Source organism: Natranaeroarchaeum sulfidigenes (assembly GCF_017094485.1).
Taxonomy (GTDB): domain Archaea; phylum Halobacteriota; class Halobacteria; order Halobacteriales; family Natronoarchaeaceae; genus Natranaeroarchaeum; species Natranaeroarchaeum sulfidigenes.
This window is the reverse complement of the sequence record NZ_CP064786.1, coordinates 2,246,485-2,352,985: the sequence shown is the minus strand read 5'-3', so window position 1 is coordinate 2,352,985 and position 106,501 is coordinate 2,246,485. Positions and strand designations below refer to the sequence as shown.

The window sequence follows — 106,501 nt, the reverse complement described above, 5'->3', positions numbered from 1 at the left end:
CAACCGTTACGTCGTCCGTGACGCGCTCGATCGACTGGACCTGTCGCTCGGTGAGTTCGTCGAAGCCCTCGTCGGCGTTGGGCGTGATGACGACCTCGTTGCCGATATCGCCCAGCGCGTCGGCCGCACCCAGCGAGAGCACGTTCCCAAAGATCCCCAGCGCGGCGATGGCGACGACTGCAATGAGGATCCCGAGCCCCGCGAGAACCGATCGGAACCGGTTGCGAGAGAGGTTCCGCCGGGCGACGAAGAGTGCCGGGGACTTCACCACGAGTTCCCACCCCGCCAACACGCCCCAGTCATCGGATTCGTCCGTCGAACAACTCGACGGTTCGATCGGTGTACTCGGTCACCAGTTCGTCGTGAGTGACGGCGATCACGCTGACGCCGTCGGCTGTGATTCCCGACAGTTCGTCAAGCACCTGCTCGCTCGTGTCCCGGTCGAGGTTGCCGGTCGGCTCGTCGGCCAGCAGAATCCGCGGTTCGTTGATCAGCGCTCGTGCGATTGCAACGCGCTGTTGCTGGCCGCCGCTGAGCTCCGTCGGGGTGTGATCGAGCCGCCCGCCCAGACCAACCCGTTCGAGCAGGTCGACCGCCCGCCCGCGCCGCGGGGTACCGTCCCCAAAAATGGTTGGTAACGTGACGTTCTCGACCGCGGTCAGCGTTGGCAACAGGTAAAAGTCCTGGAAGACGAACCCGAGCAGCTCCTTTCGCATCGTCGTCCGACGGTCATCCGAGAGATCGCCGGTGAGTCTACCGTCGATTCGGACCGTCCCGGACGTCGGCTCGTCGAGTAGCCCGAGCACGTTGAGCATGGTCGATTTCCCGCTCCCGCTCGGTCCCATGATGGTGACGAACTCGCCGCGCTCGACGCGGAGATCGACGTCGTCGAGCGCCACGACGGTTTCCGCGCCGCTGTCGTAGACCTTTCGGACGGTATCGAGTTCGAGCGCCGGGTGGGACGCCGGCGGATCGTCCGTCGCGGTCGCCGTCTCAGTCGCGTCCATTGCGCTTCCTCCAGACCAGTCCGCCGCCACCCAGCGCCAGCAGGCTGATGGCTCCGACAAGCGCAAAGGGCCAGACCGTCCTGCCGTCATTCCCATCCGACTGCTCGCGTGGCGTGTATTCGAGTTCGGCTGTGTGTTCCTGCTCGGCCCCATCGTCCAGATACGTCACTGTGATCGGCACTTCGGTCACGTCCTCGTCGACGGTCGCGGTCAGGTCGAATCCGACGAAGTCGCTTTCCGGCACTGCGCCGACGAAGTAGTTTCGCTGTGGGTAGGTCGGCTGGACGCCGTCCGCAGGCTCGACGGCGACGACAGCACCGTTTGCGTCGGCCGTACCGACGTTTGCGACGTTCCCCGAAATCTCTACGTCCTCGCCATCGGAAACGATATCGAGGTCGGTGAAATCAAGCGTCGCTGCCGGGGTGCGCTCAGGCGTGTACTCGTAGGCAGTTTCGCTCGTGAGCCGATCAGTTCCCAGCGAGTACCGCGCAGTCACGTCGATCGTTCCGGCCTGCTCGACCCGGTCGAGATCGAGGAAGACAGTGTCCTGCTCACCGGGAGCGAGATCCGACGCCGGGATCCGCGGCAGTACCGTCGCCTCAGTCTCGGGCTCGACGACGACGGACCGGGCCGTCGCCGTACCGAAGTTCGTCACCTCGATCCGGAGTAGCCGATCGCTGCTCCTGTTGGTGGCAGGCTCGTCCTCATCGTCGATCGCCTCGCCGTCCTCGACCCCTGCATCGCCGAACGCACCACCGAGATCACCGAGATCCAGATCGCCACCTGCTGGCGCATCCTCGCCCTCTTCGGCTTCGATATCGCTCGCATCGACCGCCTGCGCGTCGACCTGCACGTCGTCTTCGATGCCGCCCGCGTCGACGCCACCGACCACGACGGTGACCGGGTACGTGATCGTTACCGACTCCTCGATCTCGTCGCCGTCCTCGTCGGTCGTCGTGTAGGTCCCGTTTACGGTCGCCGTCAGTTCGTGGACGCCAGCCTCGTCGAACGCGGTATCGAGGGGGATCGTGACAGAATCACCGGACGACAGCGCGCTGACGTTCTCGGCGGTTGCATACGTTCGTTCGTCGTCGTGCAGGCGTGCCTCGTCGATGGTGACGGGTTCACCGCTCCCGGCGGAGTTCGAGACGGTCAGGTCGACCGTGGCTGTCTCGTTCGGTGCTGGCGTCTCGGGTGTCACCTCGACGTCGTCGACGATCAGGCGTGCATCGGGGACTGCGGCCGCAAGGCCAAGACTCCCGACGATCAGCACGAGAAGGGCAAAAACTGCAAGCACCGTTCGGGGACGCGTCATAATTTCGCTCAGGAGCCGACAAGTAAAGGGGTGTCGCCGTCGGCAGGGGTAAGCGGGGCAAACGCCGGGCTTATCACTCCCCACGGGAGTAGTCGTGTGTACCAATGGAGTTTTGCGACGAGTGCGGCTCGATGATGAAAGCCGACGAGGAGCTGTGGGTCTGTGGGAGCTGCGGGAACAAGCAGCCGAAAAATCCCGACGCGAACTACGTGCTCACCGACGATCAGGAGGTCAGCGAAGTGATCGAAACCGGTGCGGGCGACAGTGGTCTGCCGACCACGTCGGCGCAGTGTCCCAACTGTGACAACGATCGCGCACACTGGTATATGCAACAGATCCGGGCGGCCGACGAGTCCGAGACGCGCTTTTTCGTCTGTACCGAGTGCGAACACAAGTGGCGCGAAGACGACCACTAGCTGGAGTCGGTTCTCTCACGCGGTTCGGAAGCCGTAGTTGATCGTCCCCCGCTAGCTTCACAGCTATTCCCGAAAGCCCCTCCCGCTCGACGGCGCTGCCTCGCTGCGATCCTCGGACTCAGTCCTGCGGTTCTTGCGTCGGCGGAGCCGCCGAGCAGTCGGCCCCTTTCGATGCCCCGCCCGGAGCGGTTGTGTGGTCGAGTGACGTTGCGTTGGATGGCAAGCGGAGCGTCGCTGCATCCGGTGTGTCAACGAGCGAGACGGGATGAACGCTGGTCCAGTTCTCGCCAATCCTGAAGTGGTCGGCGAGCGAACTACGGCCGATGGCAGATCCACCGCCGCCCGCCGTCCCGGAGGAGCGTCTCGACGCCGACGGCTGGAAGTGCATCGAGGATAACATCGAGGAGCGGTTTCGGCTGCCGACGCTGACGGTGACGGGGCGGACGCTGGTATACGAGGACGCCGACCTGCGCGAGCGCCTGCGCCCGGCGGTCGGCGACACGACCCTCCGGTTTTTCTTCGCGACGCGGCTCTCCTTTTCGCCGCCCCTGGCTCCGGGGATGGGGCCGATGATCCGGTCGACTGTCGTCAGAGAAGCCAAGCGGGCATTCGCGGCCGATCTCGAAGCGCGTGGAATCAGCAATGTCGAGCAGACGACCCGTCAGCGTATGCGCGTCGAGAGCGGCGACCGGGCGACACTGCTTGGTTATCGCGGGCGCTACGACGCCGAGGGAGAGTCGATGAGGGTCGAGGGGTGGCTCGCCGTCTGGCTCTGCGACGGGTTTCGGATCGCGGGCGGTGCATACCCCAGATCGGTCGAGGGTGTCGATACGGACCCCGGGGAGTGGCGCGGCGAGTTGCTCGATCTGATTCGGGATGTAGGATGATCGTGGCGTCGGTCCAGAACAAACCCAGTGTCCCAGCGAAAGTACTTAGATTCTGTATGCATCATGTATACATATGAGCACCTCGATCCGCGTATCTGACGAGACAAAAGAGAAACTCACCCGCCTGAAACGTGAAAACGAGAGCTTCGACGAACTACTGGCCAGACTGGCAGGTGAGGAAGAACCGGTCGATGTAGGCTCATGGGATGCTGAAACTGCCAATCGTGCACGGCGTGCAATCGATCGCTCCCGGGAGAGTTTCGGTCGATGACGGTTCTTGATTCGTCAGTTATCATCGACATGCTTGAAGGGCGCGAGGAAACAGTCGGGTTCGTCGAAGAGCAGCCGGGGCCGTATCTCACGTCGACACTCTGTGTCTACGAAGTCCTTGATGGACCGCTGGGAAGCGGACGAATCGATGTTGACGCGGAGCGACAGCGATTCGACGGTGTTCGGTCGGTCGATTTGAGTGAGACAGTCGCCATCGAAGCGGCGAAACTACAGGACGAGTTGCTCGATGACGGGCAGCGAATGGGGGTTCGAGACCTACTTATTGCCGCTACTGCACGATCCACCAGCGACCATCTGATCGTTGCAGACGCCGATTTTCAGGTGGAAGCTCTGGAATCCAAACTGGATGTGACGAATCTGCGAAAACGAGACTAGACGTTCCGCGCGAACGTCAGATAGCCGGTGTGGCCGACGCCCCCAGTTGATGGGCGTGAACCGCGGTCGTCGAAGTCCATCTCACGCTGGATCGTCTCCTGAGTGACGACGTCGGAGAGACCGACCTCCCGTGCAGCGCGACAGGCCTCACGGCTGTTCTCGACGAACGGCGAGTAGACGGCGAGGTAGCCACCCTGAGCGAGCAGGTCGGGAGCCTCCTCGACGACTGTGGCGGCATCCTCCGTATCGAGCGTGATGACGTCGAAGCGCTCCTCGCAGTCCGCGACGTAGTCGGTTACGTCGCCAGCCCGGACGTCGACGCTATCGGTCACGTCGGCCAGCTCCATGTTCTCGCGGGCAACCTCGGCGAACTCCGGGTCGCGCTCGAACGTCAGGACGTCCGCGCCCGCACGAGCGAGATACGAGGCGAGCACGCCGGTGCCGGTCCCGGCATCGAGGACACGGTCGCCCTGTCCGACTCCAACATGACCGATGATCAGCCCGATATCCCGGGGCATCATCGGCGCGCCGGTGCGCTCCATATGGTTGAAGAGGTCGGGACCGCGCAATCGCCGGACCTGAAACTCCTCGTCGAGATGCGTCGTCAGGGTATCGCCCGGTTCGACGTCCTCTGGCACCTCCAGCACACCGAGGTCAGTGCCCTGCTCCTCGCCCGGTTCGACGAGGAACTGTCTGCTGCCGCGAACGACGAGGACGGTCACTCTAGCTGGTCGACTGCGGCGGCGAGATCGCCGTCGTTCGCTTCGAGGGCCTCACGTGCGTCGTCCTCGCTCGCACCGGTTCGCATCGCGACGATTTCGACGTCCTCGTCGGGGACGCCACCTGCATCGCCGCTCTCGACCGCCGGGGCCGAGCCGCCAGCACTGCCGGGCTCCTGCTCGTCGGGCGAACCGACGATCTGATAGGTTTCCTGCCCGCGCGCGTCGATCTTGTTCACGTCGGCGTCCGTGAAGACGAGATCGGCGTCGGGGGTCTGGATAATCACTTTTTCGGCGTCGATATCTTCCATGTTGACGCCCATCTGTTCCATCATCTGCTTCATCTTGCGGGGGTCCATGCCACCGCCACCTCCTCCGAACATACTCCGAGGGTGGCCCTACGCGGGGAAATAACTGACGGGATCGACTGTGAAGGGGGTGTGAAACGGCTGGCTGAAGACCGGACGGTCAGGCTGCTTTCGCGCGGTACTCGCCGAACTTGACGCCGATCGCGAGCGTGAGTGCGCCGAAGACGAGCATCGAGGGCAGTACCATCGTCAGGATCGTGCTCTCGGTCATTCCCATCGGCGCGCCCATCAGCGCGCCGACGCCGATTGCGTTTACTGCGAGGAACGCCACAACGGTTTTCGTCAGGTCGAACTCCATGTATCTACCTCAGGACTGAGGGTTCCTAAGCGTACCGAGATCGTTCAGGTCGGTCGAACCAGCCCGGCAAGCGTAACGAGCGAGCCGATGAGCCAGCCCAGCGGGACGGCGATGCCGAACCACATCCCGAGATACGCCGCTCCGGCGAGCGTGTACTGGTCGGAGAGCCACTCGCTGAGTCCTCCAACGACCAGAACAGTGTCTAGCAGCCAGATCGCCAGCGAGTCGCTACCGGAGAGCACAACCTCACCCAGCGTCGGCGAGACGAGTGCGGCGACCACCGGTGGAAGGAACAGTGCGGTCATCGCGGACGGATATGCGAAGACGACCGAGACGAGGCGGCCGCCGACCTGCGAGAAGGCGACTGCCAGCCCGGCAGCTATCGTCGCGACGACGGCGGCCGCAAGCACCGCGAGAAAGCCGTCGAAACTGAACACCTGATGGGCGGCAACCGTCAGGACGCCCCAGACCAGCGCCGCGAGGACGACGACTCCGGCGACACCCAGGCCCGCCGCAACGCGGTCGATCCGCGACGCGTAAAACCGAAACATGAGGCCAGAGAGCGCGAGCGGGTACAGTACGGCGACGACCGGGACGCCGACTGCCGCCCAGAGTCGGTAGGCGATCCAGCCGCCCGTGGTGTTCGGCGTCCACTTTCCCATGACGGAGTGACCGCTTCCCCGCTGGCGGGGGAAGACGAGTTCCATCCAGCTTTCGTGGAGTCGCCGCAGGTCGATCCTGATTCCGTCGACGACCCCGCCGCTCCTGGACGACCGCGTACTCATACGAAATATAGAACGAGCGATCCGTTTTCAAGCTTCCGGCAGATCGACGGCTCAGTTCCAGGGGCCAAAATCGGGATCGATCTTCCGGTCGACCGCTTCGATAGCATCGATCCGGTCGATCTCCTCGTCGCTCAACTCCAGCGCGAGCGCGCGCCAGTTGTCCTCGATGTGCTCTCGGCTCGTCGCTTTCGGAATCGGCGTGACGCCCTTGTCGAGCAGCCACGCCAGGCTGACCTGTGCCGCGCTGGCGTCGTGAGCGTCAGCGATGTCGGTCAGCGCCTCGGACTCGAAGACGGCACCACGAGCCAGCGGCGAGTACGCAACGACTTCGATATCGAGGTCGGCCGCGGTCGCCCGGACGTCTTCCTGGGGCAGGAACGGGTGACACTCGACCTGATTGGCAAGAATCGGTACGTCACAGTGTTCGATAGCTGTCTCCATCCCCTCGGGTTCGAAGTTGCTGATTCCGACGTTCTCGATCAGTCCCCGGTCGTGGAGTTCCTCGAAGGCTCGGAACGTCTCCTCGGGGTCGTAACTCTTTGCAGGCCAGTGAATGTACAGCAGGTCGAGATAGTCGACGCCGAGTGTGTCCAGACGCTCTTCGGCCGAGGCGATAGCATCCTCGTATCCGAGATCGTCGGTCCAGAGTTTCGTGGCGAGAAAGACGTCCTCACGGTCGACATCGGCCTGCCGGACCCCATCGCCGACAGCCGCCTCGTTGCCGTAGAGGTCGGCGGTATCGATGTGTCGATACCCTGTCTCCAGCGCGGTCCGGACGCTTTCGGCACACTGGTCCGGATCCTCGTTTTTCCAGGTCCCCAGCCCGAGCATCGGCATCCCGTTCGCGCGCGGACAGTCGTCGCTGGTTGGTTGCATCATAGCTGGGCTTTGGCAGGCAGTTGTCAAAGGCGTTGGGAAGTGTCGTCCTGTCGTCGGGGTGTTTTCCGGCGGCCCGATGCCGAAGTGCTATGCCGGGGGCGCACAATACGACGACAATGGCAGATACCACGGACACCGGGACGGAGCTCGTCCGCCGGTCGCTCTCGGACGAGACCGAGGTGATCTTTGACGAGCGCGTCGAGGAGCAGGCCGAGACTGTCGCGGAGCTACTGGCTGACGCTGAACTGGACAACCCGAGCTTTGCACTCGGTATCGAGATCGAAACCTACGCGGTCGACGATACCAGTCTCACACGCCTCCCAGATTCGGTGTTCGAAGCGCCCTGCGATCGGGAGCTTGGCCTCCACAACGCCGAACTTCACACGGAACCGACACGCTTCGACGAGGACGGTATCGCCGGGCAGGTCGCGCAACTCCGGGAGAATCTCGACGCCTCTCGTGCCGCGGCAGACGATGCAGACACCGAAATCGTCCTCGACGCGATGTGGGCGGTCCCACCGGCGGAGGGGTCCCAGTCGTACCTCGGCGATGTCGAGGACGACGAGGGGGTGACGGTCGCCCGGAATATGACCGCGTCGCCGCGCTACTGGGCGCTGGATAACGAGATACTGGCACAGGGCAACGGGAGCGTCTCCCTGTCGGTCCCCGGTGCGGAGGTCTCTTTCCCGTCGATCCTCTGTGAGTCCTTGACCAGTTCGATCCAGCCACATCTCCAGATTCCCGATGCGGACGCGCTCCCTGCCTACTACAACGCGGCGATTCGGACGCTCGGCCCCGTACTGGCGCTTTCGACGAACTCGCCGCTGTTGCCGGTTGACCTGTACGACGTCGATGATCCCGAACAGCTGCTCGAAGAAACGCATCACGAACTCAGGATCGCCGCGTTCGAGCAGTCGATCAACGCCGCCTGGAACAAAGTGCGCGTCCCCGAAGACATCGAAACGACCCACGATACAATTTCGTACCTGCTCGATGATCCGACCTGTGCACCGTTCCTCCGCGAGTGGGTCGCAGACAGTGAGCGGGAGACGATCGACGGGCGCCTCTGGGAGTTCGACCACAAACGCGGAACGTACTGGCGCTGGGTTCGCTCTGTTGTCGGCGGGCAGCCTGTCGGTGAGGGCGATAGCCGGTCAGTTCGGATCGAGTACCGTCCACTGCCCACCCAGCCGACGATCCGGGGTAACGTCGGCCTGCAGGTGCTGGTCGCCGGACTGCTCCGGGGGATCGTCGCAACCGATCACCCGCTAACAGAACTCGATCACGTCGACGCCGAGCGGAGCTTCTATGCGGCGGCCGAGAACGGACTCGACGCTGATCTGGCCTGGGTGCTGGCCGACGGCGAGTACACCGAGGCGAACGACGAAATCTACGGGGAACTGTTCGACCTTGTCCGGACGGGGCTGGACGAACAGGGCGTCTCCGGTGAGACGACGGCACACTATATCGACCCACTCGAAGCCAGATGGAAAGCGGGAACCACACCGAGCAGCTGGAAACTCGACCGTATCCGAACGGAGCTGGCGGCAGGTCATTCATTCGAGAACGCTGTCGAACGGATGCAGCAGGCCTACCGCGAGCACAGTCGCTCCGGAACGCCGTTCTCGGACTGGCAGTAAGCATATCCTTCCGGATACCCGCAGTTACTTGCCGGAAAGGATTTATTTACTGGCCGGCTTGTGTCTCCCATGGAAACAGGACGTCGCGCAGTACTGGCGGGAGCCGCGGTTGGGATGGCGTCGCTTGCGGGTTGTATGGATCTGATCACCGGGGATACGGTCGAGTTTACGGCCTCAGAGGCGTCGGTCAGCGAGGACGGACTCGACGAAACCGAGTATACACACGTCGACACGGAGGAGTTGACGATCGACGAGGAGGTCGAGGCGGGCGGGATCGAACGACGGCTGATCGTCACCAACTGGATCAACACCTACGAGAAGGATCTGACCGTTCAGGGCGAAACGGAACAGGCCGCGACGTTCGCGGTCGTGTCGACGCCGAACGCCGAAATACTGGGCCAGTCGCTCAATCCGATTGCACAGCTCTCTCACGAGGAGCTCCTCGACGAGTTCCAGAATGAGCTGGGCGATGAGTACGACGGACTGGACGACGTGGAGATGGTCGACGAGCGCGAGGAGGTCGTGCTCGAAGAGGAAGTAACCGTCAGCACGTTCGAGACGACCGCCGAGTTCGAGGGCGAGGAGGTCGAGATCTACATCCACGTGGCGACCATCACCAGCGGCGACGATCTGATCATCGCGGTCGGCGCACACCCTGCCGCGCTGGGGCAGGAGCGGACGAACAGCTACACCCTGATGCGGGAGATCGAACACGAAGGGTAGGAAGGTTCAACAGTGTTCGATCCCGAACGGCGGTATGGAGAAGACGCCCACTGGAACGTCGGTCGGCGTCGACGACCCCTACGAACACGTCGACGTCTGTGATCACGTCACCGACGACGGGCGCTGTCGGTACGCGTTTGAGCATCCCGAACAGGACCCCGAGTTCGCCCGGGAGCGCCGTGCCGACGAGTTCGCCTGTCCGGTCGCCGCGGGCGACGACTGGGACTGGACTGACTGTCCGAAGTTTCGCTCTCGAAATCACGACCGCGAGTGTCAACGCTGTGGGCTCGAAGAGCGCCGGATCGCCCACGACGATGAGCGGCCGCTCCTGGAAGAACATCATCTCTCCTATGCGGGTGGCGGCGAGGAGCTACGCCACGAGATCACTGTCTATCTCTGCCGGTGGTGTCACGCGAAAGTCCACGGTTTGTGGGCACGGATTACCGATGACGTGTCACCCGATGCGGAGGCACTCGCCGCGGCGGAAGGTCGGCGGAGCCGCGAGCAAAAGGAATTTTCCTTCGAGTCTGCTGCGGACCGCTACGACGACTTCTGAGTCTCCAGTGCTTCGGGCGGCCGAACGCTGATGTGTCCGTGCCGGTAGACGTGGATCTCGTAGCCCTCGAACGTGAACGTCACTTCGCCGACCGCGAGCGTCCCGTCAGATCGCGGGCTAAACAGCGTATCCAGCAGTTCCGGATCCAGCGAATCGTACAGCGGCGTCAACTCCATCGGGTCGGTCCCCTCCAGATCCGCGACGACCATAACGATGATCATGCTCATCGGCATCGCTGTGCGCCAGTCGTACTCGATGTGGTACGTGCCGGTCTCGGCGTCAAAACGCGTCCCAGACTCCTCGTCGTCGACCAGTGAGACCAGCGTGTCAGACTCGATCCAGGCGTCCTCGGCGTCCGGATCGAACAGCGTTCCGGCGTCCGATTCGTGGTCGCTTACCGCGACGTATTCTACGTCCCTGTCCATCCCCAGTTCGTTCCTGCCCCCGGAATCCCCGTTCATAGCTGTCTGTACGTCTTCTACCCGAACTCCCATGTGCTCAAATAAAGAGGCAGTGGTTTCAGTCGGAGTTTATTCCCACTCGTCTCGACAGGTCTCGTCACAGAACGGATACAGCTGAAGCTCGCCGTCCGCGCCGTCGTCGGCGACGACTGGATGCCATTCCGAGGTGTCGATACTGACCCCACACTGGGCACACAGCTCGGTCGACTCGGAGTCATCCCCCGTCGTCGCGATATGTTCGTTTTCGGTCACTGTCTCCTCGTCATCGTCCGTTCCCCGTGGGTCCCTCCAGCGATCGGACCGTTACGCTCCCGTCCCCACTGGCGACGACTCGACAGCCCTGCACGACAAACGAGAGCCGTACTGACGAGTCAGCCGCTCCCGATCCGTCTCCGAGAAGATCGTCAACGGCATCAAGATCGATCGTGTCGAGCAGTGGATCTACGTCCAGTACGTCTACGCCTTTCTCCTCTGCAAGGGCTGTGACGATCCGGTCGCTCGGTCTGTGGCCGTCCGAAAGGCTACCCCCTCCTGGATCAATTGTCGAATCTGGGGTACTCATTGCTCGTTTGTACGTACGCCGAGACCGGGATAACGATACCACCTAACCTACGTACGTTATCGTTCCACGATGCCCTACACAAATAGGATATCCGGTGACGGTCGGAGACTCTTTTCGGGACAAAAGCACCGAATCGCTGGACCGTGCTATTCTCTGGCCACGATGTCGCCGATCCGGCGGGGCTCGCCCTGCAGGTTCGGGTTGGAAGCGACCATCTGGAGCACCTCGTGGTCGGTCACGTCGTAGTAGCCTTTCTGTGTCGCTTCTTCGATCAGTTCCTTCTCCAGGCGGAACTCGGTCCCTTCGTAGACGACGTCGACGCCGTGTTCGTCGAACGAGAGTGTAGTCATACGAACCGCTCGGAGCCGCCGAGTAAAAGGTTCCACGCATGGCCGCTGTCGAGGGATGGGTCAATACCCCGGCCTGTCACAATCGTTATCATGAACTGGAAAGAAGATCGGATGATGCCCTCCATCGACAGACGATCGCTGCTCGCGGCGGCGTCCGGGTCCGCTGCCGGACTGCTCGCGGGCTGTACCGACGAACCGGAACCGCCTGAGCCACAGATCGAGTACCTCGAACTGGTGAACCATCGACACGAGGTCCACGAGTTTTCGGTACGGATCGAGGACGCGGACGGGACCACATTCGAGACGACCGAACGGCTCCGTGGGGACGAACCCGGTGAGGGTGCGATAGTTTTCGAGCAGCCGGTGTCCGGTCCCGGTGCGTACGAAGTGGTCATCGAAGTCGACGAGTACCAGTCGTCCGCGACCGCATCAGACCTGATCACCGAGGACGAGGACTGTCTGTATCTGGAGTTCTACCTCGGATCGTCGACGCTACACTTCGAGTATCTCACCTGGCCGTGTGAGGATGATTCGGCCGAGGAGGACGCTCCAGCGATGATCGTCTGACGCCTGTCGGACGCCCGCGCGGGGTTTATTATCCGGCGGCGGAAAGGAAGGCGTGTGTCGCTGCGATCGAACCCGCTTGACGAGCTGTCGATTCCCGACGGGACGACAGTCGAAGAACACGACCTGGTGACCGACGGGGATGTGGTGATCGGCGGGCGGAGCACGATCGAGTTCGGCGTCCGCGGCCGGAACGTCCTCGCCGGTGAAGGTGTCGAGTTCGGCGGCGATATCGAGGCCGAGGCGGACTGTCGACTCGACATGTGGTGTGATGTCGCCGGAAACGTTCTGGTCGGTCGGGACGCCTATCTCGGCGAGCGCGTCCACGTCGGCGGCCAGTTGATGGTCAGCGGTGACCTCGACATCGGCGACGACGTGGACATCGAGGAGGGGTTCGAGGCGAACGGCTGGATCGTCATTCGGAACCCGATGCCGACGATCGTCTTCCTGTTTATCTATCTCTCACAGCTCCTGCGGATCGGCGAGGAAGAGGCAGCCGAAGAGCTGTTCGGACAGTTCGCCGAGAGCGAGGATCCCGAATCGGAGCCGCTACTGATCCCGAGAAACGCAACCGTCAGCGACGACGCCTGGCGCGTCTCGACGCCCGCACGGATCGGCGACGGCTGTCGGCTCCACGGGAACGTCCGCGCGGAGTCGATCGTCGTCGGTGAGGACAACAACATCTTCGGCAGTCTTAGAGCGCGCGAGGACATCCTGATCGGCTCGGGAACCCGGATCCACGGCGACGTGACGACCCGCAACGGAACCGTTGCGATTGCCGACGACGCGCGAGTGCTCGGCGACGTCTCCTGTGGCGACCTCGAACTCGAATCCGGCGCGACGGTCGACGGGTCGATGCGAGCGAGCGGGCAAGTCGAGTTGAAGCAGGACGTCTCCCGCGAACAGGAATAGTTACTGCCAGTCCTCGTCGAGATTTTCGAGGGGATCAGCCACGACGCCGTCCTGCCGGGCCAGTACCCGCGCGTGAGCGGTACAGACGATTCTGTTTTCGCCCCACGGGATGTGAAGCACCACCGCTCCAGGACGCTCACAGTCGTCTTCGGTACACTCGTCGGGAGAGGTCATTGGCCTCACTGACGGTCACCACATCCACAAACGTTCGGGTGGATACCCTCTCTGGACCACCTGTCATACCCTCCCGGAGCTACCTGTCGTGCCCTCCCGGAACCACCTGTCTATTCTCCGAGAGACATACACCCGAAATATGGTGGTTTTCTATCCAAGATTTAAGTAACCGCCACATCTGCATACTAGTTAGCAATGGCCATCGATGCCAACTTCGAACAGAACCGGGAGGTCCACGAGGAAGAGAACGAGCACGGCGTCACCGTCTGGGGGCCGGTCGACCCGCCCGAGCAACTCGGCATCCACGGCACACACGTCGCCGTCGATTTCGACATCTGTCTGGCCGACGGTGCGTGTCTGGAAGACTGTCCAGTGGACGTCTTCGAGTGGGTCGATACGCCGGGGCATCCCGAGAGCGAGATCAAGGCCGAACCGGCACACGAAGAGCAGTGTATCGACTGCATGCTCTGTGTAGACGTCTGTCCCGTCGACGCGATAGACGTCGACTCCGGGCGTGCAGGGCGCACGTAATACGGACAGAGCGGGCGGCCTGACGTCGGTCAGAACACGTTACAGGCCGCGGCTACTCACAATACACGTTACAGGATATCAATGTTCACACTAACACTTACCAAAGGAGTACCGGATTTCAGTGAAGGCGCGGTGTCGTTCGACGAAGACGGTCATCTCGAACGCGGAGATACGCCGACCGTGATGAACCCGAACGACGAATTCGCACTGAAGGCGGCGTTACAGACCAAGATCAGGAACGGCGGAACCTCGGCACTGATGAGTATGGGGCCGCCGGGCTACAAGGACATCCTCAGAGAGGGAATGGAGTCGGTGTACGCCGACGAACTGTATCTGCTTTCCGACCGGGAGATGGCGGCGGCCGACACCTGGGCGACGGCGATCACAGTGTCCGTGGGGATCGAGCATCTCGACGAGACGCCCGATCTGGTCTTTGCCGGGTTCAAGACCGCTGACGGGGAGACGGGCCATACCGGCCCACAGACGTGCTGGGGGCTCGAATGGCCGATGATTACACACGTCATCTCTCTCGAAGCGTATCCCGAGGAGGGTGTCGTCCGGGCGAAACGACTCGTCGAAGGCGACATCGAGGAGATCGAAACGGTCGAAGCCCCAATGCCCGCGGTAATCGTCACCGATCCCGAGTTCGAGCCCGTATACCGGCGGGCCGAACACCGGCTGAAACACCGGGATCTGCGCGAGGAAACGAAAGCCCGGGCCGAGAGTTTCGAGGACCATCTGACCGTCTGGGACCACGAGGAGCTCAACCTCGATCCGGACTACATCGGGCTCGATGGCTCACCGACAGTCGTTCAGGGCGTCGATCCGATCCCGAAAGCGCCATCCGAACGCGAGGCGACGGAGATCGATCCCGCAGACGAGGAGTCGATGGGCGAGCTGCTCGACGAACTGGGGCCACACGCTGCGGGCCGTGCGGAGGCGGGGGGTGACTGACCATGGTCGAGATAGATCCAACCGAGTACGACATCTCCGAACTCGGACCGAAAATCAAGGACGTCGAAGATCTCGAGGAGCTGGAGGCGATGCTCGACCTTGAAGCCGACGGCGAGGATCGGGTCCCTGTCAAGACGCTCATCGAGAGCAGAATCGAGGCGCTGAGCGAGGACGATGGCGACGGCGACGAGGACGCTGATATCACGGAGTTGAGTACGGCCGACGCCGCAAACCTGATCCGCGATATCGACGATCCAGAGCGCCTTGAAGAACTGCAGGAGATCGAGGAGGCAGGCGAAAACCGGGACACGGTCCTTCGGCTAATCGGCCAGCAACTCGATTCGGTACTGGGTAGCGAGGAGACCGATATCGAGATCGAACCGCCCGAGGAGGCACATCCACACCTCGACCACCCGACCGCGGACAAAGCCCACGTCCGCTCGCTCGACGGCGGCGAGTACCGGGACATGTGGGTCTACTGCGAGACACAGGCGGGCGAACTCGTCGACGTCTCGAAGGAACTGCTCGGAAAGGCCCGCGAGCTGATGGACGAGTACAACGAGGAGTACGAGGAGGAGGAAAACGTCGTTGCGGTCGTGATCGGGTCGGACGTCGAGGGGCTGGCCGAGGAAACGATCGCGTACGGTGCAGACGTGGCACTGTATCAGGACGATCCCGAACTCGAACGGTTCCGGCACAAGCCCTACACCGAGATCTACTGTGATATGGCACGCAGTGCGGGCCACCCCTACGTCCGTGAGGACCGCCACGAGGAGGAGTGGCGCGACTACGACGAGCCACGCTACGTCGTCTTCCCGGCGACCCACAACGGCCGGGATCTCTCGGCGCTGGTCCAGGCCGAACTCGACTCCGGGCTGGCCAGTGACTGTTCGGACCTCTACATCGACGATGTGGTCATCAGCAACCCGGCGAAAACCGGCGGCGAGGGCGGCAAGAAGCGCTTCGAGCGCGTGTTGCACATGCCCCGGCCGGACTTCTCGGGCTTCGAGTACTCGACGATCCTCTGTCTGGACTCGCCCCGCCGGGAGTTCCACCCACAGGGGGCGTCGGTGATCCCTGGCAAGTTCGAGATGCCCGAGCCGGACTACGAGCGGGAGGGCCAGCTGATCGAACACGACCTCGAACTCGACGACGATTGGTTACTGGTCGACGTCGAGGAGTACGACCTGCTCGAAAGTGGCGTCGACCTCACCGATCATCAGGTCGTCGTCTGTGTTGGTCGCGGGATTGACCGTGATCCAACGGCTGGGATCGAGCTCGGGCTCGAACTGACCGACGCGTTCGAGGACGCCGCCTTCGGTCTGACGCGCGGGATCATCACCTCCTCGTTCCAGTTCGACGGCCACGTCGAGGAGTACACCGGTGAGGACCGACAGATCGGCGAGAGCGGCCAGGAGGTCCAGCCGAGCCTCTACATCGCCGCGGGCGTCTCCGGTGCGATCCAGCACAAGGTCGGCTGTGACGAATCGGATACGATCGTCGCGATCAACACCGATCCGGACGCCGACATTCGCGACTGGTCGGACTACTATATTCAGGGCGACCTCTTCGAGGTGCTTCCGAACCTGATCGAGGCTCTGGAGAGCGGCGATCCGAGCGATGCGATCGTCGAGGCAGCGGTCGCGACCGATGGAGGTGAGCGCGATGACTGACGAGTACGAACATTACGAGGCAATTGTTGTCGGCGCAGGACCGGGCGGTGCCGCAGCGGCCGCCGCACTGGCCAGACAGGATGTCGAGACGCTCGTGCTGGAACGCGGCGTCGAGGCTGGCTCGAAGAACGTCTCGGGCGGACTGATCTACGCCGAGGAGTCCGCACCGTACACGATGGACGGCCTGTTTCCCGACTTTCGGGAGGCAGCCTCGGAACGGCCGGTCGACGAGAACTACATCCACAACATTGCCGGGAACAAGGTCAAGACGTTCGATCTGGGCGACGTCCACGAACACGACACCGCATGGTGTGATGCGGTCCTCAGACGGAAGATGGACTCGTGGCTCGCCGAGCGCGTCCACGAACTGACCCGAGAGACAGGCGGCGGCCTCCTGACGGACGTTCGGGCGAACGGTCTGCTCCGGGAAAACGGCCGGATCGTCGGCGTCACCTTCGACGAACTCGATCCGATCACGGCGGACGTGATCATCGCGGCCGACGGCGTCAACTCCGAACTCGCCCGCGACGCGGGCCTGATGGACTGGGACGAGCCCGACGAGTGGTTCCAGGGCGTCAAGGCGGTTGTCGACATGGAGCCCGAAGTCATCAACGAGCGCTTCGATATCGACGAGGACGAGGGAGCGGCCCACCTGTTCTCGGGAGACCTGTTCGATGGGGTCCGTGGCGGTGGGTTCCTCTACACGAACGAGGACTCGCTGTCGATCGGGACGGTCTTCCACCTCGATTCGCTCGCGGCCAAAGAGGCCGAGCCCCACGAACTCCTGAACAGCCTGCTTACGCATCCCGTGCTTGACCAGTACCTGCAGGGCGACTACGAGGAACGGGAGTACTCGGCCAAACTCGTCCCCGACTCGAAGAAGGTCGCTCATCCCTCGCCACATCGCGGGAGGCTCCTGCTCGTTGGCGACGCCGCCGGACAGATGCAGGCACAGGGTCCGATCATCAAGGGGATGAATCACGCCGTCTCCGCGGGCGGGCTCGCCGCCGAGGCTTTTGCCGAAGCGAGGACCCGCGGCGACACCTCGCAGGCGGGCGAGCTCTACGAGGGGAAACTCGAAAGCGAGGGCGTGATGGACAAGCTCCGGCCGACCCGCTACGAACTGACCAGTGGACTCTCGGAGAGCGACATCGTCACCTCGGTCAGCAACAAACTACTGAACTCGCCGATCGGCCGTGCGGGACTTCGCACGTTCGACGGTACTGTCGAACGACTGTTCAACTCGCCGTTCGTCCTCGGGATGATCCCCGACACCCGCACGTCCTACGTGACGGTGCCGACGATCCTCGGCGAGGAACTGGGAACCCCGGTCGACGCCGAGCACGAGGTCGAGCCGCCCGAACTGGACGACCGGATCGGCGATCTGACCTACAACGTCGGCGATCCTCACATCGAGCTGATCGACAGCACATTCGAGGCCAGCGGGACCGCCGTGACGGCCTGTCCAGTGAGCGCGAAGGACTTCGGCGGCGGCTGCTACCGCGAGGAGGAGATCAAGACCAACGGCGACACCGAGCGCGTGGTCAGCCTCGACACCCAGCCCTGCGTCGAGTGTGGCACCTGTGCCATCGTCGCCGACACGAAGTGGGAACACCCCAGCGGCGGCAAGGGCGTCGAGTACAAGGAGGGCTGATGGCCTCGGAGCATCGCGAGCGCATCGAGCGGCTGGCCGAGCGCGCCCGGCGGGAGCGGCAGGGCTTCGATCCTCCCGAGACGACGCCTGCGCCGGAGCGCGCCCAGCAGTTCCTGCAGGAGGGCGTCGGCGAACTCGTCTCGCTGTACATCGACGGCCGGAGCGGCGGAGAGTTTGCCCGGTTTTCCGAGGAGGAGTGGGACCTGCTCCACCGCGCGCTCGATGACTGGCTCCAGCTGTACGCCCGGTGTTACGGGCGGCGTCTCGAACGCGGCTTTCAGATCCGGACGCTGGCCGAACTGGTCATCGACACGCACAATCTACACGACGCCGTCATGATGGCGACGAAAGTTCCAGCGCGGGAGTACGGTGAGACGAACGAGGATCTCGATACGGGCGTCACGCAGCCATCGAACACAGGCGACTGAACGCGACACACGTCTTCGATATCAATCCATTAGGCACTCCAAGATCGAAGTAGTGTTTCTAGACAGTGCCATCGGCTGGGAAGATCTGCTCACCGATAGTTAGTAGTACTCAGAAAAGATAGTAAAGCATAGCATGCCGAGTAGTACTCGAGACCCAGAGGTCGTACGCGTCTCGCAGAAGGGACAGGCGACGATCCCGAAGACGCTCCGGGAGAAGTTCGGGATCGACACCCCTGGTGAGGTGTTCATTTACGAGGAAGACGATCGGATCATCGTCGAACCAGTCCCATCACTCGAAGAGTTGGGCGGGATTCACGCTGGCACCGACCGCGAGCGTGGCGACGTGATCGACCGGGTTCGCGAACTGAAACGCGAGGAACACCGGCGCGAAGAGGACCGTGCTAACCGACTCCGACCGGCTGACTCGGAGGATGAATGAGTAACCGGTACGTCTTTGATACCGAAGCGATCATCGCATACCTCTACGACGAGCCAGGTCGGAGCGTCGTCGAAGAGTATCTTCGAGACGTTCGTGACGAGACTATCGAAGGGCTGCTGGCAGAGACCAACGCTGGCGAAGTACTCCATCTAATTGCTCGCTTCGAGGGAATTGACGACAACCCCACGAGGGACTCACTTCGCACTGCCGATCGCGATCTCCGTTCGCTCGAACGGTGGGGGGTTCAAATCGAACGAGCTGACTGGCGACTTGCTGCCGAGGTGAAAGCGGATGGTCACATTTCGTTTGCGGACGCTCATGGCGTTGCACTCGCCCACGAGCGGGATGCGACACTCATCGCCGGTGATGATGATGACTTCGAGACCCTTCCGATCGATGTCGATGTCGTTCGATCTCGCGAGGACGGTGCCTAACCTTCGTCCGTCGAGGAGCATATAATTGAGAACTCGCACCCCGGTTTCTCGTCCGATGACGCCCAGCAGTATTATAATATAGAATGTTCAAACATTGTGTCGCTGCCCTGCAAAATCAAGTATTCTATTCAATAGAATTTCCACACATTGTAGAAAGTGCACCGCTCCAGTCGACGCCCACATTGATATGATCGGCCCGCCGAGTGGATAGCGATGACCAGGTCCCCGGTCACAGGCCGACGGGCGATGCTCGCGGCGGTGGGCACCTCGGCGTCCGCACTCGCCGTCGGCACCGCGAGCGCACCCGCTACCGCCACACTACGCGTTCGCGTTGTCCCGGCGGCGACTGGCGACCGCTGGAACGGCTGGGACCGACCGGCGCTGGAGGCGTACGCGGCGATCGGCGTCGCGCTGGAGCGTCTCACAGCACACATCGAGCGTGAGTCCAAGACGATCGACGACGCCGACTGGAGTCTCGATGCCGAACCGGGGGTCGATCCGCCGACCGGCCTCGACGGCTCCGACCTGCTGACGGCGTTCGGCGACCTGCTCGACGACCGCGAGGCCCGGAGCGCCAACACGGCACATCTACTGCTCGCGCGCGAGCCGTTCAATCCGGACCTGGGCTACGGCACGGCCAGGGCGGATGTCACACGGGGCGGCGACGGGACGGTGACCATCGCCAATCTCGGCGCGACCGAACGCTGGGACGGGCGGGACGTGACGCGAAATATCGCGATCCACGAGGTGTTGCACACGCTGGTCGACGACGAGGCAGTCGGCGCAGTCGTCGAAGGCAGTTGCGATCACGACCTCGGGAGCGTGACGCGAGTCGACGAGGATGTCAGCGAAGTCACGCCCTTTGCAACCGCGTACGCCGGGGCCGCCGAACCGGGCAGCGAGACCTCCTGGCACGGTACTGGCTGTGGCGATCACGACCGGTTTTACCGCCACGATGGAATCACCGAGGAGTGGCGACACACGACCGAACTTAGCGCGGGGACGCTCGGTGCCGTGCGGGACTTCGCGGAACGCCGACTCTGAGCCGGCCCATCGAACAGCACGCTTCCGGATCGTCCCGTTTTTTAGCCTGCCCGGTCCAGTTCCACCCGTGCGAGAGTTTTCCGAGTCGTACCTGCGGGACACCCGCGCAGGGATGTGGGACGACTCACGGCAGGCGCTTGCGGCCCTTGACCTGCAGGACTGTGACTCGATCCTCGACGTCGGCTGTGGAACCGGCGAGCTCTCCCGCGTGCTCGCCGAGGAAAGCGGCGTCGAGGTGCTGGGCGTGGACGCCGACACGGCCCTGCTCGATGCCGCCCGCGAGCACGCCAGCCCGGTCGCCGGGGACGCGACTCGCCTGCCCTTCCCCGATAATGCGGTCGATCTGGTCGTCTGTCAGGCGCTGTTGATCAACCTCTCCGACCCCGCCGCCGCGATCGAGGAGTTCGCGCGCGTAGCGAGCAAGCGCGTCGCGGCGGTCGAACCGGACAACGCCGCGGTGACGGTCGAGTCGAGCGTCGAGGCCGAGGCGAAACTCGCTGCCCACGCGAGAGAGGCCTACCTCGACGGCGTCGGGACCGACATCACGCTCGGGGGGAGCCCGACTGCCGCGCTGTTCGAGCAAGCCGGACTGGGCAACGTCACGACAGCCCGTTACGATCACGAACGGATCGTCTCCGCGCCGTACTCCCAGCGTGACCTCGACGCGGCAAAGCGGAAGGCGACCGGTGACGGACTGGCCGCAGACCGCGCCGAGATGCAGGCGGGCGGGCTGACCGATGGGGGCTACGACCGGCTCCGGAGCGCGTGGCGCGAGATGGGTCGAGCGGTAATCGAGCAGATGCAGACCGGAGAGTACAGACGCCGCGAGGTCGTTCCTTTTTTCGTCACGACTGGCGTCGTCGAGTAGCGGCTGGAATTCACGGTGCGACCGGTAGGTCGCACGTTCATCTACGATGGAGCGACGCGCTTTGTGTGGGGCTCCCGAGTGGGGCAACATTCACGGTGGATGCTTCCGATAGTCGTGGCAATGACAGGAACAGTGTTCGCGTTTCTGGGGGGACGCGACCGGATCGGAACGACGACCACCGCAGTATCAGTGGGGGTATCGATGGCCGAAACGGCGACACGCGTCGCAGTCGTCGATGCGGCGTTCGATAGCGACGGCATTGAAGAGATCATCGATGTGCAGGGCGACGACGGCGTCCGGTCGGTGCTCAGAGGGGATGCCACGATCGACGAGTCGATGGTGACGGGATCGCACGGCGTCGAGTACCTTCCCTCGGGAAACGAGGCTCCCGCACCGACTGACGTCCGTACCCACCGGCTCGTCCGAGCGGCGACGACGCTACGCGAGCGCTACGATGTCGTTTTGCTCGATCTCGGCCACGGTGGCGGCGTCGACGTCGCGATGGGGCTCGAACTGGCCGACGAGGTGATCCTCGTCTCGGGATCGGCCGAGGACGATCTGGCGGCGACCGCGGAGGCGGCGACTGTAGTGCGGTATCACGGCTGTCGGATCCGCGGGACCGTCCTCTCGCGAGTTCCCTCGGTACAGGCGATCGACATCGTCAGCGTAACCGAACAGCTCGACACCGACGTACTCGCCGTGGTTCCCGAGGACGATGCGGTACGGGCAGCCGCGGGGGCTGGCCAGTCGCTACTCCGCTATGATCCCGACAGCGATGCCGCAATGGTCTACTGGCAGCTGGCGTCGAGTCTCACTGGTGCTGGTGGACTGACTGGGCCGGTCCTGCCAGCGAGCGCGGACGAACCGGGCTCCGATTCGAGTCGAGCGGCGACCGAGACAGCAGTGGGGGGAGACGGCGAGTCCGGAGATGAGGAAATGGCCCACGCGTCAAAATCGGCGACCGAAACCACCGCCGGAGGTTCGACCGCCGATGTATCCGGAGAGTCGGATGTCGAGGAGGCACATGCCGATCAGTCATCCGTGTCTGACCCCGCCGATCCGGAGCGATCCGGTGTTTCAGCGGATTCGGCCGAGAGCGATCCACCGGACGGGGAACCGACGGATCACGCGACAGCTGCGCCCACGGGTGATGGGGACGCTGCTGAGTCCGCGGAACAAAGTGAGCCATCGGGACAGGAAGGCGAGCGCGTCGAGGAGGGCGAACGCGTCGAAGATGACGAGACGGTAAAGCTCGAATCGTCTCCCGAGACTGCGGAGAGCGAGGGGACCCTCTCGGACGGGGCATCGGCAGATACGGTAGCGGAGGAGCCGACTGCGGAACGCGACCACGACAAGACTGGCGATGATAGCGAGACGACAACCGAACCAGCGGCGAACTCGATATCTACCGCCGATGGCGATGGAGAGCCAGAGGGCGACGAGCAGACGCGTGATACGGAGCCATCGGCTGCCGAGTTCGAATTCGAGGACACGGGCGAGGTTACCGAGAGCAAACAGGCCGACGACCAGAGAGCAGGAAACCGCCAGGCCGGAAACGACGAGGGCGACACTGGATCAGCGGCCGATCAGGGGTCGGAGATCGGAGCAGCCGACGAGGAGGTGGCCGATACCGATGACGACGACAGCGGCTTCGAGCTACCCGGTTTCGGCGGGGAGGAGACCGAGGCGGCCGACGAAACGAACGGGAGTGGGACTGACACCGGCGACGGAGCCAGCGAGGAGCCAACAGCAGCTGATTCCGGCACGGCTGACGATAGTGGCAACGTGGCTGAGGGATCGCCTGACTCTGACGACCAGAGAGGTAACTCACCGGTGGACGAAGCGGTGCGTGAGCTCCAGGACGACCTCAACGACGACGAACTGTCCGACAGCTCGGCTCCTGACTCCGGCCAGCAGAGAGAGGACGGCTCAGATGAGCAGTCGACGGGTCCGGTCGAGCAAGCAGAGTCAACACCGAACGACCATTCGGCGGAGGATGCACTGGACGATGATCGCGACGATGACGTGAGTGACGACGAGGAGATGTTCGAGGGCGTCTCTTCCGATCCCGAGAGTCTCCTCGACGAGGAAGAGGACGAGGACGACGAGATCAACGCACTGTTTAAGGAGACGATGGACAAGGTGACCAACACGGACGACGAGGAGTAGCTATACGATGTCGCCGCGAACCGTCGTGCCTTCCTGTTCGGTTCGCCAGGCTTGAACGGCTTCAGCGGCTTCGTCCGCCTCGTTCTCGTCCAGTCCGATCATCGTCAGCGCCTCGGGAAGCGTGGGGAATGGGAGTTCGCCGTCCCTGAGTTTCGCCAGGGCGTCCTTGCTTCGCCGCCCCTCCCCTGCCCCGTCGCCGACCCACAGACAGGCACCTCGGGGATCGAGTAGCTGTTCCCACGCGCCACGGGCCTTCGCGCCCTGCAGGCGCTGGGTGACGTTGTCCTCGAAACTCGCGTTACAGACCTCGAGATGGATCGGCTCGTCGTCGTCGTCAAGGAGGTGGGCGGCGAGACACTGTTCGGGTGCGGCGTGGCCGTTCGTGTTCGCCCGCAGGTGCTCGGGGTACTCCGCGGCCCAGTCGGCCCGGACCGTTCGGCCGACGCCCTCGATGCCGTGGGAGTCGACGAACTTGACTTCCCGTTCCGGCTCGTCCTCCAGCAGGATGTCCTTGGTGACGTAGATGTCGAGCCGGTCGATCGGATCGAGTCCGAGCGCGACGTCACCGTACACCCAGACCTCACGAACGGGGACGGGCATCTGCTCTTCCTCGACGGTGTCGACGATTTCCTCGGCTCGATCGAGGGCAACGCTGCGCTCCATTGGGTGGGTGTACTGGCCGGGGGCGCAAAACGGATTCGGTGCGGGTCACGGCGATCAGGTCGACTCGCCGCCCCTACTGGACGTACCTGTCCGGGATCCCCTGGGCGTACTCGGTGATCGCGGGTGCGGCTTCGTCGAGCGCCGCCTCGGCGTCGTCGATACCGACCTCTTCGTCGAGATAGTTCAGCCGGGCAGTGCCAGCACGTGGCCCGTGGCCCTCCCACTGGCGGGCGGAAAGCATGTCACACCCGGTTTGCAGGGTCGCTGGTAGTTGACAAGTGCTCTTTTCGCAGATAATTAACTCAATTTCGTAACCCAGTATATTCATGTACGATGATGACATACGGGCACATGATGCCCGAAATAGAGGTGTCCGACTCGCTGTACCGCAAACTCGAAGAAGTGGCCGACGACAGTGAACTGGAGCACGCTATGTGGGAGATGGCGTACCTGCTCCAGCGCGGTAACGACCCAACATAATCACGGCGGCTGGATTTTTCGTCACAGACGGGCGATCCCGGAGAGTGGCAACGATCAGATTCATTAGGGTCCACACCCCACCCTTCGAGCATGATTCTTCGGGGTGCTCGCGTCGTCGACGGTGACGGTGGCGTCTTCGATGGACCGGTCCAGTTCGACGAGGGGCGTATCACCGCCACCAGCGACGTTTCGACTACACGGGCGGACGAAGAGGTGGTCGACCTCGACGGGTACACGCTCGTCCCCGGTATCGTCGATGCTCACGTCCACTTCTCGCTGTCGGGCGAAGCGAGCATCGAGGACGTCACCGACAAAAGCGATGCCGAACTGCTGTTCACGGAGATTGCGAACGCCCGGCGAACGCTCGAAAGTGGTGTTACCGGGGTGCGCTCGATGGGTGCGCACGGTCTGGACATCGACCTCGCCCGTGCCATCGAGCGCGGCGACGTGCCGGGTCCACGAACCGTGGCGAACTGCGCCTCGATCACGATCACCGGGGGCCACGGCCACCATCTCGGGCAAGAGGTCGACGGGCCCGAGGCGTGTCGCCGCGCCGTCCGCGAGCAGCGCAAGCAGGGCGCACAGTTCATCAAGTTCATGGCGACTGGCGGCGTCACGACGCCCGGCACCGATCCCGGAACGCTCGCCTTTACCCACGAAGAGATCCACGCCCTGGTCGACGAGGCCCATCGCCACGGCGTTCACGTCGCCACCCACGCCCACGGCGCGGAGGGCATCCGGGCCGCCGCCGAGGCTGGCGTCGATACCGTCGAACACGGGACCTTCCTCGATGACGCCGCAATCGAGGCGATGCTCGACGAGGATGTCACGCTCGTCCCGACGCTCACCGCCCCCCACCGCATCCTGCACAACGGCGACCGCGCGACCGCCGAGACGCTCGCCCAGTCGAACGAGGTGTACGAGATCCATCGAGAGTCGTTCCGTCGCGCTGTCGATGCGGGAGTGCGGATCGCCGGTGGGACCGACGCCGGGACACCGTTTAACCACCACGGCTCGAACCGCGTCGAGATCCAGTTCATGGCTCGGAACGGCATGGCTCCCGTGGAGGCGATCACGGCGATGACCGGTACTGCCGCGGAAACGATCGGTCTGGATGACACCGGGAAAGTTGCACCCGGCTATCACGCCGACCTGCTCGTAATCGATGGCGACCCGACCACGGATGTCGCTGACCTCGACGAGATCGAGACAGTCATCAAGGGCGGCAAGGTCGTCTCCGGGACGCCGCTATCCGAACTCGGCGCGTAGGGCGAGAGATCCGGCCGGAAGTACTGTTATACTCGCTCACGTACTCCCGACCATGTACGACGAGATCCTCCTTGCGACCGACGGCAGCGACGACGCCGCGGCGGCGGCCGACCACGCCCTCGACCACGCCGAGCGTTACGATGCGACCCTCCATCTGGTCTCCGTCGTCGAGACCAGAACGGCCTACGATAACGCTATCGTCGACCCCGAAACCGTAGCTGGGAACCTTCGCAAAGAGGCTCGCAAGACGCTCGACCTGCTGGCCGAGCGCGCCGAGGCGGCGGGCGTCGAGACGACGACGGAGATACTCGAAGGGGTTCCCCACGAAGCCATCGAGAACTACGCCGCAGAGAGGGACGTCGACCTGATTCTGCTCGGGACGCAGGGCCGTTCGGCGTTCAAGCGCGCGCTACTCGGGAGTACGACTGATAGCATCGTCCGGTCGCGTGTCGCGCCCGTACTTGTGGTCGGGGAGGACCGGGACTAACACTCCGCAACGAATAAACGCCGGTCGCCCCACACTCCGGTAATGAGCGATTGGACCGAAAAATACCGCCCGTCGACGCTGGCGGAGGTCCGGGGGAACGACAAGGCCCGCGACGCGCTAAAAGAGTGGGCCGATTCGTGGGAGCAACACCGCGAGGCGGTCATCGTCTACGGCAGTCCGGGGATCGGGAAGACGTCGGCGGCCCACGCGCTGGCTGCGGATAAGGGCTGGCCAGTCATCGAGTTGAACGCGAGTGACCAGCGACAGGCCGACGTGATCGACAGGATCGCGGGTGAGGCTGCTCAGTCAGGGACGCTCACGCAGGGCAGTTCGGGCAGACGCCTGGTCGTGATGGACGAGGCCGATAACTTCCACGGCAACGCCGATTACGGTGGTTCCGCGGCGGTCACTGGCGTCGTCAGGGATGCCGACCAGCCGATGATCCTGATCGCAAACGAGTTTTACGACATGTCCCAGGGGTTGCGCAACGCCTGCCAGGAGATCGAGTTCCGGGATGTCTCGAAACGCTCGATCGTGCCCGTCCTCCGGGACATCTGTCGGAAGGAAGGCGTCGAGTACGAGGAGGAAGCCCTCGAAGCGATCGCCAGACAGACCAGTGGCGACCTTCGATCGGCGGTCAACGACCTGCAGGCGGTCGCCGAGCAGGCCGACCGGCTGACCGTCGAGGACGTGGTGACCGGCCAGCGGGATACGACGACTGACATCTTCGATTTTCTCGACGACGTGATCAAAAAGCTCGACCCGCAGGCCGCGCTCGAAGCGTCCTATGACGTCGACGAGACGCCCGACGACATGATAAACTGGATCGAGGACAACATGCCCAAAGATTACGCGGGCCGCGAACTCGCCGATGCGTACGGCTACCTTGCCAACGCCGACCGGTGGCTTGGGCGCGTGCGCGCAACTCAGGACTACTCCTACTGGCGCTACGCGGGCGACAATATGACTGCGGGCGTCGCAGCAGCCCGAAGTGAGCAGAAGGGCGGCTGGACGCGCTATGGCCCACCGAGCTACTGGTCGAAGCTCGGCCGCTCCCGCGGGTCGAGAGAGACGAGGGACAGCATCGCCGTCAAGATCGCAGAAGAGAGTGGCACCAGCATCGGCACGGCGCGTCGCCACGTTCTTCCGTTCCTCTCCGAGCTCACTCACCACTGCAAGAACCGGGAGCTTACCGTTCGGATGGCCGCGATTTACGATCTCGACGAGAAGCAGGTCTCTTTCGTGACGGGCAGCGGGAAGACCACCAACAAGGTACAGTCGATCGTCGAGGACGCCCAGGAGCTGCGCGAGCAACAGGCTGTCGAGCACTCAGGAGGGGCGTTCGAGGGGGCGACGCGGGACGTCGAGGCCGAGGCTGAGACCGACCCCGAGCCAGAACCGGATGCCGAGCCCCACGATTCGACTGACGGCGGGACTGACGAGGGGGCCGACGACGGCCAGGCAGGTCTGACTGATTTCATGTAGCCGATCGGGTGACGCTCTGCGACACAGCGGAGCGCTAGAATGGGGGGCGCTCCAGCCTTACAGCAACCCGATCTCCCTGCCTGCATCGCGGAACGCATCGAGACAGGTAGCCAGATCGGACGCGGAATGCGTCGCCATCGGTGCGACCCGGATTCTGGTCGTCCCTTCGGGAACGCTTGGCGGCCTGATTACCGGGGCGACAACACCACGCTCGTAGAGTTCCTCGCTCAGTTCCAGCGCGGCGGTCCGGTCGTCGACGCGAACCGGAATGATCTGGGTCTCACCCGGCACGTGATAGCCCATCCCGTCCAGTTCCTCACGGAGGTACTCCACGTTTCTCCAGAGCCGATTCCGGCAGTCGTCAGTCCGAGCGATGTGCAGCGATTCGGCGGCCGCGGCGGCTGCCGGCGGGCAAAGTCCGGTCGAGAATGCAAACGAACGAGCATGATTGATCAGATACTCGATCAGCTCCTCGGCCCCTGCGACGTAGCCGCCCTGGCTCGCAAGCGCCTTCGAGAGCGTCCCCATCTGGATGTCAACTCGATCCGAGAGCCCTTCTCGCTGGACGATACCGCCAGCGTCCTCGTACAGACCGATCGCGTGGGCCTCGTCGACCATCACCCAGGCTCCGTACTGCTCCGCGAGGATACAGAGCTCCTCGAGCGGTGCGACATCGCCGTCCACGCTGAACACGGAGTCGGTGACGACGAGCCAGGATTCGTCATCCGCCTGCTCGCGGTCGCTCATCCGGCTGGCGAGATCGGCGGTATCACAGTGGTCATAGACGATCGTCTCCGCGCCGGAAAGGCGGCAGGCGTCGATCGTGCTCGCGTGGTTGTTCGAATCCGAGAAGACAACATCGGGCTCAAGCGCAGTAATCGTCCCGACGTTCGCGGCGTACCCGGAAGCAAAGGTGAGTGCCCGATCGGTGCCGGTCGCCTCGGCGAGCCGGGTCTCCAGATCGTGATGAACCAGCGTATCCCCGGTGACAAGTCTGCTCGCACCTGCACCGGTTCCGACGACCTCGGTGGCGGCGACGGCAGCGTCCTGTACACGCTCGTCCTGTGTGAGCCCGAGATAGTTGTTGGCCCCAAGGACCAGTCGTTCCTCCCCGTCGACGACCGGGAGAGCGCTTCCCGGTGCAGGGGCGAACTGTGCACGTTCTGCGACCCGGTTTGCGGGCGACAGTCGGCGAAGCAGGTTGCGTCGCTCACGGGCAGCCAGCTCGGCCGACAGGTCGAAGCCGTGGCCTATCGACGAGCCGTCATCTCGTTGCGATCCGGTGCTGTCATCTCCTGCGCTGAAATCGTCACTCATATCTCGTCGCCATCTCCGTCCGCTGTCTGCGGCGATATCGACTGCCTGCGGTTCGTCCGTTGTGCACGTCCGAAACGCTGCAACTGATTTGGTCCTACTGCTCAGTGGGTATAGCTTTTCTCACTTCGACCGGGGACTAGCACACCCCTCTTAGCAATCGTTCGTCGCGGCACTCCTTGCAGTGCCAGTGGATGTGTCACCGTCGCCACCTTCGCTGTCCCGCGATTTGACCGCCGCAGGATCGAATTCGTTACTGTCCATGTTCGGGCGCATTCCCGCCCGCTCCATTACCTCGATATCCTCGCCCGGTGACTGGCCGCCGGTCGTCAGGTAGTCCCCCGTCAGGATACCGTCGGCCCCCGCCTCGAAGGGCAGATGCTGTTCGTCCTCGTCGAGGTTGGCCTCTCGCCCACCGGTGAGTCGAACGCGAGCTTCGGGATGCAAGAGCCGGTAGACGGCGACGGTCTTCACGATCTCCTCCGTCGAGATATCCGCCGAATCGCCGAGTCGCTCGGCCATCGGCGTCCCCGCGACCGGGTTCAACACGTTCACCGGGAGCGAGGAGATGCCGATCTCCTGGAGCGCGATGGCGGCGTCGACCCGATCGGTTGGCGTCTCGCCCATCCCGAGGATGACGCCAGCACAGAGATCCATTCCCGCTTCTTTCGCCACTTCGAGCGTTTCGACCCGGTCCTCGAAGCTGTGGGTGTCGACGATCTCCGGGAAGTAGTTCGGCGACGTCTCGATGTTGTGGTTGTAGTGGTTCAGCCCCTCGTCGGCGAGAATCTCGGCCTCTTCGTCGGTGAGGATCCCGAGGCTCGCGTCGACTTCGACATCAGTCTCGTCGCGCACGAGACGGATCGCTTCGAGTACCTCCTCCCACTCTTCCGGGCGGTGCTCTTTGCTGACACCTTTTTCGGCGACGACGATCCCGAAGCGCTGCGCACCGTCCCGCTCGGCGCGTTTCGCCGATTCGAGAACCTTCTCGGGGCCGAGAAACCCGTAGGTCTCGATCCCAGTATCGAAGTGAACGGACTGCGAACAGAACCCACAATCCTCGGAACAGTCGCCCGCTTTCGCATTGACGATACTACATGCGTCGACGGTATCGTCACCCAGCTGGGACCTGATGTAGTCCGCAGCAGGGGCGAGATCCGCGACCGGCTGGGCGATCAGCGCCAGCCCATCCTTTCGGTCGAGGCGCTCCCCATCGAGGACGCGCCGAACCGCGTCGTCGACCGTCTGATTGCCCGTCTCGTAAACCATACCTTCGAACTCAGTTTACACTGTGTTAAATAGTTCGGTGCGCGACAGGTCTGGAGAACGGATCTACGGGGACTTCTGTTAGACGGAGTCCGGTTCGAAGAGTGTCTCGAACAGTTTTCGCTCTCCAGCACGAAGGTGCTGGTTGAACGTCGGCGGGGCGACGCCCAGCGCCTCGGCGATCTGCTCGCCGTTTTTCTCCCGGGGCCACTCGAAGTAGCCGCTGAAGTAGGCCGCTTCGAGCACCTCCCGCTGACGGTCAGTCAGGTGGTCGTCGAGGCGCTCGCGGAACGAGCGTCTGCTGCCGGTATCGCTGGTCCGCTCTCTGCGGGCGACGAACTCGACGGACGGATACTCGCCGGTCAGTCGTTCGGCGAAGGATCGCACGTCCGCGGTCTGTGGCAGGTCGACGACGACTCGGCCGCCGTTCGGATCGGCGGAAACCGACCGCGGGACGCCGCCGTGATCCGCGACCGTCGTCGCGATGTTCGTGTCAGTTGTCCGGCACTCGAGCAGCGCCGTGTCGTTGCGCTCACTGATGAGTTTCGCCTCGGAGACAGACAGGGACTCCTCGGCGGACGCGAGGACGTCCTCGACTTCGGCATCGGTGATCGAGAAGAAGATCAGATACGAGCCGTCGGACTGGGGCAGGATCGTTCGCAGGTCGACGTTGCTGCCGGTCCGTTTCGAGAGGGTGTACAGGAAATCCTCTGAGTTCGGAATCCGGAACTCGACCTGAACCACGCTGTCAGTCAGCAGCGCCTCCTTGCGGTCGATCGCGTTGATCGCGTAGCCAATTGTCTCTCCAAGCTCCGCGAGAACGCTACGGGTATCCCCGTCGAAGGTATCCAGCTGGCTGGCGTAGATCTGCAGGAGTCCGTAGACGGCCCCCTCGTAGGTCAGCGGCACCGTCGCCACCGATCGGAAGCCGCTTTTTAACGCCTGCTTGCGCCAGCTGCCCATACTCTCGTCTTCGAAGATGTTCTGGACGATACCGACCTCGCCCTCGTGGAGCGCGTCCTGGATCGGGTTGGACTCGCTGTCGAGATCGATGCTCGCCAGATAGTTCCCCTCGGTACCGCCTTTCGCCCGCGGGCTGATCGTCTCGTTGATATTGTTGTAGCCGCCGATCCACGCGAACTCGTAGAGGTCGACGTTTACGAGCCGGTCACAGACCTCCTGTTCGATCTCCTCGCGCGTCGAGGCCTGCACCAGCGCCTGATCGATGTTCCGGATCACCGTGTTGATCCGGTTGAGTCGCTTGAGCTGGCTGTTCTGTTCTTCGAGTTTCCGGTCGCGCTCGCGTAACACGGCCTCGCGTTCGGCGCGGTCCAGCGCCGCCTCCGCGTTCGCTCCGAGCGTCTCGACGAACTCGCCGGTCACCGCCTCCAGCGGGTCGTCGCCGGTCGTCCCCGCAAGTAACACGCCGTGATCCCCCAGCGGAACGATCAGCTCGCTGGTCAACACGGACTCGGCGTCGTGGCCCTCCATCTCGCTGACGTCCTCGTGGTGTCTGGTCTCGCCGTCGACGAAGGCGTCCCACGCCAGACTCTCGCCGCCGGAAAACGTCGGCGGCTCCTCGGTCACGTCGTCGAGATCCGAAATAAAGGCCTCCGGGCGCAACACCCCTGCGGACTCGTCGAGCAGGTAGACCGCGATCCAGGGCAACTCCAGCACGTCGACCGCGATTTCGACGGTCTCCCCGGCGATATCCTCCCGCGTCTCGGCCAGCATCAGCGATCGCATCCCGTCGTGGAGCGCGGTCAACATACTTTCTCGCTCTTCGAGGCTCTCCTGCGCTCGCGCGCGATCCACCGCGTTCCGGATCCGATTGGCCAGCAGGTCGTACTGATCCGCAGAGTGTTCCTTCTGCAAGTAGTCGGTCACGCCCTGTGTGATCGCCTCGCTGGCGACCGCCTCGCTCCCCTTCCCGGTGTACAGAATGAAGGGCAACCGCTCGTCGACCGCGCGGACCTCCCGCAGGAAGTCGACACCGTCGGTCGGTCCCATCCGGTAGTCGCTGAGCACGCAGTCGACGCCCGCGCCGTTTTGCAACACCGACAGCGCCTCGCTCGCCTCGGTTTCGGTCGTCACGTCGATATCGTCGTTGTCCTCTTCCAGAAAGGTAGAGACGACATCGAGAAACTGCTCGTTGTCGTCGAGATGGAGTACGTGGATCCTGTCACTCATAGATGCCAGTTCAGTGTCCATACTTGCCAGACACCACGTAAAAAAGTATTTGACGCTGATCCAACAGCTTTCGGCGTTGTCACTGTGTCAGTAAAAGAAGCCGCCCGGACAGGACGGCTATAATCACGCTCCGTGTATGTTCCCCTGGTCGCAAAAACTGAAACCGAAATCGATCAGTCGCAGTTTACAGTTCGACTGCGTCGCCAGTGTCGTAACTGCTGAGCGACTGCGGGACGTTCACGATGGTGACTGCCTCGCTACCGGACTGGGTAGTGATGCGAACCGTGGCATCTTCACCCTCTTCGAGGTAGCGGAGGTCTTCTCCATCCTCTTCGAGTCCGATCTCGATGGTGAAGCGGTCCTGTCGCTGGGTCAGAACGGGTGCAGTTTCGTCTTCGTCCTGCGTACCGATGACATCGAAGCCGTCCTCGTAGGTCAGAGTATCCTGACCGTCAGGGCCGATGTACTCGATGGATGCACCGCTGAGGTCGATCTCGTCAGCACCCGGCGACTGCATGACCGTCATGCTGATCTCGCTGATCTGGTTTTCACCGTCTTCGACAGTCACTTCCTCAGTTTCCGTATCGTCGAACGAATCGTCAACTGTACCGAAGTCCCACACAGTGCTGTCATCAGTCCATTCGACCTCTATGTCGTCGTCATCACTGTAATCAACTTCGTCGTGGAGAGCAATACTTTCACCTTCAGTGACGGGATCAGTGTCGTCAGTCCAGACGAATTCTTCGTCCTCATCTACATTTCTGACGATCAAGTCGCCGTCATCCGACTCAAAGTCGAAGTCACCACTTAGGTATTCCAAGTCGGCCTCGTCAGCATCAGCGCTGTCAGCATCAATCTCAAATTCAACGTTTTCAACCTCACCGTCAACCTCTGCAACCTCACCAATCGAACTGATAATCAGCACCTGATTGGACACCTGATCTTCGGAGTCCTGACTCGTCTCGCTCGCCTGGTTCTGCAGGAATCCTGCCGTGTTAATTAGTACGCTCGCTGCGATCGCTGCCACTAGAATCATTGCGATGAAGACGATCAGGGTCTCGATACCGACCTGACCTCGATCGTTGTCGCGTGTGAATTCGGGTACGCTGATTTCCATTGTTGTGTATCCTCGCGTTGGGTTCGCTTTCGCGGGTCGCCTGTTGAACGACCTCTGAACTATCCATAGTAGGGGTATAAAAAAGAACCACAGGCTACACCAGTAGGACCGGAGCGAACCCGCACCCATGCTGATTAGGTGGTTGTGAGAGAATTGCTATAGAGGGCGTGAACCGTTCGATTATGCGCCAACTGACTCGGTTCCGACGAGCGACGTGCTCAGTCGGGTCTGCGTCACGCGTGTGCTCGTGCACGAAAAAACTCCGATACAGCCTCAGAGTTGCACCGCGTCGCCCTCGTCGTAGCTACTGAGCGACTGCGGCACATTCAGAATCTCCACCGCCTCGCTGCCCGCGGGGGTGACGATCCGCAGCGTCGCGCTCTCGCCCGGTTCGAGATAGCGGAGATCGCTGGTGTCGTCGTCGGTCAGCTCGACGCTGATGACGTAGCGGTCCTGGCGCTCGGTGAGGACGGGAACGGTATCGCCGTTGCGGACGTCCTCGACGCCGAACTCACCCACATCGGGGCTCTCGTCGTAGATCAGCGTCTCCTGACCGTCGGGGCCGACATACTCGACCGAGGAGCCGCCAAGGTCGATCTCGCCCGCGCCGGGTGATTGCATCACGCTCACGCGGACCTCGCCGATGGCGTTGTCCCCGCCGTCCTCTGAGATCTCGCCGACCGAGCTGATGATCAGTACCTGATTGGAGACCTGATCCTGGGCGTCCTGGGCGGTCGTCGACGCCTGGTTCTGGAGAAATCCGGCTGTGTTGAGAAGCAGCGTCGCCGCGATCGCCGCGACGAGCACCATCGCGATGAACACGATCAGCGTCTCGACGCCGATCTGGGCACGCCGCTCCGGTCTGTCTGGTATGGTGATCTCCATGGCTGGTGTCTGGCCGTAGTCTGTATGTTATTTCGTGTCAAATTGAAATAAAAGTTCCTAATATGATAGTATGGTGCTGTAGATGTATACCTACACAAGAAGGTAGTTTGTTTATACAATTTATATCGCGCTTCGAGTATGCGTCCAGCACGCGGCGGAGTTCCGACAGGCGGTACCGAAGACGAGTCCGCCGCCATGCGACCGGCCTTCCAAATATATTAGGTGCACTACCCTCCCCTGCTCATCACACGGGAGACTAGTATTCTGGCAAATACAGCGGGCAGCACGCGTGCAGCGGCAGAATAGAACAGAAGTAGTGATTTGGGGAAAGGGATAAAGTAGCTCCACGAGTAGGCGGGGTAAGTGAGCATGAGCCAACGACACAGCGTGACCGGGCGCAGTTCCACACCCCATCTGGACTCGCTCGACGGGACGGCAGCAGAGCAGGTGACTGCGATGGCCTGGGCACGGTATCTCGGCAACGAGTTCGGTTCGACCGGCGCGATCCGCTCCCTGCGATTCTACAGAGATGCTGGCTGGATCAGCGGCGAGGTCTATCGGAAGATGGTTGATTACGTGCGCGGGCTCTCGGTCGACGAGCTCTCGAACGACGACGACGGCGACGAGACGAGTATCGACGCGCTCGCGGAGACGCCGTACGAGGGCCACGCTCGATCACTCGAATACGTCGCCGCCATCGCTGGCGACAGCATCGAACGCGACCTGACGACGCTCCGCCTCGGACAGAACGGCGTCAACTCGAACGCCGGAATCGGCGGTGATGACGGCGGCGTGCCCGAGGACAGCCAGTGTGCGGCAACCGATGAGGATGGCGAGCCGTGTACCCGGCCCGCGCTCGGTGACAGCGACTACTGTCACGACCACCACGAGGACCCGGTGGATGACGAGATGAGCGAGGAGTAGCGTCGGACGTGGGTGTCACACCTGGTGGAACTCCGACAGCACGTCCTCGGGGACAGGATTGGTGTACTCGAACTGCTCATCTTCACACAGGACCTCGAAGTCCCTGTCCGTCGTAACAATCACGTCAGCATCTGCTTGACGTGCAAGCGCGATATAAAAGCAATCGTACACGTCGTGGTTTTTTTCTGCACTGATTTCGTAGGCATCGAGAACAATGTCTGGCGTCGAGTCGACACACTCCACCGGATACTGCAATAACGAACTCACTGCGTTTCGAGCATCGACTGTCGACAGACCGAGATCCTCAAGCACCCATTGCACTCGGAGTGGAAGATAGCCGAACAACAACAGCGTCTCTTCGCCGTGCAGTGCCGGAACGAGCTGTTCCGCCACGTACGGGTGGCCCGGATGGTCGTCGATAAGTTGGATCGAGAGCGCGTTGACATCAGGGAGTATCCGCATTTATCGCCCCCCGAACGTCGCTTCACCCGCATCTCGAAACGCGTCCTCCCCCCATTCGTCGCGTGATTTGCCCGACGAAACGGTCTCCAGTTCGGGGAGTTGTCGGACGAGCCTGATTTCGGTACCGTCCCGAAGGACTGTAAAGCGCGTCCCCCCATCGAGTCGAAGATCGTCTCGCAGTGCTTTCGGTATCGTCAGACGGCCGCGATCGTTGATTTCAGCCTCACCGTACTCCTGTTGTTTCGGCCTCCCACCGGTATCGCTCATTGGATCACCACAATATAGTTTAACGATTCCAATCACCATAATAGTTGGCGATCTAAATGATCTGTCCAATCACACCGTGATCAGCGAGTTCATCAGGTATCGCGTCAGGACGGCGATAATGACGCTCATCCAGACGAGAACGACGAAGTGATTCAGTGCGCTCAGGGAGTGGCCCCGGTCGATGACGCGGATCATCATTGAGGAGAGCATAGCGTTGAGCAGAATGGCGATAAAGAGGAAAAATCGAACCTGGTCAATATCGTACACCTGTGGGTGGAGCAAGCCGCTGAGGCCAGCCTGATCGAGTTCGAGATCGCCGGAGATATCCTGTAACAGGCGGACGATTTCGAGCCCGACGAAGAAGGCGAAGGTGCTCGTCGCGGTGATCCCGTAGATCACGCCGATGATCGTCCCCGTTTCCTGGGTCCGCATCTGTCGCAGGTTCAACACCTGCGTGAAGTTCTTCTCGATGAGTTCGCCAAGTTGAATCGGCTCGCCGCCCATCCGCCGACCGACGACGTACATGTCGCTAAAGCGCTGGATCAGGTAGGAACCGGTCTCGGTAGCGAAGTACTTCCAGGCGAGCGTCGAGTTGATCTGCATGGCCAGCCGCAGATAGAGGTTGTTGATCGTCTCCGTAAGCGAGCCGAAGTCCTTCCGGCGCAGCGAAGAGAGGACCGACGACGTCGAGCTCTGTTTGACACTTTCGACCGCGCCAAGCGCGCGGATGAACGAGGGAAACTCGTCGTCACGGTTTTTGACCCGCTGTTCCTCCCGGCGCATGACGAGCCCGCTGATCAACAGCGGCGTGAACGGAATCGCCATGTAGATCGGCTCGGGGAGATCAGTGCCGACCGGCAACACGCCATCGAGCGCGAGATACGTCAGAGCCATCAACAGGAGGCTAAGTCCGATGCTAACGATGATCGAGATCCGAAGCCGAATGTTGCGTTCCAGCGCGATATCGTCGGAGTGGCTCCAGACCGGATCCTGCGGGGCGACGTTGTTCATCACGTAAATGAACGTCACCTGCACGAACAGATACAGCGTCAGCACGGCAGAGAGCGCGATCATCGGGTCGATACCGATGAGGAAGGGAAGCAAGATCGCGAAGACGAGGCCGAACGTGGTCGAGTTGATCACCGACAGGTAGACGTCTTTGATGACGTTGAGCCGTTCTAGCTCGTTCTCATACCGGACCTTGTAGTGCTGGAGGATGTTGTCCTGCTCGTTGATCAGAAAGTCACTCATGGGCTGGCCCGCTCCCACGGTGTAGGCAAGCCGTTCGAGGAAATCCTGCATCAGTGGACTGGAGACGCGTCGTGCGCGAAACCGACAGGCGTCGTCGAGACTCAGGTTCCAGGTGTCGATCAATGCGACGATATGGCCCATCTCGGTCGCGATAGCGTTGTAATCCTCCTCTTTCGAGAGTGTCCGGAACACTTCGACACGATCGATGTTGGTCGTAGAGAGGATCGTGATATGCGTAATAAAGAGGTGGAACTGGTCCCGCACTTCCTTCTGTTGTCGGTCGTTCTGCAGTTTCGGATAGACGAGGGCGATGAACGGAAGAAAGAGCCCAAGAATCAGGAATGGGCCGGTAGCGATCCCCGGCACGGGAAGCAAAAACGGGAGGATGGCAACCGTAATACCGAAGACTACCGAGGGAAACAGAATGACGAGGAGATATCGCTGGATGGACATCTCCATCCCCTCGTACGCCATCAACAGCGATCGCACCGCCTCCTTGAGTTCGACGGAGGAATCATCCTCCGCGTTACGGCTGGTCGCTGTTGCGCTTTCAGAGCTCATTGATATCCGTCACGGTCGTCCTGTCGACCCATTGTATCCCAGGTATGAAACGTTATTCCTCGACTGCCGGGGCGACACCGTCCCTGAGAGACCTGCCAGCACAATCGTGTCAACCACTAGATTGCTTGTGGCGATGCGGTGAGTCCGGTCAGGTCGATCGGCAGCGCCTCGACCCCGTCTCGCTGGAACGTCGCGATCGCATCGTTGACTTCCTCGTATTCGAGGACATCCGCTTCGATCAGGCGCTCGACGATCTGTGCACGTCGGTCCAGTTCGTCGTAGATCTCGCGGGTGTTCTCGTAGCCGAGCAGTTCCGCGATCTGGTTTTCGAGGACGTGAGAGTTGTTCATCCCGGTAAAGACGATCTCGTCGTCGCGGGGATCCCACCGGAAGGCCTGCTGGGTCACGACACCGCCGTCATGTTTCGAGTATCCCTCGATCTCCTGAACGCTGGTAACCCGCCGATAGACATCGTCCCCCTGTTTGACCCTGTTCTGGAACAGCGCGACATCGCAGTTGTCCATGAACGTCTCGGGGACGTTGATCGGCTCACCGGTAAAGCGCTGGATCATCGACACGATGTCGCTGGCGTGGAAGGTAAGCATGACGGGGTGTCCGGTCTGTGCGGCCTGAAACGCCATCTGTCCTTCCGCACCTCGAACCTCGCCCACGATGATGTAGTCAGGGCGAGATCGGAGCGCCGAAGCGACCAGGTCGAACAGGTCGATATCCGAACTGGAGTCTTCCCCCTGACCCTCGCGAGTGAGCAACTGTTGCCAGGTATCGTGTGGTGGAACGACTTCGGCGGTGTCTTCCGCAGTATAGATCTTCGAGTCTCGCGGAATAAACGAGGTAATCGCGTTCAGTGTCGTCGTCTTTCCCGAGGCGGTCTCGCCAACCACGAAGACCGTCTGTTCGTTTTCGAGACAGAGCCAGAGGTAGGCGGCGAGTTTCGGCGAGAGCGTCCCCCACTTTGTGATCTGGAGGACGGACAGCGGAACCTCGTCCCCCTGTCGGATCGTCAGCGAGGGGCCTTGCACCGACACGTCATCGGAGTAGATGATGTTGATACGCGACCCATCGGGCAGCGTCGAGTCGATGATCGGGTTCGAGTCGCTGACCGGCGTGTCCATCCGTTCGCCCATGTTCCGCAACCAGTTCTCGAACTCAGCGGGCGTCCCGAAGTCGACCGTGGTAGGCAACATCCCATAGGTGCCGTGGTCGACGTAACACTGGTCGGTTCCGATGACGTGAATATCCTCGTTCTGTGGGTCCTGCATGACTGGGTTCAGCGGCCCGAGTCCGACGATATCGCGCTGTAGCTGGTAGCGGATCTTCTGGTAGGTGTCGGGCGCGACGGTGATGCGTGTCCCGAGCAGTTGCTGGAGCGCGCCGGTCGCGACCCCGCCGACGTGTGTGACGCTCTCGAGTAGTTCGTCGATGTGCTCGATGAACTGCTCGTCGTCCGTCGGGGCGGGCTTGTTGACGCTCTTTTCGAGGATCCGTTGTCGCACGTCGTCGAAAACGGCCTGTTCGTCGGCATTGAGTGTCGGTTCGACAACGTAGTACGTCAACGGCTGGCCGACATCGCCGTGAACGTGACAGAAGACTGCATGCTCACTCTGGGTGGGGTAGATGACGTTCGGTCTGGCGACCTCGTGTTCGTCCTCCAGCGTCTCGGTATACATCGGGTACTCCCCATGGATATCCCGATAGTATTCGAGATGCTCGTCGAGATGGGGATGCTCGTGTGCGAGCGCGCCAAGTTGTCCTGACAGGTTCGCAGTTCCGAGTTCCGTCATCTCAGGCCACCGTCCGTGTCACGATCGTGATCCCGCGGCCGGACTGGACTGCGTAGCCGATGTTGTCATCGACCTGATTGCCCATCTCCGCGAACTTCTTGACGACGATGTTGCGTCGGACTTCGCTCCCGACACTTTCCATCTCCAGTGACAGGTAGACATCGGCGGCGTTCCGGAGAGGTCTGAGAGCCGTCCGGGACAGCGAATCCGGATTGACGGTCAGGATCAGCGTTTTGTCCTGGTTGACGATCTGTCGGAAGTAGGTGATCATGTTCTGCATGATATCGTCGGCGTCGCCGTGTTCACTGATCGCCTCGTAGTGGGGATCGTGAAGCAGGATGGCGTCGAATCCGTCGAAGATGACGACATCACTTTCCCACATCGTCTCGGCCTGCATGAGCTTCGTGATGAGTTCGCGTCCACCCGCTTCCTCGGGACCCGGTCGCTGGTTGATCGTATCTCTGGTGTCGACATCCGCGTGCAAGAACAGCAACTGCTCACGGAGCAGATGATCGACAATATCGTAGTCCATCGACCCCATCTGTTTTATCAGGCTACCCGCGGTCAGTTCGGCGGAGACGTAGGTGACGTACGTATCGCTCTCACAGAGTCCATAACAGAACCGCTGAGCGAACACGCTCTTGCCAGCGCCGTGGCTCCCTTCCAGCAGGACGATACTTCCTTTCGGGAACCCGCCACCGAAGGCCGGGTTTACCCGATCGCGCTCCTCGAGTCCGAGTTCGTATAGGCTTACCATGAGTTATTCATCCAGATAGAACCGTAGCGTATCTTCGTTAGATCTGACCCGCACCGTTGCCCGGTGATCTCCGGCATCGAGGGGTTCGTTCACGGTCATCCGCACAACGTCGCCTTCGCCCCACACCGTGGATCCTTCGCTACCGATCACGTCGACGTCGACACCGTTCTGATACTGCCCGTTGATCAGCACGTCGAGATCGCTGCTGTCAGTGTGTGTCGGACGATTCCCGGTGTTTTTCACGAGGAGGGTAACTTCGCCGTTGCCGTCCTCATCGGTCGAGTAGATCGAGTCGGGACTTCCCGCGTCACTGATAATACTGATGTCGGTTTCGATGTCCTGAGCAACGCTGTCACCTCGTTCGTCTAACGAGACGCTCATACTTTCGACGTTGACGGTCAGCGTCGTCGCAACGCCGACGGCCACAGTGAGCGCGGCGATGAAGATGATCAGATGGGACACAGAAACGCTCGCCACGTCAGGTTTCCTCCTCGATATCTTCGGTCGAATCCTGTACGCCGGTCTGAGTAGCGATGACGACTCTGTCCGGGGCCGTCTCGACGTTCGGCACCTCTATTTCGAGGCCCTCACCGCCGACCCACAGGTCGCGGTTCTGGTCGCCCTCGACCCACGTCGTCCGCTCGGCCGGAAGCTCGCCGTCGATCAGGAGATGAGTCTTCGATACGTCGAGTGTCACTGTACCGGAGTTGTCCACGTGGACCGTCAAACTGTCGGCCGAATCGTTATAGGTCGCCGAGTGTATATCGACACCGCTGTTCCTCGCGTCGATGATACGATCCTGTCGGTCATCACTAGCTTCCGATATCTGCAGAGTGGAGCCTTCAACGGCGGGATACAACAACCCGAGGCTGATGAGCGCACCGATTGCGACGACTGCGACCGCGGCACTGGTGCTGAATCCCATGTACCGTCACCTCACCTGCTCCGACTGCTCCAGTTGTGCCTGCTGTGAGAGTCTGGCGATGTATTTGAAACTCCGATCGTGAACGTCAGTGTTGAGATCGTTTTGTGGTGGCGTATCGGGGTCACAGTGTGCGCCGCTGAGCATGACCTCCAGATCCCGCTTGACCGGTTCGCTAATCCAGTCGATACGGTCGTAATGATCCAGCGCTTTCAGTGCGCCTTCCTGACCCGAGCGATCGACGAGCATCGTCAACCACTCCATGAGCAATACTTCGGTCGCGTAGGTGGCCGCAAACCGCGTCAGGTACGGCCCGTCATCGGTGTTCGGCGGTCGTGTTGATGTGGATGTCGGCTCCGTGGCTGTCGTTCGAACCGGTTGTTCCGATGCTGGCTCGAACGTCGGTTCCGGCTCCGGGGAACGTTCACTGGACTGGCCAGGATCGGTCTCTTCCGTCTCGGTGTCCCATGCATCCTCGTTTTCAGTCTCGTCTTCGGGGCCGGGGATAACGCCGAACTTCGATTCGGACTCGTCAGGCTGCTCGATATCGCCTTCCCAGTCGCCCGTAAACGGATTGACGCTCTCTGTGAGGTGATCGTAGACGCCGAGCAGGGTCGCGTTGTGCTCTTCGATTCTATCTAGTCGTTCGCCGACGTTCACCTGTTCGCTTTCAAGTCCATCGATGCTGGCACTGTTCTGTTCGACCTGATTACGGACCCCGCTGAGTTCGTGTTCGAGATCGGCGATATCGTCGGTGAGTTCGCTCGAACCGTCGTCACCGCCGCCGAAAAGCCCGCCGGATGACGAGGACTCCCTGGTCTCTTTTTCTTCGGAGACATCTTCCTCTTCGTCCTCGTCGTCAAGCGGCTCCTGTGGGCCGGCATCGGGGTCGTCTGGACCGCCGGGTGAGAGCGCGTCCAACCCCAATTCGTCCAGAATGGTTCCTATATTCATAAGTGGGCTATTGAAAGTTATAACTCCCTAGTAGATACGCAAGAATAAGTTGCGTACCTAATCAAAGAGGCTCAAACCAACGGGTGCTATAGTTGACTACCGAACCAGCAGACAGCGAGTTAACACGACTCACGAATTGAGGTCAGCTTCGGCAAGTAGCGCCGATATCGTCGCTGCAGGCGCGTTATCGTCGTCGATCGTACTGGCGTACCAGGTGAGAAGCTCCTCGAAGACAGTAATCCGGTCGTCAGCGGCGATCCGTCGTTCGGCGATCCCATCGTCGGTCTTCAGCAACACGTCGATGGCATGTGAGCGGTCCATATGTTCCAGCGCAACTCCACGTGCGGAAGGTGAAAAGGCTGTTTCACCGTTCAGTTCATCGTGTCGCTCGTCCGACGCGGAGCCGTCCCGCCGTGAGGGCGAGTCGGACGATGTCTCGTCCGGCTCACGAGCAGCGGTGGCGGCTGCCTTCTCGGGCTCTCCCGCCCCCTGCTGACTCTCCGACGCAGCATACTCCCGAGGACCAGTATCGGGTGCCGACGGCCCGGACTCGTCCACAGAAGAAGTTGGCTCGCCCGACGGATTGACCACGAACCGGTTCTCTTCGATCTGCTCGACGCCAGCTTCCGCTTCCAGCTCGAGCTCCTCGGGTGTAAGCACGGTCGGGTCCCGCTCGTCGTCCGGCTCCTCTGTCATAGCCTGTCTACCTTCAGGCTCTACCATACTATACTTTGCCGCCAGCAAGGACAATCATGCATCCGGACGCCCATGGCACACACAGCGTCCGAACGCATTTAACCTGTGCCTACGTATCCGGTCCAGTACGTGAACCCGCCGAACGAGGGTCCTCCCCAGGGATCATATATAACCCGCCGGCGTACACTCGGAGGCGACAGCGACGGATACGATCCCCGGCGTGATCTCACTCTTATCGCCATCGCAGTGCTCGTGTTCGGAACACTCACGGTCGGCGTTCTCGGGTTCGGAGCAACGCCGGTCCTCGACGACGGTGACGATGACGGGACGGTGTTCCCGGTTCAGGACTGGCGTGACGACGGGCCCGAAGAGGTCCAGCTCGTCGTCGAGGCAAATCGGAGCGAGATCACTCCCGGTGATACTGCCGAGTTCACAGTTACCTACGAGAACGAGACGGCCGCGACGGACGCCACAGTGCAGGCAGACGGCACGGAATACGATCTTGACGGGGCGGGCCAAACTACTATCACCTTCGACCGTGGCGGGGAGTTCACCGTCCGGGCCGAGCGAGAAGGGACTGACCAGACCCAGTATATTTCCGATGCCATGATCATCTCGGTCGAGCGATTCGAGATCGACCTCTTGCTCGACGCCGACGAGGAGGAGATCACTGCGGGCGACGAAGTGACGTTCTCGCTCCAGCGATCGGACACCGGTGAGGCGGTTTCCGGTAGCGTCACCGTCGACGGCGAGGATCACGAGACGAACGAGGTCGGACGTGTTACCATTCCGTTCGATCAGAGCGGCACCTTCGAGGCGACAGGGTCCGCCCCGGATACCGACACAGAGACGTTCCGCGACGGACCGACAACGATCTCCGTCGAGCCACGAACGGTCGGATTATCGCTATCCCAGAATATTGAAGAGCCGAGAGTCGGCGACGATGTGACGATTGAGATCCGTCGAACGGATACTGACGAACCGGTCAACGCGACCGTCGATGTCGACGGCGAGCAGCGGATCGCCGACGAGGGGGTGCTATCGCTTACCGCGGATCGTGCGACACAGCTCGATATCTCGGCCACTGCACCCGATACCGACAGCGAGACGTTCGAGACGGTGACGGAGACGGTCCGATTCGCCCGACACGAAGCACCGCTGGCCCTTCAGCCCAACCAGACGACGGTCGAGCGCGGAGAGGCGGTCGAGTTTACGGGCATCCGAACGGATACCGACGAGCCGGTTCCCGGAACACTCTCCGTGGACGATCGCACCGCGTGGCTCGACTGGCAGGGAACCACCTCTCTGACGTTCGATGAGGCCGGGACTGTTCCGGTCACGCTCGCACGCGCGAACACGACAACGCACACGTTCCCGAGCGACGAGGTGACGATCACCGTACTGGACACCCAGTACGAAATCGACGGTATCGATGCGCCCGAACGGGTCGATCGCGGGGACGAGGCGGTCGTCGAGGCGACGATCCACAACACGGGCAGCGACGACGGGACGCCAACGGTCGGCTACGTGTTCGACGGGGACGAGCAGACGACCCAGTCACTCGAAATCGGCAGTGACGAACGTGAAACTGTTACGTTCGAGGTTCCGACCAATCTCGATCCCGGCGAGCACGAACACGCCGTAACGACACGGGACGAGGACGCATCAATGACGATCGTAATCGAAGACGGTGACACCTGACCGATCAGTCGTTTGACCTGACGCTCTGACGTATATAATTCTATTAGAGTATAATCCCGGATTACTGGCTCAAAACTGTTTTTAAAAATTCTAAGCCCTCTCAAGGGATTTATAAAACATCATAGGGTCCCTTTGATGGTGTAAAACGGGACGAAATAGCGGAAACGCTCAACCCCCTATAAGATACAGTACCTCGTTGGAGCAAACCGAGCTGGGAAACTCATGTCAAGCCCCTCCATTCAACACGAGACGGGATCGGTCGCAGGCGAGTCCACTGACAGTAGCTTCCGGGAATGGTTCGCAGATCAACTGGCTGATCGGGTGTACGCGGCTGGCTTCTGGACCGCCGTGGTGCTCCCGTTTCTCCACGTCCCGATGCTGGCAACGGGCCTCGATACCGGCGGTGAGGTGCTGACGTTCCTCGGACTGCTCGCCCTGAACGCCCTTGCACTGCTCGTCGGCTATCCTCACAAGCAGTAGCTCCCAGCCGCCTTTCCCCCGGCTTCACGTGCCATCCGACCGTGAACTTAAGTTGCCCTGTACTCTGAGGGCTAGTATGGCCGCGCATGGCCGGCCCGCACTGCGAGACCTGTTCGACGAGTCACCGACGCCGCATATCGCGCACCCGCCGCGGACTCATCATCGAGACTTCTACGTGGCGACAGACGGCTCCTATCGCAAGGAGAGCGGCGGCCTCGGCGTCGTAATCGAAACACGTGAAGGAAAGCGGGTGGCGAGACTGTCGCTCCCACAGCCCGTCCCGGATAACAACGTCGCCGAGTATCGGGCGCTCCATCTCGGGCTCGACGTGCTGGCCACTCGCTCCCCACCGAACGCGCGCGTCGGCGTCCTCGTCGACCACGACGAGCTCGCCGGAAACGTCAACAACGCCATCCTCGCGACGCAGCATCCCGACGGCAAGCCACCGCATCCGCTCTCGCCGCCACAGAACACGACGAACCACTGGCGGGGAATCCGCGCCCGACTCTCGGGCTTCGGGGAAGTACGGGCCGCCCGCATCAACAGCGAGGACAATCCGGCACACCCGCTCGCGAACGCGCCCGACCAGTACGCTCACGTTAACCACGAACCAGACCGCTGCGTACTGCCCGGCTCTGCCGAGTCGCCGACGAGCGAGTTCCCCCCACCGTCGCGGGCGGATCGACACGCGAGCGACTAGCCATCCGTGAGCAACTGACCAACGACCGGTTTTTTATCACGAGATCGCTACCCGTACCGACCGGGCTGCAGATTTCAGTTAAAAAGGACACTTCGTGGTCGATAGCGGCTCTGCCGGGCAACCGCGCGGCAACGCTCTCCCGACCCGCTTTCTCTACTCGTTCTGTGCGTCGACGACCGCAACCCCGGCCAGATTCACGATATCCTTGACCTCGTCGTCGCGCTGCAGGACGTGGACCGGCTTGTCCATCCCGACGAGCATCGGGCCGATGGCTTCCGCACCGCCGAGACGCTGGAGCAGTTTGTAGCTGATATTACCCGCTTCTAGGTTCGGAAAGACGAGCACGTTGGCCGGTTCGTCGAGCTCGGAGAACTCGTAGGTACCGTGAAGCATCTCCTCGACGACGGCGGTATCGGCCTGCATCTCGCCATCGACCGGGAAGTCGATCGCAGGGTCCTCCTGGAGCCGTCGTGCGGCTTCGCGGGATCTGTTCGGTCCCTCGTTGTCGACGCTCCCGAAGTTCGAGTACGAGAGCAGTGCCGCGCGCGGTTCGATGTTGAAGCTCCGGGCGAGTTCGGCAGTGTGTTCGGTCACCTCGGCCAGCACGTCCTCGTCGGGGTTCTGATTAACCGTCGCGTCGGCGATGAAGATGACCCGGTTCTTGAACGTCAGCATGTAGACGCCCGCGGCGTACTCCGCGTCCTCTGCGGTGCCGACGATCTGGAGCGGCGGGCGGAGCGCGGAGGGGTAGTGGTGGGTCAGCCCAGACAGCATTGCGTCCGCGTCGCCGGACTCGACCATCACCGACGCGAAGTAGTTGCTGTCCCGGATCATATCTTCGGCTTCGCTTCTGGTGACGCCTTTGCGCTGGCGGAGTTCGTAGAGCCGGTCGACGTACTCCTCGTAGTCGTCTGTTTCGGGATCGACGATCTCGGGGTCGAACTCCAGACCGAGCTCGAGCGCCGTCCGCTCGATCTGATCGCGGTTGCCGATCAACACCGGTTCGGCGATCTGCTGTTCCTGTAGCTGGTAGGACGCACGGATTATCTTCTCGTCGCCCCCCTCGGCCAGCGCGACGCGCTGTGGGTTGCTCTTTGCCTTGTTGAGGACGACCCGCATCATCTCACGGGACTTGCCGAGGCGGGCTTCCAGTTGCTCGACGTACTGTGGAATGTCGATGTCGGTACGCGCCGCACCGCTGTCCATCGCCGCCTGTGCGACGGCGGGGGCGACCTCGAACAGCACCCGCGGGTCAAGCGGCTTCGGGATGATGTAGTCCGGCCCGAACTGGATCGGCTCATCGCCATAGGCCTTGACGACCGCGTCCGGGACATCCTGACGCGCGAGCTCGGCCAGCGCTTCGGAGGCCGCGACTTTCATTTCCTCGTTGATCTCGCTTGCACGGACGTCGAGGGCACCACGGAACAGGAACGGGAAACCGAGCACGTTGTTGACCTGATTGGGGTAATCGGAGCGACCGGTCGCCATGATGACCGAGTCATCGCGGGCCGCTTTGGCGTCCTCGTAACTGATTTCCGGATCGGGGTTCGCCATCGCGAAGACGATCGGGTCGGCGGCCATCGAGCGCAACATCTCCTGGCTGACGATCCCGCCAACCGACAGGCCGACGAACACGTCGGCTTCCACCAGAGCGTCGGCGAGATCCCCATCGGGGACATCGCGGGCGAACTCCTGTTTGTACTCGTTGATCTCGCCGTCATCCACACGGTCCTCGGTGATGATCCCCGAGGAGTCACACATCAGAATGTTCTCGCGTTTGACGCCTAGTGAAACGTAAAACCGGGCGGTGGAGATCGCGCTCGCACCGGCTCCTGAAAAGACCACTTTCAGCTCTCCGACATCCTTGTCGGCGACTCTGCAGGCGTTCAACAGGGCAGCACCACTGATGATCGCCGTCCCGTGCTGGTCGTCGTGAAACACGGGAACGTCCATCCGCTCGCTCAACTGCCGTTCGATCTCGAAACAGTCCGGCGCAGCGATATCTTCGAGGTTGATACCGCCGAAGGTCGGCTCCATCGCGACGACCGTCTCGACAAAACTCTCGGGATCCGAATGGTCGAGCTCGACGTCGAACACGTCGATATCGGCGAACCGCTTGAACAGCACACCTTTGCCCTCCATGACGGGTTTCGACGCCGCCGGACCGATGTCGCCCAGTCCGAGCACGGCAGAACCGTTCGAGATCACGCCGACCAGATTTCCTTTGGCCGTATATTTGTATGCGTCCTCTGCACTGTCGCGGATCTTCCGGCAGGGTGCCGCCACGCCGGGGGAGTACGCCAGACTCAGATCGCGCTGAGTGTTCGTCGGCTTCGTCGTCGATATCTCGATCTTCCCCGGTGGGTCCTCCTCGTGATACTCCAGTGAGTCTTCGTCCATTCCCATGAGATGTGTACCCTCACACCGAAGCGTAAAAAATTGATCGAACGGTTCAATCGACAGCTGTCGAAAAACGCAATAAGAGACGTCGTATGACCATATTTTGTTATGTGATTATTCTTCGTTGCTATTGAGGATCGCCGGACGTTCGAGGGTCACGCCATAGCCGTGTGCATCGACCTCGATCGTCGGCCACCGGCCGGTATCAGTCAGCACCTCGAAACCATCGCCGGTGACGAGTACGGTATCCTCGCTCTTTGCGCCCTGCACGGTCGGGTTCCAGGCATACGCCATCGGCGTGTGTACCGGCGCATCGTTGTTCGGCGTTGCGATCCATTCCCGACCTGCAAAGCCCGCTGCTCCACCCTGGTGGTGTTCACGCCACTCCCCCTCGTGTCCCATGGCAGCATAGGCGTCCTGTATCGCGGCGAAAACATCGCCCGCAGTTCCTTCCTCCGCGCGGTTACCGGCCGCCTGCGTCGCCGCGAGCGCAGTTGTTTCGACCGTCATCGCGGCATCGTGGCGCTCCTCGAGCCACTCCGGTGGATCGAAGGCGACCGCCCGGGTACACGAAGCGTGAAGCCCTGCTTTCTCTGCGGTCACCGACAGCAGCGCGTACTCGCCCAGTTCGACCGGCTGGGGCGTGTAGTGGCGGTACTGCTGGGCGCGCTCGCTACCGCCGACGAGCGCAACAGGGGCCTCTATCCCGCGGGCCGACAGCGCGACCCGCAGGGCCGCTGCCGCTTCCCGTTCGGTGTCGTCCGGCTGAAGTTCGCGAGCCACTGACTCGATCGCTGCTGCCGTTTCCCGACCGAGATTGCGGTACGCGTCGATATCGCTCTCGGTTAGCGGCTGTCGAAGTTCGCGCGCATCGACCGAGGAGAAGCCGGGGACCTCGAAGTCGGCCGCCGCGGAGCCGTCGGCTTCGGCCGCGACTGCTTCCGCCAGCGATCCGGTATGCCACTCGAACTCGATGACAGTGACGTCCTCGGCCAGTTCCTCCTCTCGAAGCCGTTCCGCTTCGATGTCGTCCGTTACCACGACGAGATCCTCTCCGTTGTAGCCTGCGGCGGCGACGCCGATATCGCCTGCCCTGTCGACGACGTTGTTGCCGCCGGTGAGCCACGCGAACGAGTTCGGGCGGGCGAACCAGACGGAGTCCAGATCGTTCGATTCGAGATACGCGTCGAGACGGTCCTCTCGCATACGCCGGACATCAACGGCAGGGCTATTAGGAACGTCGAAGCCGATCGGTGAGCGCCACGACCGCCCCGGATTTGGTCAGGTCTAAGTACGCGAAACCCTGAGGTCCGATCGTGATGGATTCGGATACATCAGGGCCTGATGAGGACGGGCTGTTCTCGTTCCCCCGTCTGCTCACCGTGGCGGCCGGACTTACGTTCTCGCTGATTCTGATCGGCATCTACACCGCAGTCGCTGGAGCCGGTCTGACCTGTGAGGGACGCTGGCCGCTGTGTGACGGCTGGCTGGGGCTGTTCCCGGCGAACTGGCCGAGCTTTATCGAATGGTTCCACCGGCTCATCGCGTTGCCAACCGGGTTTCTCCTGCTTGGACTGGCCGTCTCGGCGTGGCGTGGAGGGCGGTCGAAACGGGTTCGCTACGCGCTGACTGCAGCGGTCGCTATCCTCCCCTCCCAGATCGTTCTGGGCGGACTGACCGTCCTCGAGTACGAGGTACTGTATCTCACCGCTCACTTCCTGACGGCGATACTCATCTTTGCGCTAGTCATCGCGGCGACTGCGTGGTCCCTCGAATCACGGTTCGAGCGTCCCCCGCGGCTCGCAGCGCTCGCAGTAGGTGCGCTCGTTCCCCCTTTCGTCGTCGCGACGCCGTTCGTGATCAGCATCGGTTCAATGCGGCTGCACATGCTGTACTACGGCGTTGGGCTCCTCGCGTTCAGCGCCCTGATCGCGCTGGCTCTCTGGGTTCGGGACGGTGCCGAGTTGGACGGGACTGAACGCCGCATCGCCGCCGCTGCCGGCGCGGGGACGGTCGTTCTCGGCCTGACGATGCTCCAGCTTCGGCTTCCGGCAAGCCCGACAGAGATGGCGCAGGTTTCGGGAAGCGCTGCGCTCGTCGCCGTGCTTTCACTGCTTGCTGTCTGGTGGACTCTCAGGTTTGTCGAGATGACGCCGGCCGATCGCCCGTTGTAGCTGACCAGCTCCGGATCCTTCTGTACACTCTGTCCCGAGTGTCGGGGGCGATATCTGTGCGAAACGGAAGGAACTTCCCAGCCCAGAGCAAAGCGAGGGTATGAGCCAGCAGACGGACGTGACGGAGACCGAGACCGCTTCGGTCGTCGTCGTCGATTACGGTCTGGGGAACCTGCGGAGCGTCACGCGCGGTCTGGAGCGCGTGGGCGCAACGGTCGAGATAACTGACGATCCGGACGCGTTCGAGGCGGCTGACGGGATCGTCCTCCCCGGCGTCGGCGCGTTCCGCGAGGGCGTCGAGAACGCTGGACCGTACCGCGAGGCGCTGCACGAGGCGGCCGAGCGCGGCCAGCCGCTGTTCGGGATCTGTCTCGGCATGCAGATGTTGTTGACCGACAGCGAGGAGGCCGACCACGCGGGCGAAGGGGACGTCAGGGGGCTCGATCTGATCCCCGGCACGAACCTCAAGTTCGATCAGGGCCAGAAAGTCCCCCAGATGGGCTGGAACGAGTTGAACGTCGAGCGCGAGCATCCACTCGTCGAGGGAATCGACACCGTTGCGTCGGAGACGCAACGAGCAGACGGAAAAGACAGTTCCGTCGACGGGGAGTACGCCTACTTCGTCCACTCCTACTACGCCGAGCCGGATTCCGAGGAGGCGGTCGTCGCCACGACCGACTACGGCCTCGATTTCCCGAGCATCGTCGCCAACGAGGCGGGCAACGTCTTTGGGACGCAGTTCCACCCTGAAAAGAGCGGAGAGACGGGGTTACAGATCCTCCGGAACTTCGTGGAGATCTGTCTCGAGGAGTAGTACTGCGAGCGAGCCGCTTTTGCGCCCACGGGTTTCGGCGAGCGGTTCGCTCGCGGGGTGAGCGAACCCGATGGCGAAAACGGTGGCTGAACGAAGAGCGGAGAGACGGGGTTGCAGATCCTCCGGAACTTCGTGGAGATCTGTCTCGAGGAGTAGTCGATACTATTCGACGACAAGACGGCCCCCGTCGGCGATCGACCAGCCGGTCACCTCGGAGTCGTACTCGATCTCCCAGAACTGATATCCGTCCGTCGACTGTGGTCCCGCAATCACTTCCCCTATCTGTCCGCTCGAGACGGTGTGAATCACGTCGTCGTCGAGGCTCGGTCCCGCCCTGACGTTCAGATCCTGTGTCGTTTCGACCCGCGTCCCATGACAGAACGTGGGACAGGCGTCGATGAACTGTTCGACACTCCATCCCCAGACGTCAGCATCGGTCCAGTGGATTCCCCACCAGGTGTCGCCGTCTTCCTCGACAGGGCCGTTGACGATTTTCCCGACATCGCCCTCTTCGAGCGTCGCGAGCACATCGTCGTCCGTCCCGGGACTCTCTCGGGTATTGACCGTCGTATTCGCGTGGATTGCCTGTCCGTCCTCGAACGCATCACCGCCACCGCCATCGGTGCTGCCGACGAACTTCATGAGTCGGTCGCCGTCCCAGTCCGGACCGGGACAGGCCGTCTGGTTCGACGACCCACAGTGGCTGTCCGCAGGGGCATGGCGGTGCTCGATGATCCCACCGCTGGCGTCGCACGGAACTGTGTGATCGCGGTAGTAGTTCAGGGGAATATCGTACTGGTCTGCGAGGTTCTCGATAATCTCGGCGGACTGCTCGTACATAGTATCGGAGATGAACCCCTGTGACTCGGTCCATTCGTGTTCGATCCCGATCGAATTCGAGTTGAACTCGCTAGCATGCCAGGCGACGTCGCTCTCGTCGACCATCTTCGTCGTGTGGCCGTCGGAGTTCCGGATCACGTAATGGGCGCTCACGTTCGCGTCGGAGTTCTTGAACCAGTTGATTGCGCCGGAGTACTCACCGACCGTGACGTGGACGACGATCCAGTTGATATCACTTGCCCCCCGATTCGAACTGGAATAGTTCGTCGAGTGGGCGGGATCCCACGTGTCGGAGGGGTCGGCCGCGGCAGTACCAGTCGTGGCGACCGCCCCACCGGCTGCCATCGATGCGCCAGTTGCTTTCAGCAGTGTTCGTCTGGGTAGCTTCATATCCATCATTATCGATGGATAGGATCATTTTATATTTTTCTACTATGAAAAGTAATTAATTCTCTAACAAGTTATTCTCGCCAGCCGATGTGTAAAAAGTTACTATCGCCGCTCGGCGAGTTCCGCGCGCAGGTCTTCGAGATCCATGTCCTTCATCGCGAGCAACACGAGCAGGTGATAGACGATATCCGCACTCTCGTAGGCGATCTCGTCGAAGTCGTCGTCTTTCGCGGCCAGAATCAGCTCAGTGGTTTCCTCGCCGAGTTTCTCCAGGACCTCGTTTTCCCCTTTCTCGTGGGTGAACAGCGACGTCGTGTACGATCCCTCGGGCAGGTTCTCCTTCCGGTCCTCGATGACGTCGAACAGCTCGTCGAGTACGTCCTCGCTCATGTACGGGCAGTCGGCACCGAGCGTCTAAAGTGGTCCGTCTCCGCCCCGCTACGCCAGCTGGGCGACGTCCTGAAGCGGATCGAGTTCCTCGAACTCCTCGGCGGGTCGTGACCCATTGGCGAACACGTCGGGGGACACCTCGATGCTGGCGCTGGTTCGAGAGGCAAGCGCGAGCGAGTCGCTCGGTCGCGCATCGATCGTTGTCTCGCCACGCGGGGTGTCGATGTGTAGATCGGCGATATAGGTACCGTCTTCGACCGCGGACACCTCGACGTGACGGACGCGCCCACCGAGTTCCTCAACCACATCGAGCAAGAGGTCGTGGGTGAGCGGTCGGCCGATATCCTCGGCGTCGATGCCGCGGGCGATGCTCGCGGCCTCCTCGAATCCGATAAAGATGGGCAGGACGTCGCTCTCGTCTTCGACCGTTAGGACGACGACCGCGACTGGCCCCTCGCGTGTCCCAGCGACCCGGACGGCGTCGATACTCGCCTTCATACTACGTCCCAGGACCCGCAGGGAGAAAAGTCCACGTCCCGCTCGGGTGAGACGGTCACTCCCCGCCGTCGATCGCCTCGAACAGTGCGAGCCAGTGAAGACGGCTGTCGTCGGTCAACTCCGGATGGAACGAAAGACCGACGACGGGACCCTGTCGGACCGCGACCGGTCTATCGTCCCACGATGCGAGCACGTCGACGTCCTCTCCGACTTCGTCGATCACCGGAGCGCGAATGAAGACCGCGGGAAACGGCTCGTCCAGCCCATCGATATCGAGTGGGGCCTCGAAGCTGTCCTTCTGGCGGCCAAAGGCGTTGCGCTCGACTGTCACGTCGAAGAGGTCGAGCGTCTCGACGCGGTCATCGCCCGCATCCTCGGCGGCGACGATCAGTCCGGCACAGGTCGCAAACACCGGCTTGCCCGCCGAGACGTGCTCGCGGATCTCGGGAGCGATACCGTCACGATGTATCAGTCGCGAGATGGTGGTCGACTCGCCGCCGGGGAGCAAGAGGACATCACAGTCGGGGACGATACCGGCGGATCGAATCTCTCGTACCGTGACCGAGTCGTCGATGTCGCGGGCGGCGCGCTCGACCGCGTCGACGTGTTCGCTTACGTCGCCCTGCACGGCGAGGACGCCAGCAGTAAGACTCATTGGGTAGTGTTGGGATCTGAACGGCAAAAACCACGCGTCTTCGGCTGTCGGGCAGAAATTAAATACTGATGCCGTGGGCCCAGATTCCCAGCATGTGGACGAAGATGCCGAGCGCGACGGAGACGACGACGACCGTCCGTGGGTCCATCTGGATCGCGTTGCTGTCTTCCGCGTCGAAGTAGCGGACAAGCCCCGCACTGGACATCAGCCCGCCCGTGTTCTCACCGCTGCTGCCACTCATACTCGATACTGGTTGTCCGGGGTAACTAAGTCTTTCGACCCCCGATCCCCGGCTGTGCAGCGAGAGAGCGAAAGTGGGAAACCCTTATGCGCGCAGCCCTGAAACACCTGATGTACGTAGCATGACTGTAACGCTGAAAGACTTCTATGCCGACTGGTGTGGCCCCTGCAAGACGCAGGACCCGATCCTCGAAGAGATCGAAGAAGAGTGGGAAGACCGCTTCGACCTCGAAAAAGTCAACGTCGACGAACAGCAAGACATCGCCAACGAGTATCAGGTTCGCTCGCTCCCGACGCTGATCGTCGAGAACGAAGACGGGATCGTCGAGCGGTTCGTCGGTGTCACCCAGCGCGAGGACATCGAGGACGCGCTCGAATCCGCGGGCGCTTGAGCAGGCCTTTTTGACCGGTCCGTACTCAACGCTTCGACGGTCGGTGAACGTACATCACCACCAGCGCGCTTCCGTAGAACGTCACGGCGCTGAGTACGCCAAACGGGATGTCCTGCAGGTAGAGGTACGGGCCAGCCACGAGTAACGCGAGGACCCCACCGAGTACCTGCAATGCGACGCCGAACCCGGAGAGTTCAACGTCGCGGAGCTGGAAAATGTTCTCGTATCTGAAAGCCAGTTCCGGATTTACGATACTCAGCCCGCCGAGCGCACCGACGAGTAACAGAAGCGGGGCAAGCAGGAACTCGACCGGATGCACTGCGACGAACGCGGTCTGGAGGGGGACCATACTACCCCGATCATGTGCCTGCAGTGAAAGCTTTGTGCTTCGATCGACAGCGAGTTACAGGAACCGGACGCCGACGTCGTGCATCCCGTCGTTGTACTTCGCGATGTTGATGACCAGCGGTGTGACGCTCTCGACTTCCGCGGCATTTTCGATCGGCCCGGCGTCGAGCGCGCGCAGGCCCTCGATGGCCTCCGCGAGGGATCGAACCGTCTCCGCAGCGTCGCGATCATTGGCCACGACGAGCGTGTCGAGATCGAGTTCGACGTCGAGGTTGGCGAGTCGATCCGCGGCGAGGTTGTGGAACGCGCCGACGACCGGCTGTCCCTCGGGGGCCGCCTCCGCCGCGACGGCTGTCACGCTGCCTGCGCCGGGGCGGTGATAGTGCATCCCGTGCTCGTCGCCTTTCATTCCCACCGCAGGAGAGACGAGGATCGTGTCGTCGTCGAGCCGATCGGCGACGTCCTCGACTGTATCAGAGACGTGATATGGAGGGACGGCGAGCACGACGACGTCCGCCCGGTCGGCAGCCATCGCATTCTCGAAGCCCTTGATCGTCGTCTCGGCGCCGCGGCTGTCCAGTTCGGTCTCGTATTCCTCGGCTTTCGTCCGTGCTTTCTCGGGCGTTCGCGAGCCGATCAGGATCTCGTGGCTGGTGTCGTACGCCCAGCGCAGCGCCAGTCCCTGACCGATATCGCCAGTCCCGCCGAGTAGCGCGATTCGCATACTCGTGGGGTAGGCCGAGCGGATAAAAAGGGTTGCGTGACCGGCAACGGTATGCGGGTCAGTCCAGGAGGTCCGGCACGTCGTTGACCGAATCGAGCACCGCCGTCGCCCCGGCGTCCGCAAACTTCTCCCGGCCAGCCTCGCCGGAGAGCCCACCAGTCAACACGCCGATCCCGTGGTACTCCCGGTCCGGATCGGCTTCGGCGGCGTTGACTGCGGTCCGGACGTCATCGAGTGTATCCCCAACGAAGACAACGCTCTCGGCGTCGAACCGTTTCGCGAGCGTCGTCAGCGCGTGGGGATGCGGTTTCCCTTCCTCCCAGTCGTCCATCGTGAACCGGCGCTCCGGCGGGACGTCGAGTCCGGCCCGTTCCAGGGCGATCTCGGCTTCGGCTTCCGGACGACCCGTGACGACGCCCACGTCGTACTGGTCGACGAGGTGCTCGCGCGTCGCCGCGTCGAGCAGGAGCGGCTCGTCGTTGATGTAGCCGCGCGTGTCGGCGTCCGGTTCGCCGCCTTCGAGCTCGCGGTACAGCTCCGCCCCGAGGTAGAGTTGCTGGAAGACGTCCCGGAGCCGTTCGGGATTCCAGCGATCCCGGACGTATGCCCAGTCGGTATCCGACAGGGCGTCTTCTGCGACCTGCTCTGCGGCGTCGAGCCCGCCACCGTGCTCGGCGATCGCGCTGGTGAACGCCGCGATATCGAGCGTCATCCCCTCGCGCTCGGCGAGGACGTACAGTGCTGCCGCATAGGTCAGCTCCCAGTCGTTGTTGAACCCGCCCGCGTCCTTGAACGCCTGCACGTCGGTCTTTTCGATCGTGTCGCCGTACACCGTCTCGACGGATTCGAGGATCGCTCGCCGGTAGGAGTCCGCAACGTCGACCACCACGCCGTCGATGTCCAGCACGACGGCATCGGGGGCGAGATCGGTCGCCTCTGTGTCGTTCGTGGCGTCGGTCATAGAGAGGCGAACGGCCGCCGGGGGTAAGGACGTATCGGGTTCAGACGAGCGATTGGACTAGCTCGGCCCCTCGCGTGCCCAGTACAGCGTCTCCGTGGGCAGCGTCTCGCGCTCGACCGGGATCGCGGGAGGGTCGCCGCCCAGCGTCGTGAAGACGAACACAGCATCGTGCTCGCGTGCGACGCCCGCCGTGGGTCGGTGGAGCTCGGGCGGAAGATCGAGTGCGTAGATCGCATCGGCATCGGCGTAGACTTCCGGAGTAGGGTCGGTAATATCGTCGAGCACGAACTCGACGTTCTCGGGACCCTCGCGCGGCGTGATGTCCGTCGCGGTGACGGTTACGCCGCGGTCGGCGAGCGCACCGGCGACGTCCGGCCGCCGTCCCACCCCCACCTCGACCACTCGGTCGAAGCGTGCGAGACGGTCGGCGATCGCGGCGGAATCGGTGTGGGGCATGGCGGGATGTTTATGATCGGCGCGATATTAGAGGTTGGTATGCTCGTTGACGTCGTGCCGGTGGGGGACGTTCCAGCGCGTGTCAAGCGCGAGGCGTCCGCGGGGTTACGAGCGGTGTACGACTGCGATGTCACCGTTCACGAACCCCAGCCGATTCCCGACGGCGCGTTCGACGCGAACCGCAACCAGTACCGTGCAGAGGACTTCATTGAACTCGCCAGCCGCATCGGCTCCGGAGAGAAGAACATCGCGGTGACGCCCAAGGACCTGTTCTACCGGAAACGGAACTACGTCTTCGGGCTGGCCTACCTCGATGGCAACGGTAGCGTCGTCTCTACCTATCGCCTGCAGACTTCCAGCGATGGCGGCTTTTCCGAACGGAACTCCGAGGATATCTTCGACGACCGCGTCCGCAAGGAGATCGTCCACGAGATCGGCCACACCTTCGGCCTCGAACACTGTGACAACAAACGCTGTGTCATGAACTTCTCGCCGACGGTCCGGGAAGTCGATATGAAAGAACAGAACCTCTGTGGCACCTGCCAGCGGCAGATCCTCTGAGCGGTTCAGGGCTTGCGTTTCTCTACTCTACAGCGTCCGCCATCCGCCCGGAGTAGTCCCAGCCGTAGACGGTCTCCGGCTCGATACGGATCCGGACTTCCTCCCGCTCCTCCGACAACAGGTTCCGGGCGAGCGACGAGTCCGTCCCGCCGAGATACCGCTCGACGAGCGCGCGGAGCAGTGCTTTGTCTTCGTCGGCTTCGATTCGCGCGACGCCGTTGCCCCGGACGCCCCGATAGGGCGGCTCGTTCGTCGATACCTCGAACGCGACCGCGTCGTCCGCCCGGAGGAATCTCACCACGTCGGATGAGGCCGAAGTCGCACATTCCAGCGCCCCCTCGCGATACCGGAACCACAGCGAGAGCATCCAGAGGTCGCCACTCGGCCGGTGACAGGACAGTCTGATCGGGACGACGGTCGAACGAAGGAACTCCTCGATAGCCTCGGGCGAGAGCGAGCCACGGACGGCGAAGGGCGGGTCTGACACGCGTCGAGACTTGGCCGGGATCGATAAGTAGTTTTGCCCGCCGATGAGCCACGGCCACTCGTCAGCCACTACCGTCGTTAGCGGCCGCTTTCGACAGCCATAGCGTTAGGCTTCGAAAACTGTAGTAATTCACTTCCTAAATTGAAGTGAAACATATCAAATACTGCATCTATTCGCTACAGTATTCGAAGCTAAGGCACAATCACCGCTCGCCCTACGTGTCGTCCCATAGCGCGTACAGCGCTTCGCGGGCCGGGTCGGTGTGGCGCTCCCCATCCAGTACGAGTGCGGGCTCGTCGGCTGCCCGAACCGTCCCGATTTCGGCGGCCTCGATCCCGACGTCGGCGAGCGCGGCCAGCGCGTCCGCGACGTCCTCCTCGCGGACCGTCGCCAGCGCGGCCCCGGAGCCGAACGCGTGGAGTGGATCAACGTCCATCGCCGTACAGAGCCGGGCCGTCTCCTCGCGGATCGGGATGGTTGCCGACTCGACGACCAGTTCGACCTCGGAGGCCGCCGCCAGCTCGATTAGCCCGTCGAAGACGCCGCCCTCGGTCGGGTCGTGCATCGCAGTCGCGTACTCGCGCAGGACGCGCGCGTCGGGGACCACGCTGAGATCTTCAAAGAACTCCGCTGCCCGGTCGAGCGTCCCGGCGGACACACCTTCCAGGTCCTCCCGGAAGTCGGTCGCCAGAATGGCAGTCGCCTCGATCCCCGCGCCCTTCGTCAGAACGAGCCGGTCGCCCGGTTCCGCGCCACCTGTCGGGATCGCCCGATCGGTCCGGCCCATCGCCGTCATCGAGAGCAGGGGTCGATCGAGCTGGTCGACGTACTCGGTGTGGCCGCCGACGATCGAGACGTCGAGGGCGCTCGCCTCGCGTTCGACGTCCGCCATGATCGTCTCGATACTGTCGTCGCTTCCCTCGCCGCCCGTTGGGGCGACCCCATCGCCAGCCTCGCTCGGCACCAGCAGGACCGCGGTCAGGTACTCCGGGTCCGCCCCGCCGACCGCTACGTCGTTACAGGCGACGTGGACGCCGAGCGTGCCGATCCGTTCGGCGGCCAGCGAGATCGGATCGGACGAAACGACCAGCCGTTCGTCGCCGAGGTCGATCACCGCGGCGTCCTCGCCGTAGGCCGGTCCGACGAGGACGTCCTCATCGAGTCCGCCTGTCCGGTCGAGTACCGCCGCCAGCGCCTCGGGATCGAGTTTCCCACCCATCGAGTGAGAGTCGACGGGCGACACCCTTTGCAGTTCCGGCACGGAGTGGGCAGGTCTGCCCGCCGGCGGAGTAGTCGGGTCAGCGCCCCGGCTGCGTAGCCGGGACGGCCTCGCCATGGCACGTCCCTCCGAACCTGTTTTGCCGGTCGGACACTACCATCGCGTATGATCGATCTAGCCGCGCTCGACGTGGCCGATCCCGAGGAAGCGACACGCCAGCGCGACGAACTCGTCGAGCGGATCCGCGACCATGCGGGGACGATCGCCTATCAGCTCGCCAAATTCCAGGGCGGTGATTACGGCCAGCAGAGCTTCGAGACCGATCGCGGGACGTGGACGGTCAAGTACGAGGCGGGCGACCTGCAGTACCTCCGCTTCGAGGGCGGGCGGGGGCTTGAGGTGTACGTCGTCTCGACGAAACAGCCCCCTGATCCCGAGAAACTGGCGACGGCGCTGGAAGACTACGAAGCGTTCGTCGAATCGTACAACGAGTACGTCAGGTCGCTCGACGGGCTGCTCGACGATGTCGACCCGGAGTATCCCGAGATCGAGACGACCGAGGGCGTCGTCGCCGAGCGGGACCGGCTGTTGAACCGGGTCGAGGAGGCCTGTGACCTGATCGCCGGTGAGCTCCACCGCTACGAGGGCGGCGACTACGGCACCTTCACGACGCGGGTCGACGGGACGCGCTGGGAACTGAAATGGGACACCGACGGCGTCTCCTACCTGCGCGCCGGTGGGTCGGGCGGCGTCTACCTGCTCTCACAGTACGAACCCCCATCGGCTGCGGACGTCCGGAAGTACGCGCCGATGGTTGCGGGCGTGATCGAGGCGTACAACGAGCACGTCGCCGAGCTCGAATCCGATCTGGCGACCGTCTCGCTGTGAGATGGGGCGAGACGCCGACGGCTCCGAGACGGTCCAGCTCACAGTCCACGCCGAGGGCGAGGTCCACCAGTTCGAGGTCGGGCGGGGACGGAACCTCCGGAACGCACTGCTCGATCGTGGGCACTCGCCGTACACCGACCTGACGAGCAGTCTTAACTGCGGAGGGCGCGGCATCTGCGCAACCTGTGGCGTCCGGATCGTTGACGGTGAGCCATCGCCCGAGCACTGGCACGATCGTGCCGCCGACCGCTTTGGCTATCCCCGACTCTCCTGCCAGATCACCGTCGAGGAACCGATGACGGTCCTACTGGTCGATGACAAGCGCATCTGGGGCGGACGGGGGCCGACGGAGAGTAGCCCGACGGAACCCTTTCGTCCACTGAGTCCAAGGTTCAGCCATGACAACAATCGACGCCGAAACGATACTTCCGAGCGAGCGGATGCGCCAGCAGGCCCTCGACGGTGAGGTCATACAGATCCACCGTGGGCAGGCCTACGCCGACGAAGGCGACACCTTCACGATCGACGACACAACGTTCGAGATCACCGCGATCGAGGAACGAACGCTCGGGGACATGACCGACGAGGACGCCCGGGCAGAGGGGGTGGCGGATCTCGACCAGTACAGAGAGATCCTCCAGCGGGCCCACGAGCACTTCGAGTGGGACGACGATTCCGACGTTGTTCGTCACGCCTTCGAGCAGCGGTAACGGCAGGTGGCGGCCGCCCTCCAGCGGCGTTCGTGACGACGCCCCAGTCCCCGTCAGTCACACGAAAACCGTAAACGGTGTGTATCGACCGCCGAAAGATCCGGTACGATGTACAGCGACATTCTGGTCCCGACCGACGGCGGCCCGTCGGTCGAGACGGTGCTCGAACACACGACCGATATCGCGGACGCCGATGGGACGACCGTCCACGTCCTCTACGTCATCGACGACGGGGCGTTCCTGACGCTGAAAGACGACATGAAAACCGAAGTGCTGGAGGACCTCCGCTCCGAGGGCGAACGGGCCGTCTCGGAAGTCGCCGAGGACCTCGACGCCGACGGCTTCGAGGTCGAGACGGCGATCCGTCGCGGCTCGCCAGCAGAGACGATCGTCTCGTACGTCGAAGACGCCGGAATCGAGCTCGTAACGATGGGGACCCAGGCCGACAAGTACACGGAGAACATGCTCGGTAGCACGTCCCAGAAAGTCGTCACGAAGTCGCCCGCACCGGTGCTGACGGTCAACGTCGCAGAGGAGTAGCTGTTCGTATCTTTTCCTCGATGGTCTCGATCAGTGAACCGTGACTTCCCCGTCCTCGATACTGATATCGACGAGGCTGGTCACGTCGAACTCATCGAGGCCGGACTGGTCGAGCTTTCGGATCACGACGCCGACGTCGACGACCTCCGCGCCGATCCCCTCCAGCGCGGTACAGATCGCGCCGAGGGTACCCCCGGTCGCCAGCAGATCGTCGATCACGAGGACGCGGTCGCCCCGCTCGACGTCGTTGATAAACAGCTCGGACTCTCCGTAGGCAGTCGTCACGTCGAGTGGCACCTCGCCGTCGAGGCCGTACTCGCGCTTTCGCACTACGACCAGCGGGATGTCGGTCTGCAGGGAGAGCGCGGTTGCAACGTGAATGCCGGTCGCCTCGGGTGCGACGATCTTGTCGACGTCCAGATCTGTCTCGCGCATCAGGCCGATGACAGCCTCCCGGAGTAGCGTGGGATCGAGTAGCGGGATCCCGTTGCTGATCGGGTGGACCAGATATTCGTACCCATCCTGATCGACGATCGGTGCCTCGTGGAGCGAGGCTTCGAGCTTCTCCATGGTTGCCAGTGGGCCAACCGGACGAAAAGCCGTTCGTTGTTCGCCGGGACCTCGTACCGATCGGCGCCGGATCAGTCAGCACGGATGCTGGATTACTGCCCGGTCAGTCAGCACGGTCGCGGCGAACATCTTCGAGCGAGAGGAACTGATCGGTCGTGCTGTGACGACGTGTCCGGGAGAGTGGGAGGACCCGGCGCAGGTCGACAGACTCGCTGCCCAGCACTGCGAAGCCGGCGAAAATCACGAGGAAGCCGACGATCGTCAGCGTCGAAATCGACTCGCCCAGCAGCGCCCAGCCACCGACCGTCGAAACGACTGGGACGACGTAGAAGGCGAGGTTCGCGTGGATCGCGCCAGCAGAATCAATCAGGCCGAAGTAGGCGACGTACGCGATCGCTCCCGCGAAGACGGCGACGTACACGAGCGCCAGCACGGCCTCTGGCGTCCAGACGATCTCCCCCATGGATTCCCCACTCGCAAAGCTCAGCATGTGTGTGAGGGCCGCAGCGAACGGCAGTCCCCATGCGGTCCTGACCGTGCTGGAGAGGGTCCCGCCAGCGCGGCGGATCGAGACGGCACCGAGCGCACCGCAGACTGCGGCGGCAAAGAGGATCGCCTGTCCGAACAATCCGCCGCCGAGCAGCAGATCGGACGAGGGGCCGACCACGAGCACGACGCCGCCGAGACCGAGCAACAATCCGGCCGCACCGCGAGTGGAGAGTCGTTCGTCCGAGAGGAGGAGCGCGGCGAAGACCGGCGTCAGGATCGGGTTGAGGCTGAACACGATGGCGGCGACAGCACTCGTGGCGTACTGCTGACCGACGAAAATCAGGGCGTTCGTCAGCCCGATGGCGAGCACGCCAGTGGCGAGGATTCCAGCGATATCGCCGCGAGTGCGGGGGACGAGCTCCGCCCGCGAGCGAGTCAGCAGGACGTACCCGAGCAGGACGATTGCGGCGATGTCGAACCGCAATGCCACGAACGCGAGCGGCGGAAAGTACTCCAGACCCGCCTTCGCAGCGACGAACGTTCCACCGAAGAGGAGGCTCGACGCCGCAAAGAGGACGAGCGTGCGTCGGTCGATCACGATCGAAACGGCACCTCGTTCGTTACTCGTACAGCAGAGAGTGGAGAGCGCGTCATGATACCCAGTATGAACCGGAGCCCTATAGTGTCATTTAGAAACTATTTCAGCGGAGGCAATCCCCGGTCGCCGCGGGAGTTCTCCGGGCACTGCAAGGGTTTCACGGTACGAAAACGGTTTCACTGACCGTCGCCGAATACGGGTATGGAATCGGCACTCGAGGAGATCGAGTTTCTCGCACTCTCGGAGAACAGGGTTCGGGTGCTTCAATGTCTTGCCGAGAAGCGTCGGACCCGGTCGGAGCTGGCCGCCGAGACCGGCGCGTCACAGGCGACGCTGAGTCGGGTACTCGGTGATTTCGAGGAGCGGTCGTGGACCGTCCGTGACGACGGTGAGTACGTTGCCACTGCGACGGGACGGCTCGTCGCCGATGGCGTTACCGATCTACTGGAGATCATGGAGACCGAGGGCGAACTCCGTGAGATCGTCGAGTATCTCCCGACCCACGCGATGGACTTCGATCTGCAGCGATTGGCCGACGCCCGGATCACCGTCCCGACACAGACTCGCCCGAACGCTCCCCTGCAGCGCCTGCTTGACCTGCTCCGGGAGAGCGAGTCGGTCCGGGCCTTCTCTCACGCGTTCAACGAGGGGAGCCTCCGCGTCGTCGAGGATCGAGTCACCGCTGGGGACCAGCAGTTCCGCGCAGTGCTCTCGCGGAGCGCCATCGAGGCAGTCGCCGATGATACCGAACTCCGGGGGCGCCTGAAACGTATCCTCCGGACTGAAACGGCGTCGATCCGGTTCCGCGAGGAAGGGATCCCGCTTGCCGTGACTATTGCCGACGAGACAGTGCATCTGCTCTTGCGCGACGAGAGCGGGGTCCTGCAGGCCTCGCTTGATACCGACGACCCGGCGGTCCATTCGTGGGCCGACGACACCTACGACCACTACTGGCGGACATCCCGACCGCTGGAACCAGATGACCTCGGGACATGACGGTACTCGGCGTCGATGCCTGTCCGAGCGGATGGATCACGGGAGTCAGCGACGACACGGAACTCTACGTGGCGCAGTACGACGACGTCGAGACGCTCTGGGCCGAGCACGACGACGCCGAGCGCGTGCTGATCGACGTGCCGATCGGGCTGCCCGAGACTGGACGCCGTGCCTGTGACGAGGCAGCCCGGGAGTTACTCGGCGACCGCCGATCCTGTGTGTTCTACGTGCCGCCCCGGCGCGTCCTCGACGCCGGGAGCTACGAGGCAGCCAACGAACGACACCGGGAGCTGACCGGCCACGGCCTCTCGATCCAGACGTACAACATCATCCCCGTGATCGAGGAAGTCGGAACCTTTCTCGACGAACACGAGGCCGCGAGAGAACGAGTAATCGAGTGCCACCCCGAGCTTTGCTTTGCCGCCTTCGCCGGCGGCGACCCGGTTCCCGACTCGAAACACACCGAGACCGGCCGAAAGACGCGACGGGAACTCCTCCGCGAGGAACTTCCCGGCAGCGAGCAGGCCTACGAGGACGCCATGGAACGGTTCTACCGCAAGGACGTGGGCCGTGACGACGTGCTCGACGCGCTCGCGTTGACCGCCGCGGCCCGCGAGGAGTCGCTCCTGTCCGTCCCCGAAGGGCGGGACCACCGGATAGAACGTGGAACGATCGCGTATCCGGAGCCACGCTAGCTCACTCCAGGTGGTGGTAGTCGAGTTCGTGCCCTTCCTCGATCGCTTCCTGGATCTCCTCGCTGGGTTCTGGAACGCCACGGGTTCGTAGTTCGAGCCCGGTATCCCCGGCGTCGACGAGCACGTTTCGCTGCCAGTCAGGGTCGATCTCGGGGTAGTCGGTCCGGTAGTGCGCGCCGCGGGACTCCTCGCGCCGGAGCGCGCTTTCGAGCAGTGCTTCCGCGAGCGTGATGCTGAAAGCGAGGTCGACGGCGAACTCGAAGTCCCGGCCGGCCCGGTCGCCCTCGACGCGCAAGTCGGCAGTGCGCTCGCGGAGCGCCTGGACCTCTCGGAGCCCAGCACGCAGGCTCGCCTCGTCTCTGAGGATCCCGGCGTGCTTCCAGAGGACGTCGCCGAGGTCGTCCAGTAGCTGCTGTGGTCGCTCCGTGCCGTCCGCTGCCGCGAGTCGCTTCAGCGATCGGAACTCCCGCTCCGCGAGCGTCTTCACGGTGGTGGGCACCGACGGATCCCCGTCGATTTGCTCGGCGACGTGCTCGCCGACGAGCTTGCCGATGGCGACGGTCTCGGCCAGCGAGTTGCCGCCCAGCCGGTTCGCGCCGTGGACGCCGGCGACCGTCTCGCCGACCGCGTAGAGCCCCTCGACACCTGTCTCACCGGTCTCGAAGTCGATGTCGACGCCGCCCATCGAGTAGTGGGCGGTCGGGGCGACCTCCATCGGTTCCTCGGTGATGTCGACGCCCAGCTCGGCGAAGCGCTCGTGCATTCTCGGTAGCCGATCCTTGACGTACTGGTCCTCCCGGTGGGAGATATCCAGATAGACGCCGCCGTTTTCGGTCCCTCGCCCCTCGCGGATCTCGCGGGCGATGGCGCGGGCGACCACGTCGCGGGCATCGAGTTCCATCTGGTCCGGCGAGTACCGCTCCATGAACCGCTCGCCGTTTGCATTCAGGAGGCGCCCGCCCTCGCCACGGACGGCCTCGGTGACGAGGCGGCCCGCCCAGTCGTCGCCGTAGCGGGCTTCGACCATTCCCGTGGGGTGGAACTGGACGAACTCGATGTCCATCAGCGAGGCTCCCGCTTCGAGGGCTAGCACGGGGCCGTCGCCGTTGTTCTCGTCGTCCCGCGAGGAGTGGCGGTTGTACAGTGCGGAGTAGCCACCAGCGGCGAGGACGACGTGGTCTGTCTCGAACAGGAGGAACTCCCCCGTCTCCATGTCGTAGCCCACCGCGCCGTGGACCCCGGTACCGTCCGAGAGGAGGCGGGTTATCATCACGTTCTCGCGGTAGGGAATCGACAGCGACTGGGCCTTCGAGACCAGCGCGTCGAGCATCGCCTCGCCAGTCCGGTCGCCGACGAAACAGGTCCGGCGGAACGACTGTGCGCCGAAGTACCGCTGGTTGATCCGCCCGTTCTCGGTTCGGTCAAATCCCATTCCCCACTCGTCGAGTTCACGGATTCGATCGGGCATCTCGCTCGTCGTCAACTCTACGGCCATGGGGTCGTTGATAAAATGGCCCTCATCAAGCGTATCGGCGGCGTGAATCGTCCAGCCGTCTTCCGAATCGAGCGATCCAAGCGCCGCGTTGATCCCACCGGCTGCCCACGTCGTGTGCGCATCGCCGTGGTCGCGCTTCCCAATCACCAGAGGCTCAACGCCCGCTTCGGCGAGCTCGATGGCGACGCGAGCGCCAGCTGCTCCCGCTCCTACGACGAGTACTGGTATCTGTACAGTCTCGTATTCGACGGACTGGACATCTCCTTGCGGTCCGGTCGGCGTTTTGGCCTCCTCCCACAGTGGTAGCCGTGTCATCACTATGTTTCAGGACCCGTGGATGATAAGCCTCACGCGCGTGCGCGCGAAGAAGCACGGTGAAACGCCTGTGTGGTGTCAGCACAACCTACGATTTCTCGCCGCGCCGATCTACCACCGATGCAAAGGAGAATCACGCTGGTCCGTATCGGTCCCTTCGACACGATGCTGGTCGGCGTCGTCCTTCTCTTCGTTCCTGACCGACTGTTAGGGATAGCCGGAAGGGGCTACGTCTGCCTGCTCGCCGTTGAGTTCGATCCCCGCGACGATGCAGCGACACGGGTGCGACTCGTCGGCGTCACATTCCTGCTCGTGACAGCAGTACTAGCTCGTGTTCCCACCAACGTCTGAACCATCAGAACAAAGACGGATCCCACGTATTCACAGATATGGATCCGTTTCTCGCCACGTTGACAATATCGCTGCAGTTCGCGTTCGGCGTCGTCGCTGGCGCGCTCGCGACGCTGGCCATGGATCGTGTAATGGGTACGCTCCCGGAGGGGCCGACACCGCCGTTTGTGGCTGCAGCGGTGCTGACCGAAACGACGCCGCGGGCCGCACCGGAACGGCTGGCGCTGTTCGTTCACTATCTCTCGGGCGTCCTCACCGGCCCGCTGTTCGTCTGGCTGTTGCTCACGAGCGAAGGGCTCTTGGGTACTGGAGTCAGGACCACGATCATCGCTGCGGTCGTACTCTACGCGCTGATGGTTGGTTTCTTCGTGCTGGTGCCGTTCCCACGGGTCGATCTGCATCCGAACCGCCGCTCGACGATCCGCAGGGACTGGGCACTCTCGGCTGCGGTCTACGTTGCGGTACTGGTTCCGCTCGTCTCCGTCGTGTTCGTAGTGCTCTAATCGGATCTCCGATCATCGTTGATTACACCGAGTGGTATTCGCCAGTGTTATAGCTCGCTACTACTGACTGGTGGTATGAACCGACGTACGTATCTGGGAGCGGTTGCGACCGGCGCAGTCGCCGGCGTAGCTGGCTGTCTTGGGTCCAGTGAAGAGATCGACGCTGACGAGTATCCCGTTGCTGCCTGGGCCGACGGTGAAATCGAGTTCGGCCTCCCGCCGTTCCAGGACGCAGAAGAACTCCAGCGAAACTACGGCGGAACGTTCGAGTGGCTCGAAGATGGCTTCGACGAACTGACCGTCGAGGGGACGCCGACCACCGACTACAGCGCGGTGGTCGAGAGCGTCCTGCAGGGCCACACCGAGATCGCAAACCTCTCGCCGATCATCTTCTCGCTGGCGATGGACGACGGCGTCCATCCGCTGGCGATCAACTGGTCGCACGGTTCCGATGCCTATCACACCTACATCGCGACGCGGGCCGAGACGGATATCGAGACGCTTGACGATCTCGACGACAGGACGATCGGAATGGTCGACCCGTTCTCGGCGAGCGGGGGTATCTTCCCACGCTACACGCTCTCGGAGGCCGGACTCGACGCCGGGACGGTCGAGACGGAGCCGGGTGACTTCGACATCGACTGGGCGGGAGGCCACGACGCCGCGCTCCGCGTGCTCGAGGAAGGTCACGTCGACGCCGCCGCATACGGCGACTTTCAGCACCCCGACGACGACAATATCGTGAAGATCGCCGAGAGCGACCCCATCCCGTTCGACGTCGTCACCGCGACGCCGGACACCCCCGACGACGTCGTCGAGGCACTCCGCGAGCGAATTCAGGCCACGCCCGACGAGTATCTCGAAGAGCACCGCGTCGACCAGTACGGCGAGTACGACGCGAGCCTGTACGAACAGGTCCGTGAAATCGCCGAGGAGATGGGCGTCGACATCGAGACCCTCGACGAAGCCGAAGGCGACGACTAAGTCGACCGCCGTGGCGCTTACAGTCCAGCACCTTACGAAACGGTACGACGACGACGTTGCCGTTAGTGACGTCTCGATAACGCTTCAGGACGGTGAACTCACGGTTCTCGTCGGCCGCTCGGGCGCGGGTAAAACCACACTGGTCCGGTGTCTGAACGGACTGGAACAGCCCGACGAAGGGACGGTCTCACTGGACGGCTACGAACCTAGCGTCACCGACATCGCACTCGTCTTTCAGTCCGGAGCGCTGCTCGACTCGAAATCGGTGCTGGACAACGTTCTGGACGGCTCACTCGGGCGCGAGCCGACCTGGCGGGAACTACTCGGCTGGCACGATCCGGCGGAGAAACGCGCCGCGATCGAACGCCTCCACGCGGTCGGTCTGGACGGCTACGCCGACCGTCCGGTCCGGACGCTCTCGGGAGGCCAGCGCCAGCGCGTCGGTATCGCCCGTGCGCTCCAGCAGGAGCCTGCAGTCCTGCTCGCGGACGAGCCGGTCGCCAGCCTCGATCCGGCGACGGCCGGATCCGTTCTCGATCGACTCGCCGCGGTGGTTCACGACCAAGATCTCGTCGGGGTGGTGAGCCTGCACCAGCCCGAACTCGCCCGGGGTGTTGCTGATCGGTATCTCGGGCTGGCGGATGGCGAACTCGTGCTCGACGCGCCCGCCGAGGACGTCGATGCCGACCGCATCGCGGAGGTGTACGATCGTGACATCCGGTAAGTCCGCGGTCGAGGAGGAGTTCGAGCGTATTCAGCGCCGCTGGCGACGCCGGACTGCACGACAGATCGTCGCCCTCTTCGCCCTGATCGCCGGCTTCTTCGCGACGACGCGCTGGCTCGGCTTCGACCTGGCGTACCTGTGGGCCCACCGGGGGAACCTCCGGTCAGTTTTGGTCGAGGAGATGCTGCTGCCCGGCCCGCTCTGGGAGCAACTCGTCACCGACGCGCCACAACTCCTGCCGGCAGCCGCCGAGACGCTCGGTATCGCTGCCGCAGGGACGGCGATCGGACTCCCGCTCGCGTTTGTTCTGGGCGTGTTGGCCGCGAGCAACGTCACACCGCGATACGTCCACGCGAGCGTCCGGCTCTTCCTGGGTGGCGCGCGCGCCATCCCGAGCATGGTGTATGCCCTGCTGTTCGTCGTCCTCGCCGGACTGGGGCCCGTCGCCGGGACGCTCGCGATCGCCGCGGGGACGGTCGGCGATCTCGGCCGCCTGTTCGCCGACGAGATGGAGGAGATCGACCGCGGACCCGTCGAGGCCGTGCGTTCGACCGGCGCGAGCTTGCTGGCGACGACCTCGGCCGCGCGCCTCCCCCAGGTGTCGACCGCGTATCTCGCGTGGATCCTGTTCTATCTGGAGATCAACGCACGCAAAAGCACTGTCCTCGGGATCGTCGGCGCGGGTGGGATTGGTTACCCCTTAATCATGGCCTTTCGAGCTCGCAACTACACCCGCGTGATGGCCGCGATCGTCGTGATCCTCGTGCTCGTCGTGGGCGTGGAACTCGTCGCCAACCGGTTGCGGGATCGGTTTGGCCTTGATCGTGAGCGGACGAGCTAGCTCACACCGAGCGATTCGGCTCAGTCGTCAGTCGCTGCGGCGTCACCGGCAGCCTCGGCGTCGGTCGTCCCGGACGCGCTGGGGCCGCTGACCGCACTGTCCTCGGGCCGCGGAAAGTTGCCGATCGTGTCCGATCGGAACGCTTCCTCGTCGAACTCGTACTCGCCGTCGAGGAACTCCAGTACGGTATAGGTATCCTGCATGGCGTTTTTCAGGCAGGTCGAGGCACCCGGCGAGGGCGTGATGTTGAAGATGACGTCATCGCCGACGATCTTGGCCTCACCCATATCCAGGGACTTCTCGCTGGTATCGACGATCTGCGGCCGGACGCCGCCGTACCCCTCCGCGCGCTCGATATCGTCCAGTTCGACGCTCGGGACGACCTTCTGGACGTCCGGCAGGAACTGGCGCGGGCCGACTTCTGGGAGGTCGTACAGGAGGTTTTCGAGGACGAATGGCAGGAGGATTCGGTCGGCCATGATGTTCCCGTAACTGAGCAGGGAATCGAGGTTCATCCCGAACACGTCGAGGAAGTCCCCGACGGTGGAGATCCGGCCACGTTCGAGCGCCGGGACGACCTTCGCCGTCGGGCCAAAGCGCGTGATCCCCGGATCGTGAACGTCGGCGTCGCCGTGGACGGCCGCGAACGGGAGCTTCTTCATCTGGAGAGTGTAGACTTTCCCGTTCAACAGCCCTTCGTCGGCGAGGAAGAAGCTACCCGCGACCGGGAGCAGTGACAGGTCCTCGCCGTAGCCCAGCTCCTGGGCTATCTGGAGGCTGTGTGAGCCGGCAGCGACGACGGTCGCCTCACAGTCGAAGCGGCCGTTCTCGGTTGCGATCGTGTAACCGTCGAGCGTGGGCGTGATGTCGGTGACTTCCGTTCCCGTGTAGACATCGACTGCGGCCTCCTCTTCGGCCCGTTCGACGAACGACTTGGTCGTCTCGCCGTAGTCGACGACGTAGCCGTCCGGCGTCTGCAGGGCGAGCATCTCGACATCCTCGTCACGGCCCTCGACGACCTTCGGCTCGATTTCGGCCATCTCCTGGCGACCGATCGGGCGCAGTTTTGGGAACAGGTCGCCGAAACCGTCCTCGTGGTATCGCTCTTCCAGCTCTTGGACCTCCTCTTCGCCGACGGCCAGCACCATCTTGCTCCGCTTGGCGTGCATCTCGCGGCCGTCGTCGTAGTTTTCGAGATATCCCGCGAGCAGCTCCGCACCTTCCTTTACCTCCTCGGCCTTTTCGAGGGTGTAGTTCGTCTCGATATCTCCGAAATGAAGCGTCTGGGAGTTGTTGGTGTGATGAGAGTTGATCGCCGCGAGCTCGGATTCCTTCTCTATCAGCGCGATCGAGTCGATATCAGTGAACTTCGCGGTTGTATACAGGAGCGACGCACCACTGATACCGCCACCGACGATGACGAGGTCGTACTTACCGGTCATATGCAGGGTCGTTATTCCCACGACGGTACTCAGAGCATATAACTAATGTTCTTTCCGCCGAAGATTCGTTGATTGTCGAACTGCAGATCGACGCTTTCCGAGACATCCTACACTGTTGTTCAGTAGTTTCTGGTCTCTGTGAGCGACACACGGGAGTCATATTCGACAACTGTCGTTTCAGTGGTTACAGCCGGTTGGGGTACAATCTTATGTTCGTAGTCTACAACCAATAGCCGTATGCCGGATACGAATCAGGACGAGTCACTACACGAATCGAGTGCAACACGAAGTCGAAACGGACTCGCTACCTTCTTTCGTCGGCTCTCACGTCGACTCGCCCGCGGCGAGCCGGTCCCGGTCGACGAGGAACAGACAGTCACGGTAACCCCGCCCGAGGAGTCCGATCTGGACGTCGAGATCGAGCGCGATGGGGACCAGCTACGCCTCGACATCGCCGTCGAGTGGGAGGAAGGCGAGGACGATATCGAAACGGACGTCGTCGCCAGCAAGGCGACCTTCGAGGTCTATCGGGACAACGCCGACCAATGGCGCTGGCGACTCGTCCACCGCAACGGCAACATCATCGCCGACGGGAGCGAGGGATACGCGTCGAAACAGAAAGCAACGCAAGGGCTCAAAAGCGTCAAGCGTAACGTCGCCGGTGCAAACATCGTCGACCAGTCCAAGGACGAACCGGTGGAGACCGACCCTGCTGGCAGTAATGCGACAGCAGAGCTGTTCGCCGACAAGGCGGCCAAGTGGCGCTGGCGGCTCGTCCACGACAACGGCAACATCATCGCCGACAGCGGTCAGGGGTACTCCTCCAAACAGAAGGCAAAGCAGGGGTTACAGAGCGTGAAGACGAACGCACCGGGCGCACCGGTCGAGACGTCTGACTGAGCACCTTCCTCAACCCGTCACTCCGGATTACAGTTCGAACTCGGTCTGGGATTGATATTTCCGTTCTGCGGTCTCCTGTGCAACCGCGAGCACTTCCTCGAAGACGCCATCGTACTCCTCTTCACCATAGGACTGGGAGTACTCGACCGACCAGCCGTCTTCGGGAACCCGTGAGAGATACCGGATCCGGTTATCTGTCGCAAGTAGCACGTCGTCAGTGTGGTCCTCATCGGGTCCCGCGCGACCGCCGCCACCACGAACCATGACTACGGTGGCCTCGCGCACACTATTGCTCGCGTCAAGGGCATCGACGGCGTCTGTCGTTAACGGGGCGTCCGGCAGCGACGAGAGAATTCCGTCGTCGTTCATGCCAGGCGGTTAGTCCGGAGCATCAAGAGGGTACCGACATAGATACTCCAGCAACAAAACACCGTCCACACCTCGAACTTGGGCTATAGAACTGCACGTGTATCTCCATTACGATCGTTTTTCGAACGTACAAAAAGTAAATGATCGTTCGGACGCTGAGGCGTAATCATTGCGTTTTTTGACCAGTCGGGTGTAGGTAGGGGTATGAGAAACGCGAAAATCGTCTGCACTATCGGGCCAGCCTCGGACTCTCGAAGTATGCTCCGGAACCTCGCGGATGCGGGAATGTCGGTTGCACGTATCAACGCGAGCCACGGGAACCGGGAGGACCGCGCCGATCTGATTGACCGGATTCAGGCGGTCAGTCAGGCGTCGGAAGATCCGCTCGCGGCGATGTTCGATACCCAGGGTCCGGAGATCCGAACCGCCGATATCGACGGGGCGATCGAACTCGAAACCGGCTCCGAGATCCGCCTCTACGAGGGGGATGACGCGACGCCCGAGGCTGTCGGGCTCTCGATCCCGATCACGGGTGTCGACGCCGGGGACACCGTGCTGTTCGACGACGGGCGAATCGAGCTCACAGTCACCGATGTCGACGGTGACGAGATCTACGCCAACGTCATCAGTGGTGGCGAACTCACGGCTCGAAAAGGCGTCAACGTGCCCGGCGTGGATCTGGATCTGGATGTCGTGACCGAAAAAGACCGCCGCGATCTTGCGCTCGCGGCCGAGAAGGAAGTCGACCTGGTCGCAGCGAGTTTCGTTCGCGACGCGGAAGACGTCTATGCGGTCAACGAGGTGCTCGAAGAGAACGGGGCCGATATCCCGATCATCTCGAAGATCGAGCGCGCTGGCGCAGTCGATAATCTCGACGAGATTATCGAGGCGTCCTACGGGATCATGGTCGCCCGCGGCGACCTCGGCGTCGAGTGTCCGATGGAACAGGTCCCAGTCGTCCAGAAACGGATCATTCGGAAATGCCGGGAAGCCGGTGTTCCGGTTATCACCGCGACGGAGATGCTCGATTCGATGGTGCATGCCCGACGCCCGACCCGAGCGGAGTCCTCCGACGTTGCCAACGCCGTGCTCGATGGAACTGATGCAGTGATGCTCTCAGGTGAAACGGCGATCGGTGACCACCCGGTCCGTGTCGTCGAGGCGATGGACAGGATCGTTCGCGAAGTCGAACAGAGCACCGAATATCGCGAACTCCGCGAACAGCGTGTCCCCACGGCCGACGACACGCGGACCGATGCACTCGCTCGTTCGGCCCGCTATCTCGCCCGGGATATCGGTGCCAGCGCTGTCGTCGCCGCAAGCGAGTCCGGCTATACCGCACTCAAGACCGCAAAGTTCCGGCCGGGCGTCCCCGTCGTCGCGGCGACACCGAACGAGGGCGTCCGTCGCAGGCTCGCCCTCTCCGGTGGCGTCCAGCCCGCAAACACGATTTTCGTCGAGGAAGGCTCTGACAGACTGATCGAAAACGCCGTCCAGGCGGCGATGGATACTGGAATCGCGGAAAGCGGTGATACTGTGGTCGTTCTCTCTGGGATGATGACCGAGTTCGATGACGTTCACTCGACGAATCTCCTCAAGGTTCACATCGCCGCAGAAACGGTTGCGTCCGGTCGGGTCGTCGTCGACGGGCGCGTCTCGGGGCCGGTTGTCGGTTCCGAAGACGGGGACCTCTCGGAGGTGCCGGAGGATGCGATCCTCGCTCTCACCCCCGACTTCGACGGGGAGTTCTCCGGAGATACGGAGAAGCTGGCCGGAATCGTCGACTCTCGGCCCGGTTTGACCGGCTATCCAGCGATGGTTGCCCGCGAACTCGACATCCCAATGATCAGTGGCGCACCGCTGGGTGATGCAATCGAGAATCTCGATCGTGTCACGGTCGATGCCGAACGCGGCGTCGTTTACGCCGGGGATATCCTCGAGGCACGCCGGTCCGTCGCTGACGAGTAGCGCGCGGAGAGCCGCGGTCTTTTGTCACTGGAGCGCAAACGACCAGTATGACTGACGGCAGCGGTGAACCGGAACGTCGGGGCGAATCCGAGCAGCCCCCGACAGGACCGCCAGCTGGACGTGAGGATCCATCGCCCGACTCGGCGAACAACGTCGAGATTGAAGCCGACGACGAATGGCGATTTGGCGTCGACGATGTCGATGAGAACGGTATTGTCAACGAAGACCGCCGCATCGACACGTCGATCGAGCCGGAAACGATCGCTGCCGAAAACGCCGTGTTCGTCGTGTTGGGCGTCCTCATTGCGGTACTGATTCTCGCCAGAACCGTGACCGTGTTCGCCTGAGGACGCCGTCAGCACGACTGCTGAACTGCTCCGCTTTACCGCTCGTCTGATGGCTCGCGCTTGAGCGTGGTGCTTCCTGTTTCCACGACGTTGTCAGAATAGGTCTGATAGCCCGTGAGATGTGATCTCACGAACGAGCTTTGCAGATACAGGCGTATCCACGGGAACGATAGTCCCCACAGGTGTTGACGAGACGCTCCGCGTCTCGAACCACTTGACTATGAGGCTGTTGCACACTCGATTACTCGTCGGCGTCCAGATCGTCCTCAGCGTAGGCCTCCTCGTACAGTGCAACGGCGTCCTGATACCCCTCGCGGGCCAGTTCGTAGGTCTCCCGCAGATCGGTGATCGGCGTCTCGGTCGCGTCGACCCGCAGGTCGTCGTAGTACGGTTCCATCTCCGCGTCCTCGGTGCGGGCGACGATCAGAGCGGCGCTCTGGATCGGCAGTTCCTCGCGTTTGTCCCCGCCCTCGGCGTGACCGGCAGCCAGCGCGTCGACCAGGCGCTCGGCCAGCGGTGCCGGGCCGTCATCGTCAAGCGGATCGACCGACTCCTCGTGTGCGAGTTCCTCGTAGGTGTCGGCCACGCTATCGATGACGTCAGGACCGGTTAGGAGGTTGCCCGCGACGGTGTAGCTCCCGCCGTCGTGGTCGCCGAACCAGCCTTTGCATTCCTCGCCGGAGAAGGTAAACGAGCCGTCGGCGTCGACGCCGTGGAGCTGGCGCTGGGCGCGCCCCTCATCGGCGTTTAACAGAGCGTCGAGGGCATCCTCGACCGCCAGCCCCTCGTCGAGATAGCGGACGCCGTCCCGGCCGAGATCGACGTTGACGAGGCTCTGGGTCGCCACCGCACCGTTCTCGCTGGCGAACGGACAGAGCGTCCCGACGGCGGGCAGTCTGGTCGTGACAGCAACGCCAAACCGGGTCTGGTGGCCCCCTTCGTCGTCGGTATACTCCTCACGCACACAGATACTGAACGTCATACACGACTCTGGGGAGTCCGGTGCGAAAAAACCATCCCTGCTTTGTCCGGCGATCGCGTCTGACGTAAGAACTATACCCATTCCCCCGGAGATGTAGTGATATGGGACTGATGAGTTCGATTCTCGGCGACCGCAACTCCCGGAGTGCCGAGGACTACGTGGAACTGAACCTCGACGAGTTCGAATCCGCTGCGAGCGACGCCGCGATGCAGGTACACATCGCGGAGATCGGCGGCCAGAAAGACGTCATCGACATCAAGGACGCGGTCTACGACGGCGACCTCGTAATCGCAGACATTACTCGCCTGCGCACGCAGGACAGCACGGTCGAACACGTCGTCGACGAACTGCGACAGGTCGCCGAAGAAGTCGACGGCGACATCGTCCAGAAAGGCGACGATCAGTTGATCGTCACGCCGACGGGGATCAAGATCAGCCGGACGAAACTCGGCGACGGCGCGTAACTACCAGCGACCGTCCTTGAAGTCGCCGCGGCCGCCCTCGGTCCGGTCGATGCCCATGATGCTTTCTTTCTGATCGATACCGAAGGCTTCACCGGAGTCGGGGACGCGGACGGTGACCTCCTCGATCTCGGGATACTTCTTCAGGAGCTCCGCCTCGATATTGCCGGAGGTGATATCCGCGACGTCACAGCCCGCACAGCCCCCGCCGAGTTCGATGACGACTTCGCCGGAGTCGGGATCGGCCTTTCGGACGTTGCTGGTGCCGCCGTGCATCTTGATGATCGGCATCTGCTTTACCAGCCAGGTCTCGATCTCCTCGGCCAGACTCTCGGCGTCGCCTACCTCTTCGGACGCGTCGGTACTCATTATCACACGGTAGGATCCGGAGCATCGAAAGGGTTCGGGTTTCTGGCGTCTGTGGGCGTAACGTCCATCATTTACGGTGTTGGTTTTCTCGATCGTTCCGCTTCGCGTATCGCCACGCGCCGAGGCCGACACCGAGTACACCAACGACGGGGCCAAAACCGGGAACTGGATCGTCATCGGAATCGCCGGAGTCAGTGTCATCCCCGTCTTCATCAGTCGCCTCGACATCATCGTTCCCATCGGTCGGTTCGTCGCCACTGCTGTCATCGGTTCCTTCGGGCGGTTCGGTCAGCGAGGGCGGTGACGCCTGCTCGCCCCGTTCATCCGGGAACGTGTAGAGCGCACCCGTAGGTGCCAGTTCGAAGCCACCGTCGCTCTCAGCACTGCTGCCCACGAAGAACTCGCCGGGGAGACCCGACTGGGCAGTCCAGAACACCGCCTCGTCGGGTTCGCGCCACCACGCGATCTCCTCGGGGTTTTCGGGATCCTCCACGTTGTGAATCTTGACGCCACCGAAGTACCACGAGGAGTAGAGGCGCCCGTCCACGATATCGAAGTTGTGCGCGGTTGTAAACTGCCCTTCCTGCGTGTTGTCATAGGCTTCCGGTGCAGGGATATGGGACAGATGTTCGGGATCGGTTGGGTCCTCGATATCCCAGAGGTCGATCCCCCCGGGACCGCCGACCAGCTCCCCGTCGCCGTCTTCGGTCTCCCAGGCCTCCTTGCCGACACCGAGCAGGGTGCCGGTCTCGTCCACCTGCGCGTAGTGCGCGTTTCCGGGCGGGGCAAGCGGTTCCCAGAGGGCGCGTTCGTCATCCATCGCTTCGAGTTCCTCGCGCGTGTAGTCGCCGAAGTGGTTGACGTACTCCGGATCGCCCGGATCGCTCACGTCGAGGATCCAGAGTCCGGCGTCCCAGTACGATACATACGCGAGGTCGTTCTGCACGTAGACGTCGTGGATCGGATAGAGACGCTGGTTGACCCCGCTCCAGTCGTCGTCGTGCTGGAGCAGTGACCATCGAGTGAGCTCGGTTAGCTCGTCGTCCGCAGTGTCGACTATCGCGAGTGGATGTCCATCGTCGCCGTGCTGTGTGAGGTAGATGATCCCGTCCTCGAAGAAGGTATTGTGGACCGGATAGCCGGGTTCGTACAGATCGATGCCGACCGGGTCGGCGGGGTCGCTCACGTCGTACAGCATCACCGTCGGCGTCAAAGACGTCGGGTTGGCTGGTCCGGCAACGACAAGCCTGTCGCCATCGGGCCAGAGATCCCAGATGGCGTCGATGGGTCCGTCCTCAGGTATCCCGCGTTCTTCGGCGAGCATCTCTGGCTCCGCGGGATCGGAAAGGTCGACCGTGACGAAGCCGTCAGTCGCCGCGACGTAGGCGACCTCACCATCGACGACCGCGGCGTCTTTTGCTCCCGGAATCTCGACGCTTCCGAGCGGTTCGTAGCCGTTGTCGTCGTCCTGTGCGGCGACACGTCCAACGGTCGTTCCGGCGAGAATACCCGCACCGGTACGGAGGAGGGTTCGGCGGCGCATACATACCGTCGGTCCGAGAAGAAAATAAAGCCCCCGGTCAGTGGAGCTTCGTCCGGTCGCCGGTGCCGCGGGTCATCGCGCTTGCGAGTGCGCCCTTGACGACGACCTCGTCGCCGAGCGTAGTCAACTGGACGTCCGGGACGTTCGTGAACACCATTTCCGGGAGTTCCTTTTTGAGCGGCCCCAGGACGAGTTCTTCGTTGTTGAGCGCGACTGCTCCGCCGACGTAGATGACGAGTGGCGCGTACGCGTGGATGATGTTGGCAACGCCCATCGCGTTCCAGTGGGCGACCTGATCGATGACGTGATCGGCGAGTGGGTCCTCGCCAGCGAGGTTGAACACGTCTACCGCTGAGAAGTCAGGGTCCTCGACGGGCAGGGAGGTCTCGATCGGATCTTCCTGATGGATCCACTTCGCGTATTCTGGGATATTGTTGCCAGAGCAGTACGCCTCCCAGTGGCCGTCTTTCCCACAGCCACAGGTAAGTTCCCCCTGTGGATCGACGACCATATGACCGACCTCGCCCGCGTTGCCATCCCAACCGCCCAGGACGTTCCCGTCGACACAGACACCCGCACCGATCCCGCTGGAAATCGTCAGGTAGGCCATATCGTCCGGGTTGCGATCGCTGTAGAACCGTTCGCCGATAACGCCCGCGTTCGTATCGTTATGCAGATAGACCTCGTCGCTGTCGATCAGGTTCCTGATCGGACCAGTCAGTGGGATCCGATCGATCGTATTCGGGAGGTTCGCCGGATCCATCACGGCTCCCTCGGCGAGATCGAGCGGACCGATCGAGCCGATTCCGGCAGCAGTGATCGATTCCGGGTCGACGTTCGCGTTCGCGCAGGCCTGCCGGAGCACGCCGAGAACGGCCTCGGTGACCGCGATTCCGGTCGGGCCGCGGGGGGTCCCCTGCTCGTGTGAGCCGACGATGGTCCCATCGCCGTCAGCGACGACAGCCCGGACGTTGGTCGCGCCCAGGTCGACGCCCGCGTAATGCACCATGTATCCCAAAAACGAGTGCGGTCGTACTTAATTACTCAGTTTCGTGCGCGCTGTGGTCATCGTCGACACGACCGGTTACTGCTCGCGGACAAAGGTGACCGGACATGGCGAGTTGAGCATGACGTGCTGGGCAGTACTGCCGAACACCGCCTTGCCGGTCGGGGACCGCTTGCGGCCACCGACGATAACGCGGTCCGCGTCCGTCTCCGTCGCGAGGTCGACGATCGTCTCGCCGTGTGCGCCGACTGCGCCGCGGATTTCGTAGTCGATATCGTGCTCACCCAGGACGTCACGCAGCGAGCGGATCGTTGCGTGGCGCTGGGCGGTGTCGTCCGGCGATACCTGCGAGAGTTCGGTGTCGAACTCGAGCTGGTCGAGGACGTCCTGATACTCGTCGTCGGTGAAGACGTGTGCGAGGTAGACTGTCGCATCCGCGGGTTTGGCGACTTCGACTGCTGCTTCGGCGATCTCTTCGGCTCGGTCAGCGTCACCGGGTCCGACTGCGACGAGAACTGACTTGAGAGTCATACTCCCCAGTTCACAACGACCCGTGTTAAATATACTGGCGTGGACCAATCCAGCCGAAAGACCGTGTTCTTTGACGCTGGAGGGCCTGTTTGGACTATGATCGATCCCGAACTCGATGGACGGACGGTCCTGGTAACCGGAAGCGCGCGTGGCGTCGGGCGCGAACTGCTTTTGGCGGCCGCCGAGCGCGGCGCGAAGACGGCAGTTCACTACAACACGAGCGACGCCGCCGCCGTCGAGGTAGCCGACCGCGCCGCCGAACTGGGTGCGGCCGATACTACGGTAGTACAGGGCGATGTCACTGATCCCGAGGCGGTGGACGACCTGTTCGAGGCCGTCGAAGCCGACCTCGGAGATGTCGACGTGCTGGTCAACAACGTCGGCGCGTTCGCGCCTGTCCACTGGTCCGAGATGGACTTTGACACCTGGCAAGGGATCTTTGCCACGAACGTCCACGCGACCTATCTGTGCTCGCGGCGCGCGCTCCCGTCTATGCGCGACAAGGAGTATGGGCGAATCGTCAACGTCGGCTACGCCTCCAGCGAGAAGGGGCTGATCAACCCCAAGAACGCGCCGTACTTCATGGCGAAGGCGGGCGTCCTGATGTTCACCCGAATGCTCGCGGCCGACACCGCCGATGACGGGATCACAGTCAACGCCATCTCGCCGTACGTCGTCGAGAACTCCGCCGAGTTCCCCGAGGAACTGCCGCGAGGCCGTCCCGCCGCGTTCGAGGACATGACACAGGCGATGCTCTTTTTCCTCGACGAGGACAGCGACTACATCAGCGGGGAGAACATCGAGGTGGATGGAGGATGGCTGCCCGAGGACGTGTAGCGCGGGAACCACGGTAGGCTGAGGCCTGAGCTATCGATGTGAGTCCGGATCGTCGTGCCGATACGACTATCAGGCCAACACCCATACGACCGGGCATGACCAGCGATTCGCAGGCCGAGGCCGGGACCGCCGAGGGACAGGGCCCCGTCGAGATCGACGAGGAGATGGCCCGCCATCTGGAGAACAAGCGCGACGAGCTGTTCGAGAAGCTCGATATCCGCGACGGCTTCTCCGAGGAAATTCTTGAAGAGGCCCGCGAACGCACAGAGGGCGTCGAGCAACAGATCGCCGACGAGGTCGACGAGCGTGAGGACCTGCGGGACATGACGACGTGGACGATCGACCCGATCGACGCACAGGACTTCGACGACGCGGTCTCGATCGAGGAACGCGAGGACGAGTACGTGCTCTGGGTCCACATCGCCGACGTGACTCACTACGTCAACCCCGACACGAAGATGTGGGACGAAGCGGTCGAGCGTGGGAACACCGTCTATCTCCCGGCATACACCATCCACATGCTGCCGCCGGTGCTCGCCGAGACGGTCTGCTCGCTCGTGCCAAACGAGGATCGCCTCGCCCATACCGTCGAGATGCATCTTGATAAGGAGAACCTCTCCTACGAGTCGATCGAGATCTACAAGTCCGTCATCGAGAGCGACGCCCGCCTGACCTACGGCGAAGCAGAGACGATGCTCGATGAACCCGAGACGGCCGACGACCTGCTCGAAGACCCCGAGGTCGACCTCGCCGAGAAATGTCACATGGTCTGGGAACTGGCCGACCGGATGCACGAACAGCGCAAGGAGGACGGTTCGCTCGTCCTGAATCCCGCACGGGACCGTGCGCACACGATCATCGAGGAGTGCATGCTGAAAGCGAACAAGGCCGTTACCCACCAGCTGATGTGGGACCGCGGCGTCGAGGCGATGTACCGGGTCCACCCACAGCCCAGCCCCGACGAGTGGGACAAGGCCCTTCAGGAGATCCAGGACCTCGACGGCGTCTCGATCCCCGCTGGTTCGTGGGACGACCCGCGCAAGGCGGTCAACGCCACACTGGAGGAAGCGCCGGGCCGCCAGCTCGACAAGATCCAGTGGGCCGTCATGAAGGTGATGCCCCGCGCGAAGTACATGAACGACCCGTTCGGCGGTCACCACGCCCTGAACTTCGAGATCTACGGCCACTTCACGAGCCCGATCCGCCGACTCAGCGACCTGATCAACCACTGGATCGTCTACACGAACGACGTCCCCGAGGATCTGGCCGCGCTCTGTGACCACGCCTCGGACCAGCAGAAAGACGCCGAACAGTGCGAGCGTGAGTACAAGGACTTCCTGCAGGAGGTCGGCCTCGATCCCGCCGCGGTGAACAATCGCGGGATCGAAGTGGTCGACGAAGAATAGCGGCCCCAACAGTCTACCGTTTCTCGGCGTATCTTACCGCTCGCCCAGCCACGCGTCCGTAATCCGAATCCCTCCACGAGTTCCCTCCCACTCCGTCTCGTACTCCAGTTCGATCGGTCGCTCCATATGCGGCCCATCAGTAACGAGTGTCTCGAACTCGCCTCCCTCACCCAGAATGTGGACGCCGTACTCGTCGTGAAGCCTTTCGAGTTCGTCCAGTGCGTCGGCGTCGAGTTGCCGCCCGAGCCACGATTCGTCGAGGCCAGCTGCGGCAACCTGCACGATCCGGATCTCGAATCCGGCCGCGAGCATCTCGTCGGCGAGCGTGCGCGGGTCGCGTTGCCAGAGCGGGGCAAAGAGTTCGATACCGAGGCGCTCGGCCATCGATTCGATCCGACTGGTCTGAAATTCGCTTTCGACCGCACCCGCGGTGACGCCCGCAATACCGCCATCCAGCTCGGCGTCTAGCTCGGCCAGCGCGGCCTCCAGAGGTTTGACCTCGCGGTCGCCCTGCTCGCCCGAATCTGCCGCCCCCTCCGCACCCAGATCCCCGGGGTGGACGTCCACGAGCGGGATCCCGACGCTCTCGGCGGCAAGCGTCGCCAGATCGGTCGCCGGAACGTGATACATATACGAATCTTCCCCGGGGTGGACGGTCAGTAGTCGTCCCACAGGAAGATCGCGGTCGAGTGCCTGATACAGCGCCCACGAGGAGTCTTTCCCGCCGGAGTAGAGACTCACCCAGTGCCCGTCAGTAGGGTCGTCAGTCATACGCACACTTCTCGGCCGGACGGCAAAGGCCCGTCGAAGAGATCACACATCCGTCTCCGCTACCTCTGCCTCCTCGACGCTTGACCCGGAGAAGTACATCGCGACGCGAACGCCGAGCACGCTTATCAACACGCCCAACAGGACGAACACGCCCAGGCGGTTTCCGACGCCTAGCGTGAACCCCTCGACAGAAACCACTCCCAGCGAGACATCGGGGACCTCGAACGAACTGATCTGCCCACCTCGTTCGAGGAAGTACGCCGAGAAGCCACGAATGATCAATCCGATCCCGACCACGACAAAGGGAAGGTTAAGAAACGAGGGGCGGAGCTGTTCGTCCTGAATGATCTCATCGAGCAGACGGCCCGTGCTGGCCGCCAGCGCGGCCATCGCCAGCCACGGCACGCTCGCGTAGGCGAACATCATCGACTGGATGAACGCGCTTTCGGGATCTGAAAGATCCGACACGCCGAGCGCACCGGCGAACACACCCACGAGTGTCAGTCCCGCGGCGACGACATAGGTGACGACGGAAACCTGACCGGAGTACAGTGAATCCCTCGCCTGTCGTGCGACTCTGGTGAGATATTCGTCGACGCCAAACCCTTTGTACAACAGGAACGCCCCGATCACGGCCGTGATCGTCGCCAGCGCGATTGCGGAGCCAGCCCAGATCGAGAGCGCAGGAAACACGATTAGCGCGATCCCGATGGGAACCAGGGTCGTCTGTCGGAGCTCCTCGTCGGCCAGGAACTGCTTGAGCAGGTAGTACGTCGACTCGATATCCCTGGCCTGTCGCACGACCACGCGATCGACGGAGTCGACGCGGAGACGGCTTTCGACAACCGGGACGAGTCGCTCGTCTTCGGCACTGTCGATGACGACGATCGCCGAGTCGACATTGTACTCGTCGATCAGATCGTCGAGTTGGCGTGCGACCGTGCGATCGGCGCTCACCATCGAATCGCTCGCCCCCGAGACGACCGCGACGACGGCATCATCGTCACCGTCGCGCAGATCGCGGGCGACCCGTAGCGACTCCAGCAAACTGTTCACCGAGGAGTCCTCCGGATCGGCAAGCCCCATGTCGATCACGAGCGACTGGACGGCCTCCCAGCCCGCGACCGGCGTCGAGAGCCCGGTTTTGCGCCCGACGTCGTCAGTTCGGTCTACGCAGACGACCAGCGTTGTCACTGTGTTTGCATCGTGTCGGGGGGAAATAAAAACTCCTACGACCGTTTGCAGAACATCGAGGAGAAAGCCCACGACTTCAGTCGTGGGAGGATGTCAACGCAGCTGGATGTCGACCTCGCCGTCGTCGCCGACGACGCTTGCGACCCCCGCCCCGAACGAGTATGCGACCGACGCTGCACCGCCCCGGAGCCTGGCCTGCAGCCCGCGATCGGGCTCGAACTCCCGGACATCGATCGAATCGCCTTCGATCCGTTCGATGAGCGCGTCCTTGACGTCCTCGGCCGTTCCAAGTTCGTCGACCAGTCCGAGCTCGATGGCGTCCTCGCCGAGGTAGATCCGTGCTTCCGTGTCCCTGATCGTCTCTTCATCCAGATCGCGTCCCGCCGCGACGCGCTCGACGAAGTTGCCGTACAGGTCGTCGATCAGGTTCTGGAGGTACTCGCGTTCGTCCTCTTCGAGTTCCTTGAGCGGGATTCCGGCGTCCTTGTACTCTCCTGCCGCGAGCCGCTCGTAGGAGATTCCGACCTTGTCAGCCAGTTCACTGGCGTTCACGCGGGAGCCGATCACGCCGATGCTGCCGACGATGCTCATATCTCGCGCCCACAGTTCGTCACAGCCGCTGGCGATCCAGTAGCCCCCGCTCGCGCAAGTGTCCTGTGCGTACGCGATCGTGGGCCCATCGAACTCCTCGGCCGCGAGCCGGATGTCGTCGCTCGGGACCACCTCGCCGCCGGGCGTGTTCAGCCGTATCATCAACGCTTCGACGTTCTCGTCGGCGTCGGCCTGTTCGATCTGTTCGACGATGTCGTCTGCTGGGGTCGAGCCGGGTTGCGTGGGAAGCGGTCCGCCGCCACCGTCGCGCGTGATCGGCCCCTCGACGGCGACCTCGGCGACGTTGTAACCCGGGAAGAGCGATTCGACGGCGTTGCCTGCGAGTTTAACACCCACGCCCACGACGAGCAGCGCGAGCACGATCCCGAGGAGCTCTGCCGTCGACTCCGGTATCTCGACGAACAGTCCGTAGCCGATCACGGCGGCGATTGCTGCGCCGAGCAGTATGATCCCGATCTGTGCCAGTCCCCGAAGCGGGTTATCCACTGGCGACACCTCCTGTCATACACCGGTGTAGGTGGGCGGGTGGTGATAAAACCTCAATACTCGGACGAGCCAGCGGCTCGCCGGTCGTGAAAACGTAGAGAGAATCAGCAGATACCGACTACAGCCGACCCGCCTTCTGCAGCTTCATCAGGTCCTCGGTTTCGAGGGTTTCGCCGTCTTTGAACCGCTCGTAGATCTCTTCTGCTTCCTGCTCGACTTCTTCCTTTTCTTTCTCGCGCTCGGACTTGCGTTCTTTTTCTTCCTCTTTGTCGAGCTCGCGTAGGCGCTTCTGGACGCGGACGAAGTCCTCGTGGTGCTGGTCGGCGGCCTCTTGGGCCTCGACGAACAGCTCGTGCATCTCGTCGGCCTCGTCACGGATGTCGTCGGCCTCGCGATAGGCCTCGATCATCTGGTTGTGGTGTTCCTGGGCCTTGTCGGCGAGTTCGGTGACCTTCTGGTGGTGCTGGGAGGCTTCTGAGCGGACTTCTTCGGCCTTTTCGACGAGCTCGTCGAGCTCCTCGTTCTGGTTGAGCTTGTCCTTGCGCTCGTTGTACTCCTCGCGTTTGGCCTCGATCTTCTCGATCAGCTCGCGCTCGTCCTCGGTGCTTAAAACCTCGGTCTGCTGTTTGAATTCGAGCTCTTCGATCTCCGCTTCGAGCTCTTCGAGGTCCTTGCCCTCGTCGAGCTCCATGTCCGACTTCATCTTCTCGACTTTGTCGAACAGCTCGTTCGCCTCGGCGTTGAGCTCATTGCGGCTCTCCTTGTGCTCTTGCACCTGCTCGTTGAGCTCGTCACGTTTTTCGCGGTGTTCCTGTGCTTCGTCGACCTTTTCGCGTGTCTTCGCGTTGAGCTCGTCGCGTTTCGAGGCGCGGTCGGATGCAAGCTGGTTCAGCTCGTTTCGTCGGTCGCGTAGCTGACCGGCGATTTTGATGAGCTGTCCTTTAGAATTGTTTTCGAGCTGTTCTTCGGTTAGTTCGACGTTGTCGGATTCGTCGAGTTCTTGTGCGTCTACCATGTGTTGTTCAAACCTCTGTGCCATACCCGCACCGGTGGATAGTGATCGCTCGGACAAACTGTGACTGGTCGGTGATAAGCAGTTCCTGTCATGTTGGTCTGCGAGCGATACTACCCGAACGCCGGTGACGTTCTGGTAACTACTACTACTGGGGCTTTCAATTTAAAAGTATCGGTGATTATCAGGGTGAAAATAGCTAGCACGGGCCCTGAGACGCCGTGTTAGGAGTTACCAAGACATCCGGATTGTATATAAATGATCATCGGTGTCTGGAGCGATACACCGCCCCAGCGATCGCTATCGTTCAAGGGAGTCGGTACTGGTTCCGAACTGTTTGTCCATCAGTTGATAGCTCCAGAACCAGCTTTTCAGCGTCGTCGTCGACCTTCGCACCGCCGACGGACACGCGCGAAAGGGGTTCGGCGTCGAGATTGATGACTCCTGACCGACTACCGGACTTCCAATCGATGGTACCTGACACGCGCTCGTGGGTATCGTTGATTACAGTTACCCCAACTGCACCCGGTGTCAGCGGGTCGGTGACGACAGCCTGCACAGGTTCGTATGCCGCTTTGATCGGATCGAAACTCCGCTTCTCGATACCGTTCGCGTCGATGACACCCATACCGCCACCCGGCCTGACATCCTGCAGAGTGAACGCGGCAAGCACGTCGGTATGCTCCAGCCGGAGCCATTCAGCAACGTGCTTGAGAGTCCGTCCTTGCTCGTGCTGGGTGCCGATCGGCGTATCGTCGAGGTGATCGAAGGCGGGATGAGTCCCTAGTGCTCCCTCCCTACCCTCGGTCAACGAACCGGCTCCGAACTCCGTGACGACATCGCCGAGTCCGGGATACCTGCCGGTGAGCCACTCGATGTCCGCTGCGGTACCGTACTCCCAGCCGGGGTACAGATGTGATGCGTCGGGATCGGTCCCGGGCGATCCCATAACGGGGAAGACCGGTCGGTCGGTCTCGATGCCGTCCGCAAGGGCGTCGACAGCGGTGCGGTCGAACGCCGTTCTCCAGGCGCGCCAGCGAAGGCGCATCCGGGCGAGACGGCCCGACCCGAGCGGTGTCTCGAACGGCGATCTGGGGTCGTCGTGGACGCCGTACGCCGCAACGCTCGGGCGTGATTCACACCGATCGACGAGCGCGGCGCTGATTTCGATTCCCCGCTCGGGGTTGTACTCGACCGGGCCGGTCAGCGGAACGTCCTGCCAGACGAGCAGCCCTGCCTCGTCACAGGCGTCGTAGAACTTCGGTGGGGGGACGTGTGCGTGTGTCCGCAACAGATTCGCGTTCGCTTCTACCGCACGAGTGACCGTCTCTTCAGGCCCCACCCCCGGTAGAATGTTGAACCCACGAGCCGGTATCGGTCGCCCGTTAACCACTAGCCCGTCGTCGCCGTAACTGATCGTACTGAAGCCCGTCGTCGCAATTTGCTCTTGCTCTCCCAGTTTGGCGTGGACTGCGTACCGGTGCTGGGGCCCGAACCCCCGCGGCCACCACAGCCGTGGATCCCTGACCTCGATCCGGCGCTCGACGACGACGCGCTCTCCGGCCGCTGCCACGACGCGGGCGCGTTCCATCGTACCTCCACCGCGGAACCCCTTTGGCCGAATCGAGAGTGTCACCCGGTCGTCGATCGGTTCGGCGGCGTCGACGGTGATCGCGGCCTGGATCGAACCACCGTCGTCTTCCAGTTCGGGTGTCACTGATAGATCAGTGATCGTGACGGGACCGTGTGGCTCTACGGACGCCTCCCACCAGATCCCCGGCACGCAACGCTCTGCGGGGAGCAAGTCCGTCTCGTAGATTCCGCCGAACGCGTCAGCCGGACGCCGACACTCGACGATGAGTTCGTTCTCCGGCTCCGGATCGAACGTGGTCCGCCACGGCGTGAAGTACGACTCGTGTGTACCGAGGAAGGTGCCATTTAGCCAGATCCGCGCATGGCCGTACAGACCGGCGAGTTCGAGCGTGGCACGAGTTTCCTCGTCGCCGCAGGGATCGGGAAAGTCCGTCCTGTACGCTACCGTATCGGTTCCGGACAGCGCGGCTGGACGGCCCGGAACCGCCACCGGCTGTGGGTTCTCCATGGTCGGTGGCTCCTGCTCGTCGTTCGGTTCGACCGCGGCACCCAGCCACTGACCCAGCATTGTTACCAGCCAGTGTCCGGCACTGAAATAGGTCTTGCCCTCCATCGGGCTGGCTTCACTTTCACTTTCACTCCGGGGACGGCACAGTTTAACTACCATCGAGTGAGCAGTTCGTGATATGCTCGAACAGCTAACCTGTGCGTGCGAGGCCGACGGCTGTGACACCGCGCTCGGCGAGGAGCACCTGATGCTCTCGATGCGAACTGACGGCGGCACGCGCCGCGCCTACGAGTGCGACTGCGGCGCGGTGACGGTTACCGTCGTGCAGGAGTAGTCACCACCCGAAAAGGACGCCCTCAAGAGGCCCCTCGGGCTACCGGGTCTATGGAAGAACGGATCTCCGCACACGGCCACAAACACGTCAGCGCGGACCACGCCAGTACGTTCGAGGTAACCACTGACGACTTTCTTACCCCCGCAGGCGACTGTATTCTCGCAATCGAGGCCGACCGAGCGCCTGCTGATTTCGACCCGGAGTTCGTCGATGCCTGTCAGGACGCCGAGGCGACGATCACGGCGACGGTCGAGGTCGGCGGGATGAGCCAATCAGTCACCGGCAGCGGCCATCCCGATCTCTCCTTCGAGAGCGACCGTAGCGCCGTCGTCCGCGCGAGCGACCACGTCGACGATCGGACAGTGACAGTGAACGCCGATCACGGAGCGATCGGTATCGACGACGAAATCGTCGACGCGCTTGCTGCGGGGACGGAGCTAACGCTGACGCTTGAAGTCGAATAACTCCTACGGACTGACCGGACGACGACTACAGGTTTATGTCCGATTGGGCGGCCACAGCCGCCATGCCCCAGTAGAGCGCCGCGACGCCGGGCGAGGCGGGTGTGTGACGACCCGCGTCGCGGAACAAGTGTCACCTGTTCGCAATCTAGCAGCGTCCCTATCGAGAGCAGTTACAGACTGGTCGGCTCGTCGATGAACGTCGTTTCCAGGCCCCACTCCTCGGCGAGCGATTGCAGGTTCCGGACGCCGAACGTCTCTGTTGCGTAGTGGCCTGCGAGGACCAGGTTGATTCCAAGCTCGCGCGCGAGATGGTAGGCGTGCTGCTTCCCCTCGCCAGTCACCAGCACGTCGGTACCGGTGTCCGCGGCGTCTTCGAGCCAGTCGACGCCGCTACCGGTAACGATCGCTACGTCCTCTACCTCCTCTGGGCCAAACGCGAACGTCTGAACGTCACGCTCTCCGGTGTCAAGCGATTCGTTCAGCGTCTCGGCGATCCCCTCGATAGTCTGGGCCTCGGTCCGCCGTCCACGCTGGCCGATGTACTCCCCACCAACTGTCCCGAACGGTTCACGATCCGTCAACGCCAGTAGATCGGCGAGCCCTGCGGCGTTACCCAGCTCCTGCTGCCCGTCGAGGGGGAGATGCGAGACGTAGAGCGCGAGATCGTTCTCGATCAGCGCCTCCATCCGGTCGTAGTCCGGACCGGTGACGTGCTCGATGCCCCCGAAAACGACGCCATGGTGGGTCACCAGTACGTCTGCTCCTGCATCGGCGGCGCGCTCGATCGTCGCGACACCCGCGTCGACCGCGACGGCGACGTGGTCGATCGGCGCTTCTTCGGGACCGACCTGCAAGCCATTCGCGCTCGCGTCGATGTCGGCGTACGCGTCGGTATCGAGACGTTCGTCGTACTGGTCGACGAGTTCGGAGAGTTGCATGACTATCAGTTGGGACAGCGGGAGAAAGGGCGTTGCGGTCTCCTACTGGGTCGCGTGGGCAAATACGAACTCCCGGAGGAGCTTCGCGCCAAGTGTCGCTGCCTGCCCGTCGTCGCGGTCATTCACCTCGACGACATCGAAGCCGACCGAGTGCGGGGCGACAGCGCGAACCACCTCGCGCATCTCACGGCTGGTCAGGCCAAAGGGCTCGAGCGTACCGGTCCCCGGCGCGTACGCCGGATCGGCGGCGTCGATGTCGACGCTCAGATAGACATCCTCCCGGGCGAGTGACTTCGGGGGCGTCCACCCTGCAACGTCCTCAGGCGGGACGACGGTCACATCTTCCTCTCCGGCCCGCTCCCACTCGGCTTCGCTCCCCGTTCGTGCGCCGAGGATAATCGCCTCGTCGGCGACATCAAGGGCGTGCTGGGCGACCGTCGAGTGGCTCAATTCGTTTCCGTCGTAGGCCTCTCGTAGATCCAGGTGAGCGTCCAGACAGACGAATACGTCCGGGTCGAGGGCTCGTACCGCCGCGATTGTGATCGTATGTTCGCCCCCGAGGAGGAGCGGGACGGCGTCGTCCCACTCCACGTCGGTCACGACGCCTTCGAGGTAGTCGAGGTATTCCGCGGCGTCGTCCCAGGCGTGGACGTCCCCGTGATCGTGGACGTCGAGCGAAGAAAAGTGAGAGTCGGCGTGAGGATCGTAGTCGTCGAAGGTCCGGGCGAACTGCCGGAGTCGGTCCGGACCGAATCGGGTGCCGGGCTGGAACGTCGTGGAGACGTCAAGCGGTGCGCCGACGATAACGTAGTCAGCGGACTCCCGTTCAGCGACGGCACCGGGGAACATCTACGATTCGATGATTTTGCGCTGGTCTTCCATCTCGAGGTATTCGATCTCGTCGTCCGGCGAGAGGCTGACGTCACCGGGCGTTTTGATCGTGATCGTCTCGTAGGTTTCTAGATCCATCACCTGTGCGACGTCCGCACTCTCGACGCTGACGACCTGTCCCTGTTTCCGGTTGATGATCGGGACCCAGATCTTCGCGTCCACAGGCTGGGAGAGACTGCGCTTCTGGCCATCGAACACGCCTTTCCCCTCGATACGGGCCTTGGCGCTGCCGTGTTTGCCTGGCTTGGCCGTGCTGTAGGCAGTGATCTTGCACGGTTCGTCGTCCATCATTAGGTAGTTACCTTCCTGCAGATCGCGGACTTCTTTCTGCTCTTTCGCCATACCGCCTGATTACCAACCGAACGGTATAAACGGTTTGGAAACGCGGAGCGCGGTGTTTCGAGCCGGTACCGTTGAGATACCTTGCACTGATAGGGTCGCCGCTGCCGGGTCGCTGAAGTCCCTCGACACCGTATTCGTGTGCAATGACGGAGGATCCGGAACCGACGGAGAATATCAGTGGCGGTCCTGCCGGCGGTGGTAACGCAATGTCGTTCGATCCCGGCGAGGCGGCTACCCGTGCCGAACGCGTGGTCGACCGGCTAGGCGAGCGCTACTGGCAGAAAGCCTACGGGGGCCGCGACGGTTTCGAATGTCTCGTCCGGACGATCCTCAGCCAGAACACGAGCGACAAGGCGAGCCAGCCCGCTCACGACGCGTTGATGGAGCGATACGACGTCAACGGGGCCGACCTTGCGAAGACGCTTGCGGCGGCCGAACGAGCGGAGCTCGCCGAAACGATCAGCGGGGCGGGGCTGTACAACCAGAAATCGCGCGTGATTCAGGACGTCGCCGAACTCGTCGTCGAGGAGTACGGTTCGACGGACGTCTTCGACGCGTTCGTCCGCGAGGAGCCTCCGGCCGATGTACGCGAGGTGCTACTGGAGATGCGTGGCGTCGGCCCGAAGACGGCCGACTGTGTGCTCCTCTTCGCGGGTGGCCGTGACGGCGTCTTTCCCGTCGACACGCACGTCCACAGGATCTACCGGCGCATGGGAATCGCACCCGCCGACGCGGACCACGAGGAGGTCCGAACGGTACTGGAGCGGGACGTCCCGGCCGAGAAGTGTGGGTTCGGCCACACTGCGACGATCCAGTTCGGCCGAGAGTACTGTTCGGCACGCAAGCCTGCCTGTCTGGACGACCCCGACGCCTGCCCGATGGCGGATCTCTGTGAGCAGATCGGCGTCTATCCGGAGAGCGGCGAGGTTGTCGATCCAAGCGAGGCGCGGTGATCGCGGCCCAGCCAGTGTACCAACACCCATGGATGGTACCTGGGTACGGCATAGTTGGACTGTAGTACCACACTACAGTTCTCGAAGTATATCGCTTCAAAAAAAAAAAGTAATGGGCTGACTCGGCTTCTCCGCCGAGTGGACTCCGAAACTCGTTTACCGATTGCTGACTGACTAATCAGTCAGATGACCGAGACGCAGGACGAGTCGAACACTGCTTCGGACTCGCGCACCGAGATCATGGACGCGACGTATCGTGCGCTGTGCGAGCATGGCCACGCTGATCTCACGATGCAACAGATCGCCGACGAAGCAGGAAAAAGCACCTCTCTGCTCCACTACCACTTCGACACGAAAGAGGAGCTACTGGTGGCCTTCATCGACCACCTTATCACGGAGTTCGAGGCGACGGTCGCGCCCGACGAGGACGAATCGCCGACAGAACGGCTCCGGCAGTTCCTCGACCTGTGGGTTCTGGAGCCGGACGAGACGGACCGGACTGCACTGCATCTCGCCCTGCTGGAACTCCGCTCCCGTGGCCCGTTCAACGAGGCCTATCGTGAACAACTCGCGCGAAGCGACGAACTGCTCCGAACCACCGTGGCGGAGATAGTTCAGGACGGGATCGAGCAGGACGTCTTCAGAGAGGTCGATCCCGAGGGAACTGCGCGGCTGATCGTCGCAACGCTCGATGGTGCGCGGACGCGCCAGATCACCCTCGATGACCCCGAGTACACCCGTGGCGTCCGCGAACAGCTAGAAGAGCAGTTCGTCGAGGGGTTGCTTGTCAGTGGTGAGACCAACGGCCGATAGAAGGTGCGAAGGCGGAAGGGCGGCCATCGGAGGCCAGTCACGTGGCGGAAGCCAGCCGTCCCCCCGCCGCCGCCCGGTGAAGTGGAACACCGGATGACGACCGTGCGTGCTGGACTGCACGCATCCGGGAGTGGCTTCCAGACACACTAAACGGCTTCCCATATACTGACTATACGTCTCATTTTCAGATTTAATACTGGCCGAACGAGCACCTTTCTACCTACCTGTCGGCGAGCAGTGTCGACACTCTGGCGTTTTCCTTCAGTTGGAGTCCACCAGCAGCGACCGATAGTGGAACCATCGAAAGCGTGTCGACGTGTAGCGTTGGATGGAATACACCGCGGGCCCGGAGTTCGTCCCGAACCTGCAAAACTGCACGTTCGTCGATATCCAGACGCTCGTTGTACTCGATCAGATACTGACCGGCGTCGAGACCCCACCACTGGTACTCGTCATCGTCGTTTCGCCAGGTCCGATCGTGCGGGACGAGTTCGGCATCCTCCAGCTCGCCGCCGCCGAAGTCGACCCTGCCCGGCTCTCTGACCTCGAACACCTCCCTGACAGTCAGATCAACTCTGTCGTCGTGTCGCTGTGTCGGTTCGTGAACGATTCCGTCCAGTGCATCGACGAGTTCGCTGAGAGCGGGCATCGTTGGAGGTGTCGGCGCGGTGGCGCAAAAAGTCCCGGTACTGACGATATCAATGTTTACATAGCTTCCTTCTGTGCTCGCCGTATGGACGTTCGAACCGCCTTCTTCGCCCTCCTCGTCGCTGTCCTCGGGATTATCGGGTTCCTGCTGGTCGACCCGTTCCTCCAGTACGTGCTCGCTGCGGGACTGCTCGCGTTCGTGCTCTTCCCGCTCCACAGGAGACTCTCCAGACGGATCGGTCCAAGACCCTCCGCCGCAGTCCTCACTGCGGTGGCGTTCGTGACTGCGATCGTCCCTGTCCTCATTCTCACGCTGATCCTGCTCGACACGACGATCTCGTTTCTCGACGACCTGCAGGGAAGTGATCTCTCGGTCTTTCTGGACTCGGTCCGTGACTTCCTTGTCGAGGATATCGGCGTCGATGCTGAGCACGTCGAAGAGATAGAAGCCGCGGCGATCGAGGAGTTCGAGGACCTGCTGGCCGCCTCGGCGGAGATCCTGCTCACCCAGACGCTCGGCCTGCTGGATACGACGGTCGACGTCGGGTTCGGCGTGTTGATCCTCGCCTTCCTGCTCTACTACCTGCTGGTCGACGGCCCAGATCTGGTCGAGTGGACGCGCGAGGTGACGCCCCTCGACAACGACGTGCAGGACGAACTCTACGACGAGATGTCGGTCGTCACCTGGGCCGTCATCGGTAGCCACCTGCTGGTCGCCGTCGTCGAGGGGATTCTCGGGGGGATCGGTCTCTGGCTCGTCGGCGTCCCCAACGCGGCATTCTGGGCGGTCGTCATGGTCATCGCCTCGATCATGCCCGTAGTCGGCGTCTGGCTGGTCTGGGCTCCGATGGTCGTCTATCTCGTCGTCGTCGGTCAACCGGTCGGCGCTGTCATCCTGCTCGTCTACGGCATCGCGGTCCTCTCGGTGGTCGACAACTACCTCCGCGCGATCTTCGTCGATGCGGGGTCGGGCGTCCACCCCGCCATCGTGCTCGTCGGCGTCCTCGGCGGGATCTACCTGCTCGGCATCATGGGTCTGTTCCTCGGCCCGATTCTGCTCGCGCTCTTCAAGGCGGCCGTGACGGTGTTCGATCGAACCCACGGCGTGTCGAGTCCGTCGAGAGAGGACGCGACGGCTGAGACGGGAGACGATGGGCCACCTGAATCGGGCGGCTCCGGTGCCAGCGGCTAGACTCGTTCTTCGAGAAAGTCCCGCGTCAGTTCGTACACCTCGTCGTACATGTCACCGTGGAACGGCACCGCATGATCGCTCGGTAGCGTCTCGAACTCGACGTCGGCTACTGGTGCGAGCGCCTCGGCAAACTGCTCGGACTGTGCGGGCGGAACGACCCCATCGTCGTTCCCGTGGAGCAAGAGCGTGGGCGACATCGAGTCGTCGACTCGGGCCGCGGGCGAGGCCGCCTCGTAACGGTCGGGGACCTCCTCGAAGGAGCCGCCGAGATACTGGGTATTGATCTCGGAGTCCCCCGATGCGCCGTCTTCGTCGCCAGCCCGGAAGTCGTAGATCCCCGAGTAGCCGACGACCGCGGCGGGCGGAGCGACACCCGCCTCCCCAGCGGTCGCCGCGGCGAGCGCAACCAGATTTGCGCCTGCGGAGTGCCCGATCGCGGCGACACGGTCGGGGTCCGCGCCGTACTGCTTTCCCGACCCACGGACCCACTCGATCGCCGCGCGGACGTCCCTGAGCGCTGCGGGAAACTGGTGTTCGGGCGCGAGTCTGTACTGCGGTTCGACGGCGAGATAGCCGTCGCTCGCGAAGTCGATCGCGTGCCGGGCGAACTCGCCTTTGTCGCCAATGAGGAACCCACCCCCACGGACGAGGAGGGCGACCGGAAGCGACCCCTCACGGTCGGCTGGCTCGTAGACGTCGAGCCGGAGCGTCTCGCCCGCCACGTCCCGGAACGGCACGTCCGTGTGCACGGTGACCGCCGATTCGGCTGTTGCCATGCGCTCCAGTCGACGCACGCCACGAATAAGCCTGCCGGAGAGCGTAGCCACTTGCGACGTTCGAGAGGGCGGCTCGGGAAAGGTCGTCGTCACAAGGGGCTCGGTGGGGGTAACCGTCGTCACTGCCGCCCGTCGGTGGTAGGCCGCGGCGGCGTTTTACGCTTGCGGGTTCGCAGTTCCGAGTCCAGGGACTCTCTTTCGTGCGCTACACACCTTCGCCCGGACTACTCCCACTCGGCCTCTCGTGGATCCTGATGCCCATCGCTTGGTGGATCCTGCCACGCCGCCGCAGCGGCGTGCTCCTCGGCGATCGTTTCGATCTCTGCGTCGTCGAGCACGCCCCGCTCGGTGATGACGCCCGCAACGAGCTCGCCCGGCGTGACGTCGAACGTGGGGTTCAGGACATCGAGGTCCGCCTCGCCATCGTACACTGCCCCTGTATCCCCCGATTCGAGGTTGACCGTCGACTCGTGGCTGACCTTGTCGCTGGCCGTGACGACGTAGACCGGAACTCCCTCGCGAGCGGCCGCCAGCGCAGCGACGCATGTGCCTGTCTTGTTGATGACCCGGCCGTCCGGCAGAATCGTGTCCGCGCCGACGAGCACCGCGTCGACGTCTTCGGTCGCAACCACGTGGACCGTTGCGGCGTCGGTGTGGACGGTGACCGGCGCGTCGTGTTCGGCCGCGAGTCGCTCCGCGACGTCGATCCCTTCGCGGGCCGGGCGGGACTCGGCGACGAAGACCCCCGAGAGGGTCGCACTACCGAGCGCGTCCAGCACGGTTCCCGAACGCGAGAGCGTGAGCACGGCGTCCCCCTCGATCAGTTCCGCGGCCGCCGCAGCCGCCTCGGCGTCTGCGTCAAGCGCGCCTTCGATACCCGCCGTGGCGGCGCGCTGGATCGCTTCGGATGTCGGCCTGGCGTCCGGAGCCGCCTCGTCGTCCGCACCGCCTGCCTCGTTCAGTGCCCGGTTCACCCGGTTCCGGAGCACGGCCATGCTCGGGCGCGCTCTGAGCAGTCGCCGGCCGAGATCGTGGAGTTCATCCGGGTCGCGCTCGCCCTCCGCGGCCAGCAGCGTAGCCCGGTCCCGGAGCACTTCGAGCGCCCGGACCGAGAGATAGGCCGCGCCGTGCTCGTCGTCCGCCGCGATGGAGCGAACCGTCGGCGCAACGCGCTCGTAAGGGTCCCACGCGCCGGGTGCGGCGTCCTCGTCGAGCAGCGTGGTGGGACAGCGCCACGCTCGCTCCGCGCCGACCGTGGGGCGTTCCGGCAGGTCGAACAGCACTGGCCGCCGCTGGTCATCCCCGATCGGTGCACCGATCCGAACCTGCTGGCTGCCGACGTCGCCCGGGAGCAACCCAGCGACCGCCCGCTCGGCGTCTTCGCCCTCGACTGTCGGCAGCGCCCATCCCTGCTCGCCCTGTTCGACGAGCACGTCCCCACGGTGGCGGAGTACTGCGTAGAACGTCGTCATACACACGAGGAGACGTTCGTCACCCGAACCTCTTTCGACACCGGATCCGGTGCCACGGCCACCCCTTCGACAGCGGATGTGCTTTCCACCATCCGCGCGTTTTTATCGCCACGCCGCCGAGAGGCGACCATGCAGGCGCTCCCGGTGCCCGATCTCCCCGAGATACGGGCGGGTGACGACATCGCTGCACTGGTCGACGAGCGGATAGCGCTGCGACCGTCGGATGTCGTCGCGGTCGCGAGCACCATCGTCTCGAAGTCCGAGGGACGAACCGCCGATCTCGACGACTTTCCGGCAGGCGAGCGGGCACAATCGGTTGCACAGCGGCTCGAAGACGCGACGGGCGAGGAGAAGGACCCACGGTTCGCACAGGCAGTGCTCGAAGAGAGCGAAGAACTGCTGATCGACTCGCCCTTCCTGCTGACCCGGACCCACTTCGGCCATATCACGGTCAACGCGGGTATCGACCGCTCGAACGTGCCCGACCACGACCTGTTGCTCCTGCCGGAGGCTCCCTCCGAGCGGGCGGCCGAGATTCGTTCGGGACTCTCCGTCGACGCGCCGGTGCTCGTTACCGACACCTGCGGGCGGCCGTTCCGCCACGGCCAGCGCGGCGTCACGATCGGCTGGGCGGGGATGCCCGCGAGCCGCGACTGGCGCGGCGAGCACGACCGGGACGGCCGCGAACTCGGCGTGACGGTTCAGTCGGTCGTCGACGAACTGGCGGCGACAGCGAACCTCGTCGCGGGCGAGGGCGCGGGCGGGACGCCCGTCGTCGTGATCCGCGACTGGGAGTTCGGTGAGCACGGCGGCAGCGACGAACTGTTCCGCGATCTCGACGGCGACTTCGTTCAGCAGGCGCTGCGGCAGTGGAGCTACGAGGACTAATCTATGCACGGCATCGAACTTACCCCCGAACATCAGGTAGCAGAGATCGTCGACCGCGCGCAGACGGCCGAACGAAACGGCTTCGACACGCTGTTTGCGGCGTGTCACTACTTCAACCGCGACCCCTTTGTCACGCTCGATCGGATCGCCGCGGCGACCGACGAGATCCGGGTGGGGCCGGCGGCGGCGAACCCGTACGTCGTCCACCCGGTCCAGCTGGCCTCGCAGATCGCCACCTTACAGGAGGTCAGCGACGGGCGAGCCGTCTTCGGGATCGGCCCCGGCGACAAATCGACGCTGTCAGGACTCGGCGTCGAGCGCGACAAACCGCTCCGGCGTGTGCTCGAATCGTTCAAAGTCGCCCAGGACCTCTGGGCGGGCGAGCGCGTCAGCCACGACGGGACGTTCACCGCGACGGACGCCGGACTGGAGTACGACGTCGACGGCGAGATTCCCGTCTACGTCGGCGGGCAGGGACCCCACATGATCAGGATGAGCGCGAAACACGCCGACGGCCTGCTGTACAACGCTTCCCACCCCGACGACTTCGCGTGGGCATCAGAACAGGTCGAGAAAGGGCTTGCTGACCGCCCCGACGAGCGCGGCGAGTTCGAGTTCGCCGCCTACGCGAGCGTCAGCGTCGCCGAGGACGCCGAGGCAGCCCGCGAGCTGGCTCGACAGCCCGTTGCGTTCATCGCCTCGGGTGCGGCACCGCCGGTGCTCGATCGGCATGGGATCGCCCGCGAGCAGGCAGCGGCTGTCGGCGACGCGATCGAGCGCGGCGACTTCGGCGAGGCGTTCGCGGCCGTCACGCCAGAAATGATCGACGCGTTCTCGGTCGCAGGGACGCCCGCAGACGTCGAAGCGCGGATCGACGAGATCATGGAGTACGCAGACGGCTTCGTCGCCGGGACGCCGCTGGGCCCGGATCAGGAGTCAGCTATTGCTCATCTCGGGGCGGCGCTTGACCGAACGACTCGGGAGTGAGCAGGTCGACGACCGCCCCGAGCGTGAGGTAGCCAAGGGCCAGCACCGAGACGCCGATAATCAACTGACCGACGACTACGAGGATCGCCGAAAGTGGATCGACGGTCAGTGCGGACTCGAAGTGTTCTGCTGCCGTCCCGAGGTCTCCGAGGAACGTGGTCGCCGTCAGTGTAGCCAGGAGTTCGTACATAGGTGGCCATTGGTTGGTCTGGTACTTGTTTGTGTCCGTCCGGACCGCCCCGGAGCCCGCCCACGTGAAAAGATAGGCCTAAATGCCGCGCGACGTAGCTTCGAACAAGAACTTCTTCAGGTGGTCACTATGTCGGACTCTACAACATCAACGGATGCCGCCCTTCGGACGCCCATCGTCGCCGTGCTTGGCCACGTCGATCACGGAAAAACGAGCGTGCTCGACAAGGTGCGAGGCTCGGCGGTCATAGAGGGCGAGGCCGGGGCGATCACACAGCACATCGGCGCGACTGCAGTGCCGCTCGACGTCATCTCGGAGATCGCGGGCGAGCTGGTCGATCCGACGGACTTCGATCTGCCCGGTCTGCTGTTTATCGATACGCCGGGCCATCACTCTTTTGCAACGCTGCGCTCGCGGGGTGGCGCACTCGCCGATATCGCCATCCTCGTCGTCGACGTCAACGACGGCTTCCAGCCCCAGACTGAGGAGGCCATCGAGATCCTCAAACGCTCGGAGACGCCCTTTATCGTCGCCGCGAACAAGATCGACACCGTCCCCGGCTGGAACCCGACCGAGGACGCGCCGGTGCAGGCGACCTACGAGAGCCAGAGCGATCGGGTGCGTGGCGACCTCGACGAGAAGCTCTACGAGATCATCGGCCAGTTGAGCGATCGGGGCTTCTCGGCCGATCTGTACTGGCGCGTACAGAACTTCCAGAATAACGTCGGCGTCGTGCCAGTTTCGGCGATGACCGGCGAGGGGATTCCGGATCTCCTGACCGTGATGATGGGCCTCTCCCAGCGGTATATGAAGGAGGCCATGGAGATCGACGTGGCGGGACCGGGTGTCGGCACCGTGCTAGAGGTCAAAGAGGAGAAAGGCTTCGGCACCACGCTCGATGTCGTCCTCTACGATGGCACGGTCAGAGAAGACGACACGATCGTCGTCGGAGGTGCCGACAGCACCATCGTTACCGACGTTCGCGCACTGCTAAAGCCACGACCGCTCTCTGAGATCCGGACCGAGAGTCGCTTCGAGAACGTCGATGAACTGAAAGCCGCGGCAGGGATCAAGATCGCCGCACCCGAGCTGGACGACGCCATGTCCGGCGCCCCGATGCGGGTCGTCCGCGACCGGGAGATCGACGACGTGATTGGTGAGGTCGAGGCCGAACTCGCAGATATTGCCGTCGACACCGTCGAACAGGGGATCGTCGTCAAGGCCGACACGCTCGGCAGTCTCGAAGCCATGTCCAATGCGCTCGAAGAGGCCGAGGTTCCGATCGTTCGCGCGGAGGTCGGCGACGTCGCACCGCGAGACATCTCAGTCGCCTCGACCGCCGAGGATCCGATGCACGAGGCGATCCTCGCCTTTAACGTCGACGTGCTCGCTGACGCCCGCACCGCCGCCGAGAATCAGGACGTCCGGATCTTCGAGAGCGACGTCATCTACCGGCTGATCGAGGAGTACGAGGAGTTCGTCGAGGAGCGCGAGCAGGCCCAGCAGGAGACGATCCTTGACAAGATCACCCGCCCCGCCCGCTTCCAGATCTTGCCCGATCACACGTTCCGACAGAACGACCCTGCCGTCGTCGGCGTCGAGATCCTCGCCGGAACGGTCCAGAACAACACGAACGTCGCCCTGTTCGACGGCAAGGAGCCAAAACGTGTCGGCCAGCTCAAGGGGATTCAGGACGCCGGCGAGGACGTCGATCAGGCTCGCAAAGGTGATCGCGTAAGCGTCGCCATCGACGGTCCCACTGTGGGCCGAGGAATAGAGGAGGGTGACGAGCTCTGGACCGAGCTGCCGGAAAAACACGCGAAGATCCTCGAGCAGGAGCTTCTGGAGGATATCGAGCCGGACGAGCGTGACGCCCTGCAGATGTATCTCGACAAGCATCGGCGGCGGGACCCGTTCTGGGGCAAGTGAGGGCGTTCGGACGCTGAGAAAGCGTTCGGGCACTGAAGAAGATTTTATCACGGATTATTTGCTGGACAACGACACGTTTCGTCTACAGTGTGTACACATTCGATACGATCTAAACTGACGAGGATAGATGAGTGCGCTACAATGTTTAGAAATTCTACTAGGTATTACGGCGATCGCGGTCGGTCACAGCTATCAGATGACTGGACTAAAATCAGATCAGCGGTTCGACTCAGTCCGCGCTATGCAGCGGGACCGTCCCACAGCCAGGACAGCCGTTGTGCTTCGTGGTCTGGTAGTGTAGCTTCCGGCCACAGCCCGTGCATCGGTAGTGTGGGTCGTTCATCAAGCGGGGGTATGAAACAGGTACACATGAGCGTTGCGTTTGGGAGGCTATATCACGATTGTCGATCGGAAAATCAATCCCAGTGGTCGGGCGCGTAGCCCAGTCGCTCTATGAGCGGTCGATAGAACAGGCCGACAAGGACCGCGACCCCGAGGCCGAGCCAGAACGACAGGTCGCCGGGAACAAGCAGTTCGGCGGCCTGGATACTCACCAGAACGAGCAGGACGATCACGAGGAGATGGGGCAGTTCCTTGCGCCAGTAATCGGTGTCCATACCGATCGAACTCGCTCGAAAAGCAAAGGCTCCCCGGTACGCTATCGCGCGGTCGGCGTCACGTCGTCCTGAACGGCCTGTTTGACCTGCAGGGCCGCGCTGGCGGCGAGACCGCGGGCGACCTCGAACTCGTCGTCGTCGCTGATCAACTGGTCGTCCTCGAAGTCCTCGCCCTCGGGGGAGAACCCGGCGCTTACGGGATGGCCGACGGGCGGCTGGACGGCGACGGTCGCACGAGCGCCCCCCGCGGCCTGCGAGACGTCAGAGTCGACGACGTACTCGTCGGGGAGAAAGGATCGCGTCCGCGCGGCGATCCGGGTGACGTTCTCACGGAGCGCGCGCCGTTGCCCGGCGGAGAGCTCGGCAAGATCGGCTGACGCGCGTTTTCCGGCCTGTGTGGTGCCCGGAGTACCGGCGTACGGAGTGTTGCCATTCATAAAGAGTTCTCACGGTATGTATGGAACCTATTTATAAAAGGGTTCGGGCTACTTCCCGTTTTGCCGCTGTCGTTTGCCCTGCCGACGCCGTTATGCATTTGTATGACGCCACTCCAGTTATGAGTGTTAACACTCACCACGATCTCACGGCGTAGTACACTCCGTCGTGCAAGTCAGCAAAAGACATATCGGACCCCGTCACGGAGAACCAACAAGACCCCGCAAACTGGAAAACATGAACGAAGTTCAACTGGAAGTCGCGAAAGCCTACCCCAACGACTCGGGGCGTGGCATCGCTCGTCTCGATCCGGATACGCTGTTGCATCTCAAGCTCAGCCCTGGTGACATCATCGAAATAGAGGGGGCAGACACCACTGCCGCCAAGGTCTGGCGTGCGGACCGTCAGGACTGGAACACCGACACCGTCCGGATCGACGGGTTCACTCGTCAGAACGCAGATGTCGGCATTGGCGAGCGCGTCACGATCAAGAAGGCTGAAGCCCAGAAGGCCGACTCACTCGTGCTCGCACCGCCCGAGGAGGCGAGCGTACAGTTCGGCTCCGATGCTGCCGGGATGGTCAAACGCCAGATCCTCAAGCGGCCGGTCGTCGGCCGCGATATCGTCCCCGTGATGTCGAGTACGAACCACCCGTTCATGCGCTCGCCCGGACAGGCGATCCCGCTGATCGCCGTCGAGACCGAGCCCGAAGGCGTCGTACTCGTGACCGAGGACACCGACGTCGAGCTGCGCGAGGAGCCGATCAGCGGCTTCGAGAAGACCGGCGGTGGCATCACCTACGAGGACATCGGCGGCCTGCAGAACGAGATCCAGCGGGTCCGCGAGATGGTCGAGTTGCCGATGAAACACCCGCAGATCTTCAAGAAACTCGGCATCGAGCCGCCACAGGGGGTTCTGCTCCACGGGCCGCCGGGTACCGGGAAGACCCTCCTTGCGAAAGCAGTCGCCAACGAGACCTCTGCCAGTTTCTTCTCTATCGCCGGGCCGGAGATCATCTCGAAGTACTACGGGGAAAGCGAACAGCAGCTCCGGGAGATCTTCGAGGATGCGACCGAGGAGTCGCCCTCGATCATCTTCATCGACGAACTCGACTCGATCGCACCGAAGCGCGAGGACGTCACCGGCGAGGTCGAGCGCCGGGTCGTTGCCCAGCTACTGACGATGATGGACGGGCTCGAATCACGGGGACAGGTCATCGTCATTGCGGCGACGAACCGCGTCGATTCGGTCGATCCCGCGCTTCGGCGTCCGGGCCGGTTCGACCGCGAGATCGAGATCGGCGTCCCCGACGAGGTGGGTCGGGAGGAGATCCTCCAGATCCACACCCGCGGGATGCCCCTGTCCGACGACGTCAACCTCGGTCATCTGGCCGACGAAACCCACGGCTTCGTCGGCGCGGACATCGAGAGCCTGACCAAAGAGGCGGCGATGAAGGCCCTGCGCCGTTACCTCCCCGAGATCGATCTCGACGAGGAGGACATTCCGCCGAGTCTGATCGATCGGATGATCGTCAAGCGCCAGGACTTCCGCGGGGCTCTGAACGAGGTCGAACCATCGGCGATGCGGGAGGTACTTGTCGAGTTGCCGAAGATCAGCTGGGACGACGTCGGGGGGCTCGACGAGGCCCAACAGCAGATTCAGGAGAGCGTCGAGTGGCCGATGTCCAGCCCGGAGAAGTTCACCCGGATGGGCGTAGAGCCGCCCAAGGGCGTCCTGCTGTACGGTCCGCCGGGGACCGGCAAGACGCTGATGGCGAAGGCAGTGGCCAACGAAACCAATGCGAACTTCATCAGCGTCCGCGGCCCACAGCTACTCAGCAAGTGGGTCGGCGAATCCGAGAAGGCGATCCGACAGACCTTCCGCAAAGCGCGGCAGGTCTCGCCGACCGTGATCTTCTTCGATGAACTCGATAGTCTCGCGCCCGCCCGCAGCCAGGAGATGGGCTCGAACGTCTCCGAGCGGGTCGTCAACCAGCTCCTGACCGAACTCGACGGGCTCGAAGAGATGGGTGAAGTGATGGTGATCGGCGCGACCAACCGCCCGGACATGATCGACCCGGCCCTGATCCGCTCGGGCCGGTTCGACCGACTGGTCATGGTTGGCCAGCCCAACGTCGAGGGGCGCGAGCAGATCCTCAACATCCACACGGACGATACGCCGCTGGCCGCGGACGTGAGCCTGCGCGAGATCGCCGAGATCACGGATGGCTACGTCGGTAGCGACCTCGAATCGATCGCCCGGGAAGCGGCGATCGAGGCCCTCCGTGAGAACGACGACGCCGAATCGGTCGAGATGCGCCACTTCCGGCAGGCCCTGGAGGACGTCCGGCCGACGATTACCGAGGACATCCTCGACTACTACGAGCAGATGAAAGACGAGTTCAAGGGTGGCGGGAGCGATCCTCGCGGCCGACAGGGCGGTCGGATCGGCTTCCAGTGACCGCCTAGCCTGGGGAGTTTTATTACCGTCGTGATAACTGTGAGTCGATGTCCGTAGTCGCGTACGTGATCGCCAGTTTCGGGCTGTTGATTCTTGGCTCTGCGTTCATGACACTTGCCAAGACGAATCACACCGAGGAGCTGTATCTGCGTGCGCTGGAGTACGGATTCGCACTCGCGTTTCTTGTGTCTGCGATCGGACTCGTGCTGGTTGCAGCGCTCACGACCTTCTGAACGATACTCCTCGACCTGCAAAAACTAGCCGGGCATGTTTAAAAACAACCTGGTATATAAACCGCAGAATGGGGTTGACTTATCAGGGATGGCAGAGTTGTTACGTGTGTATCGCATGAAACAGGTTTCTGAGCGACTGTGGACGGGCCGATCGTTCGTCAGCGACGTTGGTGGTTCGGTCCCCCTGCGGATCGCACCGCTGCTCATTCTGGGCCTGAGCATCATCGTCCTCGTCATCATGTACGTGACAACGGTGTAACGATGTCGACGAGCAACCACAGCACGGCAAGTAACGGCCGAACGCCCCCATCGACGACGGTGGAGTTTCTCGCGTGGACGGTCTCCCTGCGATGCTGGGCGCTCACCGCTCTCTCGGCCGGCGCTGTGGCGGTGACGATCGGGGCGATCGCACGCCTCCGGTATGACCTCGCTTTTCTCGGTGTGGTCGTCGAGAGCCTGACCGCGCCTGTCGCCGTACTCGCCGTGTTCCTCGCCGGGCGGGCGGTCGCCTCGCTTTCGACGCAGTGGCGTCGCGACCGGCAGATGAAACAGGGCAAATCGGTACTCTCGACCGATGTCAGCCTCCCAGCAGTGATCACCGTTGCCTCGTTCAACATCGTCGGCCTGATCGCCGCCGGTATCGCGTTGCCGATTGTCTACGAGATCACCGGACCGTTCTTCTATCTGGCGGTCGGGCTTGCGGTCGTGACGGTGCCGATCGGCTACTTGCTAATCACCTACCAGCTACACGAGTTGATCGCCGCGGATCGATACGATCGCGGCTATCGAGTCATGCCTGCGGCGTGGTTCTACGCCGTTTCGGTACCGTGGATCGTTTCGGTCTGGTTTGCGCTTACCGACGTGAGCCTCGTAACTGTTCCCGTTCCGACGGCGGCTGAACCGACGGCCGGAAGCTACGCCGATGGGGTTCCGCTCACCTTCTGGGGGGCCATCTACACTGGCCTGATTGCGCCGACGCTGCTCGCGTTTCTGTACGCGCTGCGCCGGAGCGCCGAAGCGATACTGCGAACGCTGCTGACCTGATCGGAAGGATTAATATCCGTACGTCAGTATGTCGGGTATTAGATCAATGGCTCAGGCATCAGAGGAAAGCGAGGGCGACTTTTCGGTTCGTCCCGAGAATATGTCCCCGGAACAGCTCGCGGCGCTTGCGACGTTCGGGGCGATTCTGACGGGCGGTATCTTCAGTATCATCGGTCTGCAGATGGGAATGGATCGGCACAG

General features: G+C 62.8%; 126 protein-coding genes and 1 pseudogene (2 of these 127 running past the window's edge). 61 read left to right on the top strand and 66 right to left on the bottom strand.

All coding sequences use genetic code 11. The annotated features are described in order from the left end of the window. The 3 genes in view from AArcS_RS12205 to AArcS_RS12195 are tightly spaced (at most 28 nt apart) and all read right to left on the bottom strand, a layout consistent with a single transcriptional unit that may run on beyond the window. Positions 1 to 271: the start of an ABC transporter permease gene (locus tag AArcS_RS12205; protein ID WP_238477695.1), read on the bottom strand. 854 nt of this gene lie to the left of the window's left edge; the window shows 271 of its 1,125 coding nt (coding positions 1-271); its start codon is at positions 269 to 271; the stop codon falls past the left edge of the window. 28 nt (positions 272 to 299) lie between these two features. Next, complete coding sequence (locus AArcS_RS12200; protein ID WP_238477694.1) at positions 300 to 1,007, bottom strand: ABC transporter ATP-binding protein; 708 nt, start codon at positions 1,005 to 1,007, stop codon at positions 300 to 302. Then, positions 994 to 2,322, bottom strand: a complete 1,329-nt coding sequence (locus AArcS_RS12195; protein WP_238477693.1) for a COG1361 family protein — start codon at positions 2,320 to 2,322, stop codon at positions 994 to 996. Before AArcS_RS12195 ends, AArcS_RS12200 begins: the two co-directional genes overlap by 14 nt. A 104-nt stretch (positions 2,323 to 2,426) precedes the next feature. On the opposite strand from AArcS_RS12195, the gene AArcS_RS12190 reads away from it, so the two are divergent. The 4 genes from AArcS_RS12190 to AArcS_RS12175 all read left to right on the top strand — a co-directional run bounded on the left by AArcS_RS12190 (position 2,427) and on the right by AArcS_RS12175 (position 4,291). Further along, positions 2,427 to 2,738, top strand: coding sequence for a transcription factor S (locus AArcS_RS12190; RefSeq protein WP_238477692.1), 312 nt, complete (start codon positions 2,427 to 2,429; stop codon positions 2,736 to 2,738). 323 nt (positions 2,739 to 3,061) lie between these two features. Further along, positions 3,062 to 3,625 carry a DUF6517 family protein gene (locus AArcS_RS12185; protein ID WP_238477691.1) on the top strand — a complete coding sequence of 188 codons (564 nt, stop codon included), beginning with the start codon at positions 3,062 to 3,064 and terminating at the stop codon, positions 3,623 to 3,625. Between the two features lie 73 nt (positions 3,626 to 3,698). Continuing rightward, the gene (locus tag AArcS_RS12180) at positions 3,699 to 3,896 is read left to right on the top strand and encodes a DUF7557 family protein (RefSeq protein ID WP_238477690.1); all 198 of its coding nucleotides are present in this window, start codon (positions 3,699 to 3,701) and stop codon (positions 3,894 to 3,896) included. Further along, complete coding sequence (locus AArcS_RS12175; protein ID WP_238477689.1) at positions 3,893 to 4,291, top strand: PIN domain-containing protein; 399 nt, start codon at positions 3,893 to 3,895, stop codon at positions 4,289 to 4,291. The genes AArcS_RS12180 and AArcS_RS12175 overlap by 4 nt, the downstream gene beginning before the upstream one ends. On the opposite strand, the gene AArcS_RS12170 is transcribed toward AArcS_RS12175, so the two are convergent. The 5 genes from AArcS_RS12170 to AArcS_RS12150 form a co-directional block, all read right to left on the bottom strand. Next, positions 4,288 to 5,013, bottom strand: a complete 726-nt coding sequence (locus AArcS_RS12170) for a methyltransferase domain-containing protein (RefSeq protein WP_238477688.1) — start codon at positions 5,011 to 5,013, stop codon at positions 4,288 to 4,290. The two genes, AArcS_RS12175 and AArcS_RS12170, sit on opposite strands and share 4 nt — an antisense overlap. Continuing rightward, positions 5,010 to 5,393, bottom strand: a complete 384-nt coding sequence (locus AArcS_RS12165; protein ID WP_238477687.1) for a nascent polypeptide-associated complex protein — start codon at positions 5,391 to 5,393, stop codon at positions 5,010 to 5,012. The genes AArcS_RS12170 and AArcS_RS12165 overlap by 4 nt, the downstream gene beginning before the upstream one ends. An 85-nt stretch (positions 5,394 to 5,478) precedes the next feature. Continuing rightward, on the bottom strand, positions 5,479 to 5,676 hold the full coding sequence (locus AArcS_RS12160) for a DUF7333 family protein (protein ID WP_238477686.1): 198 nt from the start codon (positions 5,674 to 5,676) through the stop codon (positions 5,479 to 5,481). A 44-nt stretch (positions 5,677 to 5,720) separates the two neighbouring features. Continuing rightward, positions 5,721 to 6,461, bottom strand: coding sequence for a hypothetical protein (locus tag AArcS_RS12155; RefSeq protein WP_238477685.1), 741 nt, complete (start codon positions 6,459 to 6,461; stop codon positions 5,721 to 5,723). 51 nt (positions 6,462 to 6,512) lie between these two features. After that, positions 6,513 to 7,340, bottom strand: coding sequence for an aldo/keto reductase (locus AArcS_RS12150; RefSeq protein WP_375139612.1), 828 nt, complete (start codon positions 7,338 to 7,340; stop codon positions 6,513 to 6,515). Between the two features lie 116 nt (positions 7,341 to 7,456). Here AArcS_RS12150 and AArcS_RS12145 point away from each other — a divergent pair, with 116 nt between their 5' ends. From AArcS_RS12145 to AArcS_RS12135, 3 genes are all read left to right on the top strand, one after another. Then, positions 7,457 to 8,980: a glutamate-cysteine ligase family protein gene (locus AArcS_RS12145; RefSeq protein ID WP_238477684.1), complete on the top strand. Its 1,524-nt coding sequence runs from the start codon at positions 7,457 to 7,459 to the stop codon at positions 8,978 to 8,980. Positions 8,981 to 9,049: 69 nt separating this feature from the next. Next, positions 9,050 to 9,703, top strand: a complete 654-nt coding sequence (locus tag AArcS_RS12140) for a DUF6517 family protein (RefSeq protein ID WP_238477683.1) — start codon at positions 9,050 to 9,052, stop codon at positions 9,701 to 9,703. A 34-nt stretch (positions 9,704 to 9,737) separates the two neighbouring features. Further along, positions 9,738 to 10,259, top strand: coding sequence for a DUF7097 family protein (locus AArcS_RS12135; RefSeq protein WP_238477682.1), 522 nt, complete (start codon positions 9,738 to 9,740; stop codon positions 10,257 to 10,259). Here AArcS_RS12135 and AArcS_RS12130 read toward each other — a convergent pair. The 4 genes from AArcS_RS12130 to AArcS_RS12115 all read right to left on the bottom strand — a co-directional run bounded on the left by AArcS_RS12130 (position 10,244) and on the right by AArcS_RS12115 (position 11,632). Continuing rightward, entirely contained in the window at positions 10,244 to 10,720 is a 477-nt protein-coding gene (locus tag AArcS_RS12130) for a HalOD1 output domain-containing protein (protein ID WP_238477681.1), read from the bottom strand. The two genes, AArcS_RS12135 and AArcS_RS12130, sit on opposite strands and share 16 nt — an antisense overlap. 69 nt (positions 10,721 to 10,789) lie before the next feature. Continuing rightward, positions 10,790 to 10,972: a DUF7576 family protein gene (locus tag AArcS_RS12125; protein WP_238477680.1), complete on the bottom strand. Its 183-nt coding sequence runs from the start codon at positions 10,970 to 10,972 to the stop codon at positions 10,790 to 10,792. 10 nt (positions 10,973 to 10,982) lie between these two features. Next, the gene (locus tag AArcS_RS12120; protein ID WP_238477679.1) at positions 10,983 to 11,282 is read right to left on the bottom strand and encodes a HalOD1 output domain-containing protein; all 300 of its coding nucleotides are present in this window, start codon (positions 11,280 to 11,282) and stop codon (positions 10,983 to 10,985) included. Between the two features lie 146 nt (positions 11,283 to 11,428). Further along, the gene (locus AArcS_RS12115) at positions 11,429 to 11,632 is read right to left on the bottom strand and encodes a DUF5800 family protein (protein WP_238477678.1); all 204 of its coding nucleotides are present in this window, start codon (positions 11,630 to 11,632) and stop codon (positions 11,429 to 11,431) included. 90 nt (positions 11,633 to 11,722) lie between these two features. On the opposite strand from AArcS_RS12115, the gene AArcS_RS12110 reads away from it, so the two are divergent. Beyond that, complete coding sequence (locus AArcS_RS12110; RefSeq protein WP_238477677.1) at positions 11,723 to 12,199, top strand: Ig-like domain-containing protein; 477 nt, start codon at positions 11,723 to 11,725, stop codon at positions 12,197 to 12,199. 54 nt (positions 12,200 to 12,253) lie between these two features. Next, complete coding sequence (locus AArcS_RS12105) at positions 12,254 to 13,108, top strand: polymer-forming cytoskeletal protein (RefSeq protein ID WP_375139611.1); 855 nt, start codon at positions 12,254 to 12,256, stop codon at positions 13,106 to 13,108. Here AArcS_RS12105 and AArcS_RS12100 read toward each other — a convergent pair whose 3' ends face one another. Then, positions 13,109 to 13,282 carry a DUF8014 family protein gene (locus AArcS_RS12100; RefSeq protein WP_238477676.1) on the bottom strand — a complete coding sequence of 58 codons (174 nt, stop codon included), beginning with the start codon at positions 13,280 to 13,282 and terminating at the stop codon, positions 13,109 to 13,111. A gap of 195 nt (positions 13,283 to 13,477) precedes the next feature. Here AArcS_RS12100 and AArcS_RS12095 point away from each other — a divergent pair, with 195 nt between their 5' ends. From AArcS_RS12095 to AArcS_RS12050, 10 genes are all read left to right on the top strand, one after another. Next, positions 13,478 to 13,813 carry a 4Fe-4S dicluster domain-containing protein gene (locus tag AArcS_RS12095; protein WP_238477675.1) on the top strand — a complete coding sequence of 112 codons (336 nt, stop codon included), beginning with the start codon at positions 13,478 to 13,480 and terminating at the stop codon, positions 13,811 to 13,813. A gap of 81 nt (positions 13,814 to 13,894) precedes the next feature. Next, the gene (locus tag AArcS_RS12090) at positions 13,895 to 14,767 is read left to right on the top strand and encodes an electron transfer flavoprotein subunit beta/FixA family protein (RefSeq protein WP_238477674.1); all 873 of its coding nucleotides are present in this window, start codon (positions 13,895 to 13,897) and stop codon (positions 14,765 to 14,767) included. Between the two features lie 2 nt (positions 14,768 to 14,769). Continuing rightward, the gene (locus AArcS_RS12085) at positions 14,770 to 16,440 is read left to right on the top strand and encodes an electron transfer flavoprotein subunit alpha/FixB family protein (protein WP_238477673.1); all 1,671 of its coding nucleotides are present in this window, start codon (positions 14,770 to 14,772) and stop codon (positions 16,438 to 16,440) included. Then, positions 16,433 to 18,094 (top strand): FAD-dependent monooxygenase, encoded by a 1,662-nt coding sequence (locus AArcS_RS12080; RefSeq protein ID WP_238477672.1) that lies wholly within the window; start codon positions 16,433 to 16,435, stop codon positions 18,092 to 18,094. The genes AArcS_RS12085 and AArcS_RS12080 overlap by 8 nt, the downstream gene beginning before the upstream one ends. Further along, on the top strand, positions 18,094 to 18,522 hold the full coding sequence (locus tag AArcS_RS12075; RefSeq protein WP_238477671.1) for a DUF8055 family protein: 429 nt from the start codon (positions 18,094 to 18,096) through the stop codon (positions 18,520 to 18,522). Before AArcS_RS12080 ends, AArcS_RS12075 begins: the two co-directional genes overlap by 1 nt. 133 nt (positions 18,523 to 18,655) lie before the next feature. Further along, positions 18,656 to 18,961, top strand: coding sequence for an AbrB/MazE/SpoVT family DNA-binding domain-containing protein (locus AArcS_RS12070; RefSeq protein ID WP_238477670.1), 306 nt, complete (start codon positions 18,656 to 18,658; stop codon positions 18,959 to 18,961). Continuing rightward, positions 18,958 to 19,395, top strand: coding sequence for a PIN domain-containing protein (locus AArcS_RS12065; protein ID WP_238477669.1), 438 nt, complete (start codon positions 18,958 to 18,960; stop codon positions 19,393 to 19,395). Before AArcS_RS12070 ends, AArcS_RS12065 begins: the two co-directional genes overlap by 4 nt. Positions 19,396 to 19,608: 213 nt before the next feature. Continuing rightward, positions 19,609 to 20,439 (top strand): hypothetical protein, encoded by an 831-nt coding sequence (locus tag AArcS_RS12060; protein WP_238477668.1) that lies wholly within the window; start codon positions 19,609 to 19,611, stop codon positions 20,437 to 20,439. Positions 20,440 to 20,506: 67 nt separating this feature from the next. Further along, the gene (locus tag AArcS_RS12055; RefSeq protein ID WP_238477667.1) at positions 20,507 to 21,307 is read left to right on the top strand and encodes a class I SAM-dependent methyltransferase; all 801 of its coding nucleotides are present in this window, start codon (positions 20,507 to 20,509) and stop codon (positions 21,305 to 21,307) included. 120 nt (positions 21,308 to 21,427) lie between these two features. Next, the gene (locus AArcS_RS12050; protein WP_238477666.1) at positions 21,428 to 23,476 is read left to right on the top strand and encodes a cellulose synthase operon protein YhjQ/BcsQ; all 2,049 of its coding nucleotides are present in this window, start codon (positions 21,428 to 21,430) and stop codon (positions 23,474 to 23,476) included. On the opposite strand, the gene AArcS_RS12045 is transcribed toward AArcS_RS12050, so the two are convergent. Both AArcS_RS12045 and AArcS_RS12040 read right to left on the bottom strand, forming a co-directional pair. Continuing rightward, on the bottom strand, positions 23,477 to 24,139 hold the full coding sequence (locus AArcS_RS12045; protein WP_238477665.1) for a DUF7095 family protein: 663 nt from the start codon (positions 24,137 to 24,139) through the stop codon (positions 23,477 to 23,479). It abuts the gene before it with no gap. A 73-nt stretch (positions 24,140 to 24,212) separates the two neighbouring features. Beyond that, the gene (locus AArcS_RS12040) at positions 24,213 to 24,380 is read right to left on the bottom strand and encodes a hypothetical protein (protein ID WP_238477664.1); all 168 of its coding nucleotides are present in this window, start codon (positions 24,378 to 24,380) and stop codon (positions 24,213 to 24,215) included. A 92-nt stretch (positions 24,381 to 24,472) separates the two neighbouring features. Between AArcS_RS12040 and AArcS_RS12035 the strand changes: the two genes are divergently transcribed. The 4 genes from AArcS_RS12035 to AArcS_RS12020 all read left to right on the top strand — a co-directional run bounded on the left by AArcS_RS12035 (position 24,473) and on the right by AArcS_RS12020 (position 27,860). After that, positions 24,473 to 24,619, top strand: a complete 147-nt coding sequence (locus AArcS_RS12035; protein ID WP_238477663.1) for a DUF8556 family small protein — start codon at positions 24,473 to 24,475, stop codon at positions 24,617 to 24,619. 90 nt (positions 24,620 to 24,709) lie between these two features. Then, positions 24,710 to 25,888: a metal-dependent hydrolase family protein gene (locus AArcS_RS12030; protein WP_238477662.1), complete on the top strand. Its 1,179-nt coding sequence runs from the start codon at positions 24,710 to 24,712 to the stop codon at positions 25,886 to 25,888. A gap of 52 nt (positions 25,889 to 25,940) precedes the next feature. After that, positions 25,941 to 26,375, top strand: coding sequence for a universal stress protein (locus AArcS_RS12025; RefSeq protein WP_238477661.1), 435 nt, complete (start codon positions 25,941 to 25,943; stop codon positions 26,373 to 26,375). Between the two features lie 42 nt (positions 26,376 to 26,417). Further along, positions 26,418 to 27,860 (top strand): replication factor C large subunit, encoded by a 1,443-nt coding sequence (locus AArcS_RS12020; protein ID WP_238477660.1) that lies wholly within the window; start codon positions 26,418 to 26,420, stop codon positions 27,858 to 27,860. A 57-nt stretch (positions 27,861 to 27,917) separates the two neighbouring features. On the opposite strand, the gene AArcS_RS12015 is transcribed toward AArcS_RS12020, so the two are convergent. The 5 genes from AArcS_RS12015 to AArcS_RS11990 form a co-directional block, all read right to left on the bottom strand. Next, positions 27,918 to 29,177: an aminotransferase class I/II-fold pyridoxal phosphate-dependent enzyme gene (locus AArcS_RS12015; RefSeq protein WP_375139610.1), complete on the bottom strand. Its 1,260-nt coding sequence runs from the start codon at positions 29,175 to 29,177 to the stop codon at positions 27,918 to 27,920. A 150-nt stretch (positions 29,178 to 29,327) separates the two neighbouring features. Beyond that, positions 29,328 to 30,443, bottom strand: a complete 1,116-nt coding sequence (gene bioB / locus AArcS_RS12010; RefSeq protein WP_238477659.1) for a biotin synthase BioB — start codon at positions 30,441 to 30,443, stop codon at positions 29,328 to 29,330. Between the two features lie 78 nt (positions 30,444 to 30,521). After that, positions 30,522 to 32,630: a bacterio-opsin activator domain-containing protein gene (locus tag AArcS_RS12005; protein WP_238477658.1), complete on the bottom strand. Its 2,109-nt coding sequence runs from the start codon at positions 32,628 to 32,630 to the stop codon at positions 30,522 to 30,524. 184 nt (positions 32,631 to 32,814) lie between these two features. Beyond that, positions 32,815 to 33,747, bottom strand: coding sequence for a flagellin (locus AArcS_RS15885; RefSeq protein WP_310736969.1), 933 nt, complete (start codon positions 33,745 to 33,747; stop codon positions 32,815 to 32,817). A 273-nt stretch (positions 33,748 to 34,020) separates the two neighbouring features. Continuing rightward, on the bottom strand, positions 34,021 to 34,632 hold the full coding sequence (locus AArcS_RS11990) for a flagellin (RefSeq protein WP_238477657.1): 612 nt from the start codon (positions 34,630 to 34,632) through the stop codon (positions 34,021 to 34,023). 369 nt (positions 34,633 to 35,001) lie between these two features. Here AArcS_RS11990 and AArcS_RS11985 point away from each other — a divergent pair, with 369 nt between their 5' ends. Continuing rightward, positions 35,002 to 35,556 (top strand): FlaD/FlaE family flagellar protein, encoded by a 555-nt coding sequence (locus AArcS_RS11985; RefSeq protein ID WP_238477656.1) that lies wholly within the window; start codon positions 35,002 to 35,004, stop codon positions 35,554 to 35,556. Between the two features lie 15 nt (positions 35,557 to 35,571). On the opposite strand, the gene AArcS_RS11980 is transcribed toward AArcS_RS11985, so the two are convergent. The 9 genes from AArcS_RS11980 to AArcS_RS11940 form a co-directional block, all read right to left on the bottom strand. Beyond that, positions 35,572 to 36,018: a type II toxin-antitoxin system VapC family toxin gene (locus AArcS_RS11980; RefSeq protein ID WP_238477655.1), complete on the bottom strand. Its 447-nt coding sequence runs from the start codon at positions 36,016 to 36,018 to the stop codon at positions 35,572 to 35,574. Next, positions 36,019 to 36,285, bottom strand: a complete 267-nt coding sequence (locus AArcS_RS11975) for an AbrB/MazE/SpoVT family DNA-binding domain-containing protein (protein ID WP_238477654.1) — start codon at positions 36,283 to 36,285, stop codon at positions 36,019 to 36,021. Positions 36,286 to 36,354: 69 nt separating this feature from the next. Next, a complete protein-coding gene (gene arlJ, locus AArcS_RS11970; RefSeq protein ID WP_238477653.1) occupies positions 36,355 to 38,097 on the bottom strand; it encodes an archaellar assembly protein ArlJ/FlaJ in 1,743 nt (580 codons plus the stop codon). 116 nt (positions 38,098 to 38,213) lie between these two features. Further along, positions 38,214 to 39,899 carry an archaellum flagellar ATPase motor FlaI gene (flaI, locus tag AArcS_RS11965; RefSeq protein WP_238477652.1) on the bottom strand — a complete coding sequence of 562 codons (1,686 nt, stop codon included), beginning with the start codon at positions 39,897 to 39,899 and terminating at the stop codon, positions 38,214 to 38,216. Position 39,900: 1 nt separating this feature from the next. Beyond that, positions 39,901 to 40,656 (bottom strand): archaellum protein ArlH, encoded by a 756-nt coding sequence (arlH, locus tag AArcS_RS11960; protein ID WP_238477651.1) that lies wholly within the window; start codon positions 40,654 to 40,656, stop codon positions 39,901 to 39,903. A gap of 3 nt (positions 40,657 to 40,659) precedes the next feature. Then, on the bottom strand, positions 40,660 to 41,133 hold the full coding sequence (arlG, locus tag AArcS_RS11955) for an archaellum stator protein ArlG (RefSeq protein WP_238477650.1): 474 nt from the start codon (positions 41,131 to 41,133) through the stop codon (positions 40,660 to 40,662). Between the two features lies 1 nt (position 41,134). Further along, complete coding sequence (arlF, locus tag AArcS_RS11950; protein WP_238477649.1) at positions 41,135 to 41,581, bottom strand: archaellum stator protein ArlF; 447 nt, start codon at positions 41,579 to 41,581, stop codon at positions 41,135 to 41,137. 6 nt (positions 41,582 to 41,587) lie between these two features. Next, complete coding sequence (locus AArcS_RS11945; RefSeq protein WP_238477648.1) at positions 41,588 to 42,532, bottom strand: FlaD/FlaE family flagellar protein; 945 nt, start codon at positions 42,530 to 42,532, stop codon at positions 41,588 to 41,590. A gap of 129 nt (positions 42,533 to 42,661) precedes the next feature. Further along, positions 42,662 to 43,228, bottom strand: coding sequence for a DUF7500 family protein (locus AArcS_RS11940; RefSeq protein ID WP_238477647.1), 567 nt, complete (start codon positions 43,226 to 43,228; stop codon positions 42,662 to 42,664). 252 nt (positions 43,229 to 43,480) lie between these two features. On the opposite strand from AArcS_RS11940, the gene AArcS_RS11935 reads away from it, so the two are divergent. From AArcS_RS11935 to AArcS_RS11925, 3 genes are all read left to right on the top strand, one after another. After that, positions 43,481 to 44,929 carry a hypothetical protein gene (locus tag AArcS_RS11935; RefSeq protein WP_238477646.1) on the top strand — a complete coding sequence of 483 codons (1,449 nt, stop codon included), beginning with the start codon at positions 43,481 to 43,483 and terminating at the stop codon, positions 44,927 to 44,929. A 222-nt stretch (positions 44,930 to 45,151) separates the two neighbouring features. Beyond that, positions 45,152 to 45,409 carry a DUF8028 family protein gene (locus AArcS_RS11930; protein ID WP_238477645.1) on the top strand — a complete coding sequence of 86 codons (258 nt, stop codon included), beginning with the start codon at positions 45,152 to 45,154 and terminating at the stop codon, positions 45,407 to 45,409. A gap of 76 nt (positions 45,410 to 45,485) precedes the next feature. Beyond that, on the top strand, positions 45,486 to 46,109 hold the full coding sequence (locus tag AArcS_RS11925) for a reverse transcriptase-like protein (RefSeq protein WP_238477644.1): 624 nt from the start codon (positions 45,486 to 45,488) through the stop codon (positions 46,107 to 46,109). A gap of 153 nt (positions 46,110 to 46,262) precedes the next feature. Here the strand turns inward: AArcS_RS11925 and AArcS_RS11920 are convergent, their stop codons facing one another. Together AArcS_RS11920 and AArcS_RS11915 are read right to left on the bottom strand one after the other, a co-directional pair. Continuing rightward, complete coding sequence (locus AArcS_RS11920; RefSeq protein ID WP_238477643.1) at positions 46,263 to 48,515, bottom strand: NADP-dependent malic enzyme; 2,253 nt, start codon at positions 48,513 to 48,515, stop codon at positions 46,263 to 46,265. A 108-nt stretch (positions 48,516 to 48,623) separates the two neighbouring features. Further along, positions 48,624 to 49,715, bottom strand: a complete 1,092-nt coding sequence (locus AArcS_RS11915) for a M24 family metallopeptidase (protein ID WP_238477642.1) — start codon at positions 49,713 to 49,715, stop codon at positions 48,624 to 48,626. A 113-nt stretch (positions 49,716 to 49,828) separates the two neighbouring features. Here AArcS_RS11915 and AArcS_RS11910 point away from each other — a divergent pair, with 113 nt between their 5' ends. Beyond that, positions 49,829 to 50,683: a COX15/CtaA family protein gene (locus tag AArcS_RS11910; RefSeq protein ID WP_238477641.1), complete on the top strand. Its 855-nt coding sequence runs from the start codon at positions 49,829 to 49,831 to the stop codon at positions 50,681 to 50,683. A gap of 100 nt (positions 50,684 to 50,783) precedes the next feature. Then, positions 50,784 to 51,497 (top strand): imidazole glycerol phosphate synthase subunit HisH, encoded by a 714-nt coding sequence (hisH, locus tag AArcS_RS11905; protein WP_238477640.1) that lies wholly within the window; start codon positions 50,784 to 50,786, stop codon positions 51,495 to 51,497. A gap of 162 nt (positions 51,498 to 51,659) precedes the next feature. Here hisH and AArcS_RS11900 read toward each other — a convergent pair whose 3' ends face one another. The 5 genes from AArcS_RS11900 to AArcS_RS11880 all read right to left on the bottom strand — a co-directional run bounded on the left by AArcS_RS11900 (position 51,660) and on the right by AArcS_RS11880 (position 54,511). Next, positions 51,660 to 52,727, bottom strand: coding sequence for an N-acetylmuramoyl-L-alanine amidase (locus AArcS_RS11900; protein ID WP_238477639.1), 1,068 nt, complete (start codon positions 52,725 to 52,727; stop codon positions 51,660 to 51,662). A 102-nt stretch (positions 52,728 to 52,829) separates the two neighbouring features. Then, positions 52,830 to 53,117, bottom strand: coding sequence for a phosphoribosyl-ATP diphosphatase (hisE, locus tag AArcS_RS11895; RefSeq protein ID WP_238477638.1), 288 nt, complete (start codon positions 53,115 to 53,117; stop codon positions 52,830 to 52,832). A 48-nt stretch (positions 53,118 to 53,165) separates the two neighbouring features. Continuing rightward, on the bottom strand, positions 53,166 to 53,615 hold the full coding sequence (locus AArcS_RS11890; RefSeq protein ID WP_238477637.1) for a bifunctional nuclease family protein: 450 nt from the start codon (positions 53,613 to 53,615) through the stop codon (positions 53,166 to 53,168). Positions 53,616 to 53,670: 55 nt separating this feature from the next. Beyond that, positions 53,671 to 54,270 (bottom strand): pyridoxal 5'-phosphate synthase glutaminase subunit PdxT, encoded by a 600-nt coding sequence (gene pdxT, locus AArcS_RS11885; RefSeq protein ID WP_238477636.1) that lies wholly within the window; start codon positions 54,268 to 54,270, stop codon positions 53,671 to 53,673. A 58-nt stretch (positions 54,271 to 54,328) separates the two neighbouring features. Then, entirely contained in the window at positions 54,329 to 54,511 is a 183-nt protein-coding gene (locus AArcS_RS11880; protein WP_238477635.1) for a preprotein translocase subunit Sec61beta, read from the bottom strand. A gap of 121 nt (positions 54,512 to 54,632) precedes the next feature. On the opposite strand from AArcS_RS11880, the gene AArcS_RS11875 reads away from it, so the two are divergent. Then, positions 54,633 to 54,902 carry a thioredoxin family protein gene (locus tag AArcS_RS11875; RefSeq protein WP_238477634.1) on the top strand — a complete coding sequence of 90 codons (270 nt, stop codon included), beginning with the start codon at positions 54,633 to 54,635 and terminating at the stop codon, positions 54,900 to 54,902. Positions 54,903 to 54,927: 25 nt separating this feature from the next. On the opposite strand, the gene AArcS_RS11870 is transcribed toward AArcS_RS11875, so the two are convergent. The 4 genes from AArcS_RS11870 to AArcS_RS11855 are packed head-to-tail and all read right to left on the bottom strand — an operon-like array spanning position 54,928 to position 57,391. Continuing rightward, positions 54,928 to 55,251, bottom strand: a complete 324-nt coding sequence (locus AArcS_RS11870) for a DUF6199 family natural product biosynthesis protein (RefSeq protein ID WP_238477633.1) — start codon at positions 55,249 to 55,251, stop codon at positions 54,928 to 54,930. 54 nt (positions 55,252 to 55,305) lie between these two features. After that, positions 55,306 to 55,974 carry an NADPH-dependent F420 reductase gene (gene npdG / locus AArcS_RS11865; RefSeq protein ID WP_238477632.1) on the bottom strand — a complete coding sequence of 223 codons (669 nt, stop codon included), beginning with the start codon at positions 55,972 to 55,974 and terminating at the stop codon, positions 55,306 to 55,308. A 58-nt stretch (positions 55,975 to 56,032) separates the two neighbouring features. Next, entirely contained in the window at positions 56,033 to 56,935 is a 903-nt protein-coding gene (locus tag AArcS_RS11860; RefSeq protein WP_238477631.1) for a TIGR01548 family HAD-type hydrolase, read from the bottom strand. A 57-nt stretch (positions 56,936 to 56,992) separates the two neighbouring features. Next, positions 56,993 to 57,391: a UPF0146 family protein gene (locus AArcS_RS11855; RefSeq protein WP_238477630.1), complete on the bottom strand. Its 399-nt coding sequence runs from the start codon at positions 57,389 to 57,391 to the stop codon at positions 56,993 to 56,995. Positions 57,392 to 57,430: 39 nt separating this feature from the next. Here AArcS_RS11855 and AArcS_RS11850 point away from each other — a divergent pair, with 39 nt between their 5' ends. Next, entirely contained in the window at positions 57,431 to 57,952 is a 522-nt protein-coding gene (locus AArcS_RS11850) for an archaemetzincin family Zn-dependent metalloprotease (RefSeq protein WP_238477629.1), read from the top strand. A gap of 22 nt (positions 57,953 to 57,974) precedes the next feature. Here AArcS_RS11850 and AArcS_RS11845 read toward each other — a convergent pair whose 3' ends face one another. Both AArcS_RS11845 and AArcS_RS11840 read right to left on the bottom strand, forming a co-directional pair. Further along, positions 57,975 to 58,439 carry a pyridoxamine 5'-phosphate oxidase family protein gene (locus AArcS_RS11845; RefSeq protein ID WP_238477628.1) on the bottom strand — a complete coding sequence of 155 codons (465 nt, stop codon included), beginning with the start codon at positions 58,437 to 58,439 and terminating at the stop codon, positions 57,975 to 57,977. A 214-nt stretch (positions 58,440 to 58,653) separates the two neighbouring features. Beyond that, the gene (locus tag AArcS_RS11840; protein WP_238477627.1) at positions 58,654 to 59,658 is read right to left on the bottom strand and encodes an AIR synthase family protein; all 1,005 of its coding nucleotides are present in this window, start codon (positions 59,656 to 59,658) and stop codon (positions 58,654 to 58,656) included. Between the two features lie 165 nt (positions 59,659 to 59,823). Between AArcS_RS11840 and AArcS_RS11835 the strand changes: the two genes are divergently transcribed. The 4 genes and pseudogenes from AArcS_RS11835 (at position 59,824) to AArcS_RS11820 (ending at position 61,796) form a co-directional block, all read left to right on the top strand. Further along, on the top strand, positions 59,824 to 60,546 hold the full coding sequence (locus AArcS_RS11835) for a profilin-fold protein (protein ID WP_238477626.1): 723 nt from the start codon (positions 59,824 to 59,826) through the stop codon (positions 60,544 to 60,546). A gap of 1 nt (position 60,547) precedes the next feature. Beyond that, a pseudogene (locus AArcS_RS11830) lies at positions 60,548 to 60,886 on the top strand (2Fe-2S iron-sulfur cluster-binding protein); the annotation flags it as partial. Between the two features lie 58 nt (positions 60,887 to 60,944). Further along, positions 60,945 to 61,256 carry an ASCH domain-containing protein gene (locus AArcS_RS11825; protein ID WP_238477625.1) on the top strand — a complete coding sequence of 104 codons (312 nt, stop codon included), beginning with the start codon at positions 60,945 to 60,947 and terminating at the stop codon, positions 61,254 to 61,256. 108 nt (positions 61,257 to 61,364) lie between these two features. Next, entirely contained in the window at positions 61,365 to 61,796 is a 432-nt protein-coding gene (locus tag AArcS_RS11820) for a universal stress protein (protein ID WP_238477624.1), read from the top strand. 30 nt (positions 61,797 to 61,826) lie between these two features. Here AArcS_RS11820 and hpt read toward each other — a convergent pair whose 3' ends face one another. Both hpt and AArcS_RS11810 read right to left on the bottom strand, forming a co-directional pair. Next, positions 61,827 to 62,366: a hypoxanthine/guanine phosphoribosyltransferase gene (gene hpt, locus AArcS_RS11815; protein WP_238477623.1), complete on the bottom strand. Its 540-nt coding sequence runs from the start codon at positions 62,364 to 62,366 to the stop codon at positions 61,827 to 61,829. 103 nt (positions 62,367 to 62,469) lie between these two features. Next, positions 62,470 to 63,453, bottom strand: a complete 984-nt coding sequence (locus AArcS_RS11810; RefSeq protein WP_238477622.1) for a DMT family transporter — start codon at positions 63,451 to 63,453, stop codon at positions 62,470 to 62,472. Between the two features lie 201 nt (positions 63,454 to 63,654). On the opposite strand from AArcS_RS11810, the gene AArcS_RS11805 reads away from it, so the two are divergent. Together AArcS_RS11805 and AArcS_RS11800 are read left to right on the top strand one after the other, a co-directional pair. Next, positions 63,655 to 64,449, top strand: coding sequence for a helix-turn-helix transcriptional regulator (locus AArcS_RS11805; RefSeq protein WP_238477621.1), 795 nt, complete (start codon positions 63,655 to 63,657; stop codon positions 64,447 to 64,449). Then, on the top strand, positions 64,446 to 65,144 hold the full coding sequence (locus AArcS_RS11800; RefSeq protein WP_238477620.1) for a DUF429 domain-containing protein: 699 nt from the start codon (positions 64,446 to 64,448) through the stop codon (positions 65,142 to 65,144). Before AArcS_RS11805 ends, AArcS_RS11800 begins: the two co-directional genes overlap by 4 nt. A gap of 1 nt (position 65,145) precedes the next feature. On the opposite strand, the gene AArcS_RS11795 is transcribed toward AArcS_RS11800, so the two are convergent. After that, a complete protein-coding gene (locus AArcS_RS11795; protein WP_238477619.1) occupies positions 65,146 to 66,954 on the bottom strand; it encodes an L-aspartate oxidase in 1,809 nt (602 codons plus the stop codon). A gap of 120 nt (positions 66,955 to 67,074) precedes the next feature. Here AArcS_RS11795 and AArcS_RS11790 point away from each other — a divergent pair, with 120 nt between their 5' ends. The 5 genes from AArcS_RS11790 (at position 67,075) to phnE (ending at position 70,357) form a co-directional block, all read left to right on the top strand. Further along, positions 67,075 to 67,305 carry a hypothetical protein gene (locus tag AArcS_RS11790; RefSeq protein ID WP_238477618.1) on the top strand — a complete coding sequence of 77 codons (231 nt, stop codon included), beginning with the start codon at positions 67,075 to 67,077 and terminating at the stop codon, positions 67,303 to 67,305. Between the two features lie 38 nt (positions 67,306 to 67,343). Beyond that, positions 67,344 to 67,808 (top strand): hypothetical protein, encoded by a 465-nt coding sequence (locus AArcS_RS11785; RefSeq protein WP_238477617.1) that lies wholly within the window; start codon positions 67,344 to 67,346, stop codon positions 67,806 to 67,808. A gap of 75 nt (positions 67,809 to 67,883) precedes the next feature. Further along, positions 67,884 to 68,792: a phosphate/phosphite/phosphonate ABC transporter substrate-binding protein gene (locus tag AArcS_RS11780; protein ID WP_238477616.1), complete on the top strand. Its 909-nt coding sequence runs from the start codon at positions 67,884 to 67,886 to the stop codon at positions 68,790 to 68,792. Positions 68,793 to 68,802: 10 nt separating this feature from the next. Continuing rightward, a complete protein-coding gene (locus AArcS_RS11775) occupies positions 68,803 to 69,516 on the top strand; it encodes a phosphonate ABC transporter ATP-binding protein (RefSeq protein WP_238477615.1) in 714 nt (237 codons plus the stop codon). Next, complete coding sequence (phnE, locus tag AArcS_RS11770; protein WP_375139609.1) at positions 69,473 to 70,357, top strand: phosphonate ABC transporter, permease protein PhnE; 885 nt, start codon at positions 69,473 to 69,475, stop codon at positions 70,355 to 70,357. Before AArcS_RS11775 ends, phnE begins: the two co-directional genes overlap by 44 nt. Positions 70,358 to 70,377: 20 nt before the next feature. Here the strand turns inward: phnE and AArcS_RS11765 are convergent, their stop codons facing one another. Beyond that, positions 70,378 to 71,799, bottom strand: a complete 1,422-nt coding sequence (locus AArcS_RS11765) for an FAD-dependent oxidoreductase (RefSeq protein WP_238477613.1) — start codon at positions 71,797 to 71,799, stop codon at positions 70,378 to 70,380. 237 nt (positions 71,800 to 72,036) lie between these two features. Here AArcS_RS11765 and AArcS_RS11760 point away from each other — a divergent pair, with 237 nt between their 5' ends. Further along, the gene (locus AArcS_RS11760; protein WP_238477612.1) at positions 72,037 to 72,699 is read left to right on the top strand and encodes an HVO_2922 family protein; all 663 of its coding nucleotides are present in this window, start codon (positions 72,037 to 72,039) and stop codon (positions 72,697 to 72,699) included. 27 nt (positions 72,700 to 72,726) lie between these two features. On the opposite strand, the gene AArcS_RS11755 is transcribed toward AArcS_RS11760, so the two are convergent. Continuing rightward, on the bottom strand, positions 72,727 to 73,068 hold the full coding sequence (locus AArcS_RS11755; protein ID WP_238477611.1) for a DUF7964 domain-containing protein: 342 nt from the start codon (positions 73,066 to 73,068) through the stop codon (positions 72,727 to 72,729). Positions 73,069 to 73,272: 204 nt separating this feature from the next. Here AArcS_RS11755 and pyk point away from each other — a divergent pair, with 204 nt between their 5' ends. Continuing rightward, positions 73,273 to 75,036, top strand: a complete 1,764-nt coding sequence (pyk, locus tag AArcS_RS11750; protein WP_238477610.1) for a pyruvate kinase — start codon at positions 73,273 to 73,275, stop codon at positions 75,034 to 75,036. Between the two features lie 47 nt (positions 75,037 to 75,083). Further along, positions 75,084 to 75,383, top strand: a complete 300-nt coding sequence (locus tag AArcS_RS11745) for a DUF7312 domain-containing protein (RefSeq protein ID WP_238477609.1) — start codon at positions 75,084 to 75,086, stop codon at positions 75,381 to 75,383. A gap of 241 nt (positions 75,384 to 75,624) precedes the next feature. Here the strand turns inward: AArcS_RS11745 and AArcS_RS11740 are convergent, their stop codons facing one another. Then, on the bottom strand, positions 75,625 to 76,365 hold the full coding sequence (locus tag AArcS_RS11740; protein WP_238477608.1) for a DUF1028 domain-containing protein: 741 nt from the start codon (positions 76,363 to 76,365) through the stop codon (positions 75,625 to 75,627). Positions 76,366 to 76,466: 101 nt separating this feature from the next. Here AArcS_RS11740 and AArcS_RS11735 point away from each other — a divergent pair, with 101 nt between their 5' ends. Next, positions 76,467 to 76,829, top strand: a complete 363-nt coding sequence (locus tag AArcS_RS11735) for a cell division protein SepF (protein ID WP_238477607.1) — start codon at positions 76,467 to 76,469, stop codon at positions 76,827 to 76,829. Here AArcS_RS11735 and AArcS_RS11730 read toward each other — a convergent pair whose 3' ends face one another. The 4 genes from AArcS_RS11730 to AArcS_RS11715 all read right to left on the bottom strand — a co-directional run bounded on the left by AArcS_RS11730 (position 76,830) and on the right by AArcS_RS11715 (position 80,275). Continuing rightward, positions 76,830 to 77,195, bottom strand: a complete 366-nt coding sequence (locus AArcS_RS11730; RefSeq protein ID WP_238477606.1) for a NifU family protein — start codon at positions 77,193 to 77,195, stop codon at positions 76,830 to 76,832. 67 nt (positions 77,196 to 77,262) lie between these two features. Continuing rightward, complete coding sequence (locus tag AArcS_RS11725) at positions 77,263 to 78,738, bottom strand: LVIVD repeat-containing protein (RefSeq protein ID WP_238477605.1); 1,476 nt, start codon at positions 78,736 to 78,738, stop codon at positions 77,263 to 77,265. Positions 78,739 to 78,775: 37 nt separating this feature from the next. Beyond that, on the bottom strand, positions 78,776 to 79,747 hold the full coding sequence (locus tag AArcS_RS11720; protein WP_238477604.1) for an ROK family protein: 972 nt from the start codon (positions 79,745 to 79,747) through the stop codon (positions 78,776 to 78,778). A gap of 75 nt (positions 79,748 to 79,822) precedes the next feature. Beyond that, entirely contained in the window at positions 79,823 to 80,275 is a 453-nt protein-coding gene (locus tag AArcS_RS11715) for a universal stress protein (RefSeq protein WP_238477603.1), read from the bottom strand. Between the two features lie 96 nt (positions 80,276 to 80,371). Between AArcS_RS11715 and AArcS_RS11710 the strand changes: the two genes are divergently transcribed. Both AArcS_RS11710 and AArcS_RS11705 read left to right on the top strand, forming a co-directional pair. Continuing rightward, positions 80,372 to 81,112 (top strand): SDR family NAD(P)-dependent oxidoreductase, encoded by a 741-nt coding sequence (locus AArcS_RS11710; protein WP_238477602.1) that lies wholly within the window; start codon positions 80,372 to 80,374, stop codon positions 81,110 to 81,112. A gap of 95 nt (positions 81,113 to 81,207) precedes the next feature. Next, positions 81,208 to 82,518: an RNB domain-containing ribonuclease gene (locus AArcS_RS11705; RefSeq protein ID WP_238477601.1), complete on the top strand. Its 1,311-nt coding sequence runs from the start codon at positions 81,208 to 81,210 to the stop codon at positions 82,516 to 82,518. 33 nt (positions 82,519 to 82,551) lie between these two features. Here the strand turns inward: AArcS_RS11705 and AArcS_RS11700 are convergent, their stop codons facing one another. The 5 genes from AArcS_RS11700 to AArcS_RS11680 all read right to left on the bottom strand — a co-directional run bounded on the left by AArcS_RS11700 (position 82,552) and on the right by AArcS_RS11680 (position 88,754). After that, a complete protein-coding gene (locus tag AArcS_RS11700) occupies positions 82,552 to 83,289 on the bottom strand; it encodes a diphthine--ammonia ligase (RefSeq protein ID WP_238477600.1) in 738 nt (245 codons plus the stop codon). Positions 83,290 to 83,331: 42 nt separating this feature from the next. After that, positions 83,332 to 84,483, bottom strand: a complete 1,152-nt coding sequence (locus AArcS_RS11695; protein WP_238477599.1) for a DUF373 family protein — start codon at positions 84,481 to 84,483, stop codon at positions 83,332 to 83,334. 93 nt (positions 84,484 to 84,576) lie between these two features. Then, positions 84,577 to 85,581 (bottom strand): signal peptide peptidase SppA, encoded by a 1,005-nt coding sequence (gene sppA / locus AArcS_RS11690; RefSeq protein WP_375139608.1) that lies wholly within the window; start codon positions 85,579 to 85,581, stop codon positions 84,577 to 84,579. Between the two features lie 118 nt (positions 85,582 to 85,699). Next, positions 85,700 to 86,596 carry a coiled-coil protein gene (locus AArcS_RS11685; protein WP_238477597.1) on the bottom strand — a complete coding sequence of 299 codons (897 nt, stop codon included), beginning with the start codon at positions 86,594 to 86,596 and terminating at the stop codon, positions 85,700 to 85,702. A 304-nt stretch (positions 86,597 to 86,900) separates the two neighbouring features. After that, complete coding sequence (locus AArcS_RS11680; protein ID WP_238477596.1) at positions 86,901 to 88,754, bottom strand: glycoside hydrolase family 2 protein; 1,854 nt, start codon at positions 88,752 to 88,754, stop codon at positions 86,901 to 86,903. Between the two features lie 118 nt (positions 88,755 to 88,872). Between AArcS_RS11680 and AArcS_RS11675 the strand changes: the two genes are divergently transcribed. Together AArcS_RS11675 and AArcS_RS11670 are read left to right on the top strand one after the other, a co-directional pair. After that, entirely contained in the window at positions 88,873 to 89,028 is a 156-nt protein-coding gene (locus AArcS_RS11675; RefSeq protein WP_238477595.1) for a hypothetical protein, read from the top strand. A gap of 50 nt (positions 89,029 to 89,078) precedes the next feature. Beyond that, positions 89,079 to 89,492, top strand: coding sequence for a DUF371 domain-containing protein (locus tag AArcS_RS11670; protein WP_238477594.1), 414 nt, complete (start codon positions 89,079 to 89,081; stop codon positions 89,490 to 89,492). A 170-nt stretch (positions 89,493 to 89,662) separates the two neighbouring features. On the opposite strand, the gene AArcS_RS11665 is transcribed toward AArcS_RS11670, so the two are convergent. Genes AArcS_RS11665 through AArcS_RS11655 form a run of 3 tightly spaced genes read right to left on the bottom strand, consistent with a single transcriptional unit; the run spans position 89,663 to position 91,663 of the window. After that, positions 89,663 to 90,430 carry a Nif3-like dinuclear metal center hexameric protein gene (locus AArcS_RS11665; RefSeq protein ID WP_238477593.1) on the bottom strand — a complete coding sequence of 256 codons (768 nt, stop codon included), beginning with the start codon at positions 90,428 to 90,430 and terminating at the stop codon, positions 89,663 to 89,665. Between the two features lie 42 nt (positions 90,431 to 90,472). Next, positions 90,473 to 91,279, bottom strand: coding sequence for an agmatinase (speB, locus tag AArcS_RS11660; protein WP_238477592.1), 807 nt, complete (start codon positions 91,277 to 91,279; stop codon positions 90,473 to 90,475). Continuing rightward, on the bottom strand, positions 91,280 to 91,663 hold the full coding sequence (locus tag AArcS_RS11655) for a translation initiation factor IF-5A (RefSeq protein WP_238477591.1): 384 nt from the start codon (positions 91,661 to 91,663) through the stop codon (positions 91,280 to 91,282). Between the two features lie 143 nt (positions 91,664 to 91,806). Here AArcS_RS11655 and AArcS_RS11650 point away from each other — a divergent pair, with 143 nt between their 5' ends. Together AArcS_RS11650 and AArcS_RS11645 are read left to right on the top strand one after the other, a co-directional pair. Beyond that, entirely contained in the window at positions 91,807 to 92,616 is an 810-nt protein-coding gene (locus tag AArcS_RS11650) for an endonuclease III domain-containing protein (protein ID WP_238477590.1), read from the top strand. Positions 92,617 to 92,802: 186 nt separating this feature from the next. Further along, positions 92,803 to 93,429, top strand: a complete 627-nt coding sequence (locus AArcS_RS11645) for a TetR/AcrR family transcriptional regulator (RefSeq protein WP_238477589.1) — start codon at positions 92,803 to 92,805, stop codon at positions 93,427 to 93,429. A gap of 220 nt (positions 93,430 to 93,649) precedes the next feature. Here AArcS_RS11645 and AArcS_RS11640 read toward each other — a convergent pair whose 3' ends face one another. Beyond that, a complete protein-coding gene (locus AArcS_RS11640) occupies positions 93,650 to 94,078 on the bottom strand; it encodes a dCTP deaminase/dUTPase family protein (protein WP_238477588.1) in 429 nt (142 codons plus the stop codon). Between the two features lie 84 nt (positions 94,079 to 94,162). On the opposite strand from AArcS_RS11640, the gene AArcS_RS11635 reads away from it, so the two are divergent. Continuing rightward, positions 94,163 to 95,269, top strand: coding sequence for an AI-2E family transporter (locus AArcS_RS11635; protein ID WP_238477587.1), 1,107 nt, complete (start codon positions 94,163 to 94,165; stop codon positions 95,267 to 95,269). Here AArcS_RS11635 and AArcS_RS11630 read toward each other — a convergent pair. Both AArcS_RS11630 and AArcS_RS11625 read right to left on the bottom strand, forming a co-directional pair. After that, a complete protein-coding gene (locus tag AArcS_RS11630; RefSeq protein WP_238477586.1) occupies positions 95,266 to 96,045 on the bottom strand; it encodes an alpha/beta hydrolase in 780 nt (259 codons plus the stop codon). The genes AArcS_RS11635 and AArcS_RS11630 overlap by 4 nt on opposite strands. A 224-nt stretch (positions 96,046 to 96,269) precedes the next feature. Next, complete coding sequence (locus tag AArcS_RS11625) at positions 96,270 to 97,517, bottom strand: eIF2B alpha/beta/delta subunit family protein (protein WP_238477585.1); 1,248 nt, start codon at positions 97,515 to 97,517, stop codon at positions 96,270 to 96,272. 129 nt (positions 97,518 to 97,646) lie between these two features. On the opposite strand from AArcS_RS11625, the gene AArcS_RS11620 reads away from it, so the two are divergent. Both AArcS_RS11620 and AArcS_RS11615 read left to right on the top strand, forming a co-directional pair. Beyond that, positions 97,647 to 98,405, top strand: a complete 759-nt coding sequence (locus AArcS_RS11620; RefSeq protein WP_238477584.1) for a coenzyme F420-0:L-glutamate ligase — start codon at positions 97,647 to 97,649, stop codon at positions 98,403 to 98,405. Between the two features lie 3 nt (positions 98,406 to 98,408). Next, entirely contained in the window at positions 98,409 to 99,392 is a 984-nt protein-coding gene (locus tag AArcS_RS11615) for a 5,10-methylenetetrahydromethanopterin reductase (RefSeq protein WP_238477583.1), read from the top strand. On the opposite strand, the gene AArcS_RS11610 is transcribed toward AArcS_RS11615, so the two are convergent. Then, positions 99,346 to 99,582 (bottom strand): DUF8024 family protein, encoded by a 237-nt coding sequence (locus tag AArcS_RS11610; protein WP_238477582.1) that lies wholly within the window; start codon positions 99,580 to 99,582, stop codon positions 99,346 to 99,348. The two genes, AArcS_RS11615 and AArcS_RS11610, sit on opposite strands and share 47 nt — an antisense overlap. Before the next feature lie 129 nt (positions 99,583 to 99,711). On the opposite strand from AArcS_RS11610, the gene infB reads away from it, so the two are divergent. Next, positions 99,712 to 101,511: a translation initiation factor IF-2 gene (infB, locus tag AArcS_RS11605; protein WP_238477581.1), complete on the top strand. Its 1,800-nt coding sequence runs from the start codon at positions 99,712 to 99,714 to the stop codon at positions 101,509 to 101,511. A 416-nt stretch (positions 101,512 to 101,927) separates the two neighbouring features. Here infB and AArcS_RS11600 read toward each other — a convergent pair whose 3' ends face one another. Both AArcS_RS11600 and AArcS_RS11595 read right to left on the bottom strand, forming a co-directional pair. Beyond that, positions 101,928 to 102,128: a hypothetical protein gene (locus tag AArcS_RS11600; protein ID WP_238477580.1), complete on the bottom strand. Its 201-nt coding sequence runs from the start codon at positions 102,126 to 102,128 to the stop codon at positions 101,928 to 101,930. A 41-nt stretch (positions 102,129 to 102,169) separates the two neighbouring features. Then, entirely contained in the window at positions 102,170 to 102,565 is a 396-nt protein-coding gene (locus AArcS_RS11595; protein ID WP_238477579.1) for a DUF5811 family protein, read from the bottom strand. A gap of 235 nt (positions 102,566 to 102,800) precedes the next feature. On the opposite strand from AArcS_RS11595, the gene AArcS_RS11590 reads away from it, so the two are divergent. From AArcS_RS11590 to AArcS_RS11570, 5 genes are all read left to right on the top strand, one after another. Next, positions 102,801 to 105,023 carry a CDC48 family AAA ATPase gene (locus tag AArcS_RS11590; protein ID WP_238477578.1) on the top strand — a complete coding sequence of 741 codons (2,223 nt, stop codon included), beginning with the start codon at positions 102,801 to 102,803 and terminating at the stop codon, positions 105,021 to 105,023. 47 nt (positions 105,024 to 105,070) lie between these two features. Continuing rightward, positions 105,071 to 105,256 carry a hypothetical protein gene (locus tag AArcS_RS11585; RefSeq protein ID WP_238477577.1) on the top strand — a complete coding sequence of 62 codons (186 nt, stop codon included), beginning with the start codon at positions 105,071 to 105,073 and terminating at the stop codon, positions 105,254 to 105,256. Between the two features lie 115 nt (positions 105,257 to 105,371). Beyond that, positions 105,372 to 105,515, top strand: coding sequence for a hypothetical protein (locus AArcS_RS11580; RefSeq protein ID WP_238477576.1), 144 nt, complete (start codon positions 105,372 to 105,374; stop codon positions 105,513 to 105,515). A 2-nt stretch (positions 105,516 to 105,517) separates the two neighbouring features. Beyond that, entirely contained in the window at positions 105,518 to 106,300 is a 783-nt protein-coding gene (locus AArcS_RS11575; RefSeq protein ID WP_238477575.1) for a hypothetical protein, read from the top strand. 46 nt (positions 106,301 to 106,346) lie between these two features. Then, positions 106,347 to 106,501, top strand: partial view of a hypothetical protein gene (locus AArcS_RS11570; protein ID WP_238477574.1) — the beginning only. 217 nt of this gene lie beyond the right edge of the window; only the first 155 of its 372 coding nucleotides appear in the window; its start codon is at positions 106,347 to 106,349; its stop codon lies beyond the right edge, outside the window.

Excerpts from the sequence above, each read along its gene's own strand:
- AArcS_RS12200 (WP_238477694.1), bottom strand. The coding sequence starts at position 1,007 with ATGGACGCGACTGAGACGGCGACCGCGACGGACGATCCGCCGGCGTCC.
- AArcS_RS12195 (WP_238477693.1), bottom strand. The coding sequence starts at position 2,322 with ATGACGCGTCCCCGAACGGTGCTTGCAGTTTTTGCCCTTCTCGTGCTG.
- AArcS_RS12190 (WP_238477692.1), top strand. The coding sequence starts at position 2,427 with ATGGAGTTTTGCGACGAGTGCGGCTCGATGATGAAAGCCGACGAGGAG.
- AArcS_RS12185 (WP_238477691.1), top strand. The coding sequence starts at position 3,062 with ATGGCAGATCCACCGCCGCCCGCCGTCCCGGAGGAGCGTCTCGACGCC.
- AArcS_RS12180 (WP_238477690.1), top strand. The coding sequence starts at position 3,699 with ATGAGCACCTCGATCCGCGTATCTGACGAGACAAAAGAGAAACTCACC.
- AArcS_RS12175 (WP_238477689.1), top strand. The coding sequence starts at position 3,893 with ATGACGGTTCTTGATTCGTCAGTTATCATCGACATGCTTGAAGGGCGC.
- AArcS_RS12165 (WP_238477687.1), bottom strand. The coding sequence starts at position 5,393 with ATGTTCGGAGGAGGTGGCGGTGGCATGGACCCCCGCAAGATGAAGCAG.
- AArcS_RS12160 (WP_238477686.1), bottom strand. The coding sequence starts at position 5,676 with ATGGAGTTCGACCTGACGAAAACCGTTGTGGCGTTCCTCGCAGTAAAC.
- AArcS_RS12155 (WP_238477685.1), bottom strand. The coding sequence starts at position 6,461 with ATGAGTACGCGGTCGTCCAGGAGCGGCGGGGTCGTCGACGGAATCAGG.
- AArcS_RS12150 (WP_375139612.1), bottom strand. The coding sequence starts at position 7,340 with ATGATGCAACCAACCAGCGACGACTGTCCGCGCGCGAACGGGATGCCG.
- AArcS_RS12145 (WP_238477684.1), top strand. The coding sequence starts at position 7,457 with ATGGCAGATACCACGGACACCGGGACGGAGCTCGTCCGCCGGTCGCTC.
- AArcS_RS12140 (WP_238477683.1), top strand. The coding sequence starts at position 9,050 with ATGGAAACAGGACGTCGCGCAGTACTGGCGGGAGCCGCGGTTGGGATG.
- AArcS_RS12135 (WP_238477682.1), top strand. The coding sequence starts at position 9,738 with ATGGAGAAGACGCCCACTGGAACGTCGGTCGGCGTCGACGACCCCTAC.
- AArcS_RS12130 (WP_238477681.1), bottom strand. The coding sequence starts at position 10,720 with ATGAACGGGGATTCCGGGGGCAGGAACGAACTGGGGATGGACAGGGAC.
- AArcS_RS12120 (WP_238477679.1), bottom strand. The coding sequence starts at position 11,282 with ATGAGTACCCCAGATTCGACAATTGATCCAGGAGGGGGTAGCCTTTCG.
- AArcS_RS12115 (WP_238477678.1), bottom strand. The coding sequence starts at position 11,632 with ATGACTACACTCTCGTTCGACGAACACGGCGTCGACGTCGTCTACGAA.
- AArcS_RS12110 (WP_238477677.1), top strand. The coding sequence starts at position 11,723 with ATGAACTGGAAAGAAGATCGGATGATGCCCTCCATCGACAGACGATCG.
- AArcS_RS12100 (WP_238477676.1), bottom strand. The coding sequence starts at position 13,282 with ATGACCTCTCCCGACGAGTGTACCGAAGACGACTGTGAGCGTCCTGGA.
- AArcS_RS12095 (WP_238477675.1), top strand. The coding sequence starts at position 13,478 with ATGGCCATCGATGCCAACTTCGAACAGAACCGGGAGGTCCACGAGGAA.
- AArcS_RS12090 (WP_238477674.1), top strand. The coding sequence starts at position 13,895 with ATGTTCACACTAACACTTACCAAAGGAGTACCGGATTTCAGTGAAGGC.
- AArcS_RS12085 (WP_238477673.1), top strand. The coding sequence starts at position 14,770 with ATGGTCGAGATAGATCCAACCGAGTACGACATCTCCGAACTCGGACCG.
- AArcS_RS12080 (WP_238477672.1), top strand. The coding sequence starts at position 16,433 with ATGACTGACGAGTACGAACATTACGAGGCAATTGTTGTCGGCGCAGGA.
- AArcS_RS12075 (WP_238477671.1), top strand. The coding sequence starts at position 18,094 with ATGGCCTCGGAGCATCGCGAGCGCATCGAGCGGCTGGCCGAGCGCGCC.
- AArcS_RS12070 (WP_238477670.1), top strand. The coding sequence starts at position 18,656 with ATGCCGAGTAGTACTCGAGACCCAGAGGTCGTACGCGTCTCGCAGAAG.
- AArcS_RS12065 (WP_238477669.1), top strand. The coding sequence starts at position 18,958 with ATGAGTAACCGGTACGTCTTTGATACCGAAGCGATCATCGCATACCTC.
- AArcS_RS12060 (WP_238477668.1), top strand. The coding sequence starts at position 19,609 with ATGACCAGGTCCCCGGTCACAGGCCGACGGGCGATGCTCGCGGCGGTG.
- AArcS_RS12050 (WP_238477666.1), top strand. The coding sequence starts at position 21,428 with ATGACAGGAACAGTGTTCGCGTTTCTGGGGGGACGCGACCGGATCGGA.
- AArcS_RS12045 (WP_238477665.1), bottom strand. The coding sequence starts at position 24,139 with ATGGAGCGCAGCGTTGCCCTCGATCGAGCCGAGGAAATCGTCGACACC.
- AArcS_RS12040 (WP_238477664.1), bottom strand. The coding sequence starts at position 24,380 with ATGCTTTCCGCCCGCCAGTGGGAGGGCCACGGGCCACGTGCTGGCACT.
- AArcS_RS12035 (WP_238477663.1), top strand. The coding sequence starts at position 24,473 with ATGATGACATACGGGCACATGATGCCCGAAATAGAGGTGTCCGACTCG.
- AArcS_RS12030 (WP_238477662.1), top strand. The coding sequence starts at position 24,710 with ATGATTCTTCGGGGTGCTCGCGTCGTCGACGGTGACGGTGGCGTCTTC.
- AArcS_RS12025 (WP_238477661.1), top strand. The coding sequence starts at position 25,941 with ATGTACGACGAGATCCTCCTTGCGACCGACGGCAGCGACGACGCCGCG.
- AArcS_RS12020 (WP_238477660.1), top strand. The coding sequence starts at position 26,418 with ATGAGCGATTGGACCGAAAAATACCGCCCGTCGACGCTGGCGGAGGTC.
- AArcS_RS12015 (WP_375139610.1), bottom strand. The coding sequence starts at position 29,177 with ATGAGTGACGATTTCAGCGCAGGAGATGACAGCACCGGATCGCAACGA.
- bioB (WP_238477659.1), bottom strand. The coding sequence starts at position 30,443 with ATGGTTTACGAGACGGGCAATCAGACGGTCGACGACGCGGTTCGGCGC.
- AArcS_RS12005 (WP_238477658.1), bottom strand. The coding sequence starts at position 32,630 with ATGAGTGACAGGATCCACGTACTCCATCTCGACGACAACGAGCAGTTT.
- AArcS_RS15885 (WP_310736969.1), bottom strand. The coding sequence starts at position 33,747 with ATGGAAATCAGCGTACCCGAATTCACACGCGACAACGATCGAGGTCAG.
- AArcS_RS11990 (WP_238477657.1), bottom strand. The coding sequence starts at position 34,632 with ATGGAGATCACCATACCAGACAGACCGGAGCGGCGTGCCCAGATCGGC.
- AArcS_RS11985 (WP_238477656.1), top strand. The coding sequence starts at position 35,002 with ATGAGCCAACGACACAGCGTGACCGGGCGCAGTTCCACACCCCATCTG.
- AArcS_RS11980 (WP_238477655.1), bottom strand. The coding sequence starts at position 36,018 with ATGCGGATACTCCCTGATGTCAACGCGCTCTCGATCCAACTTATCGAC.
- AArcS_RS11975 (WP_238477654.1), bottom strand. The coding sequence starts at position 36,285 with ATGAGCGATACCGGTGGGAGGCCGAAACAACAGGAGTACGGTGAGGCT.
- arlJ (WP_238477653.1), bottom strand. The coding sequence starts at position 38,097 with ATGAGCTCTGAAAGCGCAACAGCGACCAGCCGTAACGCGGAGGATGAT.
- flaI (WP_238477652.1), bottom strand. The coding sequence starts at position 39,899 with ATGACGGAACTCGGAACTGCGAACCTGTCAGGACAACTTGGCGCGCTC.
- arlH (WP_238477651.1), bottom strand. The coding sequence starts at position 40,656 with ATGGTAAGCCTATACGAACTCGGACTCGAGGAGCGCGATCGGGTAAAC.
- arlF (WP_238477649.1), bottom strand. The coding sequence starts at position 41,581 with ATGGGATTCAGCACCAGTGCCGCGGTCGCAGTCGTCGCAATCGGTGCG.
- AArcS_RS11945 (WP_238477648.1), bottom strand. The coding sequence starts at position 42,532 with ATGAATATAGGAACCATTCTGGACGAATTGGGGTTGGACGCGCTCTCA.
- AArcS_RS11940 (WP_238477647.1), bottom strand. The coding sequence starts at position 43,228 with ATGACAGAGGAGCCGGACGACGAGCGGGACCCGACCGTGCTTACACCC.
- AArcS_RS11930 (WP_238477645.1), top strand. The coding sequence starts at position 45,152 with ATGTCAAGCCCCTCCATTCAACACGAGACGGGATCGGTCGCAGGCGAG.
- AArcS_RS11925 (WP_238477644.1), top strand. The coding sequence starts at position 45,486 with ATGGCCGCGCATGGCCGGCCCGCACTGCGAGACCTGTTCGACGAGTCA.
- AArcS_RS11920 (WP_238477643.1), bottom strand. The coding sequence starts at position 48,515 with ATGGGAATGGACGAAGACTCACTGGAGTATCACGAGGAGGACCCACCG.
- AArcS_RS11915 (WP_238477642.1), bottom strand. The coding sequence starts at position 49,715 with ATGCGAGAGGACCGTCTCGACGCGTATCTCGAATCGAACGATCTGGAC.
- AArcS_RS11910 (WP_238477641.1), top strand. The coding sequence starts at position 49,829 with ATGGATTCGGATACATCAGGGCCTGATGAGGACGGGCTGTTCTCGTTC.
- hisH (WP_238477640.1), top strand. The coding sequence starts at position 50,784 with ATGAGCCAGCAGACGGACGTGACGGAGACCGAGACCGCTTCGGTCGTC.
- AArcS_RS11900 (WP_238477639.1), bottom strand. The coding sequence starts at position 52,727 with ATGAAGCTACCCAGACGAACACTGCTGAAAGCAACTGGCGCATCGATG.
- hisE (WP_238477638.1), bottom strand. The coding sequence starts at position 53,117 with ATGAGCGAGGACGTACTCGACGAGCTGTTCGACGTCATCGAGGACCGG.
- AArcS_RS11890 (WP_238477637.1), bottom strand. The coding sequence starts at position 53,615 with ATGAAGGCGAGTATCGACGCCGTCCGGGTCGCTGGGACACGCGAGGGG.
- pdxT (WP_238477636.1), bottom strand. The coding sequence starts at position 54,270 with ATGAGTCTTACTGCTGGCGTCCTCGCCGTGCAGGGCGACGTAAGCGAA.
- AArcS_RS11880 (WP_238477635.1), bottom strand. The coding sequence starts at position 54,511 with ATGAGTGGCAGCAGCGGTGAGAACACGGGCGGGCTGATGTCCAGTGCG.
- AArcS_RS11875 (WP_238477634.1), top strand. The coding sequence starts at position 54,633 with ATGACTGTAACGCTGAAAGACTTCTATGCCGACTGGTGTGGCCCCTGC.
- AArcS_RS11870 (WP_238477633.1), bottom strand. The coding sequence starts at position 55,251 with ATGGTCCCCCTCCAGACCGCGTTCGTCGCAGTGCATCCGGTCGAGTTC.
- npdG (WP_238477632.1), bottom strand. The coding sequence starts at position 55,974 with ATGCGAATCGCGCTACTCGGCGGGACTGGCGATATCGGTCAGGGACTG.
- AArcS_RS11860 (WP_238477631.1), bottom strand. The coding sequence starts at position 56,935 with ATGACCGACGCCACGAACGACACAGAGGCGACCGATCTCGCCCCCGAT.
- AArcS_RS11855 (WP_238477630.1), bottom strand. The coding sequence starts at position 57,391 with ATGCCCCACACCGATTCCGCCGCGATCGCCGACCGTCTCGCACGCTTC.
- AArcS_RS11850 (WP_238477629.1), top strand. The coding sequence starts at position 57,431 with ATGCTCGTTGACGTCGTGCCGGTGGGGGACGTTCCAGCGCGTGTCAAG.
- AArcS_RS11840 (WP_238477627.1), bottom strand. The coding sequence starts at position 59,658 with ATGGGTGGGAAACTCGATCCCGAGGCGCTGGCGGCGGTACTCGACCGG.
- AArcS_RS11835 (WP_238477626.1), top strand. The coding sequence starts at position 59,824 with ATGATCGATCTAGCCGCGCTCGACGTGGCCGATCCCGAGGAAGCGACA.
- AArcS_RS11825 (WP_238477625.1), top strand. The coding sequence starts at position 60,945 with ATGACAACAATCGACGCCGAAACGATACTTCCGAGCGAGCGGATGCGC.
- AArcS_RS11820 (WP_238477624.1), top strand. The coding sequence starts at position 61,365 with ATGTACAGCGACATTCTGGTCCCGACCGACGGCGGCCCGTCGGTCGAG.
- hpt (WP_238477623.1), bottom strand. The coding sequence starts at position 62,366 with ATGGAGAAGCTCGAAGCCTCGCTCCACGAGGCACCGATCGTCGATCAG.
- AArcS_RS11805 (WP_238477621.1), top strand. The coding sequence starts at position 63,655 with ATGGAATCGGCACTCGAGGAGATCGAGTTTCTCGCACTCTCGGAGAAC.
- AArcS_RS11800 (WP_238477620.1), top strand. The coding sequence starts at position 64,446 with ATGACGGTACTCGGCGTCGATGCCTGTCCGAGCGGATGGATCACGGGA.
- AArcS_RS11795 (WP_238477619.1), bottom strand. The coding sequence starts at position 66,954 with ATGACACGGCTACCACTGTGGGAGGAGGCCAAAACGCCGACCGGACCG.
- AArcS_RS11790 (WP_238477618.1), top strand. The coding sequence starts at position 67,075 with ATGCAAAGGAGAATCACGCTGGTCCGTATCGGTCCCTTCGACACGATG.
- AArcS_RS11785 (WP_238477617.1), top strand. The coding sequence starts at position 67,344 with ATGGATCCGTTTCTCGCCACGTTGACAATATCGCTGCAGTTCGCGTTC.
- AArcS_RS11780 (WP_238477616.1), top strand. The coding sequence starts at position 67,884 with ATGAACCGACGTACGTATCTGGGAGCGGTTGCGACCGGCGCAGTCGCC.
- phnE (WP_375139609.1), top strand. The coding sequence starts at position 69,473 with ATGCCGACCGCATCGCGGAGGTGTACGATCGTGACATCCGGTAAGTCC.
- AArcS_RS11765 (WP_238477613.1), bottom strand. The coding sequence starts at position 71,799 with ATGACCGGTAAGTACGACCTCGTCATCGTCGGTGGCGGTATCAGTGGT.
- AArcS_RS11760 (WP_238477612.1), top strand. The coding sequence starts at position 72,037 with ATGCCGGATACGAATCAGGACGAGTCACTACACGAATCGAGTGCAACA.
- AArcS_RS11755 (WP_238477611.1), bottom strand. The coding sequence starts at position 73,068 with ATGAACGACGACGGAATTCTCTCGTCGCTGCCGGACGCCCCGTTAACG.
- pyk (WP_238477610.1), top strand. The coding sequence starts at position 73,273 with ATGAGAAACGCGAAAATCGTCTGCACTATCGGGCCAGCCTCGGACTCT.
- AArcS_RS11745 (WP_238477609.1), top strand. The coding sequence starts at position 75,084 with ATGACTGACGGCAGCGGTGAACCGGAACGTCGGGGCGAATCCGAGCAG.
- AArcS_RS11740 (WP_238477608.1), bottom strand. The coding sequence starts at position 76,365 with ATGACGTTCAGTATCTGTGTGCGTGAGGAGTATACCGACGACGAAGGG.
- AArcS_RS11735 (WP_238477607.1), top strand. The coding sequence starts at position 76,467 with ATGGGACTGATGAGTTCGATTCTCGGCGACCGCAACTCCCGGAGTGCC.
- AArcS_RS11730 (WP_238477606.1), bottom strand. The coding sequence starts at position 77,195 with ATGAGTACCGACGCGTCCGAAGAGGTAGGCGACGCCGAGAGTCTGGCC.
- AArcS_RS11725 (WP_238477605.1), bottom strand. The coding sequence starts at position 78,738 with ATGCGCCGCCGAACCCTCCTCCGTACCGGTGCGGGTATTCTCGCCGGA.
- AArcS_RS11720 (WP_238477604.1), bottom strand. The coding sequence starts at position 79,747 with ATGGTGCATTACGCGGGCGTCGACCTGGGCGCGACCAACGTCCGGGCT.
- AArcS_RS11715 (WP_238477603.1), bottom strand. The coding sequence starts at position 80,275 with ATGACTCTCAAGTCAGTTCTCGTCGCAGTCGGACCCGGTGACGCTGAC.
- AArcS_RS11710 (WP_238477602.1), top strand. The coding sequence starts at position 80,372 with ATGATCGATCCCGAACTCGATGGACGGACGGTCCTGGTAACCGGAAGC.
- AArcS_RS11705 (WP_238477601.1), top strand. The coding sequence starts at position 81,208 with ATGACCAGCGATTCGCAGGCCGAGGCCGGGACCGCCGAGGGACAGGGC.
- AArcS_RS11700 (WP_238477600.1), bottom strand. The coding sequence starts at position 83,289 with ATGACTGACGACCCTACTGACGGGCACTGGGTGAGTCTCTACTCCGGC.
- AArcS_RS11685 (WP_238477597.1), bottom strand. The coding sequence starts at position 86,596 with ATGGTAGACGCACAAGAACTCGACGAATCCGACAACGTCGAACTAACC.
- AArcS_RS11680 (WP_238477596.1), bottom strand. The coding sequence starts at position 88,754 with ATGCTGGGTCAGTGGCTGGGTGCCGCGGTCGAACCGAACGACGAGCAG.
- AArcS_RS11675 (WP_238477595.1), top strand. The coding sequence starts at position 88,873 with ATGCTCGAACAGCTAACCTGTGCGTGCGAGGCCGACGGCTGTGACACC.
- AArcS_RS11670 (WP_238477594.1), top strand. The coding sequence starts at position 89,079 with ATGGAAGAACGGATCTCCGCACACGGCCACAAACACGTCAGCGCGGAC.
- AArcS_RS11665 (WP_238477593.1), bottom strand. The coding sequence starts at position 90,430 with ATGCAACTCTCCGAACTCGTCGACCAGTACGACGAACGTCTCGATACC.
- speB (WP_238477592.1), bottom strand. The coding sequence starts at position 91,279 with ATGTTCCCCGGTGCCGTCGCTGAACGGGAGTCCGCTGACTACGTTATC.
- AArcS_RS11655 (WP_238477591.1), bottom strand. The coding sequence starts at position 91,663 with ATGGCGAAAGAGCAGAAAGAAGTCCGCGATCTGCAGGAAGGTAACTAC.
- AArcS_RS11650 (WP_238477590.1), top strand. The coding sequence starts at position 91,807 with ATGACGGAGGATCCGGAACCGACGGAGAATATCAGTGGCGGTCCTGCC.
- AArcS_RS11645 (WP_238477589.1), top strand. The coding sequence starts at position 92,803 with ATGACCGAGACGCAGGACGAGTCGAACACTGCTTCGGACTCGCGCACC.
- AArcS_RS11640 (WP_238477588.1), bottom strand. The coding sequence starts at position 94,078 with ATGCCCGCTCTCAGCGAACTCGTCGATGCACTGGACGGAATCGTTCAC.
- AArcS_RS11635 (WP_238477587.1), top strand. The coding sequence starts at position 94,163 with ATGGACGTTCGAACCGCCTTCTTCGCCCTCCTCGTCGCTGTCCTCGGG.
- AArcS_RS11630 (WP_238477586.1), bottom strand. The coding sequence starts at position 96,045 with ATGGCAACAGCCGAATCGGCGGTCACCGTGCACACGGACGTGCCGTTC.
- AArcS_RS11625 (WP_238477585.1), bottom strand. The coding sequence starts at position 97,517 with ATGACGACGTTCTACGCAGTACTCCGCCACCGTGGGGACGTGCTCGTC.
- AArcS_RS11620 (WP_238477584.1), top strand. The coding sequence starts at position 97,647 with ATGCAGGCGCTCCCGGTGCCCGATCTCCCCGAGATACGGGCGGGTGAC.
- AArcS_RS11615 (WP_238477583.1), top strand. The coding sequence starts at position 98,409 with ATGCACGGCATCGAACTTACCCCCGAACATCAGGTAGCAGAGATCGTC.
- AArcS_RS11610 (WP_238477582.1), bottom strand. The coding sequence starts at position 99,582 with ATGTACGAACTCCTGGCTACACTGACGGCGACCACGTTCCTCGGAGAC.
- infB (WP_238477581.1), top strand. The coding sequence starts at position 99,712 with ATGTCGGACTCTACAACATCAACGGATGCCGCCCTTCGGACGCCCATC.
- AArcS_RS11600 (WP_238477580.1), bottom strand. The coding sequence starts at position 102,128 with ATGGACACCGATTACTGGCGCAAGGAACTGCCCCATCTCCTCGTGATC.
- AArcS_RS11595 (WP_238477579.1), bottom strand. The coding sequence starts at position 102,565 with ATGAATGGCAACACTCCGTACGCCGGTACTCCGGGCACCACACAGGCC.
- AArcS_RS11590 (WP_238477578.1), top strand. The coding sequence starts at position 102,801 with ATGAACGAAGTTCAACTGGAAGTCGCGAAAGCCTACCCCAACGACTCG.
- AArcS_RS11585 (WP_238477577.1), top strand. The coding sequence starts at position 105,071 with ATGTCCGTAGTCGCGTACGTGATCGCCAGTTTCGGGCTGTTGATTCTT.
- AArcS_RS11580 (WP_238477576.1), top strand. The coding sequence starts at position 105,372 with ATGAAACAGGTTTCTGAGCGACTGTGGACGGGCCGATCGTTCGTCAGC.
- AArcS_RS11575 (WP_238477575.1), top strand. The coding sequence starts at position 105,518 with ATGTCGACGAGCAACCACAGCACGGCAAGTAACGGCCGAACGCCCCCA.